This window comes from Bacillus sp. FSL L8-0199 (genome assembly GCF_038005705.1).
Taxonomy (GTDB): domain Bacteria; phylum Bacillota; class Bacilli; order Bacillales; family Bacillaceae_G; genus Bacillus_A; species Bacillus_A cereus.
In genome coordinates, this window is record NZ_JBBOTS010000001.1 from 5,356,331 (window position 1) to 5,441,083 (window position 84,753).

An 84,753-nucleotide genomic window follows, 5' to 3' on the forward strand; every position below is an offset into this window, starting at 1 on the left:
TTATATGCGCTTCGAATAGCCTCAACAAGCTGATCTGGTTCTACATCTTTTAAAATATAACCACTTGCTCCAGCCCTTAATGCAGGTAACACATGCGCCTGATCAGAAAAGCTAGTTAATACAATTACTTTCACATTTGGATACTCTTTTTTAATATATGCCGTCGCCTCAACACCATCCATTTCAGGCATATATAAATCCATTAATATAACATCGGGATTTGTTTCTCCTACTTTCACTAACGCTTCTTTCCCATTATTCGCTTCTCCAACTAACTCTAAATCTTCCTGTGTACTTAAGAAAAATGCTAATCCTTTTAAAACGACTGTATGATCATCAACTAACAATACTTTTATTTTCACAAACTTCCCTCATTTTCACATCATAATGGTACATTTACTTTTACGCTCGTTCGTTTATTACTACTTACAATTTTAATTGTTCCACCAACTAATTCTACTCTTTCACGCATCGTAGTCATACCTAGTGATTTCTTTTCTTTTATATTCTTTTCCACAAAGCCCTTTCCTTGATCAACTATTTCTAATGATACATTTTTCTCATTCACTGTAAAATAAATCGTCGCTTCTTTTACACCTGCATGCTTACTTACATTGTTCAGTGCTTCTTGGCCTATGCGCCACAAAGCTTCTTCTACTACACGAGGTAAATCACGAACACCCGTAACTTGCTCCCTAATTTTCAGTCCCAAATTTTCACCGTACTGCTTTAGAGCTGGCAATAATCCTTTTTCTAATCCCGCCGGACGAAGCTGCCAAATTAATGTCCTCATTTCTTTCAAAGCTCCTTGCGCAAGTTCACGCATCTCATGCAAAGATTGATCTACCTTTTCATTTTTACCTTTTAAAACTGCCTCGGCGCCTTTTGTCATGAAGGTTAATGAAAATAATTTTTGCGAAACAGAATCATGTAAATCTCTTGCTAACCGATTTCTTTCTTCCATTCGTACAAGTTCACGGCGCTGCTCGTTTAACCTCAAATTCTCTATTATTAACGAAACATGGTTCGATAATGCTTGAATTACATCTATTGTATTAGCATCAAACTCTCCATTATTCAAGCTAACACATAAAACACCAAATATATGGTTTTGAATATGTATTGGTGTAGCAATAACAGCTCGATTTAGATGTACATTATGTCCTATTTGATGTTTTATTAGAACTGGTTCATCTTGTTCTAACGCCCTCTTGGCCGCCTCTTTTACATCCTCTTGTAACTCTTCCTGAACGTAAGACGCTCGCAGAGATAATTCTTTTTCCTCCCTAATAAAAAGCGCTACTTGATTCCATTGAAATACTTCACCTACGTGATTTACCACTTTTTCAGGTAGTACATTAAACTTATGAATCGTTTTTAAATCTTGAATGAAACGCTCTAATTTCACATAATAATGTGCTCTTCTCTTTTCATTTTCATATAATTTTGTTCGCTTTAAAGCCGTACCAATTTGGAAGGCAACCGATTGGAGTAATACTAATTCTTCTTCTGAAAAATGTGTTTTACCCGGACTTGCAACATTTAACAACCCAAATTTTTCTCCCCCAGCTTTTAAAGGAACCGTAGCATGATGAAGAATGCCCTCCGTATCTCCCCAATTATATTCAATTGCATTATTAATTCTTTTACATTCAATAATATTAACGGCTCTCTCTAATTTTCCATCTACAAAACCTCGTAAACACCAACATTCACCTTCGCACATCGGGCGTTTATTTTCATATGTAAGTGCCTCTGGTAATTGATAATCAATTAACTTCGTATACTTCCCATTTTCATCCGCAAGAAAAATCCATCCTGTCGTTAAACCTGTTACACTTAGTAATTTCTCTAGGACAGCTTGCAATACATGATATGTATCATTTGATGTATTTAATGTTTCTGCAATTTCCTTTAATATAACTAATTCATTTGTACGATTATCTCGAAACATACTCAGTCTCCTGCATACAAGATTTTAAATAGCTCTTAAAATAAATCATCTACTTTTCACTTTGTACTTATTCGTAACATTGATATAATGGTGAAAACATAGTTTTCATTATATCACTCGAGGGGGCTTTCATAATGACATTAAATAAAGCACTTACTATCGCTGGTTCTGACACAAGTGGCGGTGCTGGTATACAAGCAGATTTAAAAACATTCCAAGAACTGGGCGTATACGGAATGACATCTCTTACAACAATCGTAACGATGGATCCACATAACGGTTGGGCACATAACGTATTTCCAATCCCAGCTTCTACATTAAAACCACAATTAGAAACAACAATTGAAGGTGTTGGCGTAGACGCTTTAAAAACAGGTATGCTTGGATCAGTAGAAATTATTGAAATGGTTGCAGAAACAATCGAAAAGCACAATTTCAAAAATGTAGTAGTTGACCCTGTTATGGTATGTAAAGGTGCTGATGAAGCATTACATCCTGAAACGAATGATTGCTTACGTGACGTTCTTGTTCCAAAGGCATTAGTTGTAACACCAAACTTATTTGAAGCTTACCAATTAAGTGGCGTAAAAATTAATTCTCTTGAAGACATGAAAGAAGCAGCGAAAAAGATCCATGCTTTAGGTGCGAAATACGTCCTAATTAAAGGCGGTAGCAAACTTGGTACGGAAACTGCAATCGACGTCCTATATGATGGAGAGACATTCGACCTTCTAGAATCAGAAAAAATTGATACGACAAATACACACGGCGCAGGTTGCACATATTCTGCTGCAATTACAGCAGAACTTGCAAAAGGAAAACCTGTGAAAGAAGCAGTAAAAACTGCTAAAGAATTCATCACAGCTGCTATTCGTTACTCATTCAAAATTAACGAATACGTAGGTCCAACTCACCATGGTGCATATCGTAAATTTGTTGTATCAAAAGAACTTGTCTAATATATAAATAAAAAACACTCACAAAGTTCATACATTGCCTCTGTGAGTGTTTTTTATAAGCTTTATGTCTTCTGGTCATCTTATCTTTAAGATACAGAGCTGACCTTATTTCTACCATTTCGTTTCGAGTAGTATAACGCATCATCCGCCGCTTGAATAAATTGCTCCGGTGATTCTTCATATTCTGAAACCCCCACCGAAACTGTAATTTTTATTTTCGTTCCATCTAACAATTGAAATGAGTGACTTTCAACAGCTGTACGAATTTGCTCGCCCATACGAATTCCGTAAGCTAATCCCTTATTCGGTATCAAAAGCGCAAACTCCTCTCCACCCTTTCGAAAAGCCAAATCTGGAAATTGTGAAGTTTCTCGTAAAATACATCCTACTTGTTTTAGCACTTCGTCCCCTGCAGGATGCCCGTACGTATCATTTACATACTTAAAGTGGTCAATATCTATAAGTAGTAAACAAAACGAATCATTTTTCATGTTCTTATTACTAATATGACGATTCATCTCTAAATCAAACTGTCTTACGTTTCCTAAACCTGTCAATGCATCTATCGTTGCGTATTGTTTCATCTTTTGAAATAACTCATTGGATTGTAAAACATAATTTGCACTTATGAATGTTATGTAACCTGTAATAATACTAGAAATTAAATATAATCCCACTATGTGGATCTCTTTAATTAACCATATATATAACGCTGGGATTAGAATAGATAAAATATATGTGTGTAACCATACCCACTTTCCCCCTAAAGAAAGCTTCATGCGCGAAATAAAGATACTCCCTATTCCTATCGCAATGATTGTATAAAAAGCCACTTGAGAAGCTAATGAATAATCCATAAACAACAGCCTAGTTACTAAAATCATACCAATTGTTATGGTACTCGCTATCGGTCCTCCAATAATAACAGCTAGAATAACAGCTAAATAGCGTAAATCCAATAGAATGGTACCAACACGAACACTGAAATACATTAATACTATACCTAGTATCCCAGTAAAAATGCCTACTACACATTTCTGCCCAAAAGAGAATCCTTCTTTTAACGGCTTATCCCTTAAAAGCTGGCCTCCAATAAAAATAAAGGAAAGAATAATTGTTGTATTTACAAATAAGTCCCTTAACATAAAATAATCTCCCTACTTTTCCATCTATCCCCTTCCTCACTTTATTGTATACGAAATACCTTTAATTCCCAAAGGTTTTGTTTATTTTTGCTGTTCCACGTGAAACAGCAAAAAAATAAAAAGGGCGAAAACTCGCCCTTTTTCATTAACAACAGCGTGATATTTTTCCACCCTTTGCATTAAATCTTGCTTCTTGTGCCTCAGCAAAAAATTGCTTTTGACATACAACCTCTTCTTCAGGATGATGCTTTTTCATATGCTCCACATATACTTCATAACTTGGTACCCCAACGAGCAAACTAATAAAGCGTTTTCTTTCACCCCATACTTGCCACAACTTTTTAAGCATAGTTCCTCGACTCACTTTCATCTCTCGGAATATATGGTGCCTCTTTTAACGGCATTGGCTTATTTCTTAATACTTGGATCCAAATTCGAAGTGCTGAAATTAACACAGCGATTACAACTATCATAAAAATTCCGCAAAGCGCTGCATCGATATAATCATTGAAAATAATTTGCTTCATTTGAGCAACATTTTTTGCTGGCGCTAACACTTTTCCCTCATCTAATGCTCCCTGAAATACCTTTGCATGCGATAGAAATCCAATTTTAGGATTTTCATGAAATAGCTTTTGATATCCCGCCGTCATCGTTACAATCAGCAACCCGACAGTTGGAATAAGTGTTACCCAAACGTACGCCTTTTTTCCCATTTTGAACAAAATTGTCGTTCCAAGTAATAATGCAATACCTGCTAGCATTTGATTTGCAATACCGAAAAGTGGCCATAATGTATTAATTCCACCGAGCGGATCTATTACCCCTTGGTATAAGAAATATCCCCACCCTAATACACATAATGTTGTAGCGATTACATTTGCTAATGTAGAATCCGTTTTCCCAAATGGCTTATATACATGCCCTAAAATATCTTGAATCATAAATCGGCCGACACGCGTTCCGGCATCAATTGTTGTTAAAATGAATAGAGCTTCAAAGAGAATCGCAAAATGATACCAAAATGCCATCATGGCCGTTCCACCTATTACTTGTGAGAAAATATATGCCATACCTATCGCTAATGTTGGCGCACCACCTGTACGTGATAAAATTGTTTGCTCTCCAACATTTACAGCGAGATCTTTTAGTTCATTTGGTGTAATAGCAAATCCCCATGAGGAAATAACTTGAGCTGCCTGCGAAACATCTGTACCGATAAGTGCTGCGGGACTATTAATTGCAAAATACGTTCCCGGTGTTAATACACAAGCCGCAATCATCGCCATCGCTGCTACAAACGACTCCATTAACATTGCTCCATAACCGATTGGCTGTGCGTGTCCCTCTTGCTCGATCATCTTCGGCGTCGTACCTGATGAAACGAGAGCATGGAATCCAGACACTGCACCACAAGCAATAGTAATAAATAAGAACGGGAATAAGTTTCCAGAAAACACAGGACCAGTTCCATCAATAAATTTCGAAACTGCTGGCATTTGTAAATCTGGTGCTACAATTAAGATACCGATTGCTAACCCTACAATTGTTCCGACTTTTAAAAATGTACTTAAATAATCACGTGGTGCTAAAAGCATCCAAACTGGTAATGCCGATGCGATAAATCCATATACAATAAGCATAATAGCAATTGTTTCACCACTAAATGTGAACATACTTGCAAGTGTTGGATTTTCTGCTACATACTGTCCTCCAACAAGAGATAAAATAAGTAGGATAATACCAATTACTGATCCTTCTCCAACACGACCAGGCCTAATATAGCGCATATAAACTCCCATTAAAATAGCGATAGGAATCGTTGCTGCTATCGTAAACATTCCCCAAGGACTTCCGATTAGTGCCTTTACTACGACTAACGCTAATACTGCTAATAAAATAATCATAATTCCTAAAATACCTATCATTGCAATTAGTCCTGTAACAGGTCCAATCTCATCCTTAATCATTTCTCCTAACGATTTACCATTACGTCTCATCGAAGCAAATAAAATGACAAAATCTTGGACAGCCCCCGCAACAACTACCCCAACAATAATCCAAATGGTTCCTGGTAAATATCCCATTTGTGCTGCTAAAATCGGTCCTACTAAAGGTCCCGCCCCAGCAATCGCTGCAAAGTGATGTCCAAACAATACCCACTTATTTGTTGAAACATAGTCTTTCCCATCGTTTAATGTATGGGCTGGTGTTTGCCGATTATCATCTAAATTAAAAACCTTTCTCGCTATAAATCTACTATAAAAGCGATAAGCAACTGCATATACACATACGGCAGCTACTAAGAGCCATACAGCATTAATGGTTTCACCTTGTGATAAAGCTACTACCCCAAAAGCACCTGCTCCTACTGCTGTAATAATGCCCCAAAGTAAGATCGATTTCAATGTCTTCACATACAATTCCCCCAATACTATTTCTTAGTGGAGATTGTACTAAATTTTCTGAATATTTAACTTGAATCCTCCCTATCATGAAGGATTTTCAGTTTATCATGTTAAAATACTCTCATTACCTACTATAATTCAATGTTATTTCGAAGGCGTTTTACATAATTACGACTGACTGGAATCGGTTGCTCATCATACCTATCTAAATACAAATTATACGTGCCATTATAATAAGGTTTCAGTTCTTTTACATATGACATATTAATTAAATAGCTTTTATGTACACGTAAAAAATCATATGCATTTAGCTTATTTTCTAATTCCTGAAGTGTATATGTTGAAATATACTGATTATTCGTTGTGTAAATTGAAACAGTTTTATTTTCTTTATTTTTACTTACATATACGATATCTTCTGGAAGAATATATCGTATACCCTCTTGACTTTCTATCGGTAGTTTTCGCAAATAACTCTTTGCTTTCTCACCTTGTTCTTTACCTATTTTATATAAAAGAAATTGTAAATCTTCTTCACGAAATGGTCGCAATAAATAATAAAATGCTTGGAAACGAAAAGCTGTAATAGATTCTTCTATGTTTTCACCTACAAAAATAAATTTTGTATAGCAATTTATTTCTCGTAATAAACTTGCATATTCAAAACCAGTACCATCTAGTAATTTGGAACTTAAAAAAACAAAGTCTGGTATATGTTTTTTCATCATAAATAAAGATTCTGTTCCTGTCTTTGCTTCAAAACATTCTACATTTCTCATATTTTCAGTGAAATTTTCAGCTAACTCTCTTCTCTCTTCTGCCTCTTCCATGATCAGTAAAATTTTCATTTCTTCAACCACCTAATTCTTTGTCCATATGTCCTGTTGTATACATTCGCTTTTATAAGAAATAATCCCTTTTTCTTACTATACCATTATTTATCTAAAAAAACAGAAAAAAGGAAACCACTTCGGTTTCCTCTCCCCTTTTATCCCGCACTAACTGCCTATAAAGATCCGAGTAGTGTAGGATAATAAACGGTCAGGGATACGTTTAAATTTTCACTTTATACTAATTCTCGTTGCTTCGTTTCCTGTCCAAGTATTATTACAGCGAATACACCAATTAAAATTGATCCACAAAAAATCGTAAATATTAATGATAGTGAAGCTTCTGAGGCAACTAAATATCCCACTAATAGTGGCCCAAGAATACCACCAATACGACCAAATGCCGCTGCCATTCCTGCACCTGTACCACGAATAACCGTTGGATACTGCTCAGGTGTATAGGCGTATAATGCTCCCCAAGCACCTAAGTTAAAGAAGGATAGTAACATACCTGCCACGATTAATACTGTTAATGAATCCGCAACCCCAAACAAATAAGCACTGCAAGCTGTCCCGATTAAATACGTAACCAAAACAAATTTACGACCGAGACGTTCAATAAACCAAGCAGCTGTGAAATATCCTGGAAGTTGAGCTAATGTCATAATAAGTACGTATTGGAAACTTTTTATTAAACTAAATCCTTTTAGCACCATTACACTCGGTAACCAAAGGAACATTCCATAATAGGAAAAAACAACACAAAACCATAGAATCCATAGCATAATTGTTGCTTTACGATATTCCCCAGACCAAACTGATTTTATATTTTCAATAACAGATGGCCTTTTTTCAACTTTTTGGAACCTTGGGGAATCCGGTAAATTCCATCTTAAATATAAAGCATATAATGCTGGAACTGCACTCAATACCATCGCAACTTCCCAACCATATTTAGGAATAACAAAATACGAGATAAGAGCTGCAATTAGCCATCCACCTGCCCAAAAACTTTCTAATAACACAACAATTTTCCCACGTTCATGCGCTTCAACACTCTCTGATACTAGTGTAGAGGCAACCGGAAGCTCTCCGCCAAGCCCCATACCAATTAAAAAGCGTAAAACGAGAAACATCGCAAGTGTTGTTGTTAATGCAGTTAAACCACTACCGATAGAAAATAATAATAATGTAATAATAAAGACTGATTTTCGCCCTATTTTATCTGATAGTATCCCAAAAATAAGCGCTCCTACTGCCATACCGATTGAGTTAATACTGCCTATCCAGCCCATTTCTTGCGTACTTAATCCCCAATCCTTTTGCAAGGCTACCATTACAAATGAAAGCATTCCAACATCCATTGCATCAAATAGCCATCCAAGCCCAGCTATACCTAGTAGTTTGCGCTTCGAAATTTCTTTAACCTTGCCCACTAGAAGTCCTCCTCACACAGGTGTCTTTACACATCATTTTACATGTGTGAATTGTATAAGTAAAATACTTTTGTGTAAAAAATTCTCCTTCATCATTCCCAAAAAGTAAAACGTCTATCCCGATTGGTGAGAGCTAATAATCTGTGGGGATGCCTCACTGATTAAAGTTTCAATTTATTAAAAATGAACAAATAAAAAAAGCAGCGATATTTCGCTACTTTTTCGAACGCATTACTTCTTTTAAAAATTCCGCTAATACTAACTGACGACGCCAGCGTGTTGGATTACTGCATAATCTATAAAACCACTCTAAATGAATCGCTTGAATCCATTTTGGTGCACGTTTTACCTCTCCAGCCCATACGTCTAAACTTCCACCTACTCCAACAGCCATTTTCGTTTCTAAACGATGCTTATTGTTTTGGATAAAGTTCTCTTGTCTCGGGAAACCAAGTGCAACAAGTAATAAATCTGGTTTTGCTTCTTGAATGCGAGAAATAATATTCTCTTCGTCTTCTTGTTTAAAATAACCATCTTGTATACCGGCGATGGATACAGCTGAATATGTCTTTGTTAAATGATCTGCTGCAGCTTGTACAACATGCGGCTTTGCACCTAATAAGAAAACAGATACCGGCTTACTATCTTCTGATAACTTCGCAAGTAAATTACACATTAAATCAAAACCTGCTACACGTTCTTTTAAAGGTGTACCAAGCATCCCGCTTGCCTTTACAACCCCAATACCATCAGGTGTAATTAAATCTGTATTCAATAATGTTTGATAGAACTTTTCATCCTTTTTTGCGCACATAACAATTTCAGGGTTTGCTGTTACTACCTGAAACGTATGAGTTCGCTCCGCTTCTAGTTGTTCTTTTAAATATTGGACCGTTTCATCCATTGTCATTGTAGAAAAAGGAACGCCTAGAATATCAACTGTTTGTACTGCCATAGTTAACTATCCTCTCTATCATTACAAGTTTTTCGCTATTAATTGCTTATATGTTTCCTTTGTATCTTCATATAGTTTCTGAAGTGAGAAGTTCATAGTAGCATGCTCATAAATATGTTTACCCATTGCTGCTAACTCTCCAGTTTTCCACTTATCATACGCTTCTTCTAAAGCTAATGCTAATGCCTTTCCATCACCTGTCGGCACAATCCATCCGTAAGTTTCATCTACGATTAATGGTTCAATTTCTCCAGCCCTAGTCACAATTGATGGTACGCGCTGATTTGCCGCTTCTAATAAAACTAGTGGGAACCCTTCACTATGGGAAGTTAATAAATTTACATGTGACGATGCAAATAATTGTTTTACATCTTGACGATGTCCTAAAAACTCTACTTTATCGTTAATCCCTTTTTCAGTAGCTAATGACTTTAGATTTTCTTCTAATGGGCCATCGCCAACTAATAATACTTTAATTTTCTCTAATTTTGTTTGTTGTAACGCATCGAATAAAACTTCATGTCCTTTGACAGGATGTAATCGTGCTACTTGGATTGCCGTAAATACATCTTCATCAATATTGAACATTTCTTTTTTATTATAGCCTTCTGCTTTTTCCTTATCGTATTCAATTCCATTATAAATAACATGCATCTTTTCATTTGAAATACCTAATGCTGCCAGGCTTTTTTTCAATCTATTTGTTACAACGAAAAATAAGTCTATATTTTTTAAGGCTTTCAAATTTAATTTCGTAAAAATCCAACCTTTTAAGCCCTGTTTAGTAAAGTCTTGAAATGGATCACTATGAATAGTCGTTACCCATTTTGCCTTTATTCTCTTTTTCATTAAAGAAACATAGAAATTAGCCCTAGGGCCATGTGTATGAACTACATCAAATTTTTCTTTATTAATAAATTCACTTATATTCTTTAAAATGGATAAATCATAGCGCGATTTTTGTGAAAACACATGGACTTTTATCCCTAACTCCCTTGCTTCCTTCGCAACAATTCCATCTTCAAATACTGCTAATTCTACTTCACCAGTTGGAAACTGATCGAGAAGTGAAATAATATGTGTTTTCCCTCCCCCATCTTCTGCTCCTGCATTCATATGCAATATTTTCATATTTTTTCCTCCTTTAAATCCTCGCTACGTTTCCATCTATTTTTATTTTACTGTACTAAAAAATAAAAGCTAACAAAAGTTAGCTTTTATTTTTATCATTCAATTTCTAGGTCTACTATTAGATAAGCTAACACCACTACAAAGTAAATCCCAACTCCTGGTGCTGTTAAAATATGTCCTGCAATATAAGCAATACCTAACGCTAACAATAAGCTTGCTGAAATCATTCCATATTTTATATTAAATATGTCCTTAAATCTCGTAGCAAATGCTAGTAGAATTCTTAGCCCGTAATAAATAAATGGAATCATTAGTAATACAAAGCCAATAATCCCGAAATCATAAAACCAATCATGGAAGTCCATTTCAATTAGTTTTGGATCTGGCTGCTTTTGTTCATTGTATTTAAAGTTACCTGCATAACCCATTCCTAATAACTTTTGTGACATTGGCGCTTCTTTAAAGAACTGCTTATGTCTTTCTTCATATACTTGACGTCCACTGAAAATAAGATTTTCTTGATTTTCTTTCTTTTGCTCTTTCTCAAGCTCTTTCTTAACTTCCTCTTCTATCTTCGCCTTTTCTTCTGGCTTTTCAACTTTATGATGATTTTCTTCTTTTGCTTTAAGTTCTTGCTCTTTTTTCAGCTTCTCTTTAATTTCTTTTTCTTTTTGACCTTGCTGCGCCACATTTTGCTCTGATAAATAATTATTGTGAATACCCATATTTTGTGCTAATGGCGTTTGTTTAAACGTTCCGACTACACCAGCTAATAGGACAATAGCAATTACTGCATTAAGTGCAAGGGATTTTTTGTTCGGATTTTTTCTATCAAATAATAATTGTAGTAAAATAATCCCGATTGCTGCCGCTAGCGTAGCACCAATTGAGCCCATTCCTACTTTTGTACCAACTTGAATTAGCGAATAAATCATTAAAAGTGATGGAATCCAATATAAAATGTGTTTCCAGCTCTTTGTTTTTTGAATAGAATATAGTACTACAATAGGGAAAATAATAGCTAAGATTGAACCTAGTTCATTCCCTGCATAGAACCAACCTCGAGAACCAACCTTCATCCATTCATAACTACCAAAGTCAGTAGATGTTGAAATAGAAATAACCATAATTGCGTTAATGATTAATGTAGAATATACAATACTATTTCGAACCTTATCACTAATATTAACTGTCTTTTTCAATGATTTTAAAGCTAAAATGTATGATCCCAGCATGATATATATATATAATGCTTTCGCAACGAATTTAACCTCTTCACTAAGTACAATAGGATCCTTAACTAGTTTGTTATTAATAAATCCTATCCCTAAAACTCCGGCTAACAATATAAGATAAATTAAAAACTTTCTATTTTCCTTCTCTTTTGCCTGAATTAAAATGTAAATGCCACCAACAGCCATAATAAGGAATCTTACTAAAATTCCAACGGTAGCATTTGACTTTAATAAAGTGATGCTAAGAGACGTTAATAAATCTAAAACAGGCTGTAAAATAATAAAAAAGAGCAAAAAATGCTCAAATCTAACCCTAGCTTGATTTGCTAACATTCCAAGACCTCCATACAAAATCTTAACATTATCTTTTAATCATAATTTTTTATCATTCAAACACACCTAGCAATTATAACATAACTCATATTCAAATCGAGAACTATTTTTCCAGCTAAAACTAGCCAGGACAAGTATTAATCAGTAATAGAAATTATCGTCCTTTAGCTATACTCCCCTATTTTTATAAAATCTATCTAACAACCATCCCCTTATTTTTGTCAGTATATAAATATTTTTTTATCATTTTATACAAATATAAATAACCTATCTATAATTGTAATGTTTTACCAAATAAACAACATCAAAAAATGTAAAATTAATCTTTTCATATCCTTTTCAAATTACTTTATGGCTATTTTCCAAACATTTTCAAACGCTTTCTTTATGAATTTTATCCGTTTTTCTACATGTAGCGAAAAGTAATTGTTATTTCCAATACTTTAGTGTATATTTTTTCTCTGGAACATCTTTAAGAGGAAGGGATTAAGGCCATGTTATTAATCGATATATTTACGTTTCTTGGCATTATCGCCGCTGCCATTTCTGGTACATTAGTTGGTTTAAAAAAAGATTTAGATTTATTTGGTGTCCTTTGTTTAGCTGTAGCTACTGCGCTCGGCGGCGGTATTATTCGTGATATCATGATTGGTAACCTGCCCCCTGTCGCATTTGTAAAACCCATTTACTTTTTCGTAAGTGTATTATCAGCATTATTTACTTGTATGTTTTTTGAGCGCATCAATAAACTTCAAGTCGTTATTATGCTTTCTGATGCTGTTGGCTTAGGCGTTTTTACAGCTATTGGTGCAAATGCGGCAATGTCACATCATGTTGACGCCTCATTTCTTGTTGTTTCAATGGGAGTCATTACAGGTATTGGAGGCGGTATTTTGCGTGACATTTGTGCTCAAGATATCCCTTACGTATTCCGAAAAGAAATTTACGCAATCGCTTCTATCTTAGGAGCAATTAGCTTCCTAATCACACATGCTATGGGGGCGCACGTATTAGCTTTCTATGTTTGTTTATTAGTAACATTCGTTATTCGTGTCGTCACTGTAATATATAATGTGCATTTCCCTGTTTTCTTTAAAACACATGCTAAAATTAATAAAGGCCATTAAGAGAATTCTAGATAGAATTCTCTTAATTTATATACTATTCAACGAACTAATATAGAGTAATTATATATAAGCATATATAATTACTCTATATTAGTTTTAAAATTGAAAACGTTTTATATACAGGGGGAAGAATGATGCTTGGGGTTTTCAAAAAAAATATTAATAAAACAAATGCCAGTATAATCGAATTAAGTAAGGACCAACAAATAACTTTTAATGTACCTACTAATTCTGAATTAAAAATTCAAATGGATATGCTACATATTTCAAAAGAAGATTTACAAGTTGTAAAAGTACTACAGCCTTTTATTTATGCAGAAATTGATTGGATTACTGAAAAATTCTATGCCAACATTACAAAACAACCTAATTTAATTACTATTATTGAGCGTTACAGCTCTATTCCAAAACTAAAACAAACTTTAAAAACACATATTAAAGAATTATTCAGCGGCAATATGCATGAAGATTTTATTGAACAGCGTGTTAGGATTGCCAAAAGGCATGTACAAATTGGTTTACATCGAAAATGGTATACTGCTGCTTATCAAGAATTATTCCGCTCTATCATGAAGATTTTGCAAACAAAAATAACGACAATCGATGATTTTTCATATTCTATAAATGTTATAAATAAATTATTCACTCTTGAACAAGAACTTGTTCTTGCAGCTTATGAATCTGAATATGAAAGAATGCAAAAAGAGCTTGAGAAAGAAAAAGAATTAACTGCTATGACAATTACGCATATCGCAACAGAACTAGCTGCTGTATCTGAAAAAACAAGCTCTTCTATTCAAAAACTAACCGCCAAATCTGAAACTATTGTAGAGATTGCTAAAACAGGTACATCATTAGCTACAACATCTGAAGAAAAAGCGAATAAAGGGAAAGAACAATTAAACCAGCAAAACAAACGAATGGGATCTATTCAAATGAATATGGAGACGATTATTACAGATACTCATGAACTTCTCAATATTTCTAACAAAATTAATGAAATCATAGATATTGTTAAATCGATTGCGGAGCAAACCAATTTACTCGCACTAAATGCAGCTATCGAGTCTGCACGTGCTGGAGAATTTGGGAAGGGGTTTTCTGTTGTTGCTGGTGAAATTCGAAAATTATCAGAGCAAACGAAAGAATCTATATTTAACGTTACAAAGCTCGTCGAAAAAACAAATGAACAAATTACCCGTGTCTCGTCTTCCGTGAAACAAATTAGCTCTCTCGTATCGGAAGGAACGGATAGTATGTCGGCAACAGATCGATACTTCCAAGAAATCGTAAAAGATATGTCTAACTCAAAAGAACAGAATAAGAAAATTGAACACGAACTACAAGCTATTTCACAAGTAATGAAAGGAATTCAAGATGATTCCTCACAAATGGCTCTAACAGCCGATAATTTGCAACTAGAACTAAATCGATAAGATAAAGTGAAACTTTAATCAACGGGGGTTTTGTTCATCCCCCGTTGATTATCAGCCCCCACCTAACTTCTTTGCTTTCCTTGATTTTGAGGTGGGGGTCTTGCTGTCTGAAAAATAGCGGGATAAAATTCAAGTCAGGCATATTTTTCATCTACACTGACTACTAAATTTCATCTTCCATCAAAAAAAGAATCCAGAATGGATTCTTTTTATTTTCTGAAAAATATTTTTTGACAATACACATAACTCATATAAACACCAAAGCTCTGCAAAATGAACAATGCCGGCATAATTACATTGTAATATACCATATCTACTTGAAAGAGCTTTAACAATACGTAGCCACTAATTAAAAATAAAAACAACATATATCCCTCATTTTGTTGTTTCTTAATAAGAAAGTGTAATAGAGCTATAGTCATAAACAATGTTACGGCTATATATATCAGTTTTTCACATTTGAAAAGAATAGAATTTATTCCTTCATCTGAAAACTGATTTATCATCGGCTCTAAAAGTTTAAATCTTTCTCCCTCAATTTCTTTTAACTTTTGATCAATATGCTCTGTTACACTTTGATTTTTCGATATTTTTTCCTCATGTTGCGTTTTTCCAATTAAAACAGATTGAACATACGTCTCATTTGAAATTGTATATTGTGACAATCCTATTGCCTTAATTCCATAATTCACACCAAAATGGGCACTATAAAATAGAATAAGTATCCCTATCATTTTTAGTAACACCTTTTGTTTCGTTGCTGATTGAAATACTTCGATTAATAATACATATACCGTAATAAAAATAGGAAGAAATAATCCCATTGGGAAAATCATATTACTAAATGCAAATAAAATCGCTGAAAACACCCACATATAAGCATGATCTAATCCTTTATATAAAAGTATGTAACAAGCAAAATAAAATAAAAATATTGCAAGTGACTCAGGAGTTAATAGGGAACTCATGAATATATTTGGAATATACAGAGCATAAAAGATAGAAGCAATACGACCGCATTCTTCTCCAAAAACCATTCCCGCAATACGATAAATAAATAATGCTGTTCCTGTGCAAAATAGCACATTAAATAGTTGTAAAGCGAATAATGAATCACCAAATATACGAATAATTACCGATTCATATATAATAAAAGGTAAATGAGTTACAGTCCCTATATTATTACCAATTGCAATCTGCTTTGCAGACTCATACATCACTTTCATATCACCAATTATTGTAGCATCTACAAATAACAGCATACTAAGCCTCACAACTATAGATATACTTATAAGAAAAATAAGAAATTGTTTATCTGTAAAACGATATTGTAGAATTGATGCCACTAACAAAATGAGTATGACAAAAATCGCCAATATGATTGTTACACTTGTTGTACTTCCTCCAAAAAATTGCTTACTTGTCTCAAATGCTGCCCAACAACTATAAACAAAAAATGCGAGCATCGCACCGATTGTAATTTTATTGAAGAAAGATGAAAAATTTGTTTGTATATGATTCATATGTCCATTGCACCTCTATTTCCATTCATAACAAAACGATTCTACCATGAATGGGTACACGGCTGATAGGGAATTTCTATGACAAATACATAGTCATTACTTTTTACTTGCAATGTAAGCGAATCCTCTTTTACACTACATTTTAGATAAAATAAATTTTCTTTCAGTTACATGAATACAAATACAGAAGTTTAAATAATCCTCTTTTGGAATACACTTTACTTCATTAAATATCTAATATGAGTAATCCGCTTACACATATTATTCTGATTGAAAACAGACTATAGGGGCTGAATATATGGAAAAGAAATTCATGCGAGAATCTAAAGCAATTAAGACAACACGTGTTTTTCCTAACGATTTAAATAATCACCAAACACTTTTTGGAGGGAAATTATTAGCAGAAATTGATAGTATTGCTTCAATTGCGGCTGCAAGACATAGTCGTAAACATTGCGTAACAGCATCTATTGATTCAGTTGATTTTTTAACTCCAATTCACCAAGCTGATTCTGTTTGTTATGAAGCATTTGTATGTTATACAGGGAAATCTTCAATGGAAGTTTTCGTAAAAGTAATCGCAGAAAACTTATTAGCAGGCGAGCGTAGAATTGCTGCTACTTGCTTCATTACATTTGTGGCAATAAAAGATGGAAAACCTTCATCCGTACCACAAGTACTTCCTGAAACTGAAGAAGAACATTGGTTACACACAACCGGTTTAGAACGCGCGGAAAACCGAAAAAAGGGACGTTTAAAAAGTAAAGAGATGGCTGAAGTTTTAACTTTAAGTAAGCCATGGAATATATAATACGATACTCTCACTTCATACATGCACAGGTTTATTTCATCCTTGCATGTATTTTTTATTGTAAAAAATTCCACCTCTTATCTTTTATTTACTGTTTGCCTCCTAAAATAATCCACCAGTTTTTCCTTTATTTTGCTATACTATTAATGGTATATTAGATAAGGTTCGTTTAAAAATAACTATAATATAATTAAGTATATAAGGGATGGTGCGATAATGTCTATTGAGGTACCAATTTCAATACCAAAAACGTTAATTATTATTCCTGCGTATAACGAGGAAGAAGCAATTGCAGATACATTAACAAGATTATTAAAACTAAAACAGCATTTTACAGAATTAAGCATTTGCGTTATTAATGATGGATCACATGATAAAACAGCTCAAATCGTAAATGATTTTCCTGTTCACCTTGTGAACTTACCATATAACCTAGGTATTGGCTCAGCTGTACAAACTGGTTATAAATACGCTTATGAGAATGGATATGATATTGCGATTCAGTTCGATGCTGATGGGCAACATAATCCTGATGATTTGTACAAAATTATAAAACCTATTGCTGAAGACCAATGCGATATGGTGCTAGGTTCACGTTTTACAGAGAAAACAGCCTATAAAGGTAGTATTTCTAGAAGAATTGGTATTTTTTATTTTACTGCTCTACTGAAAGTACTAACAAAACAAACCTTTATGGATCCAACTTCTGGATATCGTGCTATCAATCGAGAAGTAATTAAAATTTTTGCACATAATTATCCAAAAGATTATCCAGAACCAGAAGTCCTTATTCATTTAAAAAAGAAAAAATTACGCATTAATGAAATATCCGTAAATATGCAAGAGCGTCAAGGGGGACAATCTTCTATCACACCTCTTAAATCTGCATATTACATGATTAAAGTAAGCCTTGCTATATTGATGCAAAAAATTGTGAAAGGTTGATAATAAATGCCTATAATTACCTTTTCATTTATCTTCATTCTATTATTATTTTTATTAATTATTAATTCCATTCGTCGTGGAGCTTTAGAAACTAAATATGCTATTTTATGGATTTTTGTTTGTGTTGCAATGGCTATTTTAAGTTCTACTGAAAAAATTATAAATTGGATTGGCCAACTATTACACGTAGAATATCCTCCATCTGTTTTATTCTTATTTGGACTATTATTCTGTTTCATATTAATTTTTGACTTAACAAGAAAAATTTCTAAATTACATCATCAACTTGTAACGTTAACGCAAGATTATGCGTTATTAAAGCAAAAATTAAAAGTAACGCAACCTGAAACCGATAAAGAATAGTTTTCTATTTAAATATCAATATATACAAAAAAACATCTTAATTTTTTAAAAAAATTAAGATGTTTTTTATTGCAAACTATTTTTTTCTAATTAATAATTTACTAATTTTCATAACAGTTGCCACGATCCCAACTCCAATTATAATAAATAAGAATGGTATTAACGGTAATGCATATCGTTCATATGCAACATAAAAACATGTTAAAGCTGTTTGCAATAAAAGGATTGACCATAAAAATGTAGTCTCTCTCCACCTTTTTAAAAGGAAAATAAATGAAAGTACTGTACATATTAAAAACGTCGTCTTAATAAAATTATATATTTCATTCATATCCTTTGCAGAAACATTGAATACTTCAATATTATGCTCTATAGAATAATACGGTTTTTTCCAAAGAATTTCTGGCTTCAAAACTAAATAACTCTCTATCATAGATTCCTTATCAGTTTTCCACCATTCCTTCATTTTATCAATCGCTATTTTTTCTTCTAATTCCATAAATTCATGTGCTTCAAGATTAGGGTATTTTGCATGTAACTCTATTTCAAGTTCCCCCATATCCTTACCTTCTGGGTAACCTTTCCCTTGATACGTTCCAAGTAATAACGGATTCCCTGCCCCAGCAGTTAGTGGGATAAATTTATCAAATTGAATGTAATTGCGAGCCCACCATGGTCCAAGTACGATAAGTCCTATTCCTATGCTTATAATCGCTTGCTTCATCATAATACGGAATGGGTAGCGTTTCATTAAAAGATACCCAAATAGTAAGATTGGATATAAGGCAATTTGTACACGGAGGTACAGTGCTAAAAAGTAGAAAATTAATACAATCAGAAGATGTTTCGTTTTATGAGTATCAGCTAATTTTAAACTCCAATATACTAATCCTAATGAAAGGAATAGAAATGGTCCTTCTGTTAAAGTTAAATTTTCCATAACAATCTCTGGAGGATACACAGCTAATAAGAAAGCACCTATTAATCCTGCAGCAGAATTCAATAAATAAGTACCAATCTTATAAGTTAGCAAAATACTAAGTACCCCTAATAGGATAATAATTAATTTTGCTACAAAAAGACCTTCACTGCCATTTCCAAAAAAATAAAATACAACAGCTAATAAAGCTGGAAAACCCGGCATAATATGAATCGTTGGTTTATCTGGTTCATGATATGTTAACATCCCTGTTTCCAATAAAATATTTGCCGTTTTTTGATAACCTATATCATCGCTAGCTATAGATAGATCTGCACCATGTGTTTGTAAAGTTGCAAAACGAAGTGCAAAACCGACTATCATAATAATCCCTAAAAGGATTATATTAGATTTGCGAGTAAATCGCCCTAACATCTCATCTTCTCCCTTCAGATACATAATTTTCAAAATATATTTCTATATTTTTACAACACAATACGTTCTATAATAAATACTTTTTATACAAAGTACAACAATAGAAAGTTGATTTACAAAGTTTATATGCGTTAAACTTATACAGATGTTCTTGTAATCTTCTTCCTTCCAAAAGGCTTGTATATATGATGCAAGACATAAAAAACTTGAGGAGATAAAAATTCTATGATGGAACAAAAGCAACTTGTTTCTGTTGTCATACCTCTGTATAACACGGAAAAATATATTGAAGAAACGATGCAGTCAATACTAGATCAAACATATAAAAACATTGAAATTGTAATTGTAGATGATGGAAGTAAAGATCAATCACCTTCTATTGTGAAAAACCTTGCTGAAAAATACCCAGGGCAAGTAAAATACGTTCATCAAAAAAACCAAGGTGTTTCGGTAGCCCGTAATACAGGTATCGAAAATGCTAGCGGAGAATATATCGCTTTTCTTGATAGTGATGACTTATGGCATCCAACTAAAATTGAGAAGCAAGTCGAAAGTATGCATAAAAACGAAATGGACGCGTGCTATTGTGGTTATATGAATTTCTACGAAGAAACAGGCGAGAAGGTTGAACATACAACAAACTTTATTAAAGGTGATATGGCAAAAGCATTCCTAACACATCAAGTTGTTGCTCAAACAAGTACTTGGATTTTCAAACGATCCATCGTAATGGATCATTACATTCGTTTTACACCAGGATGTAGTTGGGGCGAAGATTTAGAGTTTTTATTTAAACTTATGAGTGTGACAAATGTATGTTATGTCGATGAATACTTAACTTATTATAGAATCTTATCAGAAGGAAATCTTTCTTCTAAGTATAAAGATTATGAATTAAAAACGACAAAAGAGCTAGAAGTATTCAATCGTATGAAAGATTGGGTACATAACAAATCTCAAGATTTCATTACGAAAGACCCTCAGTCACTTATTGAGATTCTTGAGACTTATTTATTCCCTTATACAGTCATCAATAACGCTTGTATATATATTAAGGAAAACTCTCAATTAGATAAATCACAAGTTCAATTAATCAAAAAAGATATTAAGAAATATTGCCGTAAAATCTATTCAAAGAATGGAAAGCGTAGTAAAAAACTATATGCAATGCTTTGGTTTGTACGAATTAAATTTCTGTTTTCTTAAACTGAAAATATAACGATACTCTCTCTTTCTGTGAACAAATCAAATTTACAAATAGGACAAGCTAACCAGGTCCTAAAGAATAGAAAGGTCTTTTCTCATGAAAACAAATAAAATTCTAAAAAACGCATCCTACCTCTTTGTAGGAAACATTACTGTCCGTTTTGTACTGGCTATTGCAACAATTTTCTTTGCAAGATATGTTTCTCCAAGTGATTACGGTATGTTTACAACTGCGTTAGCAGTTTCAGCTGTTATTTGTTACTTTACAGATGCAGGTTTAACACATACGTTTATGCGTGAAGGAACGAGAAGCGATGCTAATATTAGTGTGCTAATAAGTAGTTATTTACGTATTCGTTTAATATTAGCTATCGTAATTTCTGTACTTTTCGCTATTTTTGCCCAGTTCTTCTATCCCGATGCTTACTTACGTGCGATGGTATATTGGGTTGTCCTACCAACAATGTTCGGAGCAACCTTACAAGGTGTTGGTATGGCTTACTTCCAAGTAACAGAACGCATGCAATTTACAGCTATTATTTCTGTACTACAAGGTGTAACGGCTGCTGCTGCCCTATTATTAGGGATGTCTTTTCAATGGTCACTTATGATGGTGGCTGCCATGTACGGGGTATCTAGTCTTGTAACAGGTGTTATTGCCTTTATAATGACAATACGCTATACGAAAGTACATAAGGGTTGGGATAAAGGCATTTTAGATCAACTACTTATTTTCACAATCAATGGAATCATCATTATGCTCTTACCACAATTAGGGCCTATTATATTAGAAAAAGTTTCAACATATAAGCAAGTTGGATTCTTTGGTGCTGCATATAAAATACCTGCCGTACTATATCAAATACCTGGAGTAATTGCAGCTGCATTTTATCCAAGACTTTTTGCTTTTGGTAATGAGAAAAATATTGAAGAACATAGAAAATTATCAAGTTTTGAATTAAAACTTATGTCTTTTTTAGGAATGGGAATTTCTATCCCCTTTATTGCTGATCCAAGTTTCTGGATTGTTAGTTTATTAGGAGAAAAATACGCTCCCGCTGGTGACGCTCTTGCTATTCTAGCGTTTATGGTTATTTTACAATCAATTAACTATCCACTAGCCGATAATTTAACAACGATTGGCCAGCAATGGAAACGTGCAACAACAATGACTATTGGATTAGTTGTTGCCATCATAGGTTATATTGTATTAGGTAGTAAATATGGAATGATGGGGGCAGCTGCCGCAGCCATACTTACCGAAATTACACTATTAATTGGATTTACCCTCTTTATTCGTAAAGGCATGCAATTATTAGTTAAAGGAATTATATTTAATTCCTTAGCCTTTATTATTAGTTACGGTATATACCGAATTGCATTAATCAACTTACCACCATTAGTTGCTTTAACTCTTACTGGTATACTATACGGTATAATCGGAATTGTAATTGATCCTCAAATACGTGGATTCGTTTTAGGATTTATAAAACAAAAGCTTATTCGCAAACATGCTTAAAAGCAAAAAGCTTTTCCTATTTAAAAATGGAAAAGCTTTTTGCTTTTTTATATACCATCATTTTTCTTCAGTAAAAAAATGCTATATATTCCAGCTCAAATTGACTTACTTTCTGAAAATGCCTTATACTAAATTACATGTAAACTATGAACTTCAACGCTTGTAAAAATATATATGCTTCAACAAAAATATATATTTTCTCATGTTAAAACTAAAGAACACACCTTTAAAAATTGGTGTGTTTTTATATGCTACCTAAAAACTAGTTGCTACATGTAACGACTTTCAAAGGAGGATTATCAATTTTTATGAGCATAAAGCCGAATAATAAATTCTTTTCCAAGAAAACAATAATAATTATGCCAATATTATTATTGTGCGCTTTTGCTTTTCATTATTTCTTTTTAACATCTAATCAAGCCTTTTCTGGTACAGGGGATGCGTTACGTCAATTTGGTTTTTTTACGTTTCTTCTACAACATGCCTTTAAAGATGGCAACCTTTTTTGGTCTTTTGATTATGGATTAGGTGGAGATTTATTTGGAGAGTTTAGTTATTATTACAGCACATCACCGTTTTTCTGGATTACACTGTTACTACCTAAACTAAGTCTTGAGCAAGTATATGACGTGAAATTATACATGAGTATTTTAAAAAACTTTTTAGCTATGGTATTCATGTATGGTTCTTTACGTTACCATAATAAAACAGCATTCTCATCTTTTGTTGCTGCTATTATATATGGTGGCTGTATTACTTTCATCCGCCACTCTTTACTATGGGATTTCATGGCTGATGCCATTGTATTTTTACCATTAGTAATATGGGGACTTGATAAATATATTATTGAAAAGAAGCGCGGACTTTTCCTAATCACCGCTACTTTAATGTTAGCATCAAACTTTTATTTTGCTTTTATCACAAGTATTTTCATATTTATTTATGCATTATTCCAATACTTTGCGACACAACAAAATAAAACGATTGTCTCTTTTCTAAATTATTATATTAGAATCGGTTTATTGTACGGATTATCACTCGGTTTAGCTGCCGTTTGCTTCCTCCCATCAGTTAATGCCGTATTTAGCGCTGATCGACTATCAAAAAAGTTTGAGATACCATTATTATTTGAAGATAAATTTTATAAAGATTTAATGGAAAATATTTTCTTCATGTATAATGCTGAAAATCATCAATTAGCTTTACCAGCTTTAATTTTATTCTTAATCGTATTTGGAATGTTTATACGTGATAAACTCGTTAAAAGTAAAGTATTCTTTACGTTATTCATGTTCATTCTGTTTATGCTTCCATATACATATTCTGTGTTTAATGGTTTTTCAGCAATGCAATCTAGATGGTTTTATTTATTTGTATTTGTAATTGCCCAAACAATTGCATACATTCTAGATTGGATGATTATTCATAAGAAAGACTACAAATTACCTTATTTAATAAGTTTATTAGTGTCTATTGGATTATTCATTTATGCATTTTATAGAAAGGCAAATATAAATGTAACTGATAAACCTTTACAAGACGTTGATAACATTTTACTCGGAACTGTCGTTCTTTCTGTTATTACAGTATGTTTATGGCGCTATATTTCTAAATCATTCATACAATTTTTAGTTGTATTGAACGTCCTTGTTAGCACCGTTTCTATGAATTATATGTATGCGAATAATATACTTAGCACCGTTTACGGACAGAGCCAGATTTCAACTGAAAAGTTACACGAACCAGGCTATGATAATAAAGAAGAAATTGCTGCAATTCGCTACATACAAGAAAACGATAAAGACTTTTATCGTATTCTTAATCCATATAGCGAATATAACACACCAATGCTACAAGGTTATCATGGCTTAAGTACGTATCAAAGCTTAGTTAATTATTATGTCCATGACTTTATGAAAAATAAATATGGTGTATTCCAAATGTACGATACACCTTCAATGTTTTATCAAGCTGATAGTCGACTACTACTTGAAAATATGCTAGGTGTAAAATATCGCGTATTAAGTGCTGATACAGATTCAAAGAATGTGCCTTATGGATATAAACTATTACAGCAAGTAGGACCGTATAATATTTACAAAAATGACTATGCTTTACCGTTAGGATATGTATATGATTCGGCTATAAGTGAGGAAGAATTTTCTAAATTAAACTTCGCTCAGCGTGATCAATTATTATTACATGCTGTTGTCGTTAATAATACAAAAGAATTTTCATTAAACCATTTTAATAAACAAGACCTTAAATCAAAGGCAGTATCTATTAAAACGGAAAAAGCAAAATTCGAAAACATGGAAAAACAAGAAAATAAACTAATTGTTCATGGCTTTGGAAATATGATTGTACCTATCAATTATCCTGATACACCTGGTGATCTACTGATAGAATTAAAATTAAAAAATGCAGGCACATTCAATGCAACTGTTAATGGAAAAACGATAGGAAAAGGTGACGATGCTGGTGCATACTCTTATCCGTTAGAAAGGTTTGTTTACAATTTGGGCAATGAGCGTCCAGAAAATCTAACTATCTCTATTGATATGGCAGGTGAGTATGAATTAGGTGACTTGCAAGCAAATATTGTAAACTATGAAAGTGTACAAAAAGAAACAAAAAAACTAACTGAAAATAGGCTTGAAAATATTTATTATAAGAACAATTATTTAAAGGGGGATATCAAATCAAATAAAGACGGGCTTTTATATTTATCTGTCCCATATAGTAAAGGCTGGACTATAAAAATTGATGGAAAAGAAACAGAATTTACGAAAGCGAATTCTGCCTTTATCGGTGTTCCCATTACAAAAGGTTCACATGTAATCGAAATGACTTACGTTACACCTTATTTCAAATTAGGTATGACTATATCAATCATCTCACTAATTATTTGTATAGCTTTACTAATTTTCACAAATCCAAATGCACGACGAAAACTCTCTTTTAAAAATCAATAATGAGCACTCAATGAAACATGAAGCTATCTATTTAGATAGCTTCCTATAATAATACATAAATAGTATTTTAATCCACTACAAACAAGGAGTGTCAAAAATGACCCTTTCAATAGTAGTACCATGCTACAATGAAGAAAAGGTGCTTCGTGCCTTTTATTCAGAGACTTCTCTTGAAATTCATAAATTAACTACCGATTATGAATTTGTTTTTGTTAATGATGGTAGTAAAGATGATACTTTAAATATTTTACGTGATTTAGCTAGTTCAGATTCGTCAGTACACTACATATCATTTAGTCGAAACTTCGGAAAAGAAGCTGCAATGTTAGCTGGTTTAAAATATGCTACAGGCGATGCAATTGTTATTATGGATGCTGACTTACAGCACCCTCCTACGTTAATAAAAGAACTGTTAGAAGGATATAACGACGGCTACGACCAAGTCATTGCAAAAAGAACAAGAACTGGTGATTCACCCGTTCGCTCTTTCGTCTCTCGTCTTTACTATAAAGTGATGAATAAATTTGTAGATATTGAATTAGTAGACGGTATTGGTGACTTTAGACTTTTAAGTCGAAGAGCAGTAGATTCTTTATTATCTTTAAGTGAATACAACCGATTTTCAAAAGGCTTATTTTCTTGGATCGGTTATAACGAATTAATCATTGAATATGAAAATGTATTACGTTCTGATGGAGAAAGTAAATGGACCTTCTCGAAATTATTAAATTACGGAATTGATGGTGTAATTTCATTTAATAATAAACCGTTACGTCTATCTATATATCTCGGATTACTAACAACCATTTTAGGACTTTTATACGTAATCACTACGTTTGTTCAAATCATCCTTGGTGGTGTGGAAGTTCCTGGTTACTTTACTCTCATTTCCGCTATACTATTTATTGGCGGTATTCAACTCATATTCCTAGGTGTTATTGGTGAATATATCGGTCGTATTTATTATGAAACAAAACGTAGACCGCATTTTATTGTAGCTGAAAAGAAAGTTAGTGAAGTTAAACAAAAGGCATAACCAAAAAGTTACTTCTGTAGGTAGAAGTAACTTTTTTATATACTAACATTTACAAACACTTCTTTTGAAAAAATATACATTTTGAAATGATGGCATTATATGAAAGAATTTAGTATCATGATTCAAGGTACTATTTCAAGTTGGACGGAGGATACTATGAGCTTATTAACAGTTGAAAAATTAGGACATACATTTGGTGATCGTACATTATTTAAAGATGTATCTATGCGATTATTAGCAGGTGAGCACGTTGGATTAGTTGGTGCAAACGGTGTTGGTAAATCAACATTCATGAATATCATTACTGGTCAGCTTATTCATGACCAAGGTCGTGTAGAATGGACACCGGGCACACATTACGGCTACTTAGATCAGCATACTGTTTTAACGCCTGGACGTACGATCCGTGACGTACTAGCGGATGCATTTTTACCGTTATTCGAAAAGGAAAAAGCTTTAAATGAAGTTACAGAAAAAATGGGAACTGCTACACCAGAAGAACTAGAAGAACTTCTTGAACAAATGGCAGAAATACAAGATGCACTTGAAGCAGGTGGTTTCTATTTACTAGATATGAAAATTGAAGAGGCTGCACGTGGTCTTGGAATTGATGCTATTGGTTTAGATCGTGATGTTTCAGCACTAAGTGGTGGACAACGTACAAAGGTATTGCTTGCAAAGCTATTACTTGAACAGCCAGAAGTATTATTGCTTGATGAACCTACTAACTATTTAGACGTTGAACATATTCATTGGTTAACAAATTATTTGAAAGAATATCCACATGCATTCTTATTAATTTCTCATGATACAGAATTTATGAACAAATGTGTTGATGTTATTTTCCATCTAGAATTCACAAAAATGACACGCTATACAGCGACATATGAAAAATTCCTAGAACTAGCAGAAATCAATAAAAACCAACATATAAACGCTTATGAAAAGCAGCGCGAGTTTATCAAAAAGCAAGAAGACTTCATTGCAAAAAACAAGGCTCGTTATTCAACGACAGGTCGTGCAAAGAGTCGTCAAAAGCAACTTGATCGCATGGAACTTATTGATCGCCCAGAAACAGCAATTAAACCTGAATTCTCATTTAAAGAAAGTCGCGCAAGTAGTCGCTTCGTCTTTGAAGGTGAAAATGTAGAAATCGGATATACACATCCGCTACTACCAAAGCTATCAATGACGATCGAACGTGGTGAAAAAATTGCTATTGTTGGATGTAACGGTGTTGGTAAATCAACGTTACTAAAAACAATCTTAGGTAAAATTAAGCCTTTAAGCGGTAAAACAAGCCTTGGTGACTTCTTAGAGCCTGCATACTTTGAGCAAGAAGTTAAAGCTGACAATATAACACCAATTGATGATGTATGGAATACATTCCCTGGTTTAGACCAGCATCAAATTCGTGCGATGTTAGCAAAATGCGGATTAAAAAATGAACATATTTCTCGCCCATTAAGTCAATTAAGTGGTGGAGAACAAGCAAAAGTTCGTTTATGTAAGCTAATGGGTGAGGAAAGTAACTGGCTACTATTTGATGAGCCGACAAACCATCTTGATGTTACAGCAAAAGCGGAACTTAAGAAGGCTATGAAAGCATATAAAGGAACAATCCTCCTTGTATGTCACGAACCGGACTTCTATGAAGATTGGATTACAAAAGTTTGGGATGTTGAAGAATGGTCTCAAAATAGTAAATAGTCTTTAAGAAAAAACTCCTTGTGTAGACAAGGAGTTTTTTACTTATTTTTATTAAGAATTTTTTATATTGTAGTATCCTATAAGTCGTAATCGAAATTCTTTTAATTCCGGATACGCCTCTAAATTTGCTAACATACCTCTAATTACTGGAATTCTTGGATTAAGCAATCGTATTTCCGCCTCTAAAACATCTAACGTTACTAACAACTCATCATCCTCTAATTGATCAGCTAAACTACGCTTAAATACAATAATTTCTTTTAAAAAATGCTCTTTAACTTGTTCCTTAATAAGCTCTGATTTACAAAGGAATTCTCCAAGCTTTTCTTCATGTAAAATAGGTTCTTCCGAAGATTCTACTAAGCCATCTACTAAATGATCTACTCTTTTTAAAATAAAAGCAGCGACATACGATAAATCAATTTCTGGTGCTTGTAAAATAATTAACTCTAAATAACCACGGCATATGCCTTCTACTATAATTACTAAATCCAATAAATATGGCATAACCTTTTCACCATAAATGGACAATAAACTATTCCGATAAAATGCATGAGACTCTAACTTCATCCGCATCATAAATTCTTCTACTTCTTTATTAAACGGAATTGCATTTTCTCTCGCATGCATAATAATAAATTCTTTATGTTTTTGTATATCATTAAACTGACAATGTAATTGTTTTGCAAATTTTTCACGTGGTAATAAAGACTCTTGTTCAATATCCAGCATTTTCTTTTGGATTTTGTCATAATAATATCGAAGTGTCGCTAATAAAAGCTCATCTTTCGATTTAAAATATAAGTAAAAAGCTCCTTTAGATATACCACTAGCTGTCACAATTTCCTGCACTGATGTCGCATTTACACCCTTAGTAGCAAATAACTTCATAGCCGATTCTATAATTAAACGCTCTTTTTCTTTCATATCTTCTCTCCTAAATTTAATCTCGCATCTTATTATAAATGTATTATACCATCCCTTTTTATTGACGATTGACCGAACGGTCAGTTATATTATGTATTAGACTGACCAGTTGGTCAATATAATACAAAGGGAGCGCAAACATGAACAAAATCATCAATTTCTCGTTAAAAAATAAGTTCGCAGTTTGGCTACTAACCATTATTGTTACTATTGCGGGGATCTACTCTGGACTCAATATGAAGCTGGAAACAATTCCTGATATTACAACACCGATTGTGACAGTAACTACGGTCTATCCTGGTGCTACACCAGAAGAAGTAGCTGATAAAGTTTCAAAGCCGATGGAAGAACAACTACAAAATTTAAGCGGTGTTAACGTTGTGAGTTCATCATCTTTTCAAAACGCATCTTCTATTCAAGTAGAATACGATTTTGACAAAAATATGGAAAAAGCAGAAACAGAAATTAAAGAAGCTCTCACAAATGTAAAACTCCCAGAAGGTGTTAAAGATCCTAAAGTTTCACGAGTAAACTTCAATGCTTTTCCCGTTATTTCGTTAAGCGTAGCAAGCAAGAATGAATCTTTAGCTACTTTAACTGAAAATGTAGAAAAAAATGTTGTACCGGGATTAAAAGGACTTGATGGTGTTGTATCTGTTCAAATTGCTGGTCAACAAGTAGATGAAGTACAGCTCATCTTTAAGAAAGATAAAATGAAAGAACTAGGACTAAGTGAAGATACTGTAAAAAATGTGATTAAAGGATCGGATGTATCTTTACCACTTGGCTTATACACATTTAAAGACACGGAAAAATCAGTTGTTGTAGATGGCAATATTACAACGATTAAAGCATTAAAAGAACTTAAAATCCCAGCTATACCTTCCTCACCTAACGGTCAAGGTAGTCAAAATGCTGGCACTGGTGCACAAACGCCACAAATGAATCCAGCCGCTATGAACGGGATTCCAACAGTTACATTAGATGAAATTGCTGACATTAAAGAAGTTGGGAAAGCAGAATCCATTTCTCGAACAAATGGAAAAGAAGCAATTGGAATTCAAATTGTGAAGGCCTCTGATGCAAATACAGTTGATGTTGTAAATGCAGTAAAAGATAAAGTAAAAGAACTTGAGAAAAAGTATAAAGACTTAGAGATTATTTCAACATTCGATCAAGGTGCACCTATTGAAAAATCAGTAGAAACAATGCTGAGCAAAGCAATTTTCGGTGCTATCTTTGCGATCGTTATTATTATGCTGTTCCTACGAAATATTCGAACAACGTTAATCTCTGTCGTTTCAATACCACTTTCTTTATTAATTGCTGTTTTAGTCATAAAGCAAATGGATATTACGCTTAACATTATGACACTTGGAGCAATGACCGTTGCTATAGGCCGCGTTGTCGATGACTCAATTGTTGTTATTGAAAATATTTACCGACGTATGTCGTTATCAGAAGAGAAATTGCGCGGAAAAGATTTAATTCGTGAAGCTACGAAAGAAATGTTTATCCCAATTATGTCTTCTACCATCGTAACAATTGCTGTATTTTTACCACTTGGACTAGTAAAAGGTATGATTGGTGAAATGTTCTTACCATTCGCCTTAACTATCGTCTTCGCTTTATTAGCATCATTACTAGTAGCAGTTACAATCGTACCGATGCTAGCTCATTCCTTATTTAAGAAAGAGAGCATGAGGGAAAAAGAAGTACATCATGAAGAAAAACCAAGTAAATTAGCAAATGGGTATAAACGCATACTTGCATGGGCTTTAAATCACAAAATTATTACATCAAGTATCGCTGTCCTTCTATTAGTTGGTAGTCTTGCACTTGTACCAGTTATCGGTGTAAGTTTCTTACCTTCTGAAGAAGAAAAAATGATTATCGCAACATACAACCCTGAACCAGGTCAAACGTTAGAAGACGTTGAAAAAATTGCAACAAAAGCTGAGAAGCACTTCCAAAATAATAAAGACGTCAAAACAATTCAATTCTCATTAGGTGGCGAAAACCCAATGAGTCCTGGTCAATCAAACCAAGCAATGTTCTTCGTGCAATATGATAACGACACGAAAAACTTTGAAAAAGAGAAAGAACAAGTCGTTAAAGATTTACAGAAGATGTCTGGCAAAGGCGAATGGAAAAACCAAGACTTCGGAGCAAGTGGCGGTAGTAACGAAATTAAACTATACGTTTACGGAGATAGCTCAGAAGACATTAAGCCTGTCGTAAAAGATATTCAAAATATCATGAAGAAAAATAAAGACTTAAAAGATATAGATTCTAGTATTGCAAAAACATATGCAGAGTACACTTTAGTCGCAGATCAAGAAAAGCTGAGTAAAATGGGCTTAACGGCTGCTCAAATTGGAATGGGACTTTCTAATCAACATGATCGACCTGTTCTGACAACAATTAAAAAAGACGGTAAAGATGTCAACGTATATGTCGAAGCTGAAAAACAAAATTATGCAACAATCGATGACTTAACAAATCGTAAAATTACAACACCACTTGGTACTGAAGTGGCTGTGAAAGATGTTATGACTGTAAAAGAAGGTGAAACTTCGAATACAGTGAAACACCGCGATGGCCGTGTTTATGCAGAAGTAAGTGCAAAACTAACATCTGATGACGTTTCAAAAGCATCTGCCGCTGTTCAAAAAGAAGTAGATAAAATGGATCTTCCTTCTGGCGTAGATGTTTCTATGGGCGGCGTTACAAAAGATATTGAAGAATCATTTAAGCAACTTGGCTTAGCGATGTTAGCTGCGATTGCCATTGTATACTTCGTTCTTGTCGTTACATTTGGTGGTGCCCTTGCACCATTCGCAATTTTATTCTCGCTACCATTTACAATTATCGGAGCTCTTGTTGCCTTATTAATCTCTGGTGAAACATTAAGTGTATCTGCAATGATTGGGGCGCTTATGTTAATCGGTATCGTTGTAACAAACGCAATCGTGCTTATCGACCGCGTTATTCATAAAGAAAATGAAGGACTATCAACACGTGAAGCTTTATTAGAAGCTGGTGCAACACGCCTTCGTCCAATTTTAATGACTGCAATTGCAACAATTGGTGCTCTTATCCCGCTTGCATTAGGATTTGAAGGTAGTGGCTTAATTTCTAAAGGACTTGGTGTAACGGTAATTGGTGGATTAACAAGTTCAACGTTATTAACACTTCTTATTGTTCCAATCGTTTATGAAGTATTAAGCAAATTTAAAAAGAAAAAAACAAAATAACAAAAAATAACCTCGCTAACTGCGAGGTTATTTTTTATTTCCAAACAAGACTAGAAAATCACCATAGCCTTCTTTCTCTAATTCCTCTTTTGGAATAAATCGAAGGGCTGCAGAATTAATGCAGTAACGAAGTCCATTTGGTCCTGGACCGTCTGGAAATACATGCCCAAGATGTGAATCTCCTTCCTTACTTCTCACTTCTGTACGCGTCATATTATGACTCACATCCATCTTTTCTTTCACACTTGCTGACATAACTGGTTTTGTAAAACTAGGCCATCCACATCCACTATCAAATTTGTCTAGAGAAGTAAATAGCGGCTCACCTGAAACGATGTCTACATAAAGACCTTCCTCTTTATGGTTCCAATACTCATTTCGAAATGGTGGTTCTGTACCATTTTCCTGCGTTACATAAAACTGCATCTCATTGAGTTTTTCTTTTAAATGAGCATTATCCTTTGGCCAATGTTGCTTAATAAAAGCATCTCGTCCTGAGCCTTTACGATATAACTCATAGCGGAATGTGTTTTTCTTATGATATCCTTGGTGATATTCTTCAGCTGGATAAAATGTAGCTGCTGGTAGTATTTTTGTCGCAATTGGTTTTGAAAAGCGCCCACTCTGCTCAAGTTCTTCTTTTGAGACTTCTGCTTTTTTATGTTGTTCTTCATTATGATAAAAAATCACTGTTTCATAAGACTGTCCGCGGTCGTGGAATTGTCCTCCAATATCGGTCGGATCAATTTGTCTCCAATATATATTTAACAATTCCTCATACGACATTTTATTTGCATCAAATGTAATTTGTACCGCTTCATAATGTCCTGTTGTTTCTGAGCACACTTCTTTATACGTTGGGTCCTCTTTATGACCGCCTGTATAACCTGAAATAACCTGTATAATGCCCTCCATCTCTTCAAATGGAGAAACCATACACCAGAAACACCCTCCAGCAAATGTAGCTAACTCTACCTTTTCATTTACAGCCATTACTTCACCCCTATTCTATATTCTCCTTACAGTATGGCATAAGAAACATAATGTTATAAAAGAAAAAGCATCGAACATCGATGCTTTTTCTTTACTTCACTTTATTTTTTCCAACATCCTTCTCCATTTCATCACTTGTCACGTCTAAAACATCTAGTAAGAAAATGAAGATTGGAATACCGATAATCAGTCCCCATACACCTAAGAAGTGCTCTGAGAAAATTAATACCATAAAAGTATAGAAAATCGGTAAATTTGTTTTTTGCGACATAAACTTCGGATTTAATACGTAACTTTCAAGCGCATGAATCACTGTTACGATAACTAAAATATAAACAACGTACATAATACCGCCAATATTGTAAGCAATCATACAAAGTGGGAATAACGAAATGATAACCCCCGCTACTGGAATTAATCCAAGCAAGAAAATCATTAATGCTAAACCTAATAATTGCGGGAATCCTAATATCCATAATGCGATAACTGAAAGAACACAGTTAACAACAGCAATTAAAAATTGTGCTTCGATTACCTTTCCAAATGAACGTGCAAATTTCTTTCCGAAGTACTCAATTTCAGTATAGAAAATTGCAAGCCTGCTTTCTTTAAACTTTGCAGTAAAACCAACAATACGAGATTTTTCTAATAAGAAAAACAAACTCAAAATTAAAGAAAGTAAAACTTGAAGGCCAAATTTACCAACATTCGTAATCGATTTATACAAAATGTCTACGCCTTGTCCTACATATTTAGAAAGCTCCATATGATTGACAGCATTAACTGCATACTTAATTAGTTCACTATCTGGTGGGTTTCTTAAAAATACATTGAATTGGTAAATCAGTTGTGAAATTTGTATCGTCAATACTGGTAAATATTTAAATAGCGTAATAGCAATTCCACCAATTAACATTACATATAGAAATGCTATAATAATTTTTCGATTAATAGGCATGAAATGATCTAATTTGCGGGAAATAAACTTTTGGAATCGATCCATTAAATACGTGAGAATAAACGTAATTAATATTAAATTCAACATACTTTGCAGCCCGTATAACACGAGAGCAAGTATTACTAATACGAGTAACCTCTGAAATCCTTTACTTTGAAACAGGTTTTTTATTTGCATAATCGACGAATACTCTCTCCTGTCCTATAAACTAAAACGTTAATAAGTAGATTTCTCTCTCTTTTCTACTTTTAATTATTCATTCATATTAAGATTTTTATAAACTCATTATATGCCTACCTTAACAGGTATATAGTAGCTTACTTCTTATTTTACAATACAATGACCTAATTCAAAACGTATTCTACATAGTATTAATGAAGATTTAAGGAAACTTATATTTTTTTAAATAGGTCTTACCACTACTGTAACATAAAAAGCAAGCTATCAGTAGAAATCTGTCCTACAAATAGCTTGCTTTTCTTGTTTTTTAAGTAAGTTTTACTATCCAATGAATGGTATGAACATTGGGATGACAACTACTGTTACAACCCCAACTACTGTTACAGCAATACTTGCCATCGCTGCCTCTACCTCACCCATTTCAATTCCTACCGCAACTCCTAATGCATGACCCGCTGTTCCAAGTGCTAAACCTTTTGCAATCGGATGTTTCACTCTAAATGTTTTTAAGAATAATGCTCCTAATGCGTATACGATAACTGCGTTGAAAATAACTGCAAACGATGTAATTGCTGGAATACCACCAATACTTTCTGAAATTGGTAACGCAATTGCTGTTGTTGCTGCTTGTGGTAGCATTGAATTCATTACTGCTGTATCTAAACCGATTGCTTTTGCAACAATGAACACGACAATTACTGAGCAAATAGATCCAACCACGATAGCTGATAAAATTTGCCACCAATATTTTTTCAACTTATCAACTTGTTTATAGAGTGGGATAGCAAATGCAATTGTTGCTGGCTCTAAGAAGAAACTAATCATTTTTCCGCCAGTATTATATTCTTCAAAAGTAAAGTTACCTACCTTTAGAAAGACAATCCCTAATACCATCGCTACGAATAATGGTGTAAATAGGAAGAACCCTTTTGAATGCTTGAATAATAATGTTCCGATTCCGTATGCGATTAATGAAACGACGATTCCGAAATATGGAGTCATTGTGCTTGCCATGTTCATTACCTCCTAACAATATATAAATGCAATGGTTACGCAACCTTTCCGTGCTTGCGTCCTTTATTTACTACTTTCAATTCTTTTGTATCTTCTGTTTCTTTTTCATCTTTTCCTAAAATAAATTGTGCAAATAACCCTGTTACAGCAAGTAAAATAACTGTTGCTACAACAATTACAGTTAAAATTTGTACAAAGTATTGCCCCATTACACCAAGAGAATTAATAACTGAAATACCTGATGGGACGAATAAGAATCCAATAATACCTGTTAAAGCTGTTCCGAGTGATTCAACTTGCTCCAATTTAATAACTTTTAAACATAATAGACTAAATAAAATAACTAACCCGATTACCGATGAAGGCATTGGAATTGGTAAATGTGTTGCAATAATATTAGAAATTAACATAATAGCTGAGAATATGAATGCTTGTGATAAGAAACTATATACTTTTTTCGTACTCATTTTGGCCACCTCTTTCGATTTGGTACCTTTATTGTATAGGATACAAACGTATAAGTAAGCGTTTACATAACAGAACGTCAAATATACAGAATCAGTTACAAATATAAAAGGATGAAATACAAAAGCTGCTTCTTAAATACGAAGCAGCTTCTTGAGTTCTTTTGCATATGTACGGCTAACAGGTACTTTCGATCCTTCTTTCATGATTAAATTATAAGTAGAATTAAACCATGGCTGAATTTCAGTAATATGATTAATATTCGCAATAAAGCTACGGTGTACGCGCATGAAGCTTGCTTGTGGTAACTTCTTCTCTAAAATTACAAGTGTATCATGTGTTACATACGTTTCCCTCGTTGTTTTTACTGTTACTTTCCCATCTACAAGCCCTACATATATAATATCTTCAATATTCACAAGTACGATTGATTCTTCAATTGGTAATGCTAATTTATGCATCTCTGCTGTTACATCTGTCCCCTTTATTTCGTGCTTTGTTTCTATTTGCGCTTGTTTTTGTTTTTTATACTTCTTTAATGTCTGCACAATACGCTCTTCATCAAATGGTTTTAAAATGTAGTCTAACGCATCTACTTCAAATGCTTGCAGCGCATATTGATCATAGGCAGTAGCAAATACAATTGCAGGTGGATTTTTCATCTTCTTTAATATATTCGCGATTTCAAATCCGTTATCATCGGATAATTGAATATCTAAAAACACAATATCTGGTCTACTTTGCATTAGTTCTTCTAATGCGTCTTCCACACAATCAGCCTCACCAATTATCTCAACTTCTTTCGTTCTCTCTAATAAATACTTTAGTTCATCACGTGCTAACATTTCATCGTCAACTACTAATACTTTTAACACCCGGCTCTTCCTCCCCTACTTTTTTTGGAATAATAAAGGTAATCTCCGTCCCTTTATTTAATTCACTTTCAATATGAAGCATCGTTTCTTTCCCAAATAACCCAATAAGACGTTCATTAATATTATATAAAGCTGTTCCAGTCCCTTTCTTTGACGAAACTACCATCTTTCCTAATTGTTCTAAACGTTCTTCCTCAATTCCCTGTCCATTATCTTTTACTTCAAAGTGAACCATACCCTCTTTTTCAAAAACATGCACTTCCACTTCGCATACTGGTTGCTTCTTCGGAAAAGCATGTCGCAATGCATTTTCAACCAATAGTTGAAGAACAAATGGTGGTACTAAAGTTGTCTTTAGCTCATCTTCAATATACATCTTTACCTCATACTTATTTGGGAACCTTGCTTGTTCTAGTGATAAGTATGCCTGTACATGGTTTAATTCTTGTTCTAGTGGAATCAATAACTGACGTGCCCCTTGCAAATTACAACGGAAATATACGCTAAGCTGTAATAATAACTTCCTTGCTTTTTCTACATCTGTTCGGCATAAAGCTGATACTGTATTAATCGCATTAAATAAAAAGTGTGGGTTAATTTGCGCTTGTAATGCTTTTATCTCCGCATCTTGAAGTAATTTACTTTGCAACTCAGCTTCTCCTAACTCTAACTGCGTGGAGAATATTTTTGCTAACCCTTCTGCTAATTCCTCTTCCACACGACTTAACTGGTTAGGATTTTTGAAATAGAGTTTTAATGTCCCTATCGTATTTCCATGCGAAGTTAGTGGAATTACAATCGCCGCTTGCAAAGGGCAGCCTTCATGTTGACAATTAATAACCTCACGTGATTTCGCTTTCATTATTTTCCCTGTGTTTAACACTTCTTTCGACAAACCGGTTATTAAACTATGTGAAGGAATATGGTGATCTGATGCTAATCCAACATGAGCTAATATTTTCTCTGTATCTGTTAAGGATACCGCATCTGTTCCTGTAAAACGGTGAATAATTTGTGCCACATGCTTACATGATTCTTCTGTTAAGCCTTGGCGGAAATACGGTAACGTTTTATCTGCAATACGTAATACTTTATGAGTCTGAAGTGCCTTTGCATTCTCCTCCTGACGCAAAATAGCTTGTATCATAGAAAGTAAAATAAAACTTCCAAAACTATTTACAAGAATCATTGGTATCGCTATTGTTTTCACAACGCTAATTCCATCCTCTATAATTAATAAAATCATAAGCATTTCTAAAGATACGATAAAAACACTTAAAACTGCTGAAAATTTAGGAGTAATTGTACGATTATATTTTTTGAAAATATATCCGATATAACCAGTTATAATCCCAGCTAAAATAGAAGAGATTGCGCAGCTTAGCGCTGTCGTACCACCAAGCATATAACGATGAATACCAGCAATAAATCCGACTCCAACCCCTACAATAGGGCCACCAAGTAAGCCGCTAATACCAACACCCATAATACGCGTATTCGCAATTGTACTTGAAGAAGAAACACCTTGTAACCAGTTTTCATTCATAATCGTATTTCCTGCTATTTCAATCCCAGTGTAATTGCTTACAATTGTAAATACCGAAAAAATACAAATAAGCTTAAGCTTATCTACATAGCCATCCTGTTTATGAAGGAGGCGTCTGAAAGTTTTAATATGAGAGAGTAAAAATCCTAAAATAACTATAAGTCCGACTCGTTCGATCATCATGAGTACTAAATTTAGCATCTTTGATTCATTCCTTTTTATTTAGTTAGTTTTATTATGGGAAAATAATGAAGTCGGCGTCAAGAAGAACGAAATGTTTTTTGAAATATTTTACACATAATAAATTCCTCTTTATTTGACAATACAATAGAAGAGTGCTAAAAATAAAGTAATATAATACAGTCCTTTAACCCAACCCCGTGAGGTTGAGAAGGAAGTCGGAATACAATATACGTATGTTCTTTTTTGGGGATACGTATGCTTTTTTGGCCTTCTCATCATATCAGGTGAGAAGGCCTTTTGTTATTCTTCCATAGCGACTGTAGAAAATAAGGAGGAGTAATAATGAACGTCACTACTGATGTACAACAAGCAACAGAGGAGACGAAAGCGAAAAGATATAAAACATTATTTGGTTCTGCGCTAGGATATGCAGCAGAAGGTTTAGATATGTTGCTATTATCTTTCGTACTTGTCTATATTTTAAAAGAGTTTCACTTAAGTCCTGTTGAAGGTGGAAACTTAACATTAGCTACCACAATAGGGATGTTAATTGGTTCTTATTTATTTGGATTTATTGCTGATTTATTTGGCCGTATTCGTACAATGGCCTTCACAATCTTACTGTTTTCACTAGCAACCGCACTCATTTATTTCGCAACAGACTACTGGCAATTATTAATTCTGCGCTTTTTAGTTGGAATGGGGGTTGGTGGTGAATTCGGAATCGGAATGGCCATTGTAACAGAAACATGGTCTAAAGAAATGCGCGCTAAAGCGACATCTGTTGTTGCACTTGGATGGCAATTTGGTGTACTGGTTGCTTCACTCCTTCCAGCATTTATTGTCCCGCACTTTGGATGGAGAGCCGTTTTCTTATTTGGATTAATTCCAGCTTTACTAGCTGTCTATGTCCGTAAAAGTTTAAGTGAACCGAAAATATGGGAGCAAAAACAACGCTACAAAAAGGAACTATTGCAAAAAGAAGCTGCAGGTAAATTAACAACTACTGAAGCAGAACAACTAAAACATATAAAAAAATTCCCACTTCGAAAGTTATTTGCCAATAAAAAAGTAACAATTACAACAATCGGTCTTATTATTATGTCGTTTATCCAAAACTTCGGATATTACGGAATCTTCACATGGATGCCCACTATTTTAGCAAATAAATATAACTATACATTAGCAAAAGCAAGTGGCTGGATGTTCATTTCTACCATCGGTATGCTAATTGGAATTGCAATCTTTGGTATTCTGGCTGATAAAATTGGTCGCCGTAAAACTTTTGCAATCTATTATATTGGCGGTACAGTATACTGTCTCATTTACTTCTTCTTATTCACAGATTCAACATTATTATTATGGGGAAGTGCATTGCTTGGATTCTTTGCAAATGGAATGATGGGAGGGTTTGGAGCAATTTTAGCTGAAAACTATCCTGCTGAAGCTCGCTCTACCGCTGAAAACTTTATTTTCGGTACAGGACGTGGGTTAGCTGGATTTGGGCCTGTTATTATTGGCTTACTCGCTACAGGTGGCAACCTACTTGGAGCATTGTCCTTAATTTTTATCATCTACCCAATCGGGTTAATTACAATGCTACTATGTGTACCAGAAACAAAGGGAAAAGTATTAGATTAAACGTAAAAGAGGAAGCATCTCATTTAAGATGCTTCCTCTTTTACGTTTTTATTTATTTTGATTTACTAGCCTTCTGAAATAAGAATGCAGTTTTATCTTCTTCTTTTACAATACCTTGTTTTAATGCTAATTCTCCCGCAACTTTAGGCGCTAACCATAGCATCGGGAATAACAAAATTGATACCGGAACTGCCGTCACCACGATAAACGATTGTAGCGCATTAATACTTCCTTCACCCATATATAAAAGAATTGCTGCAACTGCGCCCATAATAAGCGACCAAAAAATTCGCAAACTAATTCTAGGATCTCCGTCTCCAGTCACTGCCATTGAAATGGAATACGCCATTGAATCTCCTGTTGTCACTACAAATAAAATTGTTAATAAAAGAAATGCTGGTCCAATAATATTAGAAAGTGGCAATTGTCCTGTAATTGCAATCATAGCTGCCGGCATACCAGATTCACTTAATGCGTCCGAGATAGACCCAGGATTCATCAACTCATAAAACACGCCTGATCCACCTAATATAGTAAACCAAAACGTTGTAATAATAGGTGCGATAATTCCAATTGCAACGATGATTTCTCGAATCGTTCTCCCTCTTGAAATTCGACTCACTAAAATTGCCATCATTGGTCCGTATCCAATAAACCATCCCCAGAAAAAGATTGTCCAAGATCCTAACCAACTTGTATCACCACGGTATGTGCTCATCGGTATAAACTCATTTACATAAAATCCAAACGAAGAAACAAACGAATCAATAATAAATCCACCTGGCCCAAATAGTAATATGAATGCCATTAATACAATTGCTAATCTAACATTTAAATTACTTATAATTTGAATCCCTTTATCAATACCTGTTACTGCCGATATGGTAGACACGGCCACCACACAAACAATAATTGCTAATTGAGTAGTAAACACATCAGAAATTCCAAATAATTCTTGTAATCCATAACTTGCTTGTAAACCTAAAAATCCAATTGGGCCAATTGTACCTGCAGCTACTGCAATAATTGCAGCTGCATCAATTATCGTTCCAAGCAGGCTCTTTCTTAATTTTTCCCCAAAAATAGGATATAAAAGCGTTCGAGGTTTTAGCGGCATATCTTTATGATAATGTCCATACATCATAACTACCGCACTAATTGTACCTAAAATCGTCCATGCTAAAAATCCCCAATGCATATAACTTTGTGCTAAAGCAGGCATGACTGCTTCTTTCGTTCCAGCAGATATACCATCATGTATTGGTGGCACCGTCATCAAATGATACATTGGCTCTGCTGCTGCCCAAAAAACGCCACCTCCGGCAAGTAATGTAGACATAATAATAGCAAGCCATTTTGCCGTACTAATCTCAGGTTTTTCTAATCCTCCAAGCTTAACTCTCCCATATTTGGAGAACGCCATACACATCGCAACAATAAATGTACCTAATAATAAAACTTGCCAGAAGGCACCGAAATATTTAATTGAAAAAGCGAAACTTTTATTAATCGCACTCTCTACATAATCCTTGTTCAAAAAAACTGCAATTACAAATAATAAAAGTGAACCACCACTAATAATAAATACAGGCCAATCAGTTTTTCGACTCTTCATCCTCATTTACACTTCCTCCTTCCTCAGCAATCTAAAAAAACAACTTTATTATGTTTTATTGTTTAAAACCAAAACACAATAATTATATATGCATAACATTTTATCGACTTCCCACATACTTATGTTGTCCCTAAAAATATGCCAAATCCCTTATTAAAAAGAAAGAATCTCTTCCTCTTACATAAAAAAGCAAAACAAAAGACCTTATATTTCTATAAGGTCTTCGAAACAGAAATTTGATTATAACATAAGGAACTCCTTGGTTCAAAAAGCCTCTTCCAAAAATAACCGAGAGTAAAGGCTTCCATTTGCTACATAACAGTAATTTAAAAAAATTATATTTCACAGAAAAAACCTATACTAAATATCATTTATGAAAGAAATTTGGCTTCAAAATTTCATTCGGATACGGTTTATGATAAATGTGGGTGGTAGCTGGAGATAATGGTGGAATAAGCCATACCCAATTACCTGTTACAACACGACCACAAGCAGCTTCTTGCTTCTCAAATTGCTGAAATTGTTGTGCAGCAGTATGGTGATCAACAATACTAACTCCTTGTTTTTTAAAGGAGTGTAGTACGGCAATATTCAACTCAATTAGCGCCTTATCTTTCCATAAGGTACCGTTTCTCGATGTATCTAAATCCATCATCTCCGCAACAGCCGGAAGTAAATTATAACGATCATGATCTGCTAAGTTGCGCGCCCCAATTTCTGTTCCCATATACCATCCATTGAACGGAGCGGCTATATAAGAAATACCGCCAATTTCTAAACGCATATCTGAAATCATTGGAACACCATACCATTTTACTCCAAGTGATGAAATAGGGTATTCTGGGTGTTCAATTGGCACTTCTTTTACTTCTTCTCTCGGAATTTCTTTATATATAGGCGCTTTTCCATCTATAGAAAACACAAGTGGCAATACATCGTAATTCGTACCTTCTCCTTGCCAACCAAGCTCCTGACAAAAGTCCGTAAATGTAGCGGAATGAGAATCACCAATCACTCCCGTTTCTGTTTTATATCCTGCATATCGAATCAATTGGTGATTATAAATTCTTATATTATTTTCTTCACCTTGATATTGCTTAAAAATCGTAATGGTTGGTTTAACTTTTCCGTCGTTCGTTGCATATTTAATATGATGAATTAATGCATTATATACACCCTCTTCATCATTTACTTCGCGCGCATCTAATATGTGCATCTTACTCCAAAATAGTCTTCCAATACATCTATTACTGTTACGCCATGCCATTCGTGAACCATGAACAAGTTCTTCAAATGTATGCTCATATGTCCCTGTCTTCTCTATCTCAATTTGAATTTCTTTTATACGTTCTTCTATCAATTGTTCTTTATGAAGCTCCTTATAACAAATCGTAATAAAATTACTTGCTTCCTCTATTAATTGTTTCGTTTTACTCATAAACAATCTCCTTCTATTTCAACAAAACCCTGCTACTTTACAGTATAAGCAAAAAGGATAGGAGTCACAAATGAAAGTGAGAGTGTTACTTTTATTGTAATATTTTTCAGAAAATTAATGGACTTACTATTGACTTATATGGAAAATGGGTGTATTTTTGACTCAGGTAAAGTATTTTTACCTAGACCAACTTTTTAAATGGAAAGGAGGTAATGTTATGTCTTCATTTCAATTGCCAAAGCTTTCATATGACTATGATGAACTAGAGCCACATATTGATAGCAATACACTTTCCATTCATCATGGAAAGCACCATGCGACATACGTAAACAATTTAAATGCTACTTTAGAAAATTATACTGAATTACATAATAAATCTTTAGAAGAATTGCTATGTAATTTAGATGCTTTACCGAAGGAAATTGTTACAGCTGTACGAAATAACGGTGGTGGTCACTATTGTCATAGTCTTTTTTGGGAAGTGATGAGCCCACGAGGTGGCGGTGAGCCTAATGGAGACGTTGCAAAAGTAATTGATTATTATTTCAATACCTTTGACAACTTAAAAGATCAACTTTCCAAAGCTGCTATTAGTCGTTTTGGAAGTGGCTATGGATGGCTTGTTCTTGACGGTGAGGAACTCTCTGTTATGAGTACACCAAATCAAGATACGCCTTTGCAAGAAGGGAAAATCCCCTTACTCGTAATTGATGTATGGGAACATGCTTATTATTTAAAGTATCAAAATAGGCGCCCAGAGTTTGTTACCAACTGGTGGCATACAGTAAACTGGGACCAAGTAAACGAGAAGTATTTACAAGCAATTCAATCACAAAAACATTAGTCGTACGTATAAGGTAAATTTGGTAATGTAAAATCAGTATTGTCGAAATCCTCCAGAATCCCCCGGATTGCCACCGGGGGATTTATGATTACTTCATTGTATTTATATAATGTTTTAAAACATTTTTCATTTCTAGTTCCAGCTCTCGGAACAAAAATCCAAATTCACGAGCCTTTCCATTATGTAACGTACAGTTAGTTACCTCATTATAAGGAGCTATATTTCCCCCAGCTTTCTGAATGAGTGCTTTTATTCCCGTCTTCTCTTCTATGAAATGCATAATTTCTTCCATAGAAACTACTCCGTTACTACAGGCGTTAATTGCTCCTCTCACATTTGCCATTCCGCACCAAGCTAGAAACTCTCCTGCCTCTTTTTCATGTATAAATGACAAAGTTCCATCTACATGATCCACAACGATAGGTTTTTGGTTCACAATACATTCAACGTAAAATTGTAACCTTTTCGTATAATCATTTTCTCCAATAACAACTGGAAAACGCACTGCAACGACTGGGAATGTTGCATGTTGAAATACAACGGCTTCAGCTAATCTCTTTCCTTCACCATAATTGAAGTCATTCCTATCTCCATACGCGATTGCATACTCGTACGGATTAAAGTCTTCTTCTGATAAGCTTAGGGCAGGTTCATAGACGGCCATTGAAGATGTCATAACATATTTCTTCGTTTTCCCTCGTAACACTTCACATATTACCTTCGCTGCATTCGAGCTATAGCATAAATTATCGTATACAATATCATAAATTTTATCTCCTAGACGCTCTGCTAGTTGTTTTTCATCTTCCCTATCTACAATAAGTCTTTTTACTCTACTGCCAAAAGAATCTTCCGTAATTCCTCTCGTCGCAATCGTTACATCGTGCCCCTCTTGCAAAAGTGCTTCTACTAAATGTTTACCAAAAAATCTTGTTCCCCCTAGCACCAATACTTTTTTCAACTTCATCATCCCCACTTTAGCAAATTGTAAAATACTACCTCTCTATTATAAGTGCTAACATATAAAAAGCATGGAATTCGTTTAACGATTCCATGCCTTTATACAGATAATATATTAACGGACTCGATATTTATAAATACAATAACAGAAGTACAAAATAGAAATTACTGATACATAAACCCATAGTTCATATACAAATCCCTCTCCCCACACTCCCATAAAATAAAAGAGTGAAGGTAAAGTCAATGTTACCCATGATTGTACGAAGGCAATCCTTCCAAGATATTGATTAATGTTCTTCTTTTGTGTATTTAATACAAAGAATAAATACCAAAGTAATGCCCACATAAACCACGTTAACGCATTAACAACATCATGGAATTGAACAAATGAAACAACCATATAGAATAAGGCTATAATTGCTACCCAAATACAAAACCATCCTAGACCACTACTATCCATTCCTTTTATAAAAGTAACACCTACATATAAATAAGTTAATCCAAATAAGAAAGTAGCCGCATATGAATACACTGTCCAATTGCTTTGGTCAGAAATCATAATCAAATAAAACGGAATAATAATTTGTAGTGCACCCACAAATAAATTAAAAACACCCGCACTTTTCATCTCTGCTTTCCCTAATATAACAAGACTATTTAAAAATAAAGCTGCCCCTGAAAGTAATAATCCTACATAACCCATATATATTCGTGTGAAAATCTTTACCTTTCACACTTTTAACCTCCCCACACTATAAAATGATACTTATATTATTTTTCTTCCCATTTAAAACTACATACATAATTTTTCATCTAAATAAGTCAGACCTCCTACCTCAAAAAAGGAGTGAACTTAAAACGCTTTCAATAATAAATAATCCTATCAAAACATGAACTAGGATTCCTTGATTATAAACGTACTCTAGCAATGATACAAGTGTTGGAATACATTTCAATAATACGCTTTCAATTCCCATAAAAAATCAATAAAATAATACATTACTCTATCTCATTCTACTACCTTGTAGCATAAGATATTGTAAAATCATATCATTTAAAACAGCGAACGTTCTTTTCTAGGTTCGCTAATAAACTTAGTAGAAAATGAATATAAAAAATGACCTCTTGCTTTTATGCAAAGGTCATTTTTGTATATTCACCATTAAACTTCTAGATAGCCATTTTTATTATTTGATTGCCATTTCCAAGAGTCAGCACACATTTCTTCTAATCCGCGTGTTGCCTCCCAGCCTAATTCACGCTTTGCTTTCGATGCATCAGCAAAACATACTGCCACATCACCTGGGCGACGCTCTGTAATTTTATAAGGAACTTTCTTGCCTGAAACTTTTTCAAATGCTTCAACCATCTCTAGTACACTATAGCCCATGCCTGTGCCCAGGTTATAAGCATCTACTCCTGTTGTACTCAGTACTTTCTCAAGCGCCTTTACATGACCATTTGCTAAGTCCACAACATGGATGTAATCACGGACTCCTGTTCCATCTTTCGTTGGATAGTCATTTCCGAATACGCTTAATTCTTTTAACTTACCTACCGCTACTTGCGTTACATATGGCATTAAGTTATTTGGGATTCCATTTGGATCTTCTCCGATACGCCCACTTTCGTGTGCACCAAATGGATTGAAATAGCGAAGTAATGCGATACTCCATTCTGGATCTGCAAATGCTACATCACGCATAATTTGCTCAATCATTAATTTCGTTTGACCATATGGATTTGTTGCACTTAATGGAAACTCCTCCGTAATCGGTGACGTTTCCGGGATACCATATACAGTTGCAGATGAACTAAAGATTATCTTCTTTACATTATGTTTCTGCATTACTTCACATAGCACTAACGTGCTTGTAATGTTGTTATGATAATATGTTAATGGAATCGCTACTGACTCCCCTACAGCTTTAAATCCTGCAAAGTGAATAACTGCTTCAATTGAATTTTCTTCAAAAATTGCGTCAAGCGCTTCGCGATTTAAAACATCTTCTTTATAAAACTTAAATTGTTTTCCTGTTATTTCTTTCACTCGATTTATAGATTCTACCGAGCTATTCGAAAGATTATCCACTACTATAACTTCGTAACCGCTATTTAGTAATTCTACACATGTATGACTACCAATATATCCTGCTCCACCTGTTACAAGTATTGCCATAATTATAGTCCTCCATATTTCATTCATTATAAACTTCTCAAAGTATATCACATATTTCTTATCCTATGTTTAACATGCGAACACAGAAACTTACATTTTATCCCATAATAATTTTATAACATATACGATTCTAATCAGGTAATAAAAAAACGCCACATAATAAAAATTATGTGACGTTTTTTTATTAAATTACGTAACAATATACACTTAGAAAATGCGCAAGACTACCTAATAATACAAAAACATGAAAAATTTCATGATGCCCCATATATTTAAACTCTAACCATTTTGGCTTTGTTCCATAAATAAATCCACCAATTGTATAAAAAATGCCACCAAGTACTAAGAAAATAATGCCTCCTGTACTTAAATTCTCAGCTAACGGCGCAAAGAATAAAACAATTAACCAACCCATCGTAATATAAATTGCTGTCGATAACCACCTTGGACAATTAAACCAAAACATTTTAAATACAATGCCACAAATCGCAGTTGCATAGACTAAACAAAATAATAGCAAACCACTTGCTGAATTTAATGTAATTAAGCAAAAGGGTGCATATGTACCTGCAATTAATATAAAAATCATAGAATGATCTAGCTTCCTAAAGAAGTATATAACACGTTCATTGGCCACAACACTATGATATACAGCTGACGCCGTATAAAGGACCATCATTCCAATACCAAACAAAATAACAGCTGTAATTGCAGCAAATGATGGCATCTTGATAGAAACTTTCACAAGCATAGCTAATAACGCAATAAATGATAATATCGCTCCACCTAAGTGAGTAAATGCATTAACTGGTTCTCTTACATAAGTATTCATAATAACACCCCTCATATAATTACATGTAGTTTTGATAACTACATGTAATTATATACACATTTCTTTTTAAGGTCAACATTTACAATTCATTTGTTTCGTAATACCATATTTAAAGATATATTAAACATTAAGTTCCACTAAGTTATAAAAGTGAGGGATTCTACGTGGAAAATATAAATGAATTACTTAAGACATTACATTTAGAAAAAAACATTAAACTTGAGGATATTCCAAATGTTGACTTATATGTAGACCAAGTTGTCCAACTATTTGAGAATACTTATGCAGATACAACGAGAACTGATGATGAAAAAGTATTAACAAAAACGATGATTAATAATTACGCAAAAGGGAAACTATTCATCCCTATCAAAAATAAAAAGTATTCAAAAGAGCATATGATTTTAATTAGCCTAATTTATCAATTAAAGGGAGCTCTCTCCATTAACGACATAAAAAGTTCATTAGAAACTATAAATGACTCCTTATTAAATGATGATTCATTCGAATTAAATACGTTATACAAAAATTATCTTGCTCTTACTGAAAGCAATGTCGAAAGCTTTAAACAAGACGTAAATAACCGTGTTACAGAAGTAAATGAGATTTCTTCCTTAGAAGATACAAAGCTAGAAAAATTTCTACTACTAACATCCTTCGTGACTATGAGTAATATGTATAGACGTTTAGCGGAGCAACTAGTGGATGATTTAAAAGAATCATAAATAAAAAACTATCCACCTATTAAAGTGGATAGTTTTTTATTTACTTAATTGCTTCATGAACTTTTAGTTGTTTCCCTTTAATCGTTGTAGTCTTCATGACTTTCAAGACAAGTGGTCCTTTTCCATTTAATATTTCAACGTAAGAAACATTATCTTGTATCGTAATAATACCTATATCTTCTGCTGTAACACCTTTAATTTTAGCAATTGTACCGACGAAATCTACCGCCCTAATTTTCTTTTTCTTCCCGCCATTAAAGTACAGCTTCATAATGCCTTTGTTGATATCTGCATTTTTATCTTTCTTTATAATTGGTTTAGCATGTATCTTTTCTTCAAATGCAGCTTTCTCTTTCATAACTTCTTCTTTTGAAGGTCCAATTGCCTTTGGAATTTCAAATCCAATATACTCCTCAATCTCTTCTAAAAATCTATTTTCATATGGTGTTATAAATGTAATAGCTTTCCCACTATTTCCAGCTCGTCCCGTTCTTCCAGTACGATGTACATAGCTTTCTTTTTCAAGTGGAATATCATAATTAATAACATGTGTAATATTATCAATATCAATTCCTCTCGCAGCTACATCTGTTGCTACTAAATAACGGAATTTTCCTTTTCTAAAATCATCCATGACTTCAAAACGATCTTCTTGTACCATACCACCATGTATTTTGTCACAAGGATAGTTAGCTCGTTTTAATTGTCTATATACATGATCTACATTTTCTTGTGTACGACAGAAAATAATACAGCTATCAGGATTCTCAATCGTTGTTACATCTTTAAGTAGTGAAAGCTTCTCGTCTTCTATCACCTCAAAAAGAGTATGTTCAATTTTATCCGTCGTAATCCCAGCTGCTTTAATTTCAATATGAATTGGTGAATTCATATATGTACGAGACAATTTCTCAACATCTTCTGGAAGTGTTGCTGAAAATAACATCGTCATTCTTTTTGTAGGTAATTCATCAATAATTGCCTCTACTTGATCGATAAAGCCCATATTTAGCATCTCATCTGCTTCATCAATAACTAAATACTTCAAACACTCTAAAGAAAGGGTACCCTTCTCAATATGATCCAACACACGACCAGGAGTACCAACTACAATATGTGTCTTTTGCTTTAATTCTAATTTTTGACGTGCAAATGGAGATTTCCCATAAACTGCCGCAGCCTTAATCCTTTTGAATCGACCTATATTTGTAATATCTTCTTTTACCTGTACCGCAAGCTCTCTCGTTGGTGTTAAAACTAATGCTTGTGGTTTATTCTCTTCCCACTCCACCATTTCACAAAGTGGAATACCAAATGAAGCCGTTTTTCCACTTCCAGTCTGGGACTTCACAACAAGATCCTTCTTTTCTAATGCAACTGGAATAACCTCACCTTGTACTTCTGTTGGATGATTATATCCTAACCCAGTAAGTGCCCTTACGATTTCCGTACTTAGTTTATAATCAGAAAAACTTTTTTTACTCATATATTAACCTCATTTTATTTTGTATTATTTTCTTTTTTATCTTTTGTATACATTACTATCACCCTACTTATTATACTTGAAACCTCACATAAAAAGGTGGATCATGCCAGATTCATCTTTTTATATAGAAATAAACCTTATCATTTCATATAATGTTCAACTACTTGATAACATCTTTTGCTCGTATTGTTAGCATTAACCTTTTCATAGTATCCTACATCCACTCCAAAAAAATAAAAAGAATACATACAACCTTGTATAATTATCTTAATTTTTCAACCTTTTTCATAAACGAACAATAAAAATAAAAAAACGTTTTAAATTCGTTTTTAACGTTGTTTTTCAGATATAAAATCTACTTTTTCAAAAAATGTTAAGAAATCCTTTGACTTCTTAATAAAAATAATGTAAATTATCCTATGGACGAACATTTTTGATTAATAAAAATAAAATATTCGTATTTTAGGGGTGTAAATGATGGAAAACGTATTCGACTATGAAGATATTCAATTAATTCCCGCGAAATGTATTGTAAATAGCCGCTCTGAATGTGATACAACTGTCACTTTAGGAAAACATAAATTTAAATTACCTGTCGTACCTGCAAATATGCAAACGATTATTGATGAAAGAATTGCAACTTATTTAGCTGAGAACAACTACTTTTATATCATGCATCGTTTCCAACCAGAGAAACGAATCTCATTCATTAGAGATATGCAATCACGTGGATTAATCGCTTCTATCAGCGTTGGTGTAAAAGAGGACGAATATGAATTCGTACAACAATTAGCTGCTGAGCAACTGATACCTGAATATATCACGATTGATATCGCACACGGTCATTCTAATGCTGTGATCAACATGATTCAACATATTAAAAAACATTTACCAGAGAGCTTCGTTATCGCTGGAAACGTTGGAACTCCAGAAGCGGTAAGAGAATTAGAAAATGCTGGTGCCGATGCAACAAAAGTTGGTATTGGACCTGGTAAAGTTTGTATTACTAAAATTAAAACAGGCTTCGGAACTGGTGGTTGGCAGCTAGCTGCACTTCGCTGGTGTGCAAAAGCTGCAAGCAAGCCAATTATCGCTGATGGTGGTATTCGTACACACGGCGACGTAGCTAAATCTATACGATTTGGGGCAACTATGGTCATGATCGGTTCTCTATTCGCTGGTCACGAAGAGTCTCCAGGGGAAACAATTGAAAGAGATGGCAAACTTTATAAAGAATACTTCGGTTCTGCTTCTGAATTCCAAAAGGGTGAGAAGAAAAACGTTGAAGGTAAGAAAATGTTCGTTGAGCATAAAGGTTCTTTAGAAGATACGTTAATCGAAATGGAACAAGATCTTCAATCTTCTATCTCTTACGCTGGTGGAACAAAATTAGATGCTATTCGTACTGTAGATTATGTTGTCGTGAAAAACTCGATTTTCAATGGTGACAAAGTATATTAATTCTTAAATTAACTTGAAGGACAAGCATTTTCATGCTTGTCCTTCTTTTTTGTATATAAAAATGTAAAATACTTTGATTTAACTGAATTTTCTATTGTTATATTTTTAGATAGTCTTAATAAGGAGGATATACGACTTGAAAAATGTAATGGAAAATCGCCTTAATCGCGTAGAGGTACCTGCTGAACTAACATGGGATTTATCCGATTTGTATAATTCTGATACCAAATAGCCTACTGCATTAAACGCATTGGAAAATGATATACAGAAACTTGATTCATTTAAAGGACATTTACATACTAGCTCCCACACTTTATTAAATTGCCTACTTTTAGAAGAAGAACTTTTAATGACGTTAACAAAACTGTACTCATATGCAAATTTAAAAGAATCTACTGATCGTACAAATCCAAGTATTCAAGCGAACTCTTCCAAAATTTCTGCTTTATGGACGAAAGTACATACTGCACTATCCTTTATTCATAATGAAATTCTCATATTCGGCGAAGGAACAATTGAAAAATATTTAACTGAAGAAACAAAACTTGAACCTTTCCGTAAATCGTTACTAGAAATACTACAAAAAAGGCAGCACACACTGCATCCACTGCAGTAGCTCAAATGATTAAAGAGGAAGGACAACATGCTATTGATCGCTGGTGGTACAATGAAACATGCCGGAGTAGATATGTCAAAACCAGATGCAATCCGTAAAGCTGTTTCTTACGTTGGTTCATTAATTGATAAATTAGAGCATTCTTATCAAGTATAAAAAATAAGCCCTCGCTTTATGAGGGCTTATTTCATATTTACTTCCCAAACCGTTTGCGATATCCACATTTCCTGCAAAGTTCTTCAACCGCAACTCTTTTCGAAAATCCATCGACAATGTTTGTTGCTCTTTCACCTTCGATAATGTTAGAAAATGAATCATTATTAATATTCCCAAGGTTAATAATCCCTTCACCATCTAAACAACAAGGAATAACTGTTCCATTCGCTAAAATACCCGCTTGATTACGAAGTCCATGACAGAATCCTTTCCCATCATCCTCTTCTTCATGTAATGCTGGCCACTGGAATTCATAGTCTTGATTAATAAAGACACGTTCTGCAATTTTTATACCTTTTCCTGGTGTAAGCTTCTCTTCAATTTGATAAGATAGATCAAATTCATTTTCAATTATAGATAATAACTCTCTATTTTTCTGGATTTCAGCATTCGTTTTATTATCCTGAGTTAAATTCCATAACCTTAACGATACAATTAAATCTGATTGACTTGTCGCTTCCCTAATGAAGGAAAGTATACTCCTTACATAGCCCTCTTTATCTTGCGAACCTGGATGTCCATCAAAACTATGCAGTGAAAAATTCATTTGTCTTAACGCAGGCTTATTTAACAGCCTATGTCTTCTCTTATTAATTAACGTTCCGTTCGTTGTAATATTAACTTTAAACCCTTTTTCATGACTTAAGTCTAATAGTTGATCTATTTTCGGGTGGAGCAACGGCTCACCCTTCACGTGCAAATAAATGTAGTCTGTGTGAGGTTTAATTTGGTCTAATCTTTTAGCAAAATCCTCTACAGAAATGAATTGCTTCTGCCTTTCCGTCGGCGGACAAAAGCTACACGCAAGATTACATACACTCGTAATCTCCAAGTAAAACTTCTTAAACTTCTTCACCTTTAATTCCTCACTTCTCTAACTACTTATACTTTTTCCTCTTCATATTACAGCATATTTTTATGGAAATAGAAACATACTTATTTTAGGAAATCTACATACCATCTAATAATATTTAAAAGACCATCGGTAATTTTTGTCCAATGGTCTTTTTATCCTTTTATATGCAAAGAATAAATTTATTTATGATACGGTTCATCGTAACTATTCTAAATAAGGTTATTTTTTATTATTTTCATAATTAAATTTAACAAAAAAGGTAGTGCCTTCCGATCCTGTTTGAATTTCTATTTTTGCATTATGGCGGGCAGCAATGGCATAACATACACCTAACCCTAATCCAGTTCCATTATCTTTGGTCGTGTAAAACGGCGTACCCAGTTTCTCTAATACTTCAGGCCTGATACCTTTTCCTTGATCCCGCACTGCAAGCACCACACAATTTTGACCTTCCTTGTAAGTGCTAATGGTTAGAACTTTCCCTGTATTCATCGCTTCTAAGCCATTACGATATAGATTCATTAATAATTGCCGTATTTCATTACGATTTAAAAGTAATTCTGGAATGTCATTTGTATCGACTTGAATATATTTATTTTGATTGTACGTATCAATCTTTATTAAAGGAATAATATCGCGGATAATTGAATTTAAATCTAACATCTGCAAATCCGATTTCCTTGTATTACCCATTGAGAGAAATTCAGTAATAATAGAATTGGCACGGTTAAGTTCTTCAATCATTAAATGAAAGTATTTATTATGTTTCTCATAGGTATTCTCTTCTTTTAATAACTGTAAAAATCCTAGTACTGTTGTCATTGGATTTCTAATTTCATGGCTGATACCTGCTGCCATTTGCCCTATTAAATCTATGTTGGATAATCTTTTCAATTCCTGTTCATATTTCTTTTTTTCCGTTATGTTTTTAAAAATACAACAAATACCATCATCATACGGGTATGCAATAACTTCGTGCCAATATTCATCTGCAGTAGAAAGAAATTCGAAATGAACTGTAGTTCGCTCTGACATCGCACGATGAAATTCCTTATACATAACTGTGTCGATTTCACTCGGGAAAACATCCCATATATTCTTTCCTAATACATCTTTTGCTGTTTTTCTTTGCGGAAAATATTGGTGCTTATTTACGTACGTAAATTCCCATTTATTATTTAAAATAAAAAATCCATCCGTAATACATTCAATCACACTTGTAACTTTTTCATTAGCAGCAGCTAGCTCTCTCGTTCGCTCTTCCACTATGCTTTCTAGTTGATCCATATATGACAAATTCGAAAACGTAGGGGCTGTGGCATCAACGATAGATTTTGCTAGTTGAAGTTGAGAATGATCATAATTGTGAGCTTTTCCTTCTTTGCCAACGACGATTACCCCTAATACTTCTCCAATTGAAACCAATGGAATCATCAATAGACCCTTACTATCTATATTTTTTGTTTGAATAACTTCTTGAATCTTGGCTTCATAGCTTTTCTCTGTCCAATCCGCTTCTGTCCAATGACAGCCCTTACTTAATTTCGTTGTTTTAATTGTTGTTTTATCTAGCGGATCTAGAAGATGGGCAGTCATATTTTTACTCTCTAAAATCTGTTCTAGGTAAAAAAAGCATTTATCAAAACTCTCCTGTATCGAGGAACACATTGATAAATCACGTGTAACATTTAGTAACAGCTGCTTCTCAGCAATAAGGTTTTCCTTTTGTTTTAAATTATTTGTGTTTTGAATTGCAACCGCAGCCATATTTACATAAGCTTCAACACTTTGAATTTCTGAATCTGTTAAGTTCATCGGAATTCCATAATCAAATAAAAAAACTAGACCAAATAACTCTTGCCCAAATGAGATAGGCAAGGCTAATAAGGACTTAATTTTGAATGCATTAACCGGTCTCGGATCTGGTCGATGATCCTTTGAGGTATCAGGAATATAGATGGTTTTTTTCGTTTCAATAACCTCTTTTGCCAGTAAGTCTATTTCAGGATCAATTACTTGAGTATCGAGCGTTACGCCATTTATAGTCTCTGGTTTTCCTGCAAACCCTCTAAATGTTCCATCTTCCTGGGGTAAATAAATTCCAACAGCATCGCACCTAACAATTTCCTCTGATATCGCCATTGTCACACGCTGCAATACGTCACGTAGTTCTAATTTCGTATTTATTATTTTTGTTATATTTGCGAGTCTAGAATATCTCGTCTGATCACTTACCATTCACATAGCCTCCAATTATAGGCATAATAAAATAAATATGATAATATCAGTGTTTTACATAGAATACATTACTTATGATACGGTTCTCCACGATTAATCCGAAACGCTCTATAGACTTGCTCAAGCAACACTAATCGCATTAATTGGTGTGGTAATGTCATCTTTGAAAAAGAAAGTGATTCATTTGAACGCTTCATCACTTCTGAGCTTAGTCCAAGTGATCCACCAATTACAAATGCGACTTTACTCTTTCCGTATGTAGCAAGGCGATCTAGACTTACCGCAAATTCTTCTGATGACTTTTGCTTTCCTTCTATAGCTAATGCAATCACATGCGTGTCATCAGAAATTTTATCGAGTATACGTATACCTTCTTTTTCCTTTACAATTAACATTTCTGCTTCACTTAAATTTTCTGGCGCCTTTTCATCAGGTAATTCAATTACTTCTACTTTTGCGTATGCAGATAATCGTTTTAAGTATTCTGCTATACCTTGTTTCAAATATTTTTCTTTTAATTTCCCAATTGAAATAATCGAGATATTCACACGTATCCTCCACCTTACAAACATGTTATCCACAAAACTTATCCACATATCCACAAATACTACCCACATATTGTGTGAGAATCTGTGTTCGATACAACATATGTCGCCTCATTTTGACAAAATTCACATGTTTTTTTCTCTTTTCCCGAGTTATCCACATTGTTGATAACTGGTGCAACTTCACACTCATCCACAATAATATCTAACGCTAATTCAACATGTTCTAAACAACAAGGTAAATTCATTTTCTACACCTCACTTTTCTACAATAGAAAACAGGAGGTAGGCCCTCCTGTTTTTAATACTTTTGAATGCCTAATTTCACTGTTGTTGTTACTCTTTTTGTACCACGATAAAACGTAAGAGTCATTTTATCATTAATTTCCTTATCATATAAGGCCGTACGGAATCCAATAATATCGCGAATCGGTTTTCCATCTACTGCCACAATAACATCATGTTCTCTTAAACCAGCATCCGCACCTGGCGAAGGACTTTTCACATCCAAAATACAAACGCCCTCTGTTACAGTACCTGGTAAATGTAATGTTTTTGACCAATAATAGTTTGGGATTTCATTTAATGACCTAAGTTCAATCCCAACATACGGTCTTCTTACTTTTCCATACTTCTCAAGTTCATTCATAATCGGAACAGCTCTAGTCACCGGAATAGCAAGGCCGATTCCTTCTACTTCTTTTGCAGCAATTTTCATTGAATTAATACCAATTAATTGTCCTGCTGCATTTACAAGCGCACCACCACTATTCCCCGGATTAATCGCTGCATCTGTTTGTAACACTTCTACTTGCCAATCATAATGTCCATCTTGATCTAAATCTACAGGGACAATACGTTCATTAGCTGAAATAATACCTTGTGTAACTGTTCCAGAAAATTGCAGTCCAAGTGGGTTTCCAATCGCAATAACTGGTTCTCCTCTGCGAACAGTATTAGAATCGCCAATTTCAATTATTTTTTTCACATGCTTTGCATCTATTTCTAATACAGCTAAATCTGTGACTACATCGGTTCCTAATACTTTTCCAGGAACCTTCTTACCATCACTTAGACTTACTTCAATACGATTCGCTCCAGCTACAACATGATTATTCGTTACAATATAAGCTTGACCATCTGTCTTTTTATAAATTACTCCTGATCCTGTACCGGCCTCTGAATCTGCCTCTGAAAAATTATCTCGTTGAATGTTAATAACACCCACAACAGCTTCAGATGCACGATCAACAGCATCTACAAAGCTAATCTGTTTAATCCCTTGAGCTTCAGCCATATTACTTCCGCTTGCTTCAGCTTGCGGAAGCGTATCAGCAGAATTCGAAAATAAAGGCGCTCCAAACGCAAATAAAGAAGCTCCTACAATTGTTCCCGCTATACTCGAAAGAACTATACCTTTGTGCTTCTTTTTTCCTGCACGTTTCATACGATAACTTTCTTCATCAATAAAGGACATATTTGTTCACCTATCTTCCTGAAAACAACTATATTCACCTTTATTGTTTACTAAAATGAAGAATTATACGTATTGAATTTTTGTAGGCATTTTTGGATCTGTATCGTGAATTTCAAAGGATTCACCCACTCCAAATCCTTTTTCCTCTAGTACTTGTGATACTGACATACGCGCTAGTTCTTTCATGTTATTATCTAAGCTTAAATGGGCTAAATAAATATGCTTTGTCTCATCTGTAATTACATCTGCCATCGCTAATGCAGCATCCTCATTACAAACATGCCCAACGTCACTTAAAATACGTCGTTTAATGCTCCATGGATAACGTCCCATACGAAGCATTTCTACATCATGATTACTTTCAAATACAAAAGCATTAGCTCCCTTAATAACGCCCTTCATACGGTCACTTACGTATCCCGTATCTGTAATAAGCGCTAATTTCCTATTATTGTTATGGAAAGCATAAAACATCGGTTCTGCCGCATCATGAGAAACTCCAAATGACTCGACTTCAATATCACCAAATGTTTTCACATCACCAACTGAGAAAATAAACTTTTGTTCAGTTGGGATATTTCCTATTAAATGTTCCATTGCATTCCATGTTTTCTCATTCGCATAAACAGGTAAATCATATTTACGTGCCAATACACCTAATCCTTTAATATGATCACTATGCTCATGCGTTACAAGAATACCTGATACATCATTTATATTTAGTTCTGCTTGTTTAAATAAAGCCTCTGTTGCTTTACCACTTAAACCTGCGTCGACTAGTAATTTTTTTTCATCGGTTCCTACGTATAGCATATTTCCTGTACTTCCACTTGCAAGTACGCTAAAATGCAACCCCATTCTTTCTCACTCCAGTATGTTCATCAACCACTTGATTTTCCTTTTCTCCTAATTCCATAACTTGTCCTTCAATTGCATTCACAAAGAAGTCCTGCTTCTGCTCCGTTTTTAAATTCCACGTTGGAGCAAGTACTTGGTTATTAGAAGTAGATGCGGTAAGAGTGGCATAACCAATTTGCGCTTCTTTAACATGCGTATTTCCATGAATTTTATTTTTTAAATACAAATTTTCTAAAGCTGTTTGAGCCGTAATAATTTCTTGCTCTTTCGTTTTTTCACCTTCGCCCATTTCTTTTAAATCAGTTAGCATTGTCTGCGTATATGAAACAAGTTCATTTTTTTCATTTAATTCCACAACAATCATCGCCTGATTATTATAGAAAATAGGCTTATCTTTATATTTTTGGAAGAAATAAATTTTAGAGTCTTTCACCGCTCCAAATTCATACTTTTGTCCATCCAATACATAGTTCTTCAAAAATTCATTATACTTATCTTTTGATAATGATTTCGTATTTAAAAAAGGCTCTTTTAGCTTACTTTCTATCTTGTACATATTTTGTATATGCACCGTTTGATTTTTCAAAGACTGTATATCTTCTTCTTTAAAGGCTTTATTTTCCGCTCTAATAAATGACTCTTTTTTCGGTTCTTTAGGGATATTTCCCATCGTAATTTTATTTGCTTTTAATTCTTGATCTATCTTTGTTTCTGCAATAAGCTCCAATTGATTACTATCTTGCTTTTGAATGAATTGGAAAATGAGAAAGAGGTCCAAAACAAAAAAGGTCACAATAAATATGGTTTTAATCCGATCCCAATCCATTTAGTCCTCCCTCACTCCACTCATAGATTTTCTGTTTACCTGTTTCATCTTCAACAAGCTTTACATACCAAATTGGTTGTAGTCGAACCACTTGCCCATCTAGTGATAACTTGTATCCAATGCCAATATCCTTAATTACTTGTTTCTTTATCTCTGGATTATTTTCTAGGGATGCTATTACAACATGCCCTGACGGAAGAGTAACCTTCTGTTCTATACCTTTAGTATTTAAAGACAGCAACGGTCTTTCATATTCCATTACTTCTTCTGATCCCCATACTTGTCTTAATTCCGCTAATCCATCTGCATTGAATACTGGATATCCATCTTCATTTAAGCGAAATACTGTCTCTCCTTTATTCATATAGTCCAAACGATATGAATCCAAACTCCCACTGTGACCACTTACAAATTCAAAGCTTTTTTGTAAAAGCATTAAATTATCTATCGTTTTCTCAGTTAAGACAGAAGAGTTTTTATACTTTAGCATGTGACGATCGTTTTCAATTTCCATGGATCTAATACCATCTGTAAATGTTTCTTTCGACATCTCGGTAATCGGACTTAAATAACGAGGATCACTAAACAGAGCATTCTTAAACGTATCAACTGCTAAATTAGATGAAATATATGTTATATTGCTTAACTCTGTCGTTCCATCTGGTAAAAATAATTTTTTCATATCATTGAGTTGATAATCAAAATAAGGTTTTGCTGATACTATAAATTGATTTTGGGCATTTACAATATCTTTTAAATACAAGCCACTTAATTTTGCCTCGTATATTTTAAAGTTATCACCATCAGAAACAAAGTTAATTTTAATTTCTTGATCCTTACTTCTAGAAGGATCAAGGAGAATACGATTAAAATGTTTAGGCTTACCTGTACTTTTCTCTTTCATGTTAAACATGGATTTAACTGCATCAAATGGGATATCGGTAGGGAAAACAAGTTCAACTTTCCCTTCACCATGCACATATGAAAGGAAATCACCCTTAGTGATTGATATCTCTCTAAAATCATATAGTTCCCCTACTTCCAGAGGCTTATAGATTGATTCTATATCTGCCTCTCTTTTGCTCCCATAATGATTTTTATCTTTATGCACGATGATAGAAGTAGGACGGACAACATCGGAAATTTTAGTTTGGTTCATTCCTTCATTCCCCTGTACAAATTTCGCGTTTTGCATGGATGTAGAATCTGGCACATACGTCCATAAATTAAAAGTAAGAAATAGGCTAATTACAACTAGGTTAATTAAAACTATTGTTTTAAAGTTTTCCATACTCATTCCCAATCGTCCTCTTCATCTGCTGCCATTGGTAACGTGAAATAAATAGTTGTCCCTTTTCCTTCTTCACTCTTCGCCCAAATAGAACCACCATGTGCCTCAATCATTTCTTTTGCAATTGCTAATCCAAGTCCCGTACCACCCATTTGTCTTGAACGAGCTTTATCTACGCGATAAAAACGTTCAAAGATTTTATCAACGTTTTCTTTTGGAATACCCATTCCTTGGTCACTTACACTAATTTCTAATAAATCACCGCGATCACGTAAACGATATGTTACTGTCCCACCTTCTGGTGAATACTTTAATGCGTTAGAAATAATGTTATACAGCACTTGAGTAATTTTGTCAGTATCCATATCAATAAATCTAGATTTCTTAGAGAAAGATCGTTTGAAACTTACATTTTGCTCTTTAGACATTTCAAAGCGATCAATAATATTATTAAAGAAATCAGTAAAGTCGACCCATTCTTTCATTAAACGATGCTCTGTACTATCCAGTTTAGATAGCTGTAACAACGCATTTACAAGTCTAATCATTCTTTCTGTTTCTTCTTGTGTAACCGTTAAAAATTGTGGTGCAATATTTGGATCCTGCCATGCTCCATCTGTAAGTGCCTCTAAATAACTGCGCATCGTCGTTAATGGCGTCCTTAATTCATGAGAGACATTTGCCACAAACTCACGGCGTTCCCGTTCTATACGTTCCTGCTCTGTTACATCATATAGTACAGCAATTAAGCCGTTTGCCTTCCCTGTTTCTTTTTGAATAACAGAGAAACTAGCACGTAAAATATATGGTTCGTTTCTCGTACTAAAATCTAATAAAACAGAATCTGGCTCTTCATATAAATGATCGAGCGTAAATTCTTCCTGTATCCCTAATACCTCTAAAACAGATTGATCGAGCGCTGTTTCACGAGAAACATTTAACATCTTTTCCGCAGGGTCATTTAGTAAAATAATATCCCCTTTTCGATCAGTAGCAATTACTCCATCTGTCATATGTGATAAAACAGATGATAATTTACGCCTTTCACTTTCTGTAGAAGAACGAGCTTGTTGTAATTTTTTCGATAAATTATTGAAGGATAATGCCAGTTGTCCAATTTCATCATGGCTATGCACTTTTACTTTTCTGGAATAATTTCCTTTTGCCATTTCGATTGCTTGTCTCCGCATATCTGAAATTGGTCTTGTAATTGTTTGAGCCAATAAAATCCCAAGTACGGCCGTTACTAATAAAGCAATTACTGTTCCCGTAGCAAAAATTTGATTTATATCCTTCATTTGTTTATATACATCTTCCATAGATGCCACAATGTAAATAACACCAAGCGCATCCTTACCGTTATCATCTAGAATCGGAGTAAGCATAACTTGAACACGATGACCTGTACTACCATCCTTCTCAATTTTCACTTCTGGCTTTTTTTGTACTAACACTCGCTGAACAGCTATATCAGTTGATGTTCGATTCACCTTATTCTGCTTTGATTCATCTGAAATAGCCAGTAACTTTCTGTGCGAATCAAATACACTTACCTCTTGTATAACTTTCTTCTGATCAGAGGCAAATTTTCGAATTGAAGTTTTAATCGTTTCATCTGTTGACTCTGTTTCTGCTTTTGTATAACTTTTTTTAAACTCTTGCTTCAAATTATATGATAATAAGTTTGTTTGCTGCGTTAAAGAATCCCTAAAACCTTGTACTAAGCTCTTCTCTAATTCCCTTACGAAATATACTCCAATAACTTGCATCGCTATTAATATTAATAGCATATATATAAGCACAAATTTTAAATGAATAGATTGAAAAAAACCAACTTTCTTCATATACTATTCCTGCTCTGGGTCACGCAAGTAATACCCTACTCCACGTCTAGTTACAATTAAAGTAGGATGGCTTGGATTATCTTCAATTTTTTCACGCAAACGACGTACTGTAACGTCTACTGTGCGCACATCTCCAAAATAGTCATAACCCCAAACTGTTTGTAATAAATGTTCGCGTGTCATAACTTGTCCTAAATGTTTCGCTAAATAATGTAGCAACTCAAATTCACGATGTGTAAGCTCGATATTTTCCTCGCGCTTCGTTACACTATATGCATTTGGATTAATCACAATTGGTCCAATAACCATTTCTGTATTTTCTTCTTTTTCCGCAGCACCACCTTGTTGATGGCGGCGTAAATTCGCCTTCACACGAGCAAGTAATTCCCTTGTACTAAATGGCTTCGTTACATAATCATCTGCCCCAAGCTCAAGCCCTAATACTTTATCAATCTCAGAGTCCTTTGCTGTAAGCATAATAATCGGCATTTCTGAGCTTTTACGTATTTCACGGCAAACCTCTAAGCCGTCTTTACCTGGTAGCATAATATCTAATAAAACCATATCTGGTTGCTCTTCATTAGCCTTTTCAATTGCTTCATCACCATCATGCGCCATTACTATTTCAAAACCTTCTTTTTCTAAGTTAAACTTCAAAATATCTGCAATCGGCTTTTCATCATCAACTACTAAAATTTTCTTTCCCATCATCGTCTATTTCCTCCTTATAAAAATATGGTCAATAATCCCTAAACATATTGATGTTTACATAGTATGTCCTATATGACCGCATCCTTTGTTTAAGTATTTTCTCCTCTATTCTCATAGACTCATGTATGATCCACTTTTACACGGCATCCTATACGATCTATAGAAAAACCTCTAGCTTCAACTGCTAGAGGCTCCTCGTTCTATTTTAAAATAACTACTCAGTTTTGTAAAATTACATAAATAAAAAGGATATTAAGTGGGCCCACTTAATATCCTGAGAGTGGCTCGGGACGGAATCGAACCGCCGACACGAGGATTTTCAGTCCTCTGCTCTACCGACTGAGCTACCGAGCCAAAACTATATATAAAACCACTAATGGTGGTATAAACAAAAGTGGCGGTCCCGACCGGGGTCGAACCGGCGATCTCCTGCGTGACAGGCAGGCATGTTAACCACTACACCACGGGACCAAAAATAAGCAAAAAAAAACATGACCCGTACGGGATTCGAACCCGTGTTACCGCCGTGAAAGGGCGGTGTCTTAACCACTTGACCAACGGGCCACGAAAAATAAAATGGTGAGCCATGAAGGACTCGAACCTTCGACCCTCTGATTAAAAGTCAGATGCTCTACCAACTGAGCTAATGGCTCATACTCACCAACGTCATATTTTCGTGACGACAAGATGTATCATAACATGTATTCTGTATTTATTGCAATACTTTTTTCGTTTTTTTATAAAAGAATAAGAAAAAACTCATGCGGACATGAGTTTTTTCTAAACACTATTAATTAAGCTTCGTATACGTTACGAACAATATTTGTTTGGTTACGATCTGGTCCAACTGAGAACATAGATATTTGAATTCCTGTTAACTCAGAAACACGTTCTACGTATTTTCGTGCATTTTCAGGAAGTTCATCTAATGATTTTACACCAGTAATATCTTCTTCCCAACCTGGAAGCTCTTCATATACAGGCTCACATTTTGCTAAAATGTTTAAGTTAGCTGGAACTTCATCAATAACTTCACCATTGTATTTGTAAGCAACACAAATTTTAAGAGTTGGAATACCTGTTAAAACGTCGATAGAATTTAATGATAGATCCGTTAAACCACTAACACGACGTGCATGTCTTACAACAACGCTATCGAACCAACCTACGCGGCGTGGACGACCAGTTGTCGTTCCATACTCGCGACCAACTTCACGAATTTGATGACCAATTTCATCATGAAGCTCAGTAGGGAATGGACCATCACCAACGCGGCTTGTATATGCTTTACATACACCTACAACGCGAGTAACTTTCGCAGGACCAACTCCAGTTCCAACTGTTACACCACCAGCAATTGGGTTAGAAGATGTAACGAACGGGTACGTACCGTGGTCAATATCAAGCATAACACCTTGCGCACCTTCAAATAATACACGGTGATTATTATCTAATGCATCATTTAATACAACAGATGTATCACATACATATTGCGCGATTTGTTGCCCGTACTCGAAGTACTCTTCGAAAATTTCTTCTACAGTGAAACCTTCTGTATCGTACATTTTTTCAAATAAACGATTTTTTTCTACTAAATTGCGCTCAAGCTTCTCTTTAAATGCTTCACGGTCTAAAAGATCAGCCATACGAATACCAATACGAGCAGCTTTATCCATATATGCAGGACCGATACCTTTTTTCGTTGTACCGATTTTGTTATCACCTTTACTTGCTTCTTCTAACTCATCTTGCTTTAAGTGGTAAGGTAAAATAACATGTGCACGGTTACTTACACGTAAATTATCAGTACTTACACCACGATCGTGTAAGTATTTTAACTCTTCAAGTAATGCTTTTGGATCTACTACTAATCCGTTTCCGATTACACAAATTTTCTCTTTATAGAAAATACCAGATGGAATTAAGTGTAATTTATATTTAACTCCGCCGAAAACAATTGTATGTCCCGCGTTATTTCCACCTTGATATCTTGCAACTACTTCCGCATGCTCAGAAAGAAAATCAGTGATTTTACCTTTTCCTTCGTCGCCCCATTGTGTTCCTACAACTACTACTGAAGACATTATTAAAGCACCTCCGCAATTTTCAAACGATCTATTCAAACAATATAATTGTACCAAAACCGAAAAAGAAGTCAACCGAAAAGCGAACATTTTTTCATAAAAAAACTTTTTCGTTCGTAAGAATTATATATTTAACTTATGAAAGCCTTATCTTTCTTATAAAAAAAAAGAAACACATCTTATTATAAGAAATGTGTTTCTTTTTTATACTGCCTTTATGCCGGCGGAGCATGTCCATCCTCAAAACGACGTTCTAAGTTAACGAACTTATTGAACTCTTTGACGAATGCAAGTTCCACTGAACCTACTGGACCGTTACGCTGTTTTGCAATAATAATTTCAATTGTATTTTTATTTTCCGTTTCTCGATCATAGTAGTCTTCACGATATAGGAAAGCTACAATATCAGCATCCTGCTCAATACTTCCAGATTCACGAATATCAGACATCATCGGGCGTTTATCTTGACGAGATTCTACACCACGAGATAACTGTGATAAAGCAATAACAGGCACTTGCAATTCACGTGCAATCCCTTTTAAGGTACGAGAAATCTCAGATACTTCCTGCTGACGGTTTTCTCCTGATTTCCCACTTCCTTGAATAAGCTGCAAATAGTCGATCAAAATCATACCAAGACCTTGTTCTTGCTTTAATCTACGACATTTTGCTCGAATCTCATTTACTTTAATACCTGGCGTATCATCAATATATATACCAGCATTTGAGAGACTCCCCATTGCCATTGTTAATTTTGCCCAATCATCGGAAGTTAATGAACCAGTACGAAGTCTTTGTGCATCAATATTCCCTTCTGCACAAAGCATACGCATAACAAGCTGATCAGCACCCATCTCTAAACTAAAAATCGCTACATTTTCATCCGTTTTCGTCGCTACGTTTTGTGCGATATTTAATGAAAATGCCGTTTTCCCTACTGATGGACGTGCTGCCACGATAATTAAATCATTTCGTTGGAAACCTGCTGTCATCTTATCTAATTCAGTAAACCCAGTTGGTATCCCAGTAACTTCACCCTTTTGATTATGCAAAAGTTCAATTTTGTCATAAGCATCTACAAGAACATCTTTAATGTTTTGGAATGCTTTTGCATTCGTTTGATGGGATACTTCTAATATTTTTTTCTCAGCCTCATTTAAAAGACCATCCACATCATCTTCTCTCTCATATCCATCCGATACAATATGAGTCGCCGTGCGAATTAAACGACGTAAAAGCGCCTTTTCAGCGATGATGCGTGCGTAATATTCTACGTTAGCTGCAGTTGGCACAACCTCTGCTAACTCCGCTAAGTAAGAAACCCCACCAACTTCTTCTAATAATCCTTGATCAGCCATTGCTGATGTCATCATTATTAAGTCGATCGGCTCTCCCTTATCAGATAGCCCAAGCATGACTTCAAAAATCTTTTGATGTTTCGTTCGATAGAACGAATCAGGTACCAATAACTCTGATGCTGAAGTTAACGCATCTTGATCAATCAATACGGCCCCTAAAACCGCCTGCTCAGCCTCTATATTATGCGGAGGGGTACGATCAGCAAGTACATCACTCATACGCAATCCTCCTTGCTTAATTTATTTTTATTGTTCACTAACATGAACTTTTACTGTTGCTGTTACTTGTGGATGCAATTTCACAGTAACGTTTGTATAACCTAACGCGCGGATTGCATCGTCCATTTCAAATTTACGTTTATCAAGCTTAATCTTGTGTGATTTTTGCATTGCATCTACGATTTGTTTGCTTGTGATAGAACCAAATAAACGGCCACCTTCTCCAGATTTCGCCTTTAATTCTACAGTTAATTTCTCTAAAGTCTCTTTTAACTCTTTTGCATTTTCAAGCTCTGCTGCTGCATCTTTTTCTTCTTTACGCTTTTGAGCTTCTAAAGTTTTCATACTGCTATTTGTTGCTTCAGCAGCTAATCCTTGTTTTAATAAGAAGTTATTTGCATAGCCATCTGGTACGTTTTTTACTTCTCCTTTTTTACCTTTACCTTTTACGTCTTTTAGAAAAATTACTTTCATGATTGTGTGCCTCCCTGTAAATAGTCATCAATAACAAATCGAAGCTTCTCCTCAGCTTCATCTACTGTAACATTTTTCATCTGTGTGGCTGCATTCGTCAAATGCCCGCCACCGCCTAAGTTTTCCATAATTAGCTGCACATTCACTTCACCTAAAGACCTGCTGCTAATTCCAATGAGATTCTCGCCACGTTTCGCAACAACAAATGATGCAATAATCCCTGTCATTGTTAATAACGTGTCTGCCGATTGCGCAATAAGCACTTGATCGTAGTAATCATCACTATCAACTTTAGCAATCGCAATTCCATTTTTATAAATGTACGCATTTTTTATAGCTTTTGCAACCCGTAAATACTGATCCATATCTTCCTTTAAAAGTTCTTGTACAAGTACAGTATCTGCACCATGTGAGCGTAAATAAGAAGCAGCATCAAATGTACGAGCCCCTGTCCGGAATGTGAAACTTTTCGTGTCGACAATAATACCCGCTAACAATGCCGTCGCTTCTAACATTGTCATCTTTAAATTTTTAGGTTGATACTCAAGTAATTCTGTAACCAATTCTGCCGTTGAAGAAGCATATGGTTCCATGTAAACTAGCAATGGGTCTTCAATAAAATCTTCTCCACGGCGATGATGATCAATAACTACTACATTTTCAATTTTACGTAACAGTTTTTGCTCCATCACCATCGAAGGTTTATGCGTATCGACAACAACAAGTAACGAATCATCATTTGCAAATTCCATCGCTTGCTCTGGAGTAATAAAACGAGACCATAACTCCTCATTTTGTTTCACTTTGTCCATCAAACGCTTAATTCCTTTATCGGAATCATTTTCATCTAACACAATATATCCTTTACGCTCATTTAATTGAGCCACTTTTAAAATACCAATCGCAGCACCAATTGCGTCCATATCGGGAGCCCTATGCCCCATAATAATGACATTACTACTTTCTAATACTAAATCCTTTAACGCATGCGAAATGACCCTAGCGCGTACACGGGTACGTTTTTCAACCGGATTTGTCTTACCTCCATAGAACTTAACTTTACCTGTCGCTTGTTTAATAGCTACTTGGTCTCCCCCACGCCCAAGCGCAAGATCTAAACCAGATTGAGCCATTGCTCCAAGCTCTGATAAAGGTAAATCACCTGATCCGACACCCACACTTAATGTAAGTGGTATATTCCTTTTAGATGTTTCTTCACGCACCTGATCTAAAATGCTAAATTTCCCTTTCTCCATCTGCGTCAAAATACTTTCATTTAGCACAACGAAGAATCTTTCTGAAGATGCACGTTTTAAATACGCACCATACTTAAGTGCCCATTCATTTAGTCGCGATGTCACAAGACTTGTTATATTCGTACGTAATTGATCATCTAATCCTTGTGTAACTTCATCATAATTATCCAAATAGATGACAGCTAAAACAGTCCTTTGATCCTCGTACATCTTTTCGATTTCTGTTTGTTCCGTTACATCAAAGAAATAAATTAACTTTTCTTCTTTCCTTACAAAAACGCGAAACTTTCGATTATTTAAAGAGACTATATCATCAGAAGTTTCTCCTTTAATGAAAAGAAGTAATGTTTCTGATACATCGTAAAGGTGCCATCCAGCTAATGCATGCTGTCCCAGACATGAAGATAAATAAGGATTTGCCCAATCAATCCCATAATCCTTATTGTATAACAAAATACCAATCGGCATTTGGTTAAATGCTTCATTACTTACTTTCTTTACTCTTGTAATCATATCTGTCGTATGCTTTTCGAAATTCCTTTGAAAATTAAGTTCAAATCGTATAACGATAAAGAATACGATACAAAAAATGACAAAAGCAGCTATCCCCATAATTAAATGAAAATAACAGAGAATTGAAATGAGCACAAACACAAAAAATGCCAATACATAAACAGGATATAAAAACCACTGTTTCTTATCAAATTCAGGCATGTATACAACTCCTATAAAGTAAAACTAACTCACCTTCCAGTTAGTTAAACAGATTAAAATAGTATAAGGAATATTATTTTATCCCCCTATTTTAGAACGCAATGAAATCCCTAAGTCAATTATACCTAAGATTGTCACAAGAGGAAACAGCATCGGAATAAACATGCATGCAATAAAACTAATAATAGGAACCCCTTTAGTAAAACCTTTTCTATACGCTAAAAAGGCGATAAATGTCAGACCTTGCAGTACAAGTAATAGTGCAAATATGACATTTAGGTTAGAAAATACCATATGTAAATATGATGTTGGTTCTACTTTTATAAAAGTTGCTAACAAAATAAATATAACGTAATACCAAATGATACTCTTTGGTAATTGTATATCTTTAAATTTAGGCCAAGATATAACGTCATATTTTAACTTTTTCAAAACACTACCTGATATTATCACTGTAATCCAAGAAAAACATACTGAAACTAGCACAAGTATACTCGGAAGTAACGATTGTAATATATCATTCATTTGTGCAAGTAACTCTTTTTGTTCCTTACTAATCGGCATACCTGTAGCACTTACTATCTTTTCGCTTTTCGCCATACTTTCACTAAATATACTTTGCATTTGCTTCATTATATCTATGTTGAAAAACTTTATACTCGCAACATAAATAAGTACAAAACCAATTAAGTATGCAAGCGTCCCAGCTATTAAGATTTCCACTGGCTTTTTTCTTGTTTTATACATATATCCTAAAACAATCCCTATCAATCCAAACATAATTGTCTTCACTAAATTCATCGGTTGACTCACAATAATAGTAACAAAAAGTGCCGCTACAAAAACCACGAGCACATTAGATAGTTTATGTCTTATCATTAATAGTATAAATGGTAACGGCAACGCAAAAGTTACAACTGTACCCAAAATCGGAACATACATAGATATAAACAATAACATTACATATATAGTCAACAACGCGGCACCTTCAGTAATAAATCTTGCTTGTTTCACATTTTAACCTCTCTTTCAAAAAAGAAAAGCATAGCAAAATGCACAGTAGAGTCCGACTCTACTGTGCATTTCATACGCTATTATTCACCAACATATGGTAAAAGTGCCATTTGACGAGCACGTTTAATTGCAACTGTAAGTTTGCGTTGGTATTTCGCGCTTGTTCCTGTTACACGACGAGGTAAAATTTTACCACGTTCAGAAACGAAACGTTTTAATAAATCAACATCTTTATAGTCAATGCGAGTGATGCCGTTAGCTGTGAAGAAACACACCTTACGACGTTTCGCACGTCCACCTTTGCGTCCTGCCATGTCTATTTCCCTCCATTCTTTGTTAAAACTAACAAATTTACTGTATTAGAACGGTAAATCGTCGTCGGAAATGTCGATCGGTTGACCTACATTTGAAAATGGATCGTCATTCTTCGTAAATCCAGAGTTACCTTGGTTACCTGAATTACTAGATTGACCAAATGGGTTAGAGCCTTGGTTACCGAAACCAGCTCCTAATGGTTGCTGATTAAATGAACCACGTTGCTCCCCACCGCCATTACGCGGCTCTAAAAATTGCACGCTTTCCGCAAGAACTTCTGTTACGTATACACGTTTACCATCTTGTCCCTCGTAATTACGAGTTTGAAGACGTCCATCTACGCCTGCTAAGCTACCTTTTTTCAAATAATTTGCTACGTTTTCTGCTTGTTTACGCCATATTACACAATTAATAAAGTCAGCTTCACGCTCACCTTGTTGATTGGCAAATGCGCGATTCACAGCTAACGTAAAAGTAGCTACTGCAACACCATTGGGCGTGTAACGTAAGTCAGGGTCCTTAGTTAAACGACCAACGAGGATAACACGATTCATCAATCGAACCACTCTCCCTTATATATCAATTATTTTTCTTCTTCTTTAACAACGATATGACGAAGGATGTCTTCGTTGATCTTAGCTAAACGGTCGAATTCGTTAATCGCTTCTGCGTTAGATTTCACGTTTAAGATCATGTAGAAACCTTCACGTAAGTCGTTGATTTCGTAAGCTAAACGACGCTTACCCCACTCTTTCGTGTTAATGATTTCTGCACCATTGTTTGTTAAAACACCTGCAAAACGTTCAACTAAAGCTTTTTGAGCTTCTTCTTCAACGCCAGGACGAATGATGTACATAATTTCGTACTTTCTCATTACACTTTCACCTCCTTTTGGTCTAAACGGCCCGTAATGGGCAAGGAGCAATTAATTTATAGTAATTACTCACGAGTTTAGATTATATCATAGTAAGTTATATGAATCAACTCACCAATACATAAAAAACTTGGCAAACATATAATATATTTGCCAAGCTCATATCTTTATTTTTCCTAGGAAATATTAAATTAAACGTTAAAACGGAAGTGCATAACATCTCCGTCTTTTACGATATATTCTTTTCCTTCTAAACGTACTTTTCCAGCTTCTTTTGCAGCTGTCATAGAACCGTTTGTCATTAAGTCATCGTAAGAAACTGTTTCTGCACGAATAAATCCACGCTCAAAGTCTGTATGAATAACACCAGCACATTGTGGTGCCTTCATTCCTTGTTTAAATGTCCAAGCACGTACTTCTTGAACGCCAGCTGTAAAGTAAGTAGCAAGTCCTAATAGGTCATATGCTGCACGAATTAATTGATCTAAACCAGACTCTTCAATTCCTAATTCTTCAAGGAATACTTTTTTCTCTTCTTCGTCTAATTCAGCGATTTCTGATTCGATTTTTGCACATACAACGATTACTTGAGAATTTTCATTTGCTGCAAATTCTTTTACCATTTGTACGTATTTATTTTCCGAAGGATCGATAACATCGTCTTCACTTACATTCGCTACGTATAACATTTCTTTTGTTGTAAGTAAATGAAGGCCTTTAACAATCTTCATCTGCTCTTCTGTAAATTCAACAGTACGAGCTGGTTTTCCCTCTTCAAAAGCTTCTTTTAAACGAACTAAAATTTCATGCTCATATACCGCTTCTTTATCTTTTTGTCTTGCTAATTTCGCGACACGCTCGATACGCTTATCAACAGACTCTAAGTCCGCTAAAATTAGCTCTAAATTGATTGTTTCAATATCATCAATTGGATCTACTTTTCCTGAAACGTGCGTAATATTTTCGTCTTCAAAACAACGAACAACTTGGCAAATTGCATCTACTTGACGAATGTGAGATAAGAATTTATTTCCTAAACCTTCACCTTTACTAGCACCTTTTACGATACCTGCAATATCAGTAAACTCGAATACAGTCGGAACAGTCTTTTTCGGTTCTACTAGTTCCGTTAATTTATTTAAACGCTCATCTGGTACTTCTACAATCCCTACGTTTGGATCAATTGTACAGAATGGATAGTTCGCAGATTCTGCTCCTGCTTGTGTAATTGCATTAAATAAAGTGGACTTCCCTACGTTAGGTAATCCAACAATCCCAGCCGTTAATCCCATATTTTTCACTCCTATGTCTCAATCTTTCATCATTATAGATAGTAACGAAAAAAATGACAAGTTTCCGCCAAACGAAAAAAAGTAACAGTTACCTACTGTAACTGTTACTCTCCCTCTATTCTTCGTGCTTCACAAGTATTTTTTTCACCTTACGATCAAACTCTCTTCGAGGAATCATTACTGAATGGTCACACCCCTCGCACTTAATGCGGATATCCATTCCCATACGAATAATTTTCCAACGATTCTCGCCACATGGATGGGCTTTCTTCATTTCCACAACATCATACAAGTTATATTCCTTTTGCTCCACTCTCCAAACTCCTCTCCATACTAAATTGCTTTTCCACTAACTAATTCTTCACGATTATATAAAACCATACGCGGATATGGAATTTCAATTCCATGTAAATCAAGACGATTTTTAATCTCTTTACGAAGTGCCCTTGCAATAACTGCATGTTGCATCGGTTCTACTTCAGCAATAACACGTAATATAACTTCTGATGCAGCTAATGTTTGCACACCTAATAATTGAGGCGTTGTTACCATTTTTTCGTACTTTGAAGGTAATTCTACTAATAAATCTTCAATAACCTGCTCTGCTTTCGCAATATCAGCCTCATATGAAATAGATACATCAACAAACGCTACACTATTACTAACTGAGTAGTTAGTAACTTGAATAATACTTCCATTTGGTAAAGTATGAATTTCACCTGTCCAACTCTTTACTTTCGTTGTACGAAGTCCAATTTCTAAAACGACTCCTTCAAATTGACCGATTTTAACATAATCGCCAACTGAAAACTGATCTTCTAACAAAATAAATAAACCTGTAATAACGTCTTTCACTAAACTTTGAGCACCAAATCCGACTGCTAAACCAATTACCCCAGCACCCGCTAATAAACCTGATGCATTAATATCAAACACACCTAAAATCGCAATTAGCATAATGAACATAACAACGTACGCTACAATATTTTCAAGTAATTTCGCTACTGTAACTGTACGACGTTCTGAAATTTGAATTGGAGAACGACTTCCCATACGAAACGCATTTCGTACAACCGCTCTTGCAATTCGCACAACAACCGCACCAATTATTAAAATAATGCATATTTTTAATGTCGCAACTCCAATATGAGCCCAACGATCAGCATCTAATAAATACTGTTTCATAGAATTAAACCACTTCGCTAATAAATCCATGTACCTCTACCTCTCTAGCTAAAATTTCTTTTTAGTTACCCTTATTATTGTATCAGAAGTCCCCTAATTGCTGAAAAAATTTTATGATTTTAATCCTATTTTATCCCCGATATCCAGGTATAAAATGGAACGAATATATATATACTAGTACTATTATTTCCGTTTTCATTCACATTTTGCAAAAATTACGCAATTATAACTTTCCATTTTCCTCACCATATAACATATATTGAAAATTTATTAAAAGGATGGGTGCTTCATGAATATTGGAAGTTTTCGCTTACCATTTTTTGAGAAAGAAACTCAAAACGTTATGCACCAAGATCTAGAAGCCTCTGAGATAATCAGTAATTTCTTACTTACCCATATTCCTATTAAAACTAATATACCAATCATTCTCGTTTGTATCGGAACAGATCGCTCTACAGGTGATGCACTCGGCCCGTTAGTTGGTACAAAACTTGAACAAATAGACATCCAAAACCTCCAAGTATTCGGTACACTAGATGAGCCAGTACATGCGCTAAATTTAGAAGAGAAAATTCATAATATACAGAAAGAAAATCCTACTGCATTTATAATTGCTGTTGATGCATGTTTAGGAAAGTCCCAAAATATCGGATCAATCACTACTGGAAAGGGGCCTAGTAAACCTGGAGCTGCTATGAATAAGAAATTACCTGCAGTTGGTGATTTGCACATACACGGTATCGTCAATCTAAATGGGTTTATGGAGTTTTTCGTTCTTCAAAATACAAGATTAAGTTTAGTCATGAAAATGGCTGATGTAATCGCACAAAGTATAAAAGAGACGGATCAAAAATTATCCGCATTAAAAAAAGCAAACCATCTATAAATAATAAGATGGTTTGCTTTTTAATTTTTCTGTGCTAATAGTTCTAAAATACGATTTAAATCTTCTTTATTAAAAAATTCAATTTCAATTTTACCTTTTTCTTTTTTCGTCTCTTTAATTTTCACATCTGTGCCAAACTTTTCTCTTAAGAACGTTTCACGTTCTACGAAAAATATATTTCGCTCTTTTTTCACTTTTTTTGTTTCACGTGAAACGTGTTGATTAATCTCTTGGACAATTTTCTCTAATTGACGAACATTTAATCCTTCTTTTTCAATGCGTTTCAATAAGGACTTCAATTGTTCTTCATCTTTTATCGTAAGTAAAGTTCTCCCATGAGCCATTGAAAGTTGACCATTTGCAATCATATCTTGTACGAAAGAAGGTAGGCTTAATAACCTAGTATAATTTGCAATGTAAGGTCTGCTTTTACCAAGACGTTTCGCTAATTGTTCTTGCGTTACATTTAGCTCATTCATTAACATCTGGTATGCCATTGCCTCTTCCATAGGATTTAAATCTTCTCGTTGTAAGTTTTCTAACAAAGCAAATTCCATCATTTGCTGTTCAGTTAATTGTCTGACAACGGCAGGTACTTTTTCTAAACCAGCCTCTTTTGCAGCACGAAATCGTCTTTCACCTGCAACAATTTCATATCCTTTAATACTCTTCCTAGCAATTAATGGTTGTAAAATACCGTGTTCCTTAATCGAAATTGCTAATTCCTGAATCGCCTCTTTATTAAAGTGTTTACGCGGTTGATATGGATTCGGCCTTAATTCAGTTACAAGAATCTCCTGAATTGTTTCCTCTTCTTTCACATCTAAATCAGGAAAAAACACATTAATTCCTCTTCCTAATCCTTTAGCCACCTGCAATCACTTCCTCTGCTAAATCTATATATACTTCTGCTCCTCTTGATTTAGCGTCATACTGCATAATAGGTTTCCCATGACTTGGAGCCTCGCTCAAGCGTACATTACGCGGAATAATCGAGCGATATACTTTATCCCTAAAATACTTTTTCACTTCATCTATAACTTGGATTCCTAAATTTGTACGGGCATCCAACATTGTTAACAATACACCTTGAATTGCTAAATTTTTATTTAAATGTTTTTGTACAAGTCGAACTGTATTTAATAGCTGACTTAACCCTTCTAGTGCGTAATATTCACACTGTACAGGAATAATAACAGAATCTGCTGCTGTTAATGCATTAATCGTTAATAACCCTAAAGATGGGGGACAGTCGATAATAATATAGTCATATTCATCACGAACTGGCTGTAATGCTCTTTGCAAACGTACTTCCCGGGAAATAGTCGGTACCAATTCAATTTCAGCACCAGCTAATTGAATTGTAGCGGGTAGAACATCTAAGTTTTCAGTTGCGGTTTTCTGTATAACCCCTTGAACATCTGCATCTTCCACAAGAACGTTGTAAATACATTGATCTAATTCAGATTTTTCAATTCCCACACCAGTCGTTGCATTTCCTTGAGCATCAATATCTACAAGAAGGACTTTTTTACCTACTTGTGCCAATCCAGCCCCTAAATTAACAGATGTTGTTGTTTTTCCAACACCGCCTTTTTGATTAGCAATAGCAATGATTTTTCCCATGATGTCACCTACTTTCAACCTTTCTATCTTATTCTAGTAACAATTACGTTTATTGTAACATGAAATAAAACTTTTTCTTTTACGTCCTTTATTAAACTTCAAAATTTATTTCTAAACTCCTTCTTCATTTAACAAGAAAATATAGTAAAAGAGACCTCTCCAATAGGATAAGGTCTCTAGCACGTCATTATTATTTTTTCTTTGGAATTTTAATTGTAATTTGATAGTACTCATCAAATTCTTCTTCCTCAGAATTAACATTCAAACCACTTTCAGTAACCATTTGTAAAGATTGTCTAATTGTATTCATAGCAATCCTCGTATCTCGACTTACTGCTTTTTGCTTTGCCTTACGCTTCGGTTTCGCTTCCTCTAGTAGCTTCGCAATTCGTTCTTCTGTTTGCTTTACATTTAGTTGTTTCTCCACAATTTCCTGTAAAACCTTCAGTTGTAATTCCTCATTTTTTAAAGGAATGAGAGCGCGGGCGTGACGTTCTGTAATGCTTTTTTCTAATAATGCACTTTTTATTTCTTCAGGCAACTTTAACAATCGCAACTTATTTGCGATTGTAGATTGTCCTTTTCCAAGTCGTTGTGCCAATGCTTCTTGTGTTAAATTATGTAACTCAATCAGCTTTTGATATGCCACAGCTTCCTCGATTGCCGTTAGTTCCTCACGTTGCAAGTTTTCAATTAAAGCTACAGAAGCTGTCTCTGTATCATTTAAGTTCTTTATAATTGCAGGAACCTTTTCCCAACCTAACTTTGTTGCTGCGCGAAAACGTCTTTCTCCAGCAATAATCTCGTACTTATCATCCTCATATTGCCTTACAACAATCGGCTGAATAAGTCCATGTGTACGAATTGTTAATGCTAGCTCATCAATACGCGCATCATCAAAAACTGTTCTTGGTTGATAACGGTTAGGGGTAATATTTACTATCGGAATTTCTTGTATTTCTTCATATACCTTTTTATCTATCTCTTCATGGCTTTCGTCTTGTAATTCGAATTCGCTCTCTTTATCTCCAAAGCCAAATAAACGAGAAAACGTATTTTTCATACATATTCCACCACCTTTTAGGCCTATTGACTATTCTCCATAAAATGTTTCCTATGAAACATTTACGTTTTCATTTATATAATTTAATCTTACGTCTAATAAGATTTATTTTTCAATAGGTAATTTATTGGGTGTTCCCGGTTTGCGTGGATATTTCTTTGGTGTCTTGCGCTTTTTCTCGATTAATAAAATATTACGTTCACTCTCTTCAAACGGTAATTGGAACGTAGACATCTCTTTTAACTCTCCGCCTAGCACCTCTAAAGCATACTTACCATTTTCAATTTCTTCGTTTGCTGCTGCACCTTTCATTGCAATGAATGTTCCTCCAACTTTTACAAGCGGTAAACATAGCTCACTTAATACAGAAAGACGCGCAACTGCACGTGCCATTACAATATCGTATGATTCACGTACACCTTCTTTTTTCCCAAATGTTTCAGCACGATCATGACAAAATGCAACATCACTTAATTCTAACTTTTGTGCTAAGTGATTTAAGAAATTAATACGTTTTTGCAACGAATCTACAATTGTTATTTTTAAATGCGGGAAACAAATTTTTAAAGGAATACTTGGGAATCCAGCACCTGCACCAACATCGCAAATTGAGAATGGTTTTGAAAAATCATAATAAAAAGCAGCTGTAATGGAATCAAAAAAGTGTTTTAAATATACTTCTTCTTTTTCTGTAATAGCCGTTAAGTTCATTTTTTCATTCCACTCTACTAATGTTTCAAAGTAGATTTTGAACTGCTCTAACTGTCTAGAAGAGAGGGTGATTCCCTTCTCTTCTAGCATAGATTGAAATTGTTCTATGTTCATCTAGCAATATCTCCTTACTATTTATTGGTTCGATACGCGTGCAATTTTTCCTTGTTCTATATACACAAGTAAAATGGAAATATCCGCTGGATTTACGCCAGAAATACGTGAAGCCTGCCCCATTGAAAGTGGACGAACATCTTTCAATTTCTGTCTAGCTTCTGAAGCAATGCTAGAAATCGCATCATAATCAATATCTACAGGGATTTTTTTATTCTCCATTTTCTTCATACGCTCTACTTGCTGTAAAGATTTTTCAATATATCCTTCATACTTAATCTGAATTTCAACTTGTTCTTTAACTTCATCACTTAATTCTACTTCACTTGGTACTAAAAGATGAATATGCTCATATGTCATCTCTGGACGACGTAATAAGTCACTTGCACGTATTCCATCTTTCAATTCACTTCCGCCAATATTGCGAATTAATTCTTGAACTTCAGGACGTGGTTTAATAATAATGCTGCTTAAACGTTCCTTTTCCTGTTCAATTTGTAATTTTTTATTTGTAAATCGCTCATAGCGCTCTTCTTTAATTAATCCAATTTTACGACCAACTTCAGTTAAACGAAGATCAGCATTATCGTGGCGTAATAATAGACGGTATTCTGCACGAGACGTTAATAAACGATATGGTTCATTTGTACCTTTCGTTACAAGATCATCAATTAAGACACCAATATAAGCATCCTCGCGACCTAAAACAACTTCTTCTTTACCTAAAGAGCGGCATGCTGCATTAATTCCAGCCATAAGCCCTTGTCCGGCCGCCTCTTCGTAACCAGAAGTTCCATTAATTTGTCCTGCTGTATATAAATTTTTAATCTTTTTCGTTTCAAGTGTTGGCCATAGTTGTGTTGGCACAATTGCATCATATTCAATTGCATAACCTGTACGCATCATTTCAACATTTTCTAGGCCTGGAATTGTTCTAAGCATGTCACGTTGTACATCTTCTGGTAAGCTTGTGGATAAACCTTGTACATATACTTCTTGTGTATTACGCCCTTCTGGCTCTAAGAAAATTTGATGACGCGGTTTATCATTAAATCTTACTACTTTGTCTTCAATAGAAGGACAGTATCTAGGACCTGTTCCTTTAATCATACCAGAATACATAGCTGAACGATGTAAATTTTCATCTATTAAACGGTGTGTTTCTGTACTTGTATATGTCAACCAACATGGAATTTGATCCATAATAAATTTCGTTGTTTCAAAAGAGAACGCACGTGGCTTATCATCACCTGGTTGAATTTCTGTTTTACTGTAGTCAATTGTATTACTGTTTACACGAGGAGGTGTCCCTGTTTTAAATCTTACAAGATCAAATCCAAGCTCCTCTAAATGCTCAGATAATGTAATAGACGGTTGCTGGTTATTTGGACCGCTTGAATATTTTAAGTCGCCCATGATAATCTCGCCACGTAAAAATGTTCCAGTTGTAATTACAACTGTTTTTGCTGTATATTCTGCACCAGCTTGTGTAACTACCCCTTTACATACACCTTCTTCAACAATTAAACGCTCTACCATTCCTTGGAACAACGTTAAGTTTGGTGTTTCTTCAATTGTTTTCTTTAATTCATGTTGGTAAGAGAATTTATCAGCTTGCGCTCGAAGTGCACGTACGGCTGGTCCCTTACCTGTATTTAGCATACGCATTTGAATATGAGTTTTATCAATATTACGTCCCATTTCTCCGCCTAATGCATCAATTTCACGAACAACAATCCCTTTTGCTGGTCCACCAACAGAAGGGTTACATGGCATGAATGCTACCATATCCAAGTTAATTGTTAACATTAATGTTTTTGAGCCCATTCGTGCTGCCGCAAGACCAGCTTCACATCCTGCATGACCTGCACCGATTACTATGACATCGTATGAACCGGCATTGTATCCCATTGTTTATTCCTCCTAATAATCTCTATCTTTCTACAACTTCACTATATTATTTTCCTAAACAAAATTGAGAGAACAACTGGTCAATTAAGCTTTCATGCACTGTGTCCCCAGTAATTTCACCAAGTATTTCCCACGTTCTTGTTAAATCAATTTGTACCATATCAATTGGTACACCATTTTCAATCGCCTCAACTGCATCACCGATTGTTTTTCCTGCTTGTGTTAATAATCCAATATGTCTCGCATTAGAAACATATGTCATATCTGCAGAATCGATTGTTCCTTCAAAGAATAAATCAGCTATTGCCTTTTCGAGTTCATCTATTCCTTGTTCTTCAATTAAGGATGTTGTAATAACACGATTTCCCGCGGCTAACTCTGTAACACGTTCCATATCAATCGCTTGCGGTAAATCAGTCTTATTCACAATAACAATAAAGTCTTTTCCTTGTACCGCACGGAATAGATCTTCATCCTCATTTGTTAAAGCCTCGCTATAGTTGACAACAACTAATACTAAATCCGCTTGGCTCATCATTTCTTTTGAACGTTCCACACCAATTCGTTCAACAACATCTTCTGTCTCCCGAATACCGGCTGTATCTATAAGTTTAAGAGGTACACCACGCACGTTAACGTACTCTTCAATAACATCACGAGTTGTTCCTGCAATATCAGTTACAATTGCCTTTTTCTCCTGAACAAGACTATTTAATAACGATGATTTCCCAACGTTAGGTCTACCGATAATTGCTGTAGCAATACCCTCACGTAAAATTTTCCCTTGTTTTGATGTTTCTAATATTTTTTCGATTTCCGAACGAACATGCGTCGCTTTCTCAATTAAAATATTATGTGTCATCTCTTCTACATCATCGTATTCTGGATAATCTATATTTACCTCAACATGAGCTAATGTTTCTAATATTTCTTGACGCAAAAGACCAATTAATTTAGATAATCGCCCTTCCATTTGATTAATTGCTACATTCATCGCACGATCTGTTTTTGCTCGAATCAAATCCATAACAGCTTCTGCTTGTGATAAATCGATACGTCCATTTAAAAAAGCACGTTTTGTAAATTCGCCCGGTTCTGCCAATCGTACTCCTTGTGCTAGAATAAGTTGCAATACTTTATTTACTGAAACAAGTCCACCGTGACAGTTAATTTCCACTATATTTTCACGTGTAAAAGTCCTTGGTGCGCGCATAATAGACACCATAACTTCTTCAATAACTTGATTTGTATCTAAATCAACAATATGACCATAATGAATAGTGTGAGAAGGAACCTCTGTTAAATCCTTCCCCTTAAAAATACGATTAACTTTCTCAACCGCATCATCCCCACTTACTCGAACAATGGCAATTGCACCCTCTCCAAGCGCTGTGGAAATCGCAGCAATTGTATCAAATTCCATGTCCTTTCACCTCACTTGCTTATTTATCTCTATTTCAACATGATTATTTCTTTCACTAAATTATTAGGATACCATAACGAACCTATCTACAAAAGAAGAATAACTCATTTTATTATATCCCCATGTAAAAAACACTAAACTTATTCACAGTGGATAAGTTTAGTGTTTTTTAGTTATCCACATCTATTTTTCGCTCAAAAAAACCGGCACTCATTTGAGCAACCGGTCATTTAGGAGATATTACAACATGCCGATGTGGTTCATTTCCTTCAGAAGTTGTATTGATACCTTGATGATTTGATAATGCCTGATGAATAATTTTTCGTTCAAAAGATGGCATCGGTTCTAAAATAACTCTTTTTTTCGTATTAAATACTTGTTTCGCTAATCGATAAGAAAGTGATTCTAACGTACTTTTTCTTTTACTACGATAATTTTCAGCATCTAGTGTAATACCGATATACTGCTTCGTGTTACGATTCGCGACAAGTTTTGTTAAATACTGTAAAGAGTTCAATGTATTACCTCTTTTCCCAATTAAAACACCTACATTATCACCAGAAATTGTAAATTCAATTTCGCGTCCTTTTACAATTTTACTAATCTCAACTTCCACACCCATATCGTGAATAACATTTCTTAAATATTCTTCACATTCTTGAATTGGATCTTTCTTCAATACAACTTCTACTACTGCAGGACGATTCCCAAATAAACCTAAGAATCCTCTTTTACCCTCATCGACAATATTTATATCTACTCGATCTTTTGATGTATTTAATTGCCTTAAAGCATCCTCTACTGCCAGCTCGACTGTTTGTCCTTTAGCAGTAATTACACTCACTTGCTTGAGCCTCCAGCTTTGCTAGCCTTAATTTCTGGCCCTTTGATAAAGTACATTTGAGCAATACCAAAGATATTACCAACAACCCAGTAAAGTGATAATGCGGCTGGGAAGTTAATTGCAAAGATTAAAATCATAATCGGCATAAGCCAAAGCATCATTGCCATTTGCGGATTTTGACCAGCTGTTCCTGCCATTGCAAGCTTTTGCTGAATAAATGTCGTAATTGCTGCAACGACCGGTAAGATATAGAACGGGTCTGCATGTCCTAAATCGAACCATAAGAAACTATGTTGTTTAATTTCAGCTGTTCTCATAATTGCATGATAAAAAGCGAACAGAATTGGCATTTGAATAAAGATTGGTAAACAACCAGCTAATGGATTTACACCATTTTTTTGATATAACTGCATCATTTCTTGCTGCAGTTTTTGCTGTGTCGCTTGATCTTTAGAGCTATATTTCTCTTTTAACTTCACCATTTCCGGTTGTAACGCTTGCATCGCTTTCGTACTCTTCGTTTGTTTAATCATTAGTGGTAATAACGCAAAACGAATGATAAGAGTTGTAATAACAATTGCTAAACCATAATTACTGTTAAATAAGTCGGCAAAATACGTGATTAACTGAGAAAGCGGATATACGAAATATTCATTCCAAATCCCAGTACTTTTCGATGTAATCGGCTGACCCGTTTCACTACAACCGGTGGCAATCGCCATTAATGCAACGACCATGGCTAGTAAACCTAATTTCTTTTTCAAAGCCTACTCCTCCTTGTATCGGTATGTATATAGTGTAATTCATTTCCTTACGCTACTTTTTTATTCTTTTCATACCAGAGCGTTTAAAGACATGAATTAAGCTTTTCTTTACTTCTTCATATGTCATCTCTGCACAAGGCTTCCTTGCTATTATAACAAAATCTTTTCCAGAAGCTATCTCATCTTTTAACTCTGTAATAGCCTGACGGACCATGCGCTTAATTCGATTACGAACTACTGCATTTCCTATTTTCTTGCTAACAGAAAGGCCGATGCGAAAGTTTGGCTGTTCTTCTTTATCTAATTGGTATACAACAAACTGACGATTCGCATTTGATTTTCCTTTTTGAAAAACCGCCTGGAATTCATCATTCTTCTTTATACGATGTTTTTTCTTCATATCAATTGACACTCCTGTATTTCATCAGCGGAAATTCACTATTATTAGAAAAAAAGACCACTGAACGATCAGTGGTCTACGCAGATAATACTTTTCTTCCTTTACGACGACGAGCTGCTAGCACTTTACGTCCGTTCGCTGTGCTCATACGGCTGCGGAAACCATGTACTTTGCTGCGCTTACGTTTATTTGGTTGGTAAGTTCTTTTCATTATATGACACCTCCCTGAGGAATATCTGTTAAAGACAGTCCTATAAATTATAGTTAATCAACTAGGAAAATGTCAATGGTTCTAGAAATTTTCATCAAATATTCATTTTGAACCTATTCACATACTTTTTCACAGCATCTATATTTCCTTGTGGATAAATGTTTTTTTACGTTTTTTATATCCACAAACTTTTTTCGCACTTTTACACAGTATATCGTGTTGTGGACAAGTTTATTCCACAAGGTATTGATTTTGTGGATAACTTTCTTAAATTCATTGCTATAGCCACTTTTTTTTGATATTATAGTTGTGTTTTCACTTTGAATAAGTTTTCCACACCTTTATCTTATCCACAATTTGTGTATAACATGTGGACAGTTTTAATCACATGTGGGTAAATAGTTGTCCACATTTGCTTTTTTTGTCGAAAACCCTATCTCATATACAAACGACGTTTTTAGGTTTTAAAATACGTTTCGTATAAATATACATTTTATATTTATTGGGTTGTACATTTGTTGCGCAACCTTATTCTTTTACCATCTTAGTAAAGGAGGGACACCT

Annotated in this window: 75 protein-coding genes, 4 tRNA genes and 2 pseudogenes (1 of these 81 running past the window's edge); 20 read left to right on the top strand and 61 right to left on the bottom strand. The window is 34.5% G+C overall.

Annotated features, from left to right (window positions below; translation table 11 throughout):
- Both NST86_RS27725 and NST86_RS27730 read right to left on the bottom strand, forming a co-directional pair.
- On the bottom strand, positions 1-362 hold the 5' portion of the coding sequence (locus NST86_RS27725) for a response regulator (protein ID WP_000695799.1). It extends 286 nt beyond the left edge of the window; only the first 362 of its 648 coding nucleotides appear in the window; its start codon is at positions 360-362; its stop codon lies off the left edge, out of view.
- Positions 363-382: 20 nt separating this feature from the next.
- Entirely contained in the window at positions 383-1,954 is a 1,572-nt protein-coding gene (locus tag NST86_RS27730; protein WP_061664270.1) for a GAF domain-containing sensor histidine kinase, read from the bottom strand.
- A 134-nt stretch (positions 1,955-2,088) separates the two neighbouring features.
- On the opposite strand from NST86_RS27730, the gene pdxK reads away from it, so the two are divergent.
- Positions 2,089-2,913: a pyridoxine/pyridoxal/pyridoxamine kinase gene (gene pdxK, locus NST86_RS27735; RefSeq protein WP_000174252.1), complete on the top strand. Its 825-nt coding sequence runs from the start codon at positions 2,089-2,091 to the stop codon at positions 2,911-2,913.
- 86 nt (positions 2,914-2,999) lie between these two features.
- Here the strand turns inward: pdxK and NST86_RS27740 are convergent, their stop codons facing one another.
- The 8 genes from NST86_RS27740 to NST86_RS27775 all read right to left on the bottom strand — a co-directional run bounded on the left by NST86_RS27740 (position 3,000) and on the right by NST86_RS27775 (position 12,386).
- Entirely contained in the window at positions 3,000-4,058 is a 1,059-nt protein-coding gene (locus NST86_RS27740) for a GGDEF domain-containing protein (protein WP_061664269.1), read from the bottom strand.
- 145 nt (positions 4,059-4,203) lie between these two features.
- A complete protein-coding gene (locus tag NST86_RS27745; RefSeq protein ID WP_000914504.1) occupies positions 4,204-4,407 on the bottom strand; it encodes a YbdD/YjiX family protein in 204 nt (67 codons plus the stop codon).
- Positions 4,400-6,475: a carbon starvation protein CstA gene (gene cstA, locus NST86_RS27750; protein WP_340934777.1), complete on the bottom strand. Its 2,076-nt coding sequence runs from the start codon at positions 6,473-6,475 to the stop codon at positions 4,400-4,402. The genes NST86_RS27745 and cstA overlap by 8 nt, the downstream gene beginning before the upstream one ends.
- Before the next feature lie 122 nt (positions 6,476-6,597).
- Positions 6,598-7,314, bottom strand: coding sequence for a LytR/AlgR family response regulator transcription factor (locus NST86_RS27755; RefSeq protein ID WP_000698256.1), 717 nt, complete (start codon positions 7,312-7,314; stop codon positions 6,598-6,600).
- 218 nt (positions 7,315-7,532) lie between these two features.
- Positions 7,533-8,732, bottom strand: a complete 1,200-nt coding sequence (locus NST86_RS27760; RefSeq protein WP_000521077.1) for an MFS transporter — start codon at positions 8,730-8,732, stop codon at positions 7,533-7,535.
- A 214-nt stretch (positions 8,733-8,946) separates the two neighbouring features.
- Entirely contained in the window at positions 8,947-9,687 is a 741-nt protein-coding gene (locus NST86_RS27765; RefSeq protein WP_000290748.1) for a WecB/TagA/CpsF family glycosyltransferase, read from the bottom strand.
- Positions 9,688-9,708: 21 nt separating this feature from the next.
- Entirely contained in the window at positions 9,709-10,818 is a 1,110-nt protein-coding gene (locus tag NST86_RS27770; protein ID WP_000697464.1) for a glycosyltransferase family 4 protein, read from the bottom strand.
- A gap of 95 nt (positions 10,819-10,913) precedes the next feature.
- Entirely contained in the window at positions 10,914-12,386 is a 1,473-nt protein-coding gene (locus NST86_RS27775; RefSeq protein ID WP_000880749.1) for an O-antigen ligase family protein, read from the bottom strand.
- A gap of 494 nt (positions 12,387-12,880) precedes the next feature.
- Here NST86_RS27775 and NST86_RS27780 point away from each other — a divergent pair, with 494 nt between their 5' ends.
- The 3 genes and pseudogenes from NST86_RS27780 (at position 12,881) to NST86_RS34930 (ending at position 14,949) form a co-directional block, all read left to right on the top strand.
- Positions 12,881-13,513, top strand: coding sequence for a trimeric intracellular cation channel family protein (locus NST86_RS27780; RefSeq protein ID WP_000924371.1), 633 nt, complete (start codon positions 12,881-12,883; stop codon positions 13,511-13,513).
- 134 nt (positions 13,514-13,647) lie between these two features.
- Positions 13,648-14,193: pseudogene (locus tag NST86_RS34925) on the top strand (protoglobin family protein); the annotation flags it as partial.
- A gap of 54 nt (positions 14,194-14,247) precedes the next feature.
- The gene (locus NST86_RS34930; RefSeq protein WP_370658441.1) at positions 14,248-14,949 is read left to right on the top strand and encodes a methyl-accepting chemotaxis protein; all 702 of its coding nucleotides are present in this window, start codon (positions 14,248-14,250) and stop codon (positions 14,947-14,949) included.
- Between the two features lie 209 nt (positions 14,950-15,158).
- Here the strand turns inward: NST86_RS34930 and NST86_RS27790 are convergent, their stop codons facing one another.
- On the bottom strand, positions 15,159-16,472 hold the full coding sequence (locus NST86_RS27790; RefSeq protein ID WP_227593356.1) for an ArnT family glycosyltransferase: 1,314 nt from the start codon (positions 16,470-16,472) through the stop codon (positions 15,159-15,161).
- Positions 16,473-16,770: 298 nt separating this feature from the next.
- Between NST86_RS27790 and NST86_RS27795 the strand changes: the two genes are divergently transcribed.
- The 3 genes from NST86_RS27795 to NST86_RS27805 all read left to right on the top strand — a co-directional run bounded on the left by NST86_RS27795 (position 16,771) and on the right by NST86_RS27805 (position 18,591).
- Positions 16,771-17,283, top strand: coding sequence for an acyl-CoA thioesterase (locus NST86_RS27795; RefSeq protein WP_000412120.1), 513 nt, complete (start codon positions 16,771-16,773; stop codon positions 17,281-17,283).
- A gap of 216 nt (positions 17,284-17,499) precedes the next feature.
- Positions 17,500-18,228: a glycosyltransferase family 2 protein gene (locus NST86_RS27800; RefSeq protein WP_000021476.1), complete on the top strand. Its 729-nt coding sequence runs from the start codon at positions 17,500-17,502 to the stop codon at positions 18,226-18,228.
- 6 nt (positions 18,229-18,234) lie between these two features.
- On the top strand, positions 18,235-18,591 hold the full coding sequence (locus NST86_RS27805) for a DUF2304 domain-containing protein (RefSeq protein WP_001121767.1): 357 nt from the start codon (positions 18,235-18,237) through the stop codon (positions 18,589-18,591).
- Between the two features lie 76 nt (positions 18,592-18,667).
- Here the strand turns inward: NST86_RS27805 and NST86_RS27810 are convergent, their stop codons facing one another.
- Positions 18,668-19,945 carry a glycosyltransferase family 39 protein gene (locus NST86_RS27810; RefSeq protein WP_000901469.1) on the bottom strand — a complete coding sequence of 426 codons (1,278 nt, stop codon included), beginning with the start codon at positions 19,943-19,945 and terminating at the stop codon, positions 18,668-18,670.
- 225 nt (positions 19,946-20,170) lie between these two features.
- Between NST86_RS27810 and NST86_RS27815 the strand changes: the two genes are divergently transcribed.
- The 5 genes from NST86_RS27815 (at position 20,171) to NST86_RS27835 (ending at position 28,391) form a co-directional block, all read left to right on the top strand.
- The gene (locus NST86_RS27815) at positions 20,171-21,151 is read left to right on the top strand and encodes a glycosyltransferase family 2 protein (protein WP_000970521.1); all 981 of its coding nucleotides are present in this window, start codon (positions 20,171-20,173) and stop codon (positions 21,149-21,151) included.
- Positions 21,152-21,248: 97 nt separating this feature from the next.
- Complete coding sequence (locus tag NST86_RS27820) at positions 21,249-22,670, top strand: oligosaccharide flippase family protein (RefSeq protein WP_227593355.1); 1,422 nt, start codon at positions 21,249-21,251, stop codon at positions 22,668-22,670.
- Positions 22,671-22,978: 308 nt separating this feature from the next.
- Positions 22,979-25,645, top strand: coding sequence for a YfhO family protein (locus NST86_RS27825; RefSeq protein ID WP_206905508.1), 2,667 nt, complete (start codon positions 22,979-22,981; stop codon positions 25,643-25,645).
- A gap of 97 nt (positions 25,646-25,742) precedes the next feature.
- Positions 25,743-26,681 carry a glycosyltransferase family 2 protein gene (locus NST86_RS27830; RefSeq protein WP_000175827.1) on the top strand — a complete coding sequence of 313 codons (939 nt, stop codon included), beginning with the start codon at positions 25,743-25,745 and terminating at the stop codon, positions 26,679-26,681.
- 156 nt (positions 26,682-26,837) lie between these two features.
- Entirely contained in the window at positions 26,838-28,391 is a 1,554-nt protein-coding gene (locus NST86_RS27835) for an ABC-F family ATP-binding cassette domain-containing protein (RefSeq protein WP_000055410.1), read from the top strand.
- A 51-nt stretch (positions 28,392-28,442) separates the two neighbouring features.
- Here NST86_RS27835 and NST86_RS27840 read toward each other — a convergent pair whose 3' ends face one another.
- Positions 28,443-29,318 (bottom strand): TetR/AcrR family transcriptional regulator, encoded by an 876-nt coding sequence (locus NST86_RS27840; protein ID WP_000659645.1) that lies wholly within the window; start codon positions 29,316-29,318, stop codon positions 28,443-28,445.
- A 140-nt stretch (positions 29,319-29,458) separates the two neighbouring features.
- Between NST86_RS27840 and NST86_RS27845 the strand changes: the two genes are divergently transcribed.
- Entirely contained in the window at positions 29,459-32,575 is a 3,117-nt protein-coding gene (locus tag NST86_RS27845) for an efflux RND transporter permease subunit (protein WP_109140750.1), read from the top strand.
- Positions 32,576-32,602: 27 nt separating this feature from the next.
- On the opposite strand, the gene msrB is transcribed toward NST86_RS27845, so the two are convergent.
- The 6 genes from msrB to lytS all read right to left on the bottom strand — a co-directional run bounded on the left by msrB (position 32,603) and on the right by lytS (position 38,807).
- Entirely contained in the window at positions 32,603-33,568 is a 966-nt protein-coding gene (msrB, locus tag NST86_RS27850) for a peptide-methionine (R)-S-oxide reductase MsrB (protein WP_016118975.1), read from the bottom strand.
- A gap of 91 nt (positions 33,569-33,659) precedes the next feature.
- The gene (locus NST86_RS27855; protein WP_001166010.1) at positions 33,660-34,703 is read right to left on the bottom strand and encodes an AI-2E family transporter; all 1,044 of its coding nucleotides are present in this window, start codon (positions 34,701-34,703) and stop codon (positions 33,660-33,662) included.
- 324 nt (positions 34,704-35,027) lie between these two features.
- On the bottom strand, positions 35,028-35,720 hold the full coding sequence (gene lrgB / locus NST86_RS27860; RefSeq protein ID WP_000168868.1) for an antiholin-like protein LrgB: 693 nt from the start codon (positions 35,718-35,720) through the stop codon (positions 35,028-35,030).
- A 35-nt stretch (positions 35,721-35,755) separates the two neighbouring features.
- Entirely contained in the window at positions 35,756-36,187 is a 432-nt protein-coding gene (gene lrgA, locus NST86_RS27865; RefSeq protein WP_000104901.1) for an antiholin-like murein hydrolase modulator LrgA, read from the bottom strand.
- Positions 36,188-36,319: 132 nt separating this feature from the next.
- A complete protein-coding gene (locus tag NST86_RS27870) occupies positions 36,320-37,060 on the bottom strand; it encodes a LytR/AlgR family response regulator transcription factor (RefSeq protein ID WP_000921841.1) in 741 nt (246 codons plus the stop codon).
- Positions 37,038-38,807 carry a two-component system sensor histidine kinase LytS gene (lytS, locus tag NST86_RS27875; protein WP_000933590.1) on the bottom strand — a complete coding sequence of 590 codons (1,770 nt, stop codon included), beginning with the start codon at positions 38,805-38,807 and terminating at the stop codon, positions 37,038-37,040. The genes NST86_RS27870 and lytS overlap by 23 nt, the downstream gene beginning before the upstream one ends.
- A 324-nt stretch (positions 38,808-39,131) precedes the next feature.
- On the opposite strand from lytS, the gene NST86_RS27880 reads away from it, so the two are divergent.
- Entirely contained in the window at positions 39,132-40,430 is a 1,299-nt protein-coding gene (locus NST86_RS27880) for an MFS transporter (RefSeq protein ID WP_001103402.1), read from the top strand.
- Between the two features lie 52 nt (positions 40,431-40,482).
- Here the strand turns inward: NST86_RS27880 and NST86_RS27885 are convergent, their stop codons facing one another.
- Positions 40,483-42,051 (bottom strand): BCCT family transporter, encoded by a 1,569-nt coding sequence (locus NST86_RS27885; RefSeq protein WP_001242442.1) that lies wholly within the window; start codon positions 42,049-42,051, stop codon positions 40,483-40,485.
- A gap of 361 nt (positions 42,052-42,412) precedes the next feature.
- The gene (locus NST86_RS27890; RefSeq protein WP_000047624.1) at positions 42,413-43,483 is read right to left on the bottom strand and encodes a nitric oxide synthase oxygenase; all 1,071 of its coding nucleotides are present in this window, start codon (positions 43,481-43,483) and stop codon (positions 42,413-42,415) included.
- 217 nt (positions 43,484-43,700) lie between these two features.
- On the opposite strand from NST86_RS27890, the gene sodA reads away from it, so the two are divergent.
- Positions 43,701-44,327 (top strand): superoxide dismutase [Mn], encoded by a 627-nt coding sequence (sodA, locus tag NST86_RS27895; protein WP_000094037.1) that lies wholly within the window; start codon positions 43,701-43,703, stop codon positions 44,325-44,327.
- A gap of 88 nt (positions 44,328-44,415) precedes the next feature.
- Here the strand turns inward: sodA and NST86_RS27900 are convergent, their stop codons facing one another.
- The 4 genes from NST86_RS27900 to trhA all read right to left on the bottom strand — a co-directional run bounded on the left by NST86_RS27900 (position 44,416) and on the right by trhA (position 48,301).
- Positions 44,416-45,297, bottom strand: coding sequence for an NAD-dependent epimerase/dehydratase family protein (locus NST86_RS27900; RefSeq protein ID WP_033683613.1), 882 nt, complete (start codon positions 45,295-45,297; stop codon positions 44,416-44,418).
- A 105-nt stretch (positions 45,298-45,402) separates the two neighbouring features.
- On the bottom strand, positions 45,403-45,993 hold the full coding sequence (locus tag NST86_RS27905; protein WP_000542569.1) for an AmiS/UreI family transporter: 591 nt from the start codon (positions 45,991-45,993) through the stop codon (positions 45,403-45,405).
- Between the two features lie 459 nt (positions 45,994-46,452).
- Positions 46,453-47,469: a UDP-glucose 4-epimerase GalE gene (galE, locus tag NST86_RS27910; RefSeq protein WP_016118979.1), complete on the bottom strand. Its 1,017-nt coding sequence runs from the start codon at positions 47,467-47,469 to the stop codon at positions 46,453-46,455.
- Positions 47,470-47,653: 184 nt separating this feature from the next.
- Entirely contained in the window at positions 47,654-48,301 is a 648-nt protein-coding gene (gene trhA, locus NST86_RS27915; protein ID WP_001099728.1) for a PAQR family membrane homeostasis protein TrhA, read from the bottom strand.
- A 164-nt stretch (positions 48,302-48,465) separates the two neighbouring features.
- Between trhA and NST86_RS27920 the strand changes: the two genes are divergently transcribed.
- Positions 48,466-49,026, top strand: a complete 561-nt coding sequence (locus NST86_RS27920) for a DUF1836 domain-containing protein (protein WP_000427884.1) — start codon at positions 48,466-48,468, stop codon at positions 49,024-49,026.
- Between the two features lie 40 nt (positions 49,027-49,066).
- On the opposite strand, the gene NST86_RS27925 is transcribed toward NST86_RS27920, so the two are convergent.
- Positions 49,067-50,512, bottom strand: coding sequence for a DEAD/DEAH box helicase (locus tag NST86_RS27925; protein ID WP_000039354.1), 1,446 nt, complete (start codon positions 50,510-50,512; stop codon positions 49,067-49,069).
- A 477-nt stretch (positions 50,513-50,989) separates the two neighbouring features.
- On the opposite strand from NST86_RS27925, the gene guaC reads away from it, so the two are divergent.
- The 3 genes and pseudogenes from guaC to NST86_RS27940 all read left to right on the top strand — a co-directional run bounded on the left by guaC (position 50,990) and on the right by NST86_RS27940 (position 52,745).
- Positions 50,990-51,973 carry a GMP reductase gene (gene guaC, locus NST86_RS27930; protein ID WP_227593354.1) on the top strand — a complete coding sequence of 328 codons (984 nt, stop codon included), beginning with the start codon at positions 50,990-50,992 and terminating at the stop codon, positions 51,971-51,973.
- Positions 51,974-52,109: 136 nt separating this feature from the next.
- Positions 52,110-52,580 (top strand): annotated as a pseudogene (locus NST86_RS27935) (oligoendopeptidase F); the annotation flags it as partial.
- Positions 52,581-52,616: 36 nt separating this feature from the next.
- On the top strand, positions 52,617-52,745 hold the full coding sequence (locus NST86_RS27940; RefSeq protein WP_016118980.1) for a hypothetical protein: 129 nt from the start codon (positions 52,617-52,619) through the stop codon (positions 52,743-52,745).
- 37 nt (positions 52,746-52,782) lie between these two features.
- Here the strand turns inward: NST86_RS27940 and NST86_RS27945 are convergent, their stop codons facing one another.
- From NST86_RS27945 to NST86_RS28065, 25 genes are all read right to left on the bottom strand, one after another.
- Positions 52,783-53,661, bottom strand: coding sequence for a radical SAM/SPASM domain-containing protein (locus tag NST86_RS27945; protein ID WP_000713633.1), 879 nt, complete (start codon positions 53,659-53,661; stop codon positions 52,783-52,785).
- Positions 53,662-53,880: 219 nt separating this feature from the next.
- Positions 53,881-55,899 carry a GAF domain-containing sensor histidine kinase gene (locus NST86_RS27950; RefSeq protein WP_000253111.1) on the bottom strand — a complete coding sequence of 673 codons (2,019 nt, stop codon included), beginning with the start codon at positions 55,897-55,899 and terminating at the stop codon, positions 53,881-53,883.
- Between the two features lie 68 nt (positions 55,900-55,967).
- Complete coding sequence (rlmH, locus tag NST86_RS27955) at positions 55,968-56,447, bottom strand: 23S rRNA (pseudouridine(1915)-N(3))-methyltransferase RlmH (protein WP_001027003.1); 480 nt, start codon at positions 56,445-56,447, stop codon at positions 55,968-55,970.
- A 59-nt stretch (positions 56,448-56,506) separates the two neighbouring features.
- Positions 56,507-56,692 (bottom strand): CxxH/CxxC protein, encoded by a 186-nt coding sequence (locus NST86_RS27960; protein ID WP_001052831.1) that lies wholly within the window; start codon positions 56,690-56,692, stop codon positions 56,507-56,509.
- Between the two features lie 53 nt (positions 56,693-56,745).
- The gene (locus tag NST86_RS27965; RefSeq protein WP_000008042.1) at positions 56,746-57,921 is read right to left on the bottom strand and encodes a S1C family serine protease; all 1,176 of its coding nucleotides are present in this window, start codon (positions 57,919-57,921) and stop codon (positions 56,746-56,748) included.
- A 63-nt stretch (positions 57,922-57,984) separates the two neighbouring features.
- Entirely contained in the window at positions 57,985-58,779 is a 795-nt protein-coding gene (locus NST86_RS27970; protein ID WP_000522837.1) for an MBL fold metallo-hydrolase, read from the bottom strand.
- A complete protein-coding gene (locus NST86_RS27975) occupies positions 58,763-59,605 on the bottom strand; it encodes a two-component system regulatory protein YycI (RefSeq protein ID WP_000383740.1) in 843 nt (280 codons plus the stop codon). Before NST86_RS27975 ends, NST86_RS27970 begins: the two co-directional genes overlap by 17 nt.
- On the bottom strand, positions 59,586-60,902 hold the full coding sequence (locus NST86_RS27980; RefSeq protein ID WP_016118981.1) for a YycH family regulatory protein: 1,317 nt from the start codon (positions 60,900-60,902) through the stop codon (positions 59,586-59,588). Before NST86_RS27980 ends, NST86_RS27975 begins: the two co-directional genes overlap by 20 nt.
- The gene (walK, locus tag NST86_RS27985; protein ID WP_000755367.1) at positions 60,899-62,740 is read right to left on the bottom strand and encodes a cell wall metabolism sensor histidine kinase WalK; all 1,842 of its coding nucleotides are present in this window, start codon (positions 62,738-62,740) and stop codon (positions 60,899-60,901) included. The genes NST86_RS27980 and walK overlap by 4 nt, the downstream gene beginning before the upstream one ends.
- A gap of 3 nt (positions 62,741-62,743) precedes the next feature.
- Positions 62,744-63,451, bottom strand: a complete 708-nt coding sequence (gene walR, locus NST86_RS27990) for a cell wall metabolism DNA-binding response regulator WalR (RefSeq protein ID WP_000971865.1) — start codon at positions 63,449-63,451, stop codon at positions 62,744-62,746.
- Between the two features lie 281 nt (positions 63,452-63,732).
- Positions 63,733-63,805, bottom strand: a tRNA-Phe gene (locus NST86_RS27995).
- 41 nt (positions 63,806-63,846) lie between these two features.
- Positions 63,847-63,922 (bottom strand) — tRNA-Asp (locus NST86_RS28000).
- Positions 63,923-63,943: 21 nt separating this feature from the next.
- Positions 63,944-64,015 (bottom strand) — tRNA-Glu (locus tag NST86_RS28005).
- A gap of 13 nt (positions 64,016-64,028) precedes the next feature.
- Positions 64,029-64,104: transfer RNA gene (locus tag NST86_RS28010), tRNA-Lys, on the bottom strand.
- 141 nt (positions 64,105-64,245) lie between these two features.
- On the bottom strand, positions 64,246-65,535 hold the full coding sequence (locus tag NST86_RS28015; RefSeq protein ID WP_000100238.1) for an adenylosuccinate synthase: 1,290 nt from the start codon (positions 65,533-65,535) through the stop codon (positions 64,246-64,248).
- 215 nt (positions 65,536-65,750) lie between these two features.
- Positions 65,751-67,112, bottom strand: a complete 1,362-nt coding sequence (dnaB, locus tag NST86_RS28020; RefSeq protein WP_001286149.1) for a replicative DNA helicase — start codon at positions 67,110-67,112, stop codon at positions 65,751-65,753.
- 27 nt (positions 67,113-67,139) lie between these two features.
- Positions 67,140-67,586 (bottom strand): 50S ribosomal protein L9, encoded by a 447-nt coding sequence (gene rplI, locus NST86_RS28025; protein WP_000864228.1) that lies wholly within the window; start codon positions 67,584-67,586, stop codon positions 67,140-67,142.
- Positions 67,583-69,556 (bottom strand): DHH family phosphoesterase, encoded by a 1,974-nt coding sequence (locus tag NST86_RS28030; RefSeq protein ID WP_086391482.1) that lies wholly within the window; start codon positions 69,554-69,556, stop codon positions 67,583-67,585. Before NST86_RS28030 ends, rplI begins: the two co-directional genes overlap by 4 nt.
- 78 nt (positions 69,557-69,634) lie before the next feature.
- The gene (locus tag NST86_RS28035) at positions 69,635-70,570 is read right to left on the bottom strand and encodes a YybS family protein (RefSeq protein WP_016118982.1); all 936 of its coding nucleotides are present in this window, start codon (positions 70,568-70,570) and stop codon (positions 69,635-69,637) included.
- Positions 70,571-70,650: 80 nt separating this feature from the next.
- Positions 70,651-70,884: a 30S ribosomal protein S18 gene (gene rpsR / locus NST86_RS28040; protein ID WP_000918873.1), complete on the bottom strand. Its 234-nt coding sequence runs from the start codon at positions 70,882-70,884 to the stop codon at positions 70,651-70,653.
- A 45-nt stretch (positions 70,885-70,929) separates the two neighbouring features.
- The gene (ssb, locus tag NST86_RS28045; protein WP_227593476.1) at positions 70,930-71,442 is read right to left on the bottom strand and encodes a single-stranded DNA-binding protein; all 513 of its coding nucleotides are present in this window, start codon (positions 71,440-71,442) and stop codon (positions 70,930-70,932) included.
- 26 nt (positions 71,443-71,468) lie between these two features.
- Positions 71,469-71,759: a 30S ribosomal protein S6 gene (gene rpsF, locus NST86_RS28050; RefSeq protein ID WP_001233778.1), complete on the bottom strand. Its 291-nt coding sequence runs from the start codon at positions 71,757-71,759 to the stop codon at positions 71,469-71,471.
- A 191-nt stretch (positions 71,760-71,950) separates the two neighbouring features.
- On the bottom strand, positions 71,951-73,051 hold the full coding sequence (ychF, locus tag NST86_RS28055) for a redox-regulated ATPase YchF (RefSeq protein WP_000524667.1): 1,101 nt from the start codon (positions 73,049-73,051) through the stop codon (positions 71,951-71,953).
- A 115-nt stretch (positions 73,052-73,166) separates the two neighbouring features.
- A complete protein-coding gene (locus tag NST86_RS28060) occupies positions 73,167-73,364 on the bottom strand; it encodes a DUF951 domain-containing protein (protein ID WP_000435485.1) in 198 nt (65 codons plus the stop codon).
- 20 nt (positions 73,365-73,384) lie between these two features.
- Complete coding sequence (locus NST86_RS28065) at positions 73,385-74,266, bottom strand: mechanosensitive ion channel family protein (protein ID WP_000364809.1); 882 nt, start codon at positions 74,264-74,266, stop codon at positions 73,385-73,387.
- 259 nt (positions 74,267-74,525) lie between these two features.
- Between NST86_RS28065 and yyaC the strand changes: the two genes are divergently transcribed.
- The gene (gene yyaC, locus NST86_RS28070; protein ID WP_001020707.1) at positions 74,526-75,122 is read left to right on the top strand and encodes a spore protease YyaC; all 597 of its coding nucleotides are present in this window, start codon (positions 74,526-74,528) and stop codon (positions 75,120-75,122) included.
- 20 nt (positions 75,123-75,142) lie between these two features.
- On the opposite strand, the gene spo0J is transcribed toward yyaC, so the two are convergent.
- The 10 genes from spo0J to rpmH all read right to left on the bottom strand — a co-directional run bounded on the left by spo0J (position 75,143) and on the right by rpmH (position 84,189).
- Complete coding sequence (spo0J, locus tag NST86_RS28075; protein WP_001051832.1) at positions 75,143-75,994, bottom strand: stage 0 sporulation protein Spo0J; 852 nt, start codon at positions 75,992-75,994, stop codon at positions 75,143-75,145.
- Positions 75,987-76,748: a sporulation initiation inhibitor protein Soj gene (gene soj / locus NST86_RS28080; RefSeq protein WP_000516114.1), complete on the bottom strand. Its 762-nt coding sequence runs from the start codon at positions 76,746-76,748 to the stop codon at positions 75,987-75,989. The genes spo0J and soj overlap by 8 nt, the downstream gene beginning before the upstream one ends.
- A 190-nt stretch (positions 76,749-76,938) precedes the next feature.
- Positions 76,939-77,811, bottom strand: coding sequence for a nucleoid occlusion protein (gene noc, locus NST86_RS28085; protein WP_000799016.1), 873 nt, complete (start codon positions 77,809-77,811; stop codon positions 76,939-76,941).
- 105 nt (positions 77,812-77,916) lie between these two features.
- Positions 77,917-78,636 carry a 16S rRNA (guanine(527)-N(7))-methyltransferase RsmG gene (rsmG, locus tag NST86_RS28090; protein ID WP_001019625.1) on the bottom strand — a complete coding sequence of 240 codons (720 nt, stop codon included), beginning with the start codon at positions 78,634-78,636 and terminating at the stop codon, positions 77,917-77,919.
- A 21-nt stretch (positions 78,637-78,657) separates the two neighbouring features.
- Positions 78,658-80,547, bottom strand: a complete 1,890-nt coding sequence (gene mnmG / locus NST86_RS28095; protein WP_000541055.1) for a tRNA uridine-5-carboxymethylaminomethyl(34) synthesis enzyme MnmG — start codon at positions 80,545-80,547, stop codon at positions 78,658-78,660.
- Between the two features lie 46 nt (positions 80,548-80,593).
- Positions 80,594-81,970 carry a tRNA uridine-5-carboxymethylaminomethyl(34) synthesis GTPase MnmE gene (gene mnmE, locus NST86_RS28100; protein ID WP_000393769.1) on the bottom strand — a complete coding sequence of 459 codons (1,377 nt, stop codon included), beginning with the start codon at positions 81,968-81,970 and terminating at the stop codon, positions 80,594-80,596.
- Positions 81,971-82,196: 226 nt separating this feature from the next.
- On the bottom strand, positions 82,197-82,814 hold the full coding sequence (gene jag, locus NST86_RS28105) for an RNA-binding cell elongation regulator Jag/EloR (RefSeq protein ID WP_000111516.1): 618 nt from the start codon (positions 82,812-82,814) through the stop codon (positions 82,197-82,199).
- Positions 82,811-83,578 carry a YidC family membrane integrase SpoIIIJ gene (gene spoIIIJ / locus NST86_RS28110; protein ID WP_000727737.1) on the bottom strand — a complete coding sequence of 256 codons (768 nt, stop codon included), beginning with the start codon at positions 83,576-83,578 and terminating at the stop codon, positions 82,811-82,813. Before spoIIIJ ends, jag begins: the two co-directional genes overlap by 4 nt.
- Before the next feature lie 52 nt (positions 83,579-83,630).
- Entirely contained in the window at positions 83,631-83,978 is a 348-nt protein-coding gene (rnpA, locus tag NST86_RS28115; protein ID WP_000726619.1) for a ribonuclease P protein component, read from the bottom strand.
- Between the two features lie 76 nt (positions 83,979-84,054).
- Positions 84,055-84,189: a 50S ribosomal protein L34 gene (rpmH, locus tag NST86_RS28120; RefSeq protein WP_000831901.1), complete on the bottom strand. Its 135-nt coding sequence runs from the start codon at positions 84,187-84,189 to the stop codon at positions 84,055-84,057.
- Positions 84,190-84,753 lie beyond the last annotated feature (564 nt).

Bases quoted from the DNA above. Each gene is read 5' to 3' on its own strand.
- NST86_RS27730 (WP_061664270.1), bottom strand. From the start codon at position 1,954: ATGTTTCGAGATAATCGTACAAATGAATTAGTTATATTAAAGGAAATT.
- pdxK (WP_000174252.1), top strand. From the start codon at position 2,089: ATGACATTAAATAAAGCACTTACTATCGCTGGTTCTGACACAAGTGGC.
- NST86_RS27740 (WP_061664269.1), bottom strand. From the start codon at position 4,058: ATGTTAAGGGACTTATTTGTAAATACAACAATTATTCTTTCCTTTATT.
- NST86_RS27745 (WP_000914504.1), bottom strand. From the start codon at position 4,407: ATGCTTAAAAAGTTGTGGCAAGTATGGGGTGAAAGAAAACGCTTTATT.
- NST86_RS27755 (WP_000698256.1), bottom strand. From the start codon at position 7,314: ATGAAAATTTTACTGATCATGGAAGAGGCAGAAGAGAGAAGAGAGTTA.
- NST86_RS27765 (WP_000290748.1), bottom strand. From the start codon at position 9,687: ATGGCAGTACAAACAGTTGATATTCTAGGCGTTCCTTTTTCTACAATG.
- NST86_RS27770 (WP_000697464.1), bottom strand. From the start codon at position 10,818: ATGAAAATATTGCATATGAATGCAGGAGCAGAAGATGGGGGAGGGAAA.
- NST86_RS27775 (WP_000880749.1), bottom strand. From the start codon at position 12,386: ATGTTAGCAAATCAAGCTAGGGTTAGATTTGAGCATTTTTTGCTCTTT.
- NST86_RS27780 (WP_000924371.1), top strand. From the start codon at position 12,881: ATGTTATTAATCGATATATTTACGTTTCTTGGCATTATCGCCGCTGCC.
- NST86_RS34930 (WP_370658441.1), top strand. From the start codon at position 14,248: ATGACAATTACGCATATCGCAACAGAACTAGCTGCTGTATCTGAAAAA.
- NST86_RS27790 (WP_227593356.1), bottom strand. From the start codon at position 16,472: ATGAATCATATACAAACAAATTTTTCATCTTTCTTCAATAAAATTACA.
- NST86_RS27795 (WP_000412120.1), top strand. From the start codon at position 16,771: ATGGAAAAGAAATTCATGCGAGAATCTAAAGCAATTAAGACAACACGT.
- NST86_RS27800 (WP_000021476.1), top strand. From the start codon at position 17,500: ATGTCTATTGAGGTACCAATTTCAATACCAAAAACGTTAATTATTATT.
- NST86_RS27805 (WP_001121767.1), top strand. From the start codon at position 18,235: ATGCCTATAATTACCTTTTCATTTATCTTCATTCTATTATTATTTTTA.
- NST86_RS27810 (WP_000901469.1), bottom strand. From the start codon at position 19,945: ATGTTAGGGCGATTTACTCGCAAATCTAATATAATCCTTTTAGGGATT.
- NST86_RS27815 (WP_000970521.1), top strand. From the start codon at position 20,171: ATGATGGAACAAAAGCAACTTGTTTCTGTTGTCATACCTCTGTATAAC.
- NST86_RS27820 (WP_227593355.1), top strand. From the start codon at position 21,249: ATGAAAACAAATAAAATTCTAAAAAACGCATCCTACCTCTTTGTAGGA.
- NST86_RS27825 (WP_206905508.1), top strand. From the start codon at position 22,979: ATGAGCATAAAGCCGAATAATAAATTCTTTTCCAAGAAAACAATAATA.
- NST86_RS27830 (WP_000175827.1), top strand. From the start codon at position 25,743: ATGACCCTTTCAATAGTAGTACCATGCTACAATGAAGAAAAGGTGCTT.
- NST86_RS27835 (WP_000055410.1), top strand. From the start codon at position 26,838: ATGAGCTTATTAACAGTTGAAAAATTAGGACATACATTTGGTGATCGT.
- NST86_RS27840 (WP_000659645.1), bottom strand. From the start codon at position 29,318: ATGAAAGAAAAAGAGCGTTTAATTATAGAATCGGCTATGAAGTTATTT.
- NST86_RS27845 (WP_109140750.1), top strand. From the start codon at position 29,459: ATGAACAAAATCATCAATTTCTCGTTAAAAAATAAGTTCGCAGTTTGG.
- msrB (WP_016118975.1), bottom strand. From the start codon at position 33,568: ATGGCTGTAAATGAAAAGGTAGAGTTAGCTACATTTGCTGGAGGGTGT.
- NST86_RS27855 (WP_001166010.1), bottom strand. From the start codon at position 34,703: ATGCAAATAAAAAACCTGTTTCAAAGTAAAGGATTTCAGAGGTTACTC.
- lrgB (WP_000168868.1), bottom strand. From the start codon at position 35,720: ATGGCAAGCACAATGACTCCATATTTCGGAATCGTCGTTTCATTAATC.
- lrgA (WP_000104901.1), bottom strand. From the start codon at position 36,187: ATGAGTACGAAAAAAGTATATAGTTTCTTATCACAAGCATTCATATTC.
- lytS (WP_000933590.1), bottom strand. From the start codon at position 38,807: ATGCTAAATTTAGTACTCATGATGATCGAACGAGTCGGACTTATAGTT.
- NST86_RS27880 (WP_001103402.1), top strand. From the start codon at position 39,132: ATGAACGTCACTACTGATGTACAACAAGCAACAGAGGAGACGAAAGCG.
- NST86_RS27885 (WP_001242442.1), bottom strand. From the start codon at position 42,051: ATGAGGATGAAGAGTCGAAAAACTGATTGGCCTGTATTTATTATTAGT.
- NST86_RS27890 (WP_000047624.1), bottom strand. From the start codon at position 43,483: ATGAGTAAAACGAAACAATTAATAGAGGAAGCAAGTAATTTTATTACG.
- sodA (WP_000094037.1), top strand. From the start codon at position 43,701: ATGTCTTCATTTCAATTGCCAAAGCTTTCATATGACTATGATGAACTA.
- NST86_RS27900 (WP_033683613.1), bottom strand. From the start codon at position 45,297: ATGATGAAGTTGAAAAAAGTATTGGTGCTAGGGGGAACAAGATTTTTT.
- NST86_RS27905 (WP_000542569.1), bottom strand. From the start codon at position 45,993: ATGGGTTATGTAGGATTATTACTTTCAGGGGCAGCTTTATTTTTAAAT.
- galE (WP_016118979.1), bottom strand. From the start codon at position 47,469: ATGGCAATACTTGTAACAGGTGGAGCAGGATATATTGGTAGTCATACA.
- trhA (WP_001099728.1), bottom strand. From the start codon at position 48,301: ATGAATACTTATGTAAGAGAACCAGTTAATGCATTTACTCACTTAGGT.
- NST86_RS27925 (WP_000039354.1), bottom strand. From the start codon at position 50,512: ATGAGTAAAAAAAGTTTTTCTGATTATAAACTAAGTACGGAAATCGTA.
- guaC (WP_227593354.1), top strand. From the start codon at position 50,990: ATGGAAAACGTATTCGACTATGAAGATATTCAATTAATTCCCGCGAAA.
- NST86_RS27940 (WP_016118980.1), top strand. From the start codon at position 52,617: ATGCTATTGATCGCTGGTGGTACAATGAAACATGCCGGAGTAGATATG.
- NST86_RS27950 (WP_000253111.1), bottom strand. From the start codon at position 55,899: ATGGTAAGTGATCAGACGAGATATTCTAGACTCGCAAATATAACAAAA.
- NST86_RS27960 (WP_001052831.1), bottom strand. From the start codon at position 56,692: ATGAATTTACCTTGTTGTTTAGAACATGTTGAATTAGCGTTAGATATT.
- NST86_RS27965 (WP_000008042.1), bottom strand. From the start codon at position 57,921: ATGTCCTTTATTGATGAAGAAAGTTATCGTATGAAACGTGCAGGAAAA.
- NST86_RS27970 (WP_000522837.1), bottom strand. From the start codon at position 58,779: ATGGGGTTGCATTTTAGCGTACTTGCAAGTGGAAGTACAGGAAATATG.
- NST86_RS27975 (WP_000383740.1), bottom strand. From the start codon at position 59,605: ATGGATTGGGATCGGATTAAAACCATATTTATTGTGACCTTTTTTGTT.
- NST86_RS27980 (WP_016118981.1), bottom strand. From the start codon at position 60,902: ATGAGTATGGAAAACTTTAAAACAATAGTTTTAATTAACCTAGTTGTA.
- walK (WP_000755367.1), bottom strand. From the start codon at position 62,740: ATGAAGAAAGTTGGTTTTTTTCAATCTATTCATTTAAAATTTGTGCTT.
- walR (WP_000971865.1), bottom strand. From the start codon at position 63,451: ATGATGGGAAAGAAAATTTTAGTAGTTGATGATGAAAAGCCGATTGCA.
- NST86_RS28015 (WP_000100238.1), bottom strand. From the start codon at position 65,535: ATGTCTTCAGTAGTAGTTGTAGGAACACAATGGGGCGACGAAGGAAAA.
- dnaB (WP_001286149.1), bottom strand. From the start codon at position 67,112: ATGAGTGATGTACTTGCTGATCGTACCCCTCCGCATAATATAGAGGCT.
- rplI (WP_000864228.1), bottom strand. From the start codon at position 67,586: ATGAAAGTAATTTTTCTAAAAGACGTAAAAGGTAAAGGTAAAAAAGGA.
- NST86_RS28030 (WP_086391482.1), bottom strand. From the start codon at position 69,556: ATGCCTGAATTTGATAAGAAACAGTGGTTTTTATATCCTGTTTATGTA.
- rpsR (WP_000918873.1), bottom strand. From the start codon at position 70,884: ATGGCAGGACGCAAAGGTGGACGTGCGAAACGTCGTAAGGTGTGTTTC.
- rpsF (WP_001233778.1), bottom strand. From the start codon at position 71,759: ATGAGAAAGTACGAAATTATGTACATCATTCGTCCTGGCGTTGAAGAA.
- ychF (WP_000524667.1), bottom strand. From the start codon at position 73,051: ATGGGATTAACGGCTGGGATTGTTGGATTACCTAACGTAGGGAAGTCC.
- NST86_RS28065 (WP_000364809.1), bottom strand. From the start codon at position 74,266: ATGGATTTATTAGCGAAGTGGTTTAATTCTATGAAACAGTATTTATTA.
- yyaC (WP_001020707.1), top strand. From the start codon at position 74,526: ATGAATATTGGAAGTTTTCGCTTACCATTTTTTGAGAAAGAAACTCAA.
- soj (WP_000516114.1), bottom strand. From the start codon at position 76,748: ATGGGAAAAATCATTGCTATTGCTAATCAAAAAGGCGGTGTTGGAAAA.
- noc (WP_000799016.1), bottom strand. From the start codon at position 77,811: ATGAAAAATACGTTTTCTCGTTTATTTGGCTTTGGAGATAAAGAGAGC.
- rsmG (WP_001019625.1), bottom strand. From the start codon at position 78,636: ATGAACATAGAACAATTTCAATCTATGCTAGAAGAGAAGGGAATCACC.
- mnmG (WP_000541055.1), bottom strand. From the start codon at position 80,547: ATGGGATACAATGCCGGTTCATACGATGTCATAGTAATCGGTGCAGGT.
- mnmE (WP_000393769.1), bottom strand. From the start codon at position 81,970: ATGGAATTTGATACAATTGCTGCGATTTCCACAGCGCTTGGAGAGGGT.
- rnpA (WP_000726619.1), bottom strand. From the start codon at position 83,978: ATGAAGAAAAAACATCGTATAAAGAAGAATGATGAATTCCAGGCGGTT.
- rpmH (WP_000831901.1), bottom strand. From the start codon at position 84,189: ATGAAAAGAACTTACCAACCAAATAAACGTAAGCGCAGCAAAGTACAT.